This is a genomic window from Photobacterium sp. 2_MG-2023, assembly GCF_030547675.1.
Taxonomy (GTDB): Bacteria; Pseudomonadota; Gammaproteobacteria; order Enterobacterales; family Vibrionaceae; genus Photobacterium; species Photobacterium arenosum.
In genome coordinates, this window is record NZ_JAUOQQ010000001.1 from 57,672 (window position 1) to 173,014 (window position 115,343).

Genomic DNA, 115,343 nt, shown 5'->3' on the forward strand with positions numbered 1-115,343 from the left:
CAATCGCAGCGGGCTGAAACCTTCGCAAATCTGCTGATCGAAGGCGCGGTTAAAGACGATATTCCGGTGCTGTTCACCCATTCGACCGAAGCGGAAGCGGTGAAACTGTTTTCCAATACTTATTTAGCGATGCGGGTGGCTTATTTCAATGAGCTGGACAGTTATGCCGCCGCGCATGGCCTGGACAGCCGTGAGATTATTCAGGGGGTAGGACTGGATCCGCGCATTGGCACCCACTATAACAATCCTTCGTTTGGTTACGGCGGTTATTGTTTACCCAAAGACACCAAGCAATTGCTGGCAAACTATCAGGAAGTGCCGAATAACCTGATCCGGGCCATCGTTGATGCTAATTCCACCCGCAAGGACTTTATTGCTGAATCCATTTTGCGCAAAAAGCCCAGGGTGGTGGGGGTGTACCGCTTGATCATGAAAAGCGGCTCAGACAATTTCCGGGCATCATCGATTCAGGGCATCATGAAGCGCATTAAAGCCAAAGGTGTGGATGTTGTTGTTTACGAACCTGTGCTGAAAGACGATGAATTCTTTCATTCTGCGGTGATCCGTGACTTAGCGGAGTTCAAGGCAATGTCTGATGTCATTGTGTCGAACCGAATGACGCCAGAGCTGGAAGATGTGCTTGAGAAAGTCTACACCCGTGATCTGTTTGGGGCTGATTAATCAGAGAGTTCCGACCAAAATGAGTGAGTGTCTTACTTTTCTTGCGGTTTGATTTCGACATAGATCACAGAAAATTAGCATCCCTGTCTATACTTGAGTTACCTCTTTGGTTATTTGAGATGGTCAGGGACTGCTATGAGAACTCTTGCAAGAATCCTTACGGGGATCGATTCCCGAAAGCCCGTCATTGCGCTAATGGCGGCTGGAGTAATAGTTGCTGGAATGATGATGAGTGTGGGTGTAAGTGCGGCAGAAACGGCAACAGAAGTGCCCGCTGTGCCTAAGGCCACATCAACCCCAGTGACGACCCCTTCTTCGGCAACGACATCTTCTGCGACAACCTCGTCGGCAACCGCCTCGAAAGGGTCTGCGGCGGGCATCACTACGGCGTCTGCGGCATCAGCAGGGGGCTTAACGGCCACTGTGGTTGCTGTCGGGGTGGCCGCTGTGGTGATAGGTGTTGCGTTATCGGACACCGGCGGCGGTGATGATAGCCCTGCGCCGCCGGTCACCAATCAGCAATAGTCTGAACCTCGCCTGAGCGGTATCACTGCCGGGTATTGAGTGCTCTCCTCACATAAATGGGGAGAGCCATTACGGCTGAGCGCTACCACATTTTGCATGACACATATTGCTGAATCAGCTTTCTACCGCTTTTCCTTTGAGTAATTTGCGTACCCACATCCGTCCCGGATGCAGAGCATCAAGGACACTCAGAGGCAGTGGCAGTGGATCTCCGCATAACTGGGACGCCAGCACTTCGCCCAGCAGCGGCGCTGAGCTGAGACCGCGGGAACCCAGTCCTATCATGGCATACAGTCCGGAATAGACAGGCACATCCGCGGCTTCGCTTTGCTGCTCCCGCAGTTCGGCATACTGACTCAGCAGCGTCTCAAAGCGGCAGACATCCCCGACGAAAGGCAAATGATCCCGGCTGGCGCAGCGAACACCGGTTCGGGCATCCTGTGCGGAGACATCGATGGCTGTTGGCCAGTCAACAGCGGGCAGACACTCTGCCAGCCGCGTCTGGTTATCCTGATGTTCTTCTGGCGAGAAACTCAGATCGGTACTGTTGCGGCGATAACTGGCGCCGATACAGTGCGTCTGTGTGTCTGGGTTTACCGGCGTCAGATAACCGTCGTAACACAGAACCGATTTCAATTGCGCCAGTTCACCCTGGCTGGGCACATGGCTGACCTGACCACGGACAGAGTAGGCAGGGATATCCCGGGTCTGCGCGAATTCTGCAAAGCGGTGCCCATTGGCAACAACCACGGTTGAATGGATGAATTGCCGGTTATCACGGCTGATCAGCGACCACCGAGGGCTGTCATTCTGGCTCAGGCTGGTGATGTCAGTATCAGTATGCAGCGACAAACGTCCTGTTGCCTGTGCCTGTTGAATAAGGGCGCGTGTCAGCGCTTGCGGGCACAGCCAGCCACCAAGCGGGTAGTGCACACTGCGGTGACCGGTTGTTACGCCTGTGATGGCCTGAGTCTGTTCGACATCCAGGGCATGAACGACATCCTGCGGAAAGCCGCCGCTCAGCATCTTATCCAGTTTTTCTGCCGTTTTCTCATTCCAGGCCAGTTGAGTGACGCCGCACCAGTCATGGCTGAAATCACTGACTGCAGCAGCCTGTTCGACAAACTGCCGGGCGTAGAGATAAGCCGGGGCAAAGAAACGACTGAGCGCATCGTTGGAACCATTCAGCAGCGGATAGACAGCACCCTGGCGATTGCCTGATGCTCCTTCTGCGGGCAGGGCGTCGGCACAGTAAAGGCTGACCTGAACGCCGCGCCGCACCAGTGCCAGTGCGGTCGCGGCTGATCCTATTCCGCCGCCAATGATAGCCACATCGGATAAATCTGCAGCGCTCTGGCGGGCATACCAGGGGGCAAAATTGGCTCCCTGGCGGCGTTCAGACAAGGTGCCGGCCAACATATCTCGCTTGTAGCCGAACCCTTTGACTTTTTTCATGTCAAAACCGGCATCGTTCAGTCCGCGGCGGACAAAACCGGCGGCGGTGAATGTGGCGGCGGTACAGGCTTCGCGGGCCAGTGCTGCCATGCCGTTGAAGAGATCCTGGTTCCACATCTCAGGATTTTTACTGGGGGCAAAACCATCGAGAAACCAGGCGTCGACTAACCCGCCTGCTGGGGTCCATACTTGAGGAAGAGAGGTTTTAATGTCACCAAACCACAGGTCCAGGGTGATCATGCCATCTTCCAGCACCAGGCGGTGGCAGTCGGCAACGGCCGGTGGATAATGAGCATGGAGCTGACGGGCAAGATCGGCCAGCTCAGGCCAGGATTCATGGGCTTTGATCAGATCCTGGCGGGTGACAGGGAATTTTTCGAAACTGATAAAATGCAGCTCTTTAACACTGGCGTCCGGGTTCGCCTGACGAAAGGCTTTGAACCACTGCCAGACCGCAAGAAAATTCAGACCCGTGCCAAAGCCGGTTTCTGCCACAACAAATCGGCGGCGGTCAAAGGTGTCCCAGCGCGTCGGCAGCCCATTCTGCTGCAAAAAGACATAACGTGTTTCTTCGAGTCCGTTGGCATTGGAGAAATACACGTCGTCGAAATCGTGAGAAACTGGCGTACCGGCTTCGTTCCAGTCCAGAACGGCATTTTCAATCTGTTTAGGCGACGAATGGGACAAAAGAAAACCTCTTAGTAAAGATAACGTGATGATTTTTTAAGCAAGAAATGTGAAATGCCGCTATGTCTTACAGGCAAACTTTGGTAAAAGATCATCAACTGACCACGATAAGTAGCGGATTGTAACCGATCACGGGGAAAGCTGACCACTTAAGCTTACTAAACCCGTTATCATCACCGCGTTAAATGACAGTAGGAATTCATCATGAAACGAGCCGTAATTACAGGCATGGGTATCGTATCCAGTATCGGTAACAATGTGAAAGAGGTACTGGATTCTCTGAAAACAGGTAAGTCAGGCATTAACTTTTCTCAGCAGTTTGCAGACGCAAAACTGCGCAGCAATGTCTGGGGTGACCTGAAAATGAACCCGGCTGATCATATCGATCGTAAAAAAATGCGTTTCATGGGCGATGCCGCAGCCTTCGCGTATTTGTCTATGGAACAGGCAATTGAAGATGCTGGTCTGACTGAAGAGCAGGTCTCTAATGAACGTACTGGTCTGGTGGCCGGTTCGGGTGGCGCATCCTCGTATAACCAGGTTGCAGCCGTAGATATTCTGCGTGAGAAAGGTGTGAAGCGTGTTGGCCCTTACATGGTACCTCGTACTATGTCATCCACCGTGTCTGCCTGTCTGGCAACCCCATTCAAGATTCGTGGTGTCAACTACACCATGAGTTCTGCCTGTGCGACATCTGCGCACTGTATCGGCCACGCGCTGGAGCTGATTCAACTGGGCAAACAAAACGTTGTATTTGCCGGTGGCGGTGAAGAGCTGGACTGGTCACTGACCATGATGTTCGATGCCATGGGCGCGCTGTCAACCAAGTACAATGACGATCCATCAAAAGCATCACGTACCTATGATGCCGATCGCGACGGTTTTGTGATTTCCGGCGGCGGCGGCATGGTTGTCGTGGAAGAGCTGGAGCATGCTCTGGCACGCGGCGCGAAAATTTACGGTGAAATCGTCGGTTATGGCGCGACATCGGATGGCTATGACATGGTTGCCCCTTCAGGGGAAGGCGCAGTGCGTTGTATGAAGATGGCGATGCAGGATCTGGATGCACCTATCGATTACATCAACACACACGGCACCTCAACGCCTGTGGGTGATGTGAAAGAGCTGGGTGCCATTCAGGAACTGTTCGGCCAGAACAGTCCGGCGATTTCAGCCACCAAAGCCATGACAGGTCACGCTCTGGGTGCTGCCGGTGTTCATGAAGCCATTTACTCCACGCTGATGCTGGACAATGACTTTATTGCCCCGAGCATTAACATTGATAATCTGGACCCGGCGGCAGAAGGCCTGGACATTGTGCGTGAAACCCGTGATGCCAAGATGAAAACCGTGATGTCGAACTCGTTTGGTTTCGGCGGCACCAACGCGACGCTGGTGATCAAGAAATACGAAGCCTGATAAGCCGGCATACAGATGATGCTTTATGCAGAGTCTGTATCCCCTGATTTCCAGGGCGGCGCGATACTCAGGGTTTCCTGTATCGCGCCAGTATTCAGACGCGGCACTTATCGAGTGTTCTTCCCCATCCTGGATGTTTAACCCGGTATTTATACCGGGTTTTTTTGTCGTTACAGAATGGCTAATCAGTCTGAGCTTTTCTTGACATCAGCCAATTTTTTCCCATGCTAGTCCGCAATTGATTCGCGCTACTTTTTCGGAGCCCCAATGAAAATCCTTGTAGATGAAAACATGCCTTATGCGGTTGAACTGTTCAGTCGTTTAGGTGAGGTTATCGCCAAGCCTGGCCGCACACTGACAGCCGAAGATCTGGTTGATATTGATGGTCTCATGATACGTTCGGTCACCAAAGTGAATGCCGATTTACTGGCAAAAGCCGACAAGCTGCGTTTCATTGGCACGGCAACCGCCGGTCAGGACCATATTGATCAGGCCGCGGTGGAAGCGAAAGGGATTGCCTACACAGCCGCGCCGGGCTGTAACAAGGTCGGGGTGGCTGAATATGTGCTAAGCAGCCTGATGGTGCTGGGCCAGCAGCAGGGTTTTTCGATTTTCGACAAAACGGTAGGGATTGTCGGGGCCGGCAATGTCGGCTCGTACCTGGCAGGCTGTCTGGATGCCTTAGGTATCCGCTATTTGCTCAATGATCCCCTCAAAGAAGCGGAAGGTGATCCGCGGCAGTTTGCCTCGCTGGACACTCTGATTAAGCAATGCGATGTCATCACCCTGCACACACCGTTGACAAAGCAGGGCGATTACCCGACTCATCACCTGGTGGATCAGGCGTTTCTTTCCCGCCTGAAAGACGGGGCGATTTTGATCAATGCCGCCCGGGGCCCTATAGTCGACAGCCAGGCACTGAAACATGCCCTGCAGCAGTCGCAAACCGGTCAGGGTAAAGCACTGACGGCGGTACTGGATGTGTTTGAGCATGAGCCTTTGGTTGATCGCGAGCTATTGCCTTTGCTGGCATTTGCCACCCCCCATGTGGCAGGTTACGGCCTGGAAGGCAAAGCCCGTGGCACGACTATGATTTTCAATAGCTTCTGCGAATTTCTTGGCCGCGACGACAGAGTAGAAGCGGCAGAATTGTTACCGGTTGCGCCTGTGCCCTTGGCACGGCTGAGCAGAGAGTGGGATGAAGACACGCTCTTCACCTTGATTCAGTTGATCTATGATGTCAGAAAGGATGACGCCCTCTTTCGCCGTAAGATGCAGGCGGTCGATGATGCCGCTATGGCGTCGGAATTCGATAAGATGCGAAAAAATTACTGGGATCGACGCGAATACAGTGCGGTCACAGTAGAAGGTCAGGGGCATTTTGGGTTAGAGTCGCTGGCTAAATTAGGTTTTACTGTTGAGGAAACACCATGAGTCAGGAATTTGATATTGCCATTCTCGGAGCCACCGGTGCCGTTGGGGAAGCCATGGTTGAGGTGCTGGAGGAGCGTAATTTTCCTGTCCGTAACCTGTATCTGCTCGCCTCCGAGCGCGGTGCGGGCAAGACGCTGCGATTTAAGGGTAAAAGTGCCCGTGTGACCAATGTCGAAGACTTCGACTGGACGCAGGTGCAGCTGGCGTTGTTTTCTGCCGGTTCTGAGGCCTCTGAACATTGGGCGCCGATTGCCGCCGACGCGGGTGTGGTGGTGATTGATAATACCTCATGCTTCCGCTACGACCCTGAAATCCCACTGGTTGTGCCGGAAGTGAACCCGGAAGCGCTGGCCGATTTTCGTAATCGCAACATAGTGGCCAACCCGAACTGTTCGACGATTCAGATGCTGGTGGCCCTGAAGCCGATTCATGATGCTTATGGCATCGACCGGATTAACGTGGCGACTTATCAGTCTGTTTCAGGCTCGGGTAAGAGTGGCGTGAATGAACTGGCTGGCCAGACGTCCAAGCTGCTGAACGGTTTGCCGGTGGAAAACAAAGTCTACTCTAAGCAGATTGCTTTTAATTGCCTGCCGCAGATCGACGAGTTCATGGATAACGGCTACACCAAAGAAGAAATGAAAATGGTGTGGGAAACCCAGAAAATTCTCGGCGATGCCAATATCCGCGTGAACCCGACTTGTGTCCGTGTGCCGGTATTCTACGGCCATGCGGAAGCTGTGCATGTGGAAACTTGTCAGCCTGTGATTATTGAAGAAGTGATCAGCCTGCTGGAAAATGCCGATGGCATCGAAGTGTTCCACGGCAGCGAGTACCCGACCCAGGTGGTGGACGCTATCGGCAAAAACCATGTCATGGTCGGCCGTATCCGGGAAGATATCAGTCACCCTTGTGGTCTGAATATGTGGGTGGTGGCGGATAACGTCCGTAAAGGCGCAGCGACCAACAGCGTGCAGATTGCAGAGAAACTGATCCAGGAATACCTGTAAGACACAAAGCGAGTTGTTCCGGCCACTAAGCGGCCGGATACACCCGGCGATTCAGAGGCGTGCGAATGAGCACGCCTTTGAGTTCCTTTAGCCAATTTCTTGATCTTCACAGTAAAAGCCGGGCATGGTGATTGACATCAAGCCATGGCAGGCAACAATCACTTTTAATGTTCACAAACGCCTGTCGTTTTGCATTTACGCTCAAGTATTCTGGCTACAGGCCGAAGAATTCCTAGTTTACTATCTCTGCCAGAGAGGACAGCAGGCAGTGTCTGACTCATCAAATAAAATGAAACGTGCCATCTTACCGGTCGTTATCGCATCGGCGGCTTTGCAGCTTCCTGTCGCCGTTCAAGCGAACACTGTTCGAATTATGGGGCCGACCGATCAGGTTGCTGAGCCCGTACAACCACCGGCGCCTGCGGTGTCACCCGCGCCATCGCCCCGACCCGCTGTGACTCAGCCTCGCGCGGCCACGTCGCGTCCAGCGACGGCTCCCGGCAATCACTCTGTCGGTATTTACGGCCCGACAGGCGAAAACGAAACCTTATGGTCCATTGCGTCGCGGTATAAGCCCAATGACAACGTTTCTATTTATCAGGTCCTCGGGGCAATTTTCCGTGCCAACCCCAATGCCTTCACTGACAGCAATATTCATGGCCTGATCCCGGGTAGCCGCCTGAGAATGCCGACCATGGCTCAGATTCAGGCGGAAAATGCCGATCAGATACGCAATCGCGTAGAAACTGATCTTCAGCGCCGTGAGCAGTCGCGCGCGCGCGCGGGTAACGCGGGCAATACGACCGGAGGTAATAATAGCCGTCCGGCCTCTGCATCAGCAGGTACGTCGGGGACAGGCTCAGCTTCTGCACCCAGATCGGCGCCAGCACCGAAACCGGCCGTACCTGCGCCACAGGTTCAGGCTCAGTCTCCTTCAGTGCCTGCCAGCACACCAGAACGCCCAGCCGCACCAGCAGTGTCATCCACCGCGCCTGCAGCGGGTGTTGCCGCCGCTGCCGCAGGTACGGCGAACGGTGCCCTTTCGCCTGCGCTTCAGGAGCAGCTTGACACCTCAGATGAAGAGCTGACCAAATTACGCGAAAGTAATCAGTTGCTTCGTGTTCGCTTGTCTGAAATGCAGCATGAAATTGGTGCGCTGAAAGAACAGCTGGCGGGTGACGAGGAGCTGCGCGGCGAAATTCAGTCATTCATTGCCCAGCAAAAAGTGCAGCAAGGCCAGCTTGACGCGCCGCTGGTCGAACAACCGCCAGTTCACTGGCTGGATAAACTGGTTGCAAACCCGTGGGCACTGGCAGGTGCCGCTTTGATTCCCGGCAGTTTAATTGCAGGCTTACTGGCATTTTTCGCTGGCCGGCGCCGTAAAGAGGAAGACACTACTCCCCCTGTCGCAGAGGTAAGCAAAGAAGCGCCTAAGCCTATAGTCACTGATCTGGACGATGATGAACCGCATCTGGGGCTGGACAGTGAAGACAGCAGTCTTGACGATCTGTTTGATGATAAGACGCCGCAGGACAATCCGATCTTCTCGGACAACCTGTTTGATGATAACGATGCAGAGCTTGATGAGCTGGATCTGACGGACGGGCTGGATGACGCCTTTGGCAATGAATTGCCAAAGAGTGATATCTCGGTTAAGAACAACGATCAGGCCATTGGTCTCCAGGATATGGAGCGTGCACTGGATCAGATTGATCAGGCGCCGCCGCAGGAAAAAGAAGACAGTCTGAGTGGCATTTGGGACAAGCCTTTCAGCGCACAGGATAACGAAGAAACGGACTTTGATCTTGCCGTTGGTTTACTGGAAGACGAGGACGCATTGCCGGCAAAGCCCGTCGAAGACAAGCGCAATGACGATCTGTTCGATGCCTTTGCTGACAGTGAACTGACAGGTAATAAAGCCGACAGTATTGAGCTTGGCATGCTGGATCAGGACATTCTCAATGAACTGATGCAGGATTTTGAACGTGAAGGTGATGTGCAAAATGAGCCCGCCAGCTCTGCGGTTAACAATGCCCGGGCTGACAGCATTCAGGATGACAGTGCTGAAGCGGATTGGGAACTGGACGATCTCAATAGTGACTTCAACCTGGATGCCAGCAGCACCGAGTTACTGGACGAGCTGATTGATGATCAGGAAAGTGATGCTGACAGCGACTTTGAGCTGGATGAAAACAGTACGGTCCTGCTGGACGAGTTGCTGGATGAAGATAACCCCAACGAGCAGATCGATCCTGAGCTGGATGCTGAAGAAAACACAGATGAAGACAAAGATGTTTTCGATGAGCTGCTGACACTGGATGAGGAAGACCCTCAGGAAGAGGATACTGTTAGTGCGGATGACATCGACGATCTGATTTTTTCTGAAAAAAAAACCGTCGATGAGCACTTAAGTGAGCTGGATGACACTGAGACACAAAGCGAGCCGCCTGAAGAATACCTTCAAGGCATGGCCGATGTCGGTGACTCGGTTTCAGATGGTACAGAGATCCAAGACTCTGCCCCTGATGAATCTGACACTGGTATTTTTGACGCTGAGCCTGAAGCTGAGAAAGTGGCCGATGCAGCGCCACCACCAGCCGCAGTTCAGGCGGCGACTGATGAAGCAGAAGCAGTCGCTGAATCTGAATTTGAGCCAGAATCAGAGCCAGTATCTGAGCCAGAAACGACAGCCAGCCAGGATGAGCTGACTGTTGAAGCGGACCCGCAGCAGGATGATATTGATAGCCTGCTGAGTGACGTCCAGACGGATGACTCAGTCGTTATGGAATCTGACAGCGCAGATTCGGCCCCGGACGACAATATCGAAGCCGAGGATTCAGGCGCTGTGAATGAACCGGTTTCACACAGCGAAGCACCTGCAACTGAGATTGGCGATACTGAAGCAGAGCCAGAGAAAAGTGTGTCTGCTGAGCAAGACGCAGATGAAGGGGCAGCAACAGAAATGTTTGCCCAGCAGGTTGCGGAACACACTGCACCTGACGCCCAGGATGTGGTTGCTGAGCCTGCACCGGCTTCACCAGACACCGAGTCGGCGGAAGATCACGATACCGTGCAGTGGCATCACGACAGCGATGAAGCCAGCCAGTTGATAGAACAGAACCCGTATCTGAAATCGGAGCTGGCTGAAAAGGCTGTCGATGAGGCACAGGTTAAGACACAGGAGCAGACTCAGACACAAGCACAGGCTGCAGAGCCTGAGTTTGTGGACGACGAACAGGTACATGAACATACCTCGGCGCTGGATGCAGCAGCGGAACAGCCCGAAGCAACACTCGATCCTGCCTGGGATGAGGCCGTTGCCGGACGCCAGGAACCTGTGTTCAACCTGGAGGAATTTCCGGAGTTCGACGAAGAAGCTGCGCTGCTCGATCCTGAAGCTGTCTCGTGGGAAGACGATGAGGATGACAAAGACTGGTCTGATGATGATGCCCAGGCCGCGCTCAATAAAGTCTCGGAGCAGTTACAGCTGGCCGCGCAGGCTGCTGAGCGAAACGGTGAGCTGGCTGAGACAGAAGCAGAACCGGCGCAGGCAGTACCGGCGCAAGATGCTCCTTCATTACAAGATGATTCTGCGTCGCAAGAGGCTTCTTCCGGGCAAGCTGTGCCTATGCATGGCAAACCTCAGTATGAATATGCGGTGATTGATCCGACGACCTTGCCTGAGTTTGATGAAGATGATGCATTGAATGCCTCATTTGAAGAGCAGATGGAGCTGGAGCAGTACGAGCAGGAACTGAAGCACGGCGATGAAGCACAGACTGTCCAGCCTCAGCCTCAGCCTCAGCCAGAGCCAGAGTCACAGCCAGAGCTGAATGAACCCTGGAGCGATGAAATGATCGACTCCGCAGGCTTGGATATGGCGGCGTTGCTGGCAGAACCTGAGCTTGAACTGCCAGCTATGCAGGCGTTTGATGAGCTTCAATCCGATGAGACACTGCCTTCAATGCGCACCGAAGACAGTGCGGATGCTGAGCCTGGGGGGGAACTGTCTGATCTTGCGTTGCCTGATGCCGACGTTCCGGCTGAGCCTGAATCTTTGCCGGAGCCACAGTCTGAATCTGAACCCAGAGCAGAGCAAAACAATCCCGATGAGTTCGAGCATGAACAGTGGCTGCTACATGAAAGTGTGCCGCTGTCCGAGCTGGATGATCAGGAGCTGTCGCCGGAAGAAAACGCCATCTGGGGAGCGGATATCCCTGAGCCTGAACTGGAAAGTGAGGACTGGGGGGAGCAGCCGCCGCTCTCTGAACAGACTGACGAGCCTGTGGACGTCGCAGATACTCAGGCAGAGAGCCAGCTGATAGCCTCAGCAAGTGACAATGAGCCTTACATCAGTATCGATGAACTGATGAAAGAGCTGGAAGGGGAGTCGGATCCTGAACTGGATTCAGCACCGCTGAAGCTGGATGTGGGGCTGGATGAGTTTCCGGATGTGTTAGCCGGCATTGGCGATATTGATGTCGACGGTGCGGGTGAATACGCCAGCAAACTCGATTTGGCCAAAGCCTATCTGGAAATGAATGACACTGATGGGGCATACTTTTTATTGGAGGATGTGGCTGAAAACGGTGATGGCGATGTCAGCCGTGAAGCTGCGAATCTGTTATTAAAGATGGATCGCTGATCATTTCATCAGACTGAACAGGAAGTCCGCGTATGCGGACTTCTTTTCTTTTGGCGCTTTTTTTATAATCCCTGCTTTCGCTTTGCTGGCGGACACGCTGGCAGGGTTTTCAGATAAGTAAGAGTGCAGACATGCGAATTGCCTTAGGAATTGAGTACGACGGGAGCCGCTATTTTGGTTGGCAGCGTCAGCGTGACGTTGACAGTGTGCAGGGCAGACTGGAAAAAGCGCTGAGCAAAATTGCCAACCAGACCATAGAGGTGCAATGCGCCGGTCGTACCGATGCCGGTGTGCACGGTACCGGGCAAGTGGTGCACTTTGATTGTGATACACCGCGCAAGCTGGTGGCCTGGACGATGGGAACCAACGCCCATTTGCCCAAAGACATTGCTGTGCGCTGGGCAAAGGAAGTACCGGATGAGTTCCATGCCCGTTTCAGCGCCACCGCCAGACGTTATCGCTATGTCATTTACAATCATGCGCTGCGGCCTGCTATCCTTGGTTCGGGTATCAGCCATTATCACGGTGAGCTGGATGCTGAAAAAATGCATCAGGCCGGACAGTACCTGCTGGGCGAGAATGACTTTACTTCATTCCGGGCGGTGTTTTGCCAGTCCCGCAGCCCGTGGCGTAATGTGATGCACCTGAATGTCACCCGGCAGGGCCATTACGTCATTATTGATATTAAGGCCAATGCTTTTGTTCATCATATGGTGCGTAATATCACAGGCAGCCTGATTAAAGTGGGGCGGGGCGAAGAAAAACCTGAATGGATTCAGTGGCTGCTGGCGCAGAAAGATCGTACTTTAGCGGGTGCGACCGCAAAAGCGGAAGGCTTATATTTGGTTGAAGTGGATTATCCTGAAGCCTATGATTTGCCCTGCGTTTCTGCAGGCCCGCTCTTTTTGTGAGCAGGTGATCTGTTTTAACGCGCAATATCGCGCTGACTGGTTGTCGCGCAGGCAAGGTCTGCAGAGGTTGAGTGAAATCTGAGCTGTAATGGTTCAGTCGGACGTTAACTGGTCGGTCAAGTTTCTTGAGCTAAGATCCCGTTAACACTCTATTTCCTCAAGGTACAACCAGTTTTTTATCTACACTTAGACGAGTTTGTGTTTTAATTCCGGACTTGAAATTATCGAATTGATTATCCCTTGCCACAGGGCGGGGGAGATGTAAATGAAAGGTCATTCATGAGCTGGCTTGAAAAGATCCTCACAAAAAGCAACATTGTAACGTCTCGTAAAGCATCTATCCCTGAAGGGGTATGGACGAAATGTACCTCTTGTGAACAGGTACTTTATTACGCTGATCTTGAGCGCAATCTGGAAGTTTGCCCAAAGTGTGATCACCACATGCGCATGAAAGCCCGCCGCCGTCTGGAAACCTTCCTCGATGAAGAAGGCCAGGTGGAGATTGCTGCGGAGCTGGAGCCTAAAGATCACCTGAAATTCCGTGATTCGAAAAAATACAAAGACCGTATTACAGCGGCCCAGAAAGCCAGCGGTGAAAAAGATGCGCTGGTGGCCATGAAAGGGACATTGTTACAGCAACCTGTGGTTGCCTGTGCCTTTGAGTTCTCCTTCATGGGGGGCTCTATGGGATCGGTTGTCGGTGCCAAGTTTGTTCGCGCGGTTGATGAAGCGATTGCCAATAACTGCGGTCTGGTTTGTTTCTCTGCCAGCGGCGGTGCCCGTATGCAGGAAGCGCTGATGTCTCTGATGCAAATGGCGAAAACAAGTGCGGCGCTGGAGCGTTTGTCGGCGAAAGGTTTGCCTTTCTTCTCTGTGCTGACTGATCCGACAATGGGCGGTGTTTCTGCCAGTCTGGCGATGTTGGGTGATATCAACATCGGCGAGCCTAAGGCGCTGATTGGCTTTGCCGGACAGCGGGTGATTGAGCAGACTGTACGCGAGAAGTTACCTGAAGGTTTCCAGCGCAGTGAATTCCTGCTGGAGCACGGCGCGATTGATATGATTGTTGACCGCCGTGAAATGCGTCAGCGTATTGGCGGCCTGCTGGCCAAGATGATGAATGCTGAGTCTCCGCTTGTGGTGCCTGTCGAAAGGGAACCGCAGGTGTCAGCGGACGTCGAAGCTGACAGCGATACCGAGTCTGCGGAAGACAAAGCTTAAGACGAAAAAGCGCCTGGTTGTATACCGGGCGTTTTTTTTCGCGCAGACAAATGTCAGGCTGAAGTGAAAAGCGGTCTGCCAGTCAGGCAAATATCGTTATTGTTCCACATTTCGTTTCTTCGTTTGGCTCTCAACCGTTAAATTCTGCGTACTTCATGCTACATTAAGCGACATCATCTTAATTACATTAGTTAGTACTGTTACATGTCTGATTCCTCTGCAACGCCGCAATCTGTTCCTTCGGCTACTTCACCGCTAAATGACTGGCTGCTTTATCTGGAAAACCTTCACACCAGTGCCATCGAGCTGGGGCTGGATCGTGTGCAGGCCGTGGGTGAGCGGGCCGGATTACGCAAACCGGCACCGACAGTGATTACTGTTGCGGGCACCAATGGTAAAGGTTCGACCTGCGCCATTCTTGAAGCCATCCTGCAGCAGGCGGGATACAGTGTGGGTGTGTACAGCTCACCACATTTGGTGCGCTACAACGAGCGGGTACGCATTAATGGTCAGGAGCTGGATGACAGTGAACACAGTCAGGCGTTTGCGGCGGTAGAATCATACCGGCAGGACACCAGTCTGAGCCTGTTCGAATTCGGTACACTGGCCGCACTCAACCTCTTTAAAACCCATCAGGTAGATGTTGTGGTGTTAGAAGTGGGACTGGGTGGCCGACTGGATGCGACCAATATTGTGGATCATGATGTCTCGGTTATTACCAGTCTGGCCATTGATCATGTGGACTGGCTGGGGAACGACATCGAAGTGATTGGCTATGAGAAGGCCGGTATTTTCCGTGCCGGGAAGCCAGCCGTCTGCGGTCAGCCCAATCCCCCTGCTTCCGTGGCCGCGCATGCTGACAGTATTGGGGCTGAGTTGTATCAGGTTGGCTATCAGTATACCTACGAGCAGGCAGGAGAGACATGGAACTGGAAGTGCGGTGCATTCGACATGGAACAGCTGCCTCTGCCTGCTTTACCTTTACCTAACGCGGCCACTGCGCTGATGGCACTTGGTGTCGCTGAACTGGAGATCAGTGATCAGCACATTGTTTCCGGCTTAGCCAAAGTGCGCCTTGCCGGCCGGATGGAAACGGTAGCGGATAATCCGCTGATTTTACTTGATGTGGCCCATAATCCGCATTCGGCAAATTATCTGGCCCGTCAGCTCAAGGCGCTGAAGAATGTCCGCCCGGTGGGTAAAATTCACGGCGTGGTGGGTATGCTGCGTGATAAAGACATCCCATCAACCCTGATTGAGATGAAGGCGGTAGTGGATGCCTGGTATCCGGCATCACTCAAGGGGCCTCGCGCTGCGTCTGCCCAGGAAATTGCTGAGCATCTGACGTTTCAGGGCGATCTGTATACTGCACCTGAACTTGCTTATCAGGCGGCATTAATGCTGGCGCAACCTGAAGATGTCGTGATTGTCTTTGGTTCGTTTTACACAGTTGGCGAAGTGTCCAGCTACATTAAGACACAGGAGTAAGTGTGGCGAGTAAATTTCAGAGTCGTCTGGTCGGAACTATCGTACTGGTCGCAATCGGTGTGATTTTTCTGCCTGATTTTTTTGATGGCAAAAAGCAGCACTTCCAAGAGCAGTTTGCCAGTATTCCTTTGCAGCCTCAGGCTGGTAATGAAGATAACCTGATTGCGATTCCGGAACCCGTGGATGCGGAAGCCGAATTACCACCTATGCCAGTGACTGAGCAAATTGCCGGAGAACCTGTACTACCCGAGTTGGTATCCGAGCCTGTTAACGTCAAGCCGCAGCCTGTCGGCGAACCGCAACCGGGCAACACAGACAGTGGCTGGGTGATTCAGCTGGGGGTGTTCCGTAACTTTGAGAATGCGCATCAGCTGGTTGAGAAACTGAGAAGTAAAGGCTATCAGGCGCACGTTCTGCCAAAACAGCTGAAACCAGGTGATTTGGCCCGTGTTGTCGTCGGACCCGAGATCGACAAAGATAAACTGTCAGGGAAAGCAGACGATTTGCGTAAACTTACCGGGCTTAACGGGCAATTGCTCAGATTTAACCCACTCAACCCTTAGGTAAACGTTTGCGTTCTGATTTTTTCTGTTAGAATACGCGCCAACAACAAGAATTAAGTAGAAGATGATCTGGATTGATTATGTCATTTTAGGGGTGATTGCCTTTTCTTCACTGGTCAGTTTGATCCGTGGTTTTGTGAAGGAAGCGCTGTCGCTGGTGATTTGGTTTGCGGCATTTTTTGTCGCCAGCAATTTTTACAAAGAACTGGCGGTGTATTTCACCAATATTCAGGATGAGCTCATACGAAATGGCAGTGCTATCGCGGTATTGTTCATTGCCACACTGATTGTGGGAGCGGTAGTGAATTATGTGATCGGGCAACTGGTGCAGAAAACTGGTTTGTCCGGTACCGATAGGGTGCTGGGTATCGTATTTGGTGCCCTTCGCGGTGTGCTTATCATTGCCGCTGTGCTGTTTTTTCTGGATGCCTTTACCGGTTTTGCTGATGCAGAATGGTGGCAGGCTTCGCAGTTAATCCCGCAGTTTGGTGTGGTAATTGAGTGGTTTTTCTCTTACCTGAAAGAGAGTTCCAGTTTTCTTCCCGGCGCGTTATAGCGCCGGATTTATATTAATTGCATTGAGTAACCGTATGGAGACAACGAACTAACGTATTGTTACTCAATGCAATTATTGATGATCCATGACGAGGATTTAGGACATGTGTGGTATTGTCGGAATCGTGGGAAACACCCCGGTTAACCAGTCTATTTATGATGCACTGACCGTGCTGCAGCACCGTGGCCAGGATGCTGCCGGTATTGTTACCCTGGAAAGCAATCGTTTTCGTCTGCGCAAGGCCAATGGCCTGGTGCGTGACGTCTTCGAAGCAAAACACATGCAGCGTCTGCAGGGGACCGTAGGGCTTGGGCACGTTCGTTACCCTACTGCGGGTAGCTCAAGTGCTTCAGAGGCTCAGCCTTTTTATGTGAACTCTCCTTACGGTATTTCACTGGCGCACAACGGTAACCTGACTAACGCAGCCGACATCAGAGATTCGCTCTTTGAGCAGGCTCGCCGTCATGTTAACACTTCTTCCGACTCGGAAATTCTGTTGAATGTTCTTGCTCATCAGCTGGAAGGCGCGACTAACTACCCGTTAACTTCAGATGACATCTTTGCGGCGATTCGTGCTGTGCATAAAAAGGTGCGTGGTGCTTATGCCGTTGTGGCTATGGTTATCGGGCATGGTCTGATGGCATTTCGTGACCCGCACGGAATCCGCCCTCTGTGCCTGGGTAAGCGCGAAGTTGAAGGTAAAGTCGAGTACATGGTTGCCTCTGAATCGGTGGCACTGGACGCGGTGGGTTTTGATTTCATGCGTGATGTTGCACCGGGAGAGGCGGTCTATATCACTTTTGACGGCCAACTGTTCACTGAGCAGTGTGCTGAAAATCCGGCTTTGAACCCATGTGTGTTCGAGTTCGTGTATTTTGCCCGTCCAGACTCTTTCATTGATAAGATTTCTGTGTACAGCGCTCGCCTGAATATGGGTAAGAAGCTGGGTGAGAAGATTAAGCGCGAGTGGGATGATCTGGATATTGATGTGGTTATCCCGATTCCGGAAACCTCTTGCGACAGTGCACTGGAAATTGCCCGTACGCTTGATAAACCTTACCGTCAGGGCTTTGTGAAGAACCGCTATGTCGGCCGTACCTTTATCATGCCGGGTCAGCAGCTGCGCCGTAAGTCAGTGCGCCGTAAACTGAACGCGATCAGCTCTGAATTCAAGGGTAAAAGTGTACTCCTGATTGATGATTCGATTGTACGTGGGACCACCTCTGAGCAAATCATTGAAATGGCACGTGAAGCGGGTGCCAAAAAAGTCTACCTGGCTTCTGCGGCACCGGAAATTCGTTTCCCTAACGTATACGGCATTGATATGCCAAGCGCGAATGAACTGATTGCTCATGGTCGTGAAGTGGATGAAATCTGCAAGATGATCGGTGCAGACGGTCTGATTTTCCAGGACTTGCAGGATTTGGTGGATGCGGTTGCAGAAGGCAACCCTGACATTAAACTGTTCGAAACCTCCGTCTTTAATGGCAACTATGTCACGGGTGATGTGAATCAACAGTATTTAGAGTACCTGGAAACGCTGCGCAGCGAGGATGCCAAAACGCAACGTGAGATTCAGCAGGAACTGGCAAACCTGGAACTGTATAACGAAGGCGTGTAACGTCGTTTACTGTCAGTACCAGTGTCTGAACACAAAAAGGCAAGCTCCCGGAGCTTGCCTTTTTAATGTGTTGAAGCCGGGACAGGTTAGTGGCTGAACTGTGGCCCCAATCCCATGTTCCACAGGATGACTGAGCCGGCAATGATGGAAACCAGCAATACCAGGCCACAGGTTACAATCGAGCTGGCATAGATAAAGCCGCGCTCTTCCGGAATGTGCATCAGAATAGGGACACCTGTGTATAGCAGGTACACGGAGTAGGTAATACCGACCAGTCCGGCCATCATCAGAAACCACAACTGAGGGTACAAGGCGGCAATACTGATCATAAACAGCGGCGTTGCTGTGTAAGCTGCCAATTCAAGCGCTTGGGTATAGGTTGGTGTTGAGCCAAAGGTATGGCTCATCCAGTATGTCAGGTAGGCAAGCGCAAATACCCCGCCAATCAGGGCAAAGTACATGGCAACAGACATGAACAGCGCACTGGACGGTGTCAGGTAAATCGGGTCAACAGCCCCGACCCGCCAGCCGATAAACACACTGGAAATGTAGGCAAAAATAGGTGGAAGCAAGGCGATCAGCATAATGTGGCTCAAACTGCTTTGCATCCCCTCATGCTGCTCATCAATGTTGTGCCACTCTTTTTTGGGATGAGTGTAAAGCCCGAATAAATGTCCCAGAATCATAACCTATCCTCGTTATCTAGGGTGCAAATCGCACAACGTATTGCAGGTTGTTGTTCAGAACACTGTCAGTGCATATCCGGGCACTTTTTGTGTTCTTTGTCATATAACGTTTAGACGGGCTTCTGCCGGTTGGCAAGGAGAGCAGGCTCAGGATGTGCTGAAGAAGTGACTTACGAACTCAATAAACAGCCTCAGCTTCTCTGGCTGGTGATCTTTGTGGTTATAGAGAAGATAGACATTGCGCGGGTTGGCCGACCAGTTATCCAGCACTCGTACCAGCTCACCGCTGTGAATGTATTTTTTCAGCATGGCATCTGGCATTAATGTAATTCCCAGCCCGGCCACACAAGCTTTCCTGACCACATTCAGCTGATTGGACTCGAAGCGTCCCTTCTCATTAACCGTGATGTTTTCTCCGTCTTTGTTGCTGAGCCGCCAGCGCAGCAGAGGAGAGCCTTTGAGCAGGGAGTGCTTGCACAGATCTTGCGCATGAGTGAGCGTTGGGTGACGTTGCAGATAATCTGGGCTGGCAACCAGTATATCTTCCACCGCGTTTATTTTACGGGCAATCAGTGCCGAATCACGTTGCGGACCGACACGAAAGATAACATCCCAGTCAGTTGGGTCTAACTGCTCGGGTTCGTTGCTCAGAAACAATTCAATACTGATAGCCGGGTGTTCAAGCATGAAGGCGTTGAGCATAGGTTGCAGCATGACTTTGCTCAGATTGGTCGGAGCCGCTATTTTGAGTCGTCCGCTTGCCCCTCTGGACTCTTCCCGAATATTTTCTGCGGTATCCAGTAACTGTTGAAGCAATGGCGTACACAGCTGGTAATACTGCTGGCCAGCTTCAGTCAGCGACAGCTTGCGAGCATGGCGGTTTAGCAGGCGCAGGTTCAGGCTTTCTTCCAGTGCCTGTATACGGCGGGTCAGTGTGGCAACAGGCACCTGATGCTTGCGAGAAGCGGCGGTATAGCTGCCTTCCTCAACCACAATGCGAAATAAATTTAAATCATCAAGCTTCATAGGCGTGTCGTGAGCGGATATGAGAAAGTGGGAATTGTATAACAAAACACTCAATGTGAAGAGGTTAACATTGAGTGTTATTAAAATAGGACCTTCAGGGACCAAAACGAGTTTCGCAATGGGCAAGATTTTGAACTGGCTAACAGAATACTAAAACTAAAGTTCATGAACAGGCAGACGCCCTGACGTAGCGCGGTTTTACGCCTATCCTAAATGAGAACATTCATCGCGACTACCCAACTTCGCACAGATTCAATTAGAAGGATGTGCCTGTTCAGCAGAATATTATTCTGTGCTCTTGGCCCCTTGTTTCATGGAGGGCACAATCGTTGCTAGAAGGTAAAGATATCCTCATTGTGGAGGACGATCCGGTGTTTCGCCGGATGATAACAGGCTTTTTGCTATCGCAAGGATGCGAGGTCAGGGAAGCTGAAGACGGTTTACAGGGACTGCGGGCCCTGCGCGACGGTATCCCTGATGTGCTTTTGTGCGATCTGGCTATGCCTGTATTGACAGGCATGGAGTTTGTTGAAGAGGTTTCGCTGCATTACCCCATGATTCCTGTCATTGTCATTTCCGGTACCGGTGAAATGGCCGATGTCGCAGCCGCTCTCAGGCATGGCGTCAAAGATTTTCTGGTCAAACCGCTGGATAACATCATGGTGCTGAAAGCTGCACTGATGTCGGTACTCAAAGCACAGGAAAACACAACCGAATACACAGACTTTTCCAGCCAGCTATTGCAGCATGACTCGACGGTAGATGAAGAACTGCAGTGGCATATCAATGAGCTGGAATCAAATCCGGAGATTGCTCGCGAGCTGCTGGTGGGGCTGATGCCGGACACCTTGTCCCGTCAGGGAGACTGGCAGATGAGCTACTGCGTTTTGCAGTCTGCCGATGTGCAGCCCGTGTTGCTCGACTACACTTGGTTGATGGACGGTCGTCTGGCTTTCTATCTGCTTGATGCCGAGTCAGGGGGCCGGCAGGGGGCGGCCACTGTGCTGCTGATACGGGCATTGTTCAATGACTATCTGCGCAAACGTATGGCAAGCGAGAATGACATTTCCAGTATGCTGCAAACCATTGAAAACGGGATGAAGCAGTCGGGTTACGCTGTGCCTATCAAGGGGTTGTTTGGTATTTTTGATGCGTGTGACAGAAGCCTGGTGGTGGTGTCAACCGGATCGGAAGCGATGCTGAGAACCAGCGATGGAGAAATGATAGTCCCGGCTGGCACCAGTCTGGGAGACGGGGCACGAAAAAACCTCACCTCTTCCTATGTTCTGCCGTATTCAGGCGCACGTTTGTCTTTAAGCAAAATTGGTGCCGCTAATTTCAGTATTACAATTCAGCGACTGGACGCCATGAAAGAGCATGAAATCCATCCGGCAGTGAAAGCAAAAACGAAAGTTTAGCGGAGAATCAATACACTATCAGCTTTAGGAGTAAACTGGAAAACGTTGGAAAAGTAAACGCTTAGCGTCAATGTACAGGGAAACTATTGAGGTTTATACCTCCCACCATATAATCACTTTCAGACAGACATTTTCCGGGCAGAGACGATATGAAAGATTGGTACCTACTTTATTGCAAGCGAAGCGAGCAGGAGCGGGCCGTGGTCAATCTGGATCGTCAGGGCGTAGAGTGCTATTACCCTCAGGTACTCGTCGAGAAAGTGGTGCGCGGAAAACGTGTCACTGTGAATGAACCACTGTTCCCTAATTATATGTTTGTTTGTTTTGACCCTGAATATGTCAGCTATACCACAGTCCGCTCGACGCGCGGTGTGGCTGACTTTATCCGCCAGGGGGCATACCCGCAAAAAGTTCAGCCTGAACTGCTGTTTGAGTTAATGACGAATGAAAATTGCGAAGAACACAGACGTCTGTTGTCTAATCTGCCCAAACCCGGCGAGTGCCTCGAGCTCAAACAAGGCCAGTTTAAGGGCCTTGAAGCCATCTATCAGGAACCTGACGGTGAAAAGCGCTCATTCATGCTGATAAACTTGCTCGGTAAACCGGTGAAAATCAGTATAGATAACGCAGATATCGTCCGCCGTGGGTAACCTGGTCGTGGCTTAAACATTCCGCCATCTCTGTCCTGCGTAATCTGTCTTTTTGTCGTTGAGGACACCAGCTCACGCTTATTGCTCAGATCTCTCGCTGCATAAAGGCAAGTTTGTTATATTGCGACTGACAATGACAACGTACATGGAAAAAGCAATGCAAAAGTCTTCCCCAGTTCGTAAAGCGGTCATTCCGGTAGCCGGTTTAGGGACCAGGATGTTACCAGCCACAAAGGCCATTCCCAAAGAGATGCTGCCTATTGTGGACAAACCTCTTATTCAATATGTCGTGAATGAATGTGTTGCGGCCGGTATTAAAGAAATAGTGCTGGTTACCCATTCGTCTAAAAACTCTATTGAAAACCACTTTGATACTTCATTTGAGCTGGAAGCAACGCTTGAAAAGCGGGTTAAGCGTCAGTTGCTGGATGAAGTACAGAACATCTGTCCAAGTGATGTGACCATAATGCATGTGCGTCAGGGCCAGGCAAAAGGCCTGGGCCATGCGGTACTTTGTGCCCGTCCACTGGTAGGCAACGAGCCGTTTGCCGTTGTCCTGCCAGATGTGATTCTGGATGATGCTGCCAGCGATCTGCGTAGTGAGAACATGGCAGCTATGGTTAATCTGTTCAATGAAACAGGTGTTAGCCAGGTCATGGTAGAGCCAGTACCAATGTCGGAAGTGTCTAACTATGGTGTGGCTGATGTGAATGGCGAGCAAATTGCGCCAGGCGATTCAGCCTCTATGGCCAAGGTTGTTGAGAAACCAGCGGCTGATCAGGCGCCGTCTAACCTGGCCATCGTGGGGCGATATATCCTTCCTGCCGAAATCTGGGAAATTCTTGCCAAAACTCCGATTGGTGCAGGTGATGAAATTCAGCTGACAGACGCAATTGATATGTTGATGGAAAAGCAGCAGGTTAATGCGTTCCACATGACTGGTAAGAGCCATGATTGCGGCAGTAAACTGGGTTATATGCAGGCATTCGTAGAATACGGCTTACGCCACCCTGTGCTCGGGAATGATTTCGCGGCTTATCTGAAAACGCTGCAGAAATAACGCGGGTTATAACAGGTTATAAAAGCTGGCCAGTACCGAGATGAATAACAAAAACAGCGAGGTTGATTACCTCGCTGTTTTTGTCTCTGGATAACTAAATACCTGTCAGCTTTCGTGGAATTGCTCACAGGCCAGCAGGGTATTTTCGATCAGTGTGGCAACCGTCATCGGGCCAACACCACCAGGGACGGGAGTAATGTGTTTGGCCTTTTGGCGCGCGACATCATATTCCACATCACCCACCAGGGTGCCGTTGTCCAGGCGATTGATACCGACATCTATGATAGTCGCGCCTTCTTTAATCCAGCTACCCGGAATAAAATTAGGCTTTCCTACCGCGACAACCAGGATATCAGCCTGACGAACATGGCTTTCCAGATCCTGAGTGAATCGGTGACAGGTTGTGGTCGTGGCGCCGGCAAGCAACAGTTCAAGGGTCATAGGGCGGCCAACGATATTAGAAGCACCCACAATAACCGCATGTTTGCCACGAGCCTGGATGTTATAGCGCTCCAGCAAAGTGATAATCCCCTTTGGTGTGCATGAGCGCAGTTTCGGGATGCGCTGGCACAGACGCCCGACGTTATAGGGGTGGAAACCGTCGACATCTTTCTCGGGGTTAATATGTTCAAGCACTTTGGTGGAGTCAATGCCTGCAGGCAGAGGCAACTGTACCAGTATCCCGTCTATGGACTGATCCGCATTCAGTTCATCAATCAGCGCCAGCAGTTCGACTTCTGCAGTATCAGCAGGAAGGTCGAATGAGCGAGAGATAAAGCCCACTTCTTCACAGGCTTTACGCTTGCTGCCGACATAAATCTGTGAGGCAGGATCCTGACCTACCAGAATGACGGCTAACCCAGGTGCACGTAATCCCGCGTCAGTGCGAGCCTTAACACGTGCAGCAACTTCTTGTCTGACAGTTTGTGAGATAAGTTTTCCATCAATGATTTGAGCGGCCATGATTTTCCTTTGTACAGAAATGAGCTGAGCAGGCATATTGTCGCAGAGATAAGGGGGGAAATCTATAGCGCAAACGTTTGCTTTTTGCAGGCTTCAGATAAAATCCCTGCGTTAATAAAGAAGTAATTACTGCCTAAAATACTGCAATCTAAAGATTTTCAAATAATAAGTGCTTAGCTGTACAGAGAAAGGATGTGTTTCGCTGAGGCAACAAAGGTGGGTGTTTGCCGTAAGTTTAACCGCTTGGTGCATTTGGCGAGGTATTTTAACGTTTTATCGTTGACCTTGATCTCAAGCGACGTATAATTCACCCCCGTTAGTTAACGCTCCTGGTTGCTAACTCTCAGACAATGCGCCCTTAGCTCAGTTGGATAGAGCACGTGCCTTCTAAGCATGTGGTCGCAGGTTCGAATCCTGCAGGGCGCGCCACTTTTCTTCGTCACACCCTTCTTTTTCTACTCGCTTCTTCATTTTTCATCTTTGGTTACAGTGCGCAAAGCAGCATGCAGTATTGATTAAAATTCCTGCACTGAATCGACATTTGAACAAAAAAGCGAGGCTAAACTGCAATTTTTTCGTGTTTTCTCTTGAAAATGCGAATTCAGACCCTATCTTGTCCGAAGGTTTACACTTGGTGTGACACCAGATGCCTCGACGAAAGAGGGCTGGGTCGTTATAATACCGCGCTTTAATTTTTGTTTCAGTGGCACTGGCTAGTGATACAGAAATTGACCGAATTCAGGCGTTATGGTGTTCAAGCCGTAACACGAAAGGATGCCAGCGTCAGCAGAGATCTGACGGGCAAGATAACTCAGTCAACCTGAGTCAGTTTTGAGGTTTAAGAAAATGCAAGTTACCGTTGAAACCACTGAAGGCCTAGAACGCCAAATTACGATTACTGTACCTGCTGCAAACATCGAAGATGCAGTAACTGCCCAGTTGCAGAAAATCGCTAAAACCCGTCGTTTTGACGGTTTCCGTCCTGGTAAAGCACCAATCAAGATGGTTGCACGTATGTTCGGCGCATCTGTACGTCAGGATGTACTGGGTGAAGTGATGCAGCGTCATTACATTGAAGCTATCGTTAAAGAGAAAATTAACCCAGCCGGTGCGCCAACGTTCACGCCAGTCGACATGGCTGAAGGTAAGGATCTGGTTTTCAAAGCAACCTTCGAAGTGTTCCCTGAGATTGAACTGACGGGTCTGGACAAGATTGCTATCGAGAAGCCAGCTGCTGAAGTGAAAGAAGAAGACGTTGCTCAGATGCTGGAAACACTGCGTAAGCAGCAAGCTAACTGGGCTGAAGTTGATACCGCTGCTGACGCAGACAGCCGTGTGACTATCGATTTCACTGGTTCTATTGACGGTGAAGAATTCGACGGCGGTAAAGCAGAAGCTTTCCCTCTGGCAATGGGCCAGGGCCGTATGATTCCAGGCTTCGAAGAAGGTATCGTTGGTAAGAAAGCGGGTGAAGAGTTCAGCATTGAAGTCACTTTCCCTGAAGACTATCACGCCGAGAACCTGAAAGGTAAAGCGGCTGTGTTCGCCATCAAGCTGCACAAAGTAGAAGCTCAGGAGCTGCCAGAGCTGAACGACGAATTTGTGAAGAAGTTTGGCGTTGAAGACGGTTCTGTTGAAGGCCTGAAAGCTGAAGTGCGCAAGAACATGGAGCGCGAGCTGAAGCAAGCGGTTAAAGGCCGTATCAAGGATCAGGTTCTGAATGGTCTGATTGAACAAAACGACATTGCTGTACCTTCTGCGCTGATTGACCAGGAAGTTAACACCCTGCGTCAGCAGGCTGTTCAGCGTTTCGGCGGTAATGCGGATAATGCACCAGAGCTGCCACGTGAGCTGTTCGAAGAGCAAGCTAAACGTCGTGTAGTAGTTGGTCTGCTGCTGGGTGAAGTGATCAAGGCTGAAGAACTGAAAGCCGATGACGAGCGAGTTAAGGCGCTGATCACTGAAATGGCATCTGCTTATGAAGATCCAACGGAAGTTGTTGCATACTATGAAAAGAATGAGCAACTGATGAACAACATGCGTAATGTTGCTCTGGAAGAACAAGCGATTGATGCTCTACTGGCTAAAGCACAGGTTTCAGAAAAAGAAGTAAGCTTCAATGAGCTGATGAATCAGCAACCAGCAGCTTAATTGACTGAAATGACTGTAAAGATTTGACTTCATTTCAAATCTTCTGCTAACAATGGTCCGTATGAGTCAATCATTCGGGCCATTAATTTTTTGGGGAAATAAGGTTATGAGCTACCAAGATAATAACGCCATGTCGCCAATTATGAATGCGCTGGTTCCTATGGTGGTCGAGCAGACCTCTCGTGGCGAGCGTTCCTACGACATCTATTCCCGACTATTGAAGGAGCGTGTGATCTTTCTGACCGGTCAGGTTGAAGATCAGATGGCGAACCTGGTTGTGGCACAGCTGTTGTTCCTGGAGTCAGAGAACCCTGACAAAGATATTTTCCTGTATATTAACTCCCCTGGTGGCTCAGTCACTGCAGGTATGTCCATCTATGACACTATGCAACACATCAAACCGGATGTGAGTACCTTCTGTATGGGACAAGCATGTTCAATGGGTGCATTCCTGCTGGCAGGTGGAGCGAAAGGTAAACGTTTTTGTCTGCCTAATTCCCGTGTAATGATCCACCAACCATTAGGCGGTTTCCAGGGACAGGCTTCTGATATTCAGATTCATGCTCAGGAAATTCTGACAATTAAGAAGCGATTAAACAATCTGCTGGCTGACCATACCGGCCAACCATTGGAAATCGTTGAAAAAGATACAGACCGTGACAACTTCATGTCTGCTGAGCAGGCTGCGGAGTATGGACTGGTTGATGCCGTTTTGAATAAGCGTGACTAACCTGTCATTATGGTGCACAGTGCTCTGAAGGCGCAAGGTGACAGCAAAGTGACGAGAGATGTTATACACTCAAAACAAGGCAAGGATGGGTGAAACCCAATATGAGGTTAGCGAATGACAGATAAGCGAAAAGAGAGTGGTAGTGGAAAACTGCTGTACTGCTCTTTCTGCGGTAAAAGTCAGCATGAAGTTCGCAAGCTGATTGCTGGCCCTTCTGTGTATATTTGCGATGAGTGCGTCGATCTGTGTAACGACATCATTCGCGAAGAAATCAAAGAAGTTATGCCAAAGCGCGATGGTAATGAACTGCCAACGCCAAGGGAGATCCGCACGCACTTAGATGATTATGTCATCGGCCAGGATCACGCGAAGAAAGTACTGGCTGTAGCTGTCTACAACCATTACAAGCGTTTGCGTAATGGCGACACCACAAGTGATGGTGTCGAGTTGGGTAAAAGTAACATCCTGCTGATAGGTCCGACGGGTAGTGGTAAAACACTGCTTGCAGAAACGCTGGCGCGTATGCTGGATGTACCTTTCACTATGGCGGATGCAACGACCCTGACCGAAGCCGGTTATGTCGGTGAAGATGTAGAAAACATCATCCAGAAGTTGCTGCAGAAATGTGATTACGATGTCGCTAAAGCTGAGCGCGGAATAGTTTATATTGATGAAATTGACAAGATTTCCCGTAAATCTGACAACCCATCAATTACCCGTGACGTGTCTGGCGAAGGTGTGCAGCAGGCGCTGCTGAAATTGATCGAGGGTACGGTTGCCTCTGTGCCTCCACAGGGCGGTCGTAAACATCCTCAGCAGGAGTTCCTGCAGGTTGATACATCGAAAATACTCTTTATTTGTGGTGGTGCATTTGCAGGCCTGGATAAAGTGGTAGAGCAACGTGTGGCAACCAGTTCAGGTATTGGTTTTGGTGCGGAAGTCCGCTCTAAAGATCAGCGCAACACACTCAGTGATTTATTCGAGAAAGTCGAACCGGAAGATCTGGTGAAATACGGTTTGATCCCTGAGTTTATCGGTCGTCTGCCAGTCACTGCGATTTTGAGTGAGCTGGATGAATCTGCTCTGGTGCAGATTCTGCGTGAGCCGAAAAATGCGCTGACAAAACAGTATGCTGCATTACTGGAGCTGGAAAACGTTGAACTGGAATTTCGTGACGATGCGCTGCAGGCAATTGCCCGTAAAGCCATGGAACGTAAAACCGGTGCACGTGGCCTTCGCTCTATCGTAGAGGCGGTACTGCTGGATACTATGTATGAGCTACCTTCTGCCGAAGGCGTGAGTAAAGTAGTGATTGATGAGTCGGTTATTAAAGGGGAATCTGAACCTTTGCTGATTTATGAAAACACTGAAAATCAAGCTGCAGGCGGCGAGTAAGTGGTTGCAAAACGTACAGTTTGAGTAAATAAAGGAGGCTTTGGCCTCCTTTTTGATTTTCTGGCAAATCGACCGTTGAATCTTGTCAGTCTGCCCCCATATACTCACTAAAAGAGACTGAACGGAAAGAGAGAACAATATGAACCTGGAGCGTTCGGAACGCCTTGCCATTCCCGTTCTGCCACTGCGTGACGTGGTGGTCTACCCTCATATGGTTATTCCATTGTTTGTAGGCCGGGATAAATCCATTCGTTGCCTTGAAACCGCAATGGATAACGATAAACAAATTTTGTTGGTTGCCCAAAAAGAAGCGGCAACTGACGAACCAACCGTTGACGATCTCTATGATGTCGGCACAGTGGCGACCATACTGCAGCTCCTGAAATTGCCTGATGGCACAGTGAAGGTGTTGGTAGAAGGTCAGCAGCGTGCAAACGTTAAGAAGTTGACTGACGACGAATTTTTCAGTGCGGAAGCGGAATTTCTGGTCACGCCGGAAATGGACGAACGCGAGCAGGAAGTGCTGGTTCGCACTGCGATCAATCAGTTTGAAGGCTTTATCAAGCTGAACAAGAAGATCCCGCCTGAAGTGCTTACGTCACTGAATGGTATTGATGAGGCCGCTCGCCTTGCCGATACCATTGCTGCGCACATGCCACTGAAACTGGCAGATAAGCAGAAAGTGCTCGAAATTGTGGATATCACGGAACGTCTGGAGTTCCTGATGGCCATGATGGAATCTGAAATTGATCTGCTGCAGGTAGAGAAACGTATCCGTGGCCGCGTCAAGAAACAGATGGAAAAGAGCCAGCGCGAGTACTATCTGAATGAGCAGATGAAAGCCATCCAGAAAGAACTGGGTGAGCTGGATGATGCACCGGACGAATTCGAATCGTTGAAGAAAAAAATCGACGAGTCGAAGATGCCAGCCGAAGCACGTGAAAAAACTGAGCAAGAATTGCAAAAGCTGAAAATGATGTCGCCGATGTCAGCTGAAGCGACTGTGGTTCGTGGTTATATCGACTGGATGCTGAGTGTGCCCTGGTACAAGCGTACCAAGGTCAAGAAAGATCTGGCTAAAGCGGAAGAGATCCTCAATGCCGATCACTATGGCCTGGAACGCGTCAAAGACCGCATTCTTGAGTATTTAGCTGTCCAGAGCCGTATTAATAAGCTGAAAGGCCCGATCCTGTGTCTGGTTGGCCCTCCTGGTGTCGGTAAAACGTCTCTGGGGCAGTCGATTGCTGCTGCCACTGGCCGTAAATACGTGCGTATGGCGCTGGGCGGGGTGCGTGATGAAGCGGAAATCCGTGGTCACCGCCGGACTTACATCGGCTCAATGCCAGGCAAGCTGATCCAGAAAATGGCCAAAGTTGGCGTGAAAAACCCACTGTTCCTGCTGGATGAGATCGACAAGATGTCTTCCGACATGCGTGGCGATCCTGCATCAGCGTTGCTGGAAGTCCTGGATCCGGAACAGAACAATGCGTTTAACGACCATTATCTGGAAGTGGATTACGATTTGTCCGACGTGATGTTCGTGGCGACATCGAACTCGATGAATATTCCTGGCCCGTTACTGGACCGTATGGAAGTGATTCGCCTGTCTGGTTATACCGAGGACGAAAAACTCAACATCGCCAAACGTCACTTGCTGGAAAAACAGATTCAACGTAACGGCCTGAAAAAAGGCGAAGTGGAGATAGAAGATTCTGCCATCATCGGCATCATCCGCTACTACACCCGCGAAGCTGGCGTGCGTAATCTTGAGCGTGAAATTTCCAAATTGTGCCGTAAAGCGGTGAAAGAGATCCTGCTGAACCCGAAAGTGAAAAAGGTCACCATTAATCAGGCGAACCTGAAGCAGTACTTGGGTGTGCAGCGCTTCGACTACGGAAAAGCAGAAGAAAGCAACCGTATTGGACAAGTCACCGGGCTGGCGTGGACCGAGGTGGGCGGCGATCTGCTGACCATTGAAACTGAGTCTATGCCGGGCAAAGGCAAGCTGTCTTACACCGGATCTCTCGGCGATGTGATGCAGGAGTCAATTCAGGCAGCAATGACTGTGGTACGTACTCGCGCAGAGAAACTGGGTATTAATAACGACTTCTATGAGAAGCGTGATATCCATGTTCATGTTCCTGAAGGGGCAACCCCTAAAGACGGTCCAAGTGCGGGTATAGCAATGTGTACGGCACTGGTGTCGAGCCTGACAGGTAACCCTGTGCGCAGCGATGTGGCGATGACAGGTGAAATTACCCTGCGTGGTGAAGTTCTGCCTATCGGTGGTTTGAAAGAAAAACTGCTGGCAGCACACCGTGGTGGTATTAAAACTGTGCTGATTCCAAAAGAGAATGAACGTGATCTGGAAGAGATCCCAGACAACGTGATTGCTGATTTGGAAGTCCGCCCGGTTCGCTGGATTGATGATGTGTTACGCATCGCCCTGGAAAATAATCCGACAGGGATCGAGCTGGTAAATGCTCAAAACAGTGATATGCAGCAAAATTAACAGATGTAAGAGGCTGACTGTGGTGGAAATCACTTGTCAGCCTTTTTCTGTCTGGCTATAAGTGGGGTCTAATTTGCTGTAAGTTCAATAATAACAAGGCTTACAGCCTGTTCAGTGTCACAATGAGCTGATAAATTAGACCTGATACAAGTTTTTGATTGTCCTTTGTCGTCACAGCGTAAACATAGATTATGCTGTTGTCAGGAAGACAATGTTCATAGAGGGGAAGAAATCGTGAACAAAACTCAATTGGTTGATAAAATTGCCGAAGGTGCTGATATTTCTAAAGCATCTGCTGGCCGTGCGCTGGACGCTTTCATTGAGGCAGTATCTGAGTCTCTGAAGGAAGGTGACCAGGTTGCGCTGGTTGGTTTTGGTACATTCTCTGTTCGTGAGCGCGCTGCCCGTACCGGCCGTAACCCACAAACGGGTGAAGAAATCCAAATCGCAGCAGCACGTGTACCAGGTTTCAAACCAGGTAAAGCGCTGAAAGATTCTGTCAACTGATTCTGGCTTTGCCAGTAAGTTGAAATGAACAAAACCTTACGCTTCTTGTCATATAGTGGCATTATTGCGTAACACGAGAGCGCATCATATCTGATGCGCTTTTTTTACATTGTATCAGGGTGAACAGATTGTGATTCTTCAGAATCGTAATCAACAGTTATTGCCAGCTCGAACAACTAGGAGATACGGCACGTTATGATGGAGCGGATGCGCGAAGGCGTTAGCAGCATTTGGGTGAAGATTATTCTCTCCCTAATCATATTTTCTTTTGTCTTTGCCGGTGTAGGCAGTTATCTGGCAAATTCTAATCAGCCTGTAGCGGCAAAGATTGACGGCGAGGAAATCAGCCAGAATCAGTTCGAGCAGGCATACCAGAACGAACGTAACCGTATGCAGTCGCAGCTGGGAGAGTATTTTTCTACGCTGATGGGTGACCCTGGCTATGTTCAGCAGTTTCGTCGCAGTGTGCTAGACCGTTTGGTGAACGATGCGCTGATTGAGCAACGTGCTAACGAGCTGGGCTTACGTATCAGTGATGATCAGGTGAAGCAAGCAATCCGTTCAATGCCTGAGTTTCAGCGTGACGGTAAGTTTGACAACGAAGTGTATGCTTCTTTGCTTCGTCGCTCGCGTTTCACGCCTGATCAATTTGCCGAGTACATGCGTACCGACATGCTGCGCCAGCAGCTGCTGAGCGCTATTCAGGGCAGTGATTTTGCATTGAATAACGAATTAACTCAGTTGCAGCAACTGGAGCAACAACAGCGTGAAGTGCGCAGTCTGACCCTGAACCTAGATACGTTTAAGGAAACTGTTGAGATCTCAGAAAGCGACAGCAAAGATTACTATGAGCAGCACCCGGAAGCCTTTACACGTCCGGAGCAAGTGAAAGTTGCTTATATTGAGCTGTCTGGCGATACACTGAAAAATACCATGGATGTCAGTGATGATGAGCTGAATGCGTATTATCAGGATAACCTGACTAAGTTCTCGACGCCTGAACAGCGCCATGTTCGCCACATTCTGATTCAGGGTGACGATGCAGAGGCCCAGTCAAAGGCGGAAGCGATTCTTGCCGAGCTGAACCAGGGAGCGGATTTTTCCGAGCTGGCAAGCTCCAAATCGGATGACACTTTTAGTGCGAAACAGGGTGGTGAGCTGGACTGGTTTGAGCGTGGTGTGATGGACCCTGCGTTTGAAGAAGCGGCTTTTGCTTTGGAAAACCAAGGCGATCTGTCTGGCGTAGTGAAATCCTCATTTGGCTATCACATCATTCAGCTGGAAGCGGTCAAAGCACCTACTGCCAAGCCTCTTGCCGAGGTTCGCAGCGGTCTGTTGGCGGATCTGCGTGAACAAAAAGCGGCTGAAGCGTTTTATCAGCTGCAGACCAAACTGGCGGAATCTGCTTTCGAGATACCGGATTCATTGGATGATGCGGCTAAAGCGGTCAATGCTAAAGTACAGAAGACTGACTTCTTCGCACTTAACAATGCCCAGGGCGTGTTGGCTTCACCTGCTGTTGTCCAGGCGCTAGGTAATGCGGAAGTACGTGAAGATGGGTTGAATTCTGAAGTCATTGAATTGGGTTCGGAGCATATCATTGTTGTGCGTGTTGATGAGTCTCGCCCTGAACAACTGCTACCGTTTGAGGAGGTTGCTGCTCAGGTGCATGAGATAATGGCAGCCCAGCGTGGTGAAGAAGCGGCTGAGAAGCAGGCTGATGAGATTCTTGCTGCATTGCGTAATGGTGATAGCGCCATTTTGGAGCAGTATGAACTGAGCTTTTCTGAACCTCAGACTATCAGTCGTCGTGGCAGCGATCCTGTGATTGCACAAGAAGCATTTGCGATGGCAAAACCTGAAGCGGGTAAGTCGGTCTATGGTGTGACTCATGACCAGCAGGGCAATGTTGTTGTGATTGCGCTGGATAAAGTGATTGAGCCTGAGATTGATTCGGCCAGCGTGAATGGGCAACTGGCCGAACAGGTTGCTCAGATGAATGCTCAGCAGGATGTAGCCGCTTTACTTGATGTTCTGCGCGCTGATGCAGAAGTGACCTATCCGGTATTGGATGCATCTGCAAACTAAATGTAATTGATAATTATAATAGACGGGCCGCTTTGTGCGGCCCGTCGTTTTTTTATCTTGTCATATTCTGGCGAGCATTATTGTGTGATTAAAAATGATTATCCTTGTGCTGAATTAACACCAAGGAGAAAAAATGAAAAACACATTTGCATTAATTTTGCTGGCGTCGAGCGTTGTCTTACCTGGAGTGGTGGATGCGTCCGATAAGCATGAAGGGATTGAAATAACAATTAATATCAATAGTGCCAATGCTGAGGAACTGGATAAGCTACTATTAGGCGTTGGTCCGGATAAAGCTCAGAGCATTATTGAATACCGGGAGCAGAATGGGAAATTTGCCACTATCGAGGATCTGAGTAAGGTCAAAGGCATTGGCGCCTCTACTGTAGACAAAAACCGCGATCGCATTCAGCTCTGATGAGCTGAAGACTGAAACGCCACTATCTTGTAAGGGGTGCAATGCGCCCCTTGCAACCTGCATTATTTAACGGGTGATGCTGATAACCTGAAAGCAGGTGGCAGCATGGCTAACAAGAAGCCACCGACAGCCCCTGCAAGATGCGCTTCCACTGCAATCTGTGCTTTAATCATGGACGCAGTTTCAGCGGACCCTCCGCTATACAAATCCCAGCTGATTTTTAGGATACCGGCTATCAGCAATAGCCGTCCACCAGCACGCTGTGTGCGAATATCCTGACAGGCTCCCCAAATGAAAACCCCATGTAACAGGCCGGACAATCCTGCGTAACCGTCCAGCTTGGTAAGAAACAGAGACAGGCCTACAATCAAGCTTAACGAGGCTAGTAACAGCCCGAAGCGTCCTGCAGTCAGGTAAAACCGGAACAGATAACTGATTATCAGCAGACCTGAAACATTCATGCCGAGATGGGCCCAATTGGTGTGGGTGAAATTTCCTGTTAGGATCCGCCACCATTGCCCGGCTTCAATGAGTGGACGCTGCCATTCAAGCAGTGCATGAAGTGGTGCAAGCTGTGCTGCGACACAAAAAAGACAGGTTGCCAGCAGAGACAGGAGCAGAGATCGTGATAACAAGGGCACCTCAATGAGCCGATACTGTGAAGATTGCGGTAAAGCAGGCAATGCCTGCATTTGCCAGTGGATTGAAAAAATTGATGCTAGAACTGAACTCTGGATATTGCAACACCCGTCTGAAGTCAGCCGGCCGCTCGGTACGGCACGTATTCTGACCTTATCGCTGCCAAACGCGCGCTTATGGGTAGGTGAAGATTTCAGCCGGCATGAGGAAATTAATAGCCTGCTGGCTGACCCTGATCGCCATGCTGCGGTGCTCTATCCGGATGAGCAGGCTGTGCCGCTTTCCCGTCGGGCTGCATCAAATTCGCTTCCTCTGACGACATTAATACTCTTGGATGGTACATGGAAGAAGGCGTATAAAATGTGGCGCTTGTCAGCTAACCTGCAAGCCTTGCCGTGCGTGTGCCTTGATGATGTACCCGCGGGGAATTACCGGATTCGAAAATCACCCAAACAATCAGGATTATCAACCGTTGAAGCGGCCTTTCACGCCCTGAATCAGCTTGAAGGCGAAAGCCGGCGTTTTTTGCCATTAGTGACTGCGTTTGAAAAGATGATTGATTATCAGATCAGCCAGATGCCGCCCGGACTGTTCGAACGGCATTATGGCAAGCAGCCTTAAACAATAGGCCCTATTTTCCATTCACTGGCAGGTTGAAACAGGTTGCTATAAAGACGTTGGGCGAACCCGTCTGTCATCCCGGCAATATAGTCAGCAATGATCCGCTGTTCATTTTCACTATGATGGATGGCTGTGCGCCAGCGGTCGCGTGTACTGGCCGGCAGCAACCGCTCGGGATCAGAGGTGAAAGCCTCGAACATTTCCATGATGATCTGCTGCCCTTTGTACTCAAGCAGCTGAATTTCCGGTTTATGGACCACGTACTCGCTGACAAATTGCTTCAGTACTGTCAGGGCGCTTTCCATGGGGGCCGACAGGTAGGCGTTCCATTTTAGCAGTGGTTCGCTGAATGCAGGGGCATTTTCGGCGGTTGTCGGGCCAATCTCAATCGCTGTGATAAGGGCATTCACCAAAGCACCAATGGCATCTTTGCGCTGATGGTGATCGGCAAACAACTGCTGACTCAGCCATTCCGTCCGAGAAGCCAGCCAGGGTTCCCCACAGTGCAGTAACTGGCTGGCCGCGGCCTCTTCCCATTGTTTCTGTGTCACTATGCCCATGACGATGGCATCTTCCAAATCGTGCACGCCATACGCAATGTCGTCGGCAAGCTCCATGATGGAGCAGTCCAGAGACTTAAAGCGTGTTTTGAGGTGCTGAGTGGGGGAGTGCCGTTCGCTGCGCATCATACCGAACAGTTCTCTGTCGTGCTCAGGCAGGCCAGACAGCACCCACTCAAAGGTCTCCTTGTCGTCGCGGTAAATGCCTTTGGCCGGCTGCCAGTCTTTGGCACGCAAATGCCGGAAGTCACTGACTTCAGGGGGTTGCTCTGTGGCTCTTGTATCGCGGATAAAAGCCGGGTATTTCAGCAGCCCGAGCAAAGTGCGGCGTGATAAATTCATACCAAACTTTTCGGTATAGGGCTCAAGTAATGTGACAATTCTGAAAGTCTGCGCATTGCCTTCAAAGCCACCATGATCACGCATCATATAATTGAGCGCTACCTCACCACCATGGCCAAACGGCGGATGCCCGATGTCATGCGCCAGACACAGGCTTTCCATCAGGCTGTTTGAGGGCAAGAGCGAGCGAAATTCGGGCTGCTTGATTTTCAGCTGAGCCACGATGCCGGTGCCGATTTGGGAAGCTTCCAGCGAGTGGGTCAGCCGGGTGCGGTAAAAGTCGTGGTGACCGGCGCCATGGACCTGAGTTTTGGCCTGTAAGCGGCGAAAGGCCGCAGAGTGAAGAATTCTGGCGCGATCACGCTGATAGGCAGTACGGTGATCATCGCGTCTTTCCTTGTGCTCCTGACTCTTTCTTGCTTGCCACAGAGCGGTGCTTGGGTCACTGGGTAAAGGCATTAACTGATCTCATCCAAAGTTAGGTTGAAACTGGTGGCGAAGGTTTTCAGGAAATAGCTCATTTCCTGTGTCTTTCGCTCTTCCAGCGTTTCTTCGAGACGTTTCTTGGCCTGTGTGAATTCGTGATTGCCGGCACTGAGCTCTTCCAGACATTTCAGGTAAGCACACAAGGTATCGGCCTGCTTGACTATGTGGTAGTCCTGCTGGTCGATGGCATCACTGACCAGCAAAGGGGCGTAGTCGGCCTGAAACTCATCGGGGAGCATAGAAAGCAGCCTTTGCTCGGCGGCCAGTTCAATCTTTTTGTACTCTTCTGCAATAGTCGGGTTGAAGTATTTGATCGGTGTTGGCATGTCGCCTGTCAGCACTTCACTGGCATCATGAAACATGGCCAGCAGGGCGATACGTTCAGGGTTTAGCTGCCCACCGAAGTGGCGGTTTTTGATCAATGCCAGAGCGTGGGCGACAAAAGCCACCTGAAGGCTGTGTTCTGAGACATTCTCAGTTGCCACGCAGCGCATAAGCGGCCAGCGCTGAATCAGTTTCATACGAGCGAGATGAGCAAAAAAATGGCTGGTTTTCATGATGTTTCCACATTGATCAGACTGCTATTTAAACCTAACAGATTTTTTGCAGCCTAGGAAACAACAAAAGCCCCGAGAACCGGGGCTTTGCGATACATACTGAAGGGTTTATTGCCAATAACCAGTTATTGGCGGTAACCAGTTATTGGCGGTAACCGTGAAGAAATCGCTCCAAACGACCGATGGCCATTTCCAGGTCATCAACCCTGGGTAATGTCACTATGCGGAAGTGATCCGGCTTTTTCCAGTTAAAACCTGTGCCGTGGACTATCAGTACTTTCTCTTGCTGCAGGAAGTCCAGTGCCATTTTCTGATCATCGACAATGTTGAACTTCTTCTGATCCAGTTTAGGGAATAAGTACAAGGCACCTTTAGGTTTCACGCATGACACGCCGGGAATTTGCGTAATCATGTCGTAGGCCTTGTTTCTTTGCTCTAGCAAGCGACCACCAGGCAGGATAAGCTCGTTAATGCTCTGGTAGCCACCTAAAGCTGTCTGTACTGCATGCTGCATCGGCACGTTGGCACACAGACGCATTGAGGCCAGCATATCCAGGCCTTCGATGTAGCGTTTGGCAACGTGGCGTGGCCCTGAGAGCAACATCCAGCCAGCGCGGAAGCCACAGACACGGTAAGACTTAGACAAACCATTGAAGGTGACACAGAACACGTCTTCTGCCAGTGGTGCGATAGAAGTGTGCTGGGCGCCGTCATAGAGAATTTTGTCGTAAATTTCGTCGGCAAAGATAATCAGTTTGTGCTGACGGGCGATTTCAATCACTTCCAGCAAAAAGTCACGGCTGTAGACAGCACCGGTTGGGTTGTTCGGGTTGATCAACACAATCCCGCGCGTTTTCGGGGTGATTTTACTGCGAATGTCGTCAAGGTCCGGATACCAGTCCGATTCTTCATCACAGATATAGTGCACAGGATTGCCGCCAGACAAGGATATGGCCGCAGTCCACAGCGGGTAATCGGGTGCAGGAACCAGAATTTCATCCGTGTTATCCAGCAGTGCCTGCATCGCCATGACGATCAGTTCGGATACGCCATTGCCGATATATACGTCTTCGACATCTAAATCCAGCAGGCCGCGTCTCTGGTAATGCTGAACGACGGCTTTACGTGCCGAGTAAATGCCTTTTGAATCGCAGTAACCCTGTGAGGTTGGCAGATTGCGGATCACGTCCACCAGGATTTCATCCGGAGCATCAAAACCGAATGGGGCGGGGTTGCCAATGTTGAGCTTAAGAATTTTGTGGCCTTCTTCTTCCATGCGCTTGGCATGTTTAAGAACGGGACCCCTTATGTCATAACAAACATTGTTGAGCTTGGTAGACATCCCGATGTTGTGCATGTGGTCATCCTGCGAAAAAGTGAACATTTCCCACAAATTACACTAAATGCCACCTTTTGATAAAGGGTTTGCAGGAAAAAATTATGTGAAGGGGCGTAATTTTAATGTTTATCAGAATAATAAACTAAAAGAGTGAAAAGTGGTCTGTGAGGTGTGAGGCCGATGATATCTCGGCTTCACTGGATAATGGCTGGTTTTAATGATTGTTATTGATTTATATGTTGGTGGATTATTCTGTATAAATTTTTAAGGCAGGATAAAAACGGAAAGCGCAAAACCACGCACTTTCCGTTTTGTCAGTGTATTAGCGAGATTCGCCTCGCAGCGCAATAACGGTCTCACGTAAAGCCGCGCTATTGGCTGATTGCGCATTCACCGGGGTCCCGGCGACAATAGTCACACGCGACCAGAAACGTTTCGGCCACTTCAGCAAGGCTTTACCGCCTTCACGGCTGAAGTAACTGCCCCACAAACCTTGCAGTGCCATCGGAATGACAGGCGCAGGGGAGCGTTTCAGGATGAGATCCACACCCCGCATGAAAGGCCCGACTTCTCCATCATGGGTGAGCTTTCCTTCAGGGAAGATACACACTAATTCGCCTTGAGACAGATAGTATTCCACTTCCTCAAAAGCTTTTTGAATAGATCGCCTGTCTTTTGCGGCAATAGGAATGACTTTACAGGCGCTGCAGAAGGCTTTAATGAGTGGCAGTTTGAATATGTCCTCATCCATGATAAAGCGTATCGGGCGAGGGCAGGCACCGGCCAGCAGCAAGGCATCCATATAGCTGACATGGTTGCAGACAATTAATGCACCGCCCTGCTTCGGAATGTTCTCCAACTGCTGGTGGCTTACCCGGTACAAGGTGTGGCTGACAATCCAAATGATAAATCGCCAGAAAAAATCGGGCGCCTGCAGGTAGATATACCCCAGCACCAGCAGATTGAGAACCGCCAGGAAGAGGAAGAACTGCGGTATCGACAAAGACAGTACTGACAGGAAAACGATCGCTGTCACTGAGCTGACGACCATGAAAATGGCATTCCAGATATTGTTCGCCGCAATCACCTGCGCCCGCTCCGACGGCTCGGCGCGGTTTTGCATCATGGCATACAGTGGCACGATATAGATACCGCCAGACACACCCAGCATGGTCAGTGAGAAGAACACCCGAATCAGATCCGGTTGGGTCAGAAAGGCCCACAGTGAGTCTGACACTGGCGCTATATCAGGGGTCGCGAACATCAGGTCTGCACCAAACAGGGTGATGCCGAGTGAGCCCAGCGGAACGATGCCCGGCTCGATACGATGGCCAGACAGGCGGTCGCACAGCAGTGAGCCGATAGCGATACCGATGGAAAACAAGGTCAGCAATACTGAAACCGAAGCGGCATTACCGCCAAGGTATAACTTGGCGAAGTTGGGAAACTGGGTCAGATAACTTGCCCCCAGAAACCAGAACCAGCTGATCCCCAGCACGCACTGCAACACCACTTTATCTTTTGCTGCAATAGACAGCGTTTTGCGGGTTTGTCTGATCGGCTGCCAGCGAAACCGCTGACCTGCACCGCAGGGCTTGGCTGCAGGGATATAACGCGAACTGGCATAGCCTAAGACAGCGAACGATACCACAGCCACTGCCGCTATGGTTCTCGCTGCTTGCTGATCGGCAATGATCCCCGCAAGCAGGGTACCGATCAGTATGGCCAGGAATGTCCCTGTCTCAACCAACGCATTGCCGGAAACCAGTTCTTCCTTTTTCAGGTGCTGAGGCAACAAGGCATACTTGGCCGGGCCAAAGAAAGCCGATTGCGAGCCCATCAGGAACAACAGCAGCAGTAAGGCGGTATAATTTTCTGCCACAAAAGCCACAGCCGCCATAGCCATAATGATGATTTCAGCCATTTTCACTTTTCGCATGATGCTGGCTTTGTCATAGGAATCAGCCAGAACACCGGCAGACGCCGAGAACAAAAAGAAAGGCAAAATAAAGATACCGGCGGCCAGGTTGATAATGAAATCGGACTCAAATGGCAAAGTGCCCGGCGCTGAAAAAGCGATCAGAATTAGCAGAACATTTTTATAAATGTTGTCGTTAAACGCACCCAGCGCCTGGGTAATGAAATAAGGGAGAAAACGGCGTTGGGTCAGTAAAGCGGATTGTGAATGACTCATCTGGCTGGACTCCTTCATACCTGCCAATTGTTCAGGTAAGTGTCCAGCAGGTTGTCGATCAGCGCTTTTCCGTCAACGGGCGTTGAGGTGAAGAGCTTATCGTCAACGGTCAGCAGGGTAATGCCATGCACGCCAGCCCATAAGACACGGCTGGCTTCCATCACCGCGGTTTCGGATTGGTCGGGGATGAGCTGGCGGATAAGGCTTTCCAGCATGTTGATCATGTTGTTGATGCGTTCATTCTGCCACTCAGGCAGTTCCTCGCCATTCATGGTGTGCTGGAAAATCAGCTGCCAGCGGTAAGGATTATCCACCGCAAAATTGAGATAGCAGTAGGCAAGTTTGCGCAGTGCGTCTGTTGTAGACTCTGACTGCTGCAACTGCTTTTCAGCCTCAGCAAACAGTTCATCCATGGTTTGGGCAACAGCATGGAGTAACAGCAGGTTATAGTTGCCAAACACATTGACTAAGGTGCTGGGCACATAGCCAATCATTGCGGCCACTTTACGTAAACTGAGTTCGTGATGGGGGTGCTCGCTGAGAAACTTTTTGACTTGCTCAAGTGTCATGCTGATGAGCTCTTCCCGCGTGTGATCGTTTCGTCTTGCCATGATCTTCCCTACATGGTGCGCTAAGCACAAATAAAAGGCCGGACAGTTTGCTGGCTGCCTTATAGCACAGACTGCGTGTGCTATAAAAAGTATAGAATATAGAACAATGTTCAATATTCTATGGGCAACAAAACTTCCGGGTCAAGAATGTCTCTATTTACCTGTATTAACGGCGTTCGGCATTTTTGACCGAAACCTGCTCATTCAGGGTCCAGAAATCAATCAAAACACCAATCAGGAAAAAGCCAAACGTCAGTAAATACAAGAGTCCGCTTATCCATTTTCCCATGTACATACGGTGCACGCCGAAGACACCCAGAAAGGTAAGCAGCAACCAGGCAATGTTATAGTCCAGTTCGCCACTTTGGAAACGAAGATCCGCTTCTTTGTCCATGCCGGGGATCAGGAACAGATCGATCAGCCAGCCAATGCCCAACAGACCCAGAGTGAAGAACCACAGTGTGCCGGTCACAGGTTTGCCGTAATAAAAGCGGTGGGCACCGGTAAAGCCAAAAATCCAAAGCAAATAACCTATCAGTTTACTGTGTGTGTTCTGATGCGTCGCTTCATGCATGGTGATTGCCTCACTGTATGCGAATTGAGATAAGTAGGTCTTGCCTAATACTAGGTGGGATGTACACAAAGTAACAAGCCATTTCATTAGCTTAGCCGTAGAAGATCGCATTGTTGACTATGAAGTGATGTCAGCTTGTTGTTGAAAAGTGTAATGGTTTACAGGGAGCATATTCGGCGATCCTGCTAAATTTGGTAACAATTTGGCCGACAGACCTGATTGACTTTACCATCCCCCCAGCTAGGATGCATAAGGATTGCATTTTATAGGCAAAGGTAAAGGATTGATGAAACGCTATATAACCATGTTCGCGTTACTGGTGGCTGTGTCTTTCACTGCTCCGCACGCAGAAGCGAAAAAGTTTGGCGGCAGTAAATCTTTGGGCAAGAGCTTTAAAACAGCTCCGGCGCAAAAACAGCAACCGCAGCAAACAGATACGATCAGTAAACAGAACCCAACGGCATCAGCCGGCAAAAAAGGCTTGATGGGCGGACTGCTGGGCGGATTACTTGCCGGTGGACTGCTGGCAGCATTCTTCGGTGGGGCATTTGAAGGTATTCAGTTTATGGATATCCTGATTTTTGGCCTGATCGCTTTTCTGATTTTCAAGTTCCTCAAAGGCATGCGCAAAACCAAGCCGACGGCAATGGGGCATCAGCAGGCGTATGCCGGTGACTCACCCCAGGCACAGCACCGTCAGCAAGCGGATGCATTTACCGGTGCGGCGAGTGCACAGCCTGAGTATCGCGCAACCGATAGTGATGTGCCGTTCAATCTGCCTCCTGGCTTTGACATGAATGCTTTTTTGCAAGGTGCTCGTGAGCATTACCGCACACTGCAAGGCGCCTGGAATTACAATGAGCTGGAAACCATCCGTGAGTATGTCAGCCCGGCACTGTTTGAAGACTTAAAAGCAGAGCGTAACAAGCTGGATGGCGAGCAGCACACTGAAGTGATGTACGTTGATGCAGAGCTGGTTCGTGCTGATTACAATGCCAATACCGCTCATCTGAGCGTGAAGTTTGCAGGGCGCTACAAAGATAGCCATGAAGGGGTAGAAGAAGATATCTCTGATATCTGGCATTTGGAGCGTGATCTGAGCGCACCGAATGCACCTTGGCTGATTGTCGGTATTCAAGCCTGACAGACTGGGTATAAAGACCCTTAGAAACTCAGCGTTTCATAAACCGCTTATCCCGGAGAGGGGTAAGCGGTTTTCTTTTTTTTCAGATAATTACTGTTGTTTTGATCTAAACCGCAGCGACTTTGGGTTTCTCTCACTATGCTTGGAGATAAGTTCTTAAGAGGAGAGGTCGCTATGCCCCTGACACCAGAGTTAGTACAAGAATTGAATCTGCTGGTTAAGTTCCCGATGCACAGTGATATGGAGGGGATCAAGGTTAATCATGACGCGAGTTCTGAGATGATCTCTGCCGCACAGCGTTTGTATGATAAAGGGCTCGTCACTCAACCCGATGGCGGCTATCTGACCAGCTCGGGCCATCAGGCATTAGAGCATGCCAAATCAGCCTTGCGAATATTATCCGGCAAAGTGAACGTCTGAGATCTGCTCCAGCTCTGTCAGGTTGAACAGCGCTTGCTGATTGGTGGTGCCGCAGAGATCCGGACAGGGTTTGAAGTGATGACATACTGCCGGTCTTTCCGGCTTGCCAAAAAGCTTGCACAGATTATTGTCGTTTAGCTGAATACAGCGCACCCCGGCAGGTTTGCCATCAGGCATACCCGGAATGGGGGAAGAAATACTCGGGGCAATACAACAGGCTCCGCAGCCTAAACGACAATCCATTCCAACCTTCTATACTTATCTGGCAGTCTTATTCAACAGTGACACTTCGTGAACACAGTCGTGAACATGTTCGTGGACACGTTCGTGATTCCGGCCAGTATCACTGGCCGTTCACGCTGGTGGCGCAAATTATCACCCATAGTATCGGGAATCAACCTTTGCGGCTGTTGTGTGCCTGCCAAAGAAAGGAAATCCGGACTGAGGCTTGCACTTTGCCGGGCAGACAGCTATAACACCGCCTTGTTTCCTCTTATCCCTACAATAAGAGGGCGAATAACGCATGATATTGGGGCACAGTGATGGCAGCATTTTGGCAAGAGAAAGACCTGACAGCAATGACAGATACAGAGTGGGAATCGCTGTGTGACGGTTGCGGTAAGTGCTGTCTGCATAAACTTATCGACGATGATACCGATGAAGTTTATTACACTAATGTTGCCTGCAGTCTACTTGATGACCAAACCTGTTCATGTAAAGACTATGCCAACCGGTTTGAATCGGGCGAAGAGTGCCTCAAGCTTACCCGCGAGCGCATTGATGAGTTCAGCTGGTTGCCGGACACCTGCGCCTATCGCCTGCTGGCCGAAGGTCAGCCCTTGCCGGAATGGCACCCGTTAATTACCGGCTCCAAAGACGCCATGCATGCGGCAAATCAGTCGGTCCGCGATACAGTCGTGTACGAAATTGATGTTATCGACTGGGAGGACCACATTTTAAATCACCCGAATCGCTAGTGTCCGTTGCCCGCAGTCTGACGCCGACTAAGCTGGATGAAATGACATTCGACGCGCTACAAGGCGGTTTGGCTGAGCTTTGTCTTTATCTCTTCCGCACTGAGACTGTCTATCGCTAGTGTGCTCAGTGTATCGACGTGATGTTTCAGCAGCAGTGCGGTTTGTTCACAGGCCTTTTCCTGCTCATCCGGGTCTTGGCTGAGCGTCAAGGGATTGGGTAAATCCCAGCTCACCCGTATGCCGTCTGCCAGCCAGTTCGGACAAGGTTCGCCATGCTGGCTATCGCCGACAGAAATCACAATATCAGGATGGAACCGTGAAAACTCTTCCCAGGACTTGCTTCGGTAATCAGCCGGATTCAGGCCCATTGCGCTGAGGTAAGTTTGTATGAATGCAGGCAACTCACCTTTTGGGTCAGAGCCTGCACTGGCGATGTGAAAATGAGCCGGTAAAAAACGTTTAGCGACAGCTTCCGCAAGGATACTTCGGCAAGTATTGTGACGGCTGATAAACAACACTTTCATTCTAAGTCCCACTTATTCAAGGCTCTCCATGTTTCAAGCCTAAGTGTTGTTTATGACGTTTTTGTGTCAGTTGCGCTGCAACTAGCAGGCTTGCCGTAACAATTGCGTTTTTGCAGATTGCAGCACTTCGACAATAGGAGCGGCCTTATTATGGCGGCGGACATCAGCAAACAGAGCTTTGGCTTGCGGGTATTCGTGGCGAAGGTAAGCAAACCACTGTTTGACACGGTTTGGGTAATACAAGCCTTTATCCCCTTTGATTTCGTAACCGGAATATTTCAGCAGCAGATCCAGCACCGTCTCCCATACCATGTGGGGGTGATTATATTTGACTACATTGCCCAGGTTAGGCAGGTTGAGCGCGCCGCGACACACCATCAGAGCATCGGCTTGCGTGGCTTTCATACACTCTTGCCCGTCGGCATGGTTCCAGACTTCACCGTTCGCTACGATTGAAAGCTGTGCTGTCTGTTTTACCTGACGTATGTAATCCCATTTTATCGCCTCGGCTTTATAGCCATCGGTTTTGGTGCGGGCATGAATGGTGATTTCATCCGCTTTGGCCTGCGAAACCGCATCGGTGATCTCAAAGCAGTGACCCGGATCATCCCAGCCTAAACGGACTTTGGCCGAGACTGGCACCCGCGGGTCAACCGCATCACGGACGGCTTTGACGATCTGATACATCAGCTCGGGTTCTTGCAGTAATACCGCACCTCCCCGGCTTTTATTGACTGACTTTGCCGGGCAGCCAAAGTTGATATCGATACCGGGAGAGCCCAGCGAAGCCGCAAGATGGGCGTTTTCGGCCATCCAGTCCGGATCTTGTCCGAGTAACTGAACACGAACAGGTGTGCCTGACAGGGTTTTTCCACCTTGCAGTAACTCCGGGCACAGACGATAGAAGACACTTTTGGGCAGGCGCTGGTCGATCACGCGGACAAACTCAGTCACGCACAGATCGTAGTCATTGATTTCAGTGAGCATTTCCCGCATCAGGTGGTCAAGCACACCTTCCATCGGGCCAAGTATCAGTCTCATAGCCTCAGATTACTGCTGTTCAGTTAAGAGGCGAGATTGTAGTGTGGTTAAGCTGGCTTGTCACCTTTTGCTCAGTATCTGTCAGGCTTGAGGGCGCTGAGTATCTGCAGCCTGTCGTCTTAGCGCATTGCCGCTGTGAATTTCCGCAGAGGTGGGTGGTAGCTCTAACGCCTTGATTGCCAGATTCAGCATGGTGAGGGCAAGGTCTTCGGCCGGAATGGGGACAAGGTGCGAAAGCGGGCCGATAAGCAAAGGCTGCGCGAGTTCCAAGCCCTTTTGCAACAGCACTTCATCTTGCCGTGATTCTGAGCGCTCACCGCTCAGCGGCCCCGGACGTACGAAGATGCAATGGCTGAAGCCCAAGTCACTCAGTGCCTGCTCCATTTTCGCTTTGCAACGCAGATAGAAGGAAGGGGAGTAGGGCGTGGCACCCAGGCTGGAGATGACAACAAGGTGCTGTACGCCCAGCTGTAACATACTGCGCGCCACCGACTTGACCAGCTCTACATCTACGGCTTCAAGCCCGGCTTTGCTGCCGGCAGACTTTTTGGTGGTGCCCAGGCAAATAAAGCCAAGCTCAGGGACGGGATCGGTATCTTCCCATTCTGTGATACGTAATTCAGGATGCACTATCTGCACCAGGTTTTTACTGCGGTAGGGCAATGCGACACGGGTCAGGGCGTATACCTTTTCCATGGTGCCGTTACCGAGCAGCAGGTGCAGAAGCTCGTTGCCCACCAGGCCGGTAGCTCCTGCAATAATAGCGCTGACCTCTCTTTGCATCTTTGTTACCCACAGCTGTTAGCGTTAAGGCCATTTTGGCGTTGTTTTGAATGAAATTTCAACAACAAATCGTCACATTTGCGGCCTTTTCCGTTTGAGTTATACTCGCCGGTAATAACAAACAGGAAAACACCATGACCACATTGATCACGCTCTCTGATGACTGGGCAGGCATGCCGCCGGCCTTTATTGAAGGCGCTTTACTTGCTGCAAATGCAAGCCCTGCTGCAAATGCAAGCCCTGCTGCAATGGAGCCTGATAACTGGCTGCCCGCGCTGGTTAACGGTGGCCTGGCAGAAGATGAGCCAGTGACCATCAGTCAGCAAGACAGAGCCAGCATACTGGCCCATTTTGAGCACCAATACCTGGCCATAAAATCCGGCGAGTACAGTCTTCCTTTGGATATGCAGTGGCAGGAAGCGCAGGGGGTATCAGAGGCCATGGGGCATTTCGCCGAAGGCTTTCTGGCCGTTTGGCCGCATGTGGCAGTGCACTGGGAAAATAAAACCATTTCCGATGGCACCGGCAGAATGCTGTCGGCCTTGTTGACGACCTGTATGCTGATTCTTGATGAGGCTGGTACGCTGACTCAAATGGCAGATGACGGCGTCGGCGGTATGCCAGAACCCAGTGCATTGTATGCCAATCTGCCTTTTATGCTTTCTGAGGTGGTAATGGCTGCTGATGAGTTACAGCAAGGGGGCAGCTCTGCGCAGTCAATCAACCCATATAAAGGGGTTGGCCGCAACGACTCTTGTCCGTGCGGCAGCGGGAAAAAGTTTAAGCAGTGTTGTGGCCGAAAGCAGTGACGGAACACAGGAGGCATAGTGCCTCCTGTGTTGTCAGTATCGGCTTGAGGTTGATTTAACAAACTGAGCTAGCACGATGACAGCCCAGACAATCAGGTTAGCCGCGAAAATGATGACCAGCCATTGCGGCATGGATTGTCCCAGAAATTGCCATACCACTTTACTGCAATCACCGTAAGCTTCGAATAACCAGGGTACCCATTGATTCAGTGGTGCCCAGGCAGGCAGTTTTACGAACAGATCACAGGTAGCAAATGGGGAGGGGTTAAACTGATAGCCGACATGTTCTTGTGCCAGAGACAGACCACGCCAGGCGCTGTATCCCCATAACGCCAGTCCGGACCAGCGAACAACACTCACCTCAGGCGCGATCAGGCCAACCAGAGCTGCAATACCAATCCCAAACATCGCAATGCGCTCATAGATACACATGACGCAGGGCGCCAGATTCATCGCGTGCTGGAAAAACAGGGCGCAGCCTTCGAAGAAGACGGCGAAAACTAACAACAGTAGCCACGACAGACGGCGTTGGCTGAAGGTTTTTAACATCTGCATGAAATTCTCTCGGTCAGATATAGCGAAGGGGCTGTAAACGCAAAAGTCGACAACCCCTTGTTACTCAGTGTTTTGCTTAAGCTATGACAACCTAGAGAACCAGAAATTCCCGTTAGTGTCCAGTTACCGGTGCCAATTGTGGAATGGCTTCACTGGCGGCGGACAACCAACCGTTTTGATAGAACCACTCCGTCATAGGGAGCAGCGTCAGCTCAATACCTGCGAGACCAACCAGAGACAAGACCAGTGTATATGGCAGTGCCATATAGACCATGCGTCCGTATGACAGTCGGATCAACGGTGCCAATGCCGATGTCAGTGCAAACAGGAAAGCAGCCTGACCGTTTGGCGTCGCGACCGATGGCAGGTTGGTGCCTGTGTTGATGGCTACGGCCAGCATGTCGAAGCGTTCGCGGTCAATCATGCCGTCGATCAGCGCTGATTTCACTTCATTGATATAGACAGTGCCGACAAAAACGTTATCCGACACCATGGATAACAGCCCGTTGGCAATGTAGAACATCCCCATTTGCGCACTGCCATCCATTTCCAGTACGGCAGTAATAATAGGGCTGAACAGTTTTTGCTCAATGATCACTGCCACGACTGAAAAGAAAACGGCCAGCAGAGCGGTGAATGGCAGAGCTTCTTCAAAGGCTTTACCCAAAGAGTGCTCTTCAATGATACCGGTAAACGCAGTAGCCAGGATGATCACGGTCAGACCAATCAAGCCGACAGCAGCCAAATGCAGGGCCAGACCGGCAATCAGCCAGACGGCTATGATGACTTGAATCCAGAGTTTAGCGATATCCAGATTGGTACGACGCTTACGTTCTTCGTTATCGTAGTCGATCAGAATGTTGCGTACGTTTTCAGGAAGCTTGGCGCCGTAGCCGCACAAACCAAACTTTTCGACCAGAGCACAAGTGATGAGGCCGCAAAAGAAAACCGGCACGGTTACAGGCGCCATACGCAGGAAGAATTCGCCAAACTGCCAGCCCGCCTGATTGGCAATGATCAGGTTTTGCGGTTCACCGACCATGGTCATGACACCACCCAGAGCGGTACCCACACCAGCATGCATCAACAGGCTACGCAGGAAGGCCCGGTAGTTTTCCAGATCATCGCGGCTCAGTTCTTGAATGGCATGGTCGGAAGTGTGGTCGTGAGACGCATGTGGCTCCTGACCGGAGGCGACTTTATGGTAGATGCTGTAGAAACCTGTGGTCACACTGATCACAACGGCAATCACAGTCAGGGCATCCAAAAATGCCGACAGGAAGGCTGCCATGACACAGAAAGACAGTGACAGCAGAATTTTTGAGCGGATGCCTATCAATATCTTAGTGAAAATGAACAGCAGCAACTGCTTCATAAAGTAAATGCCCGCCACCATGAAGATAAGCAGCAGCAAGACTTCAATATTGGCGACCAGTTCATGTTTGACCAGTTCAGGTGTCGTCATGCCGATGGCGACAGCCTCAATGGCCAGCAGACCACCAGGCTGGAGCGGGTAGCATTTCAGTGCCATTGCCAGAGTGAAGATAAACTCAACAACCAGTAGCCAGCCAGCGACAAAAGGGTCGATGAAGAAAAAAACGATGGGGTTGATCACCAAGAAGGCAATGATCGTGAGTTTATACCAGTCGGGCGCTTTACCCAGAAAGTTCTTAATAAACGCGTTCCCTAGCGTGATAGCCATTTTTTTGATCTCTGTGTTATTTATGGGCGTTAACAAAACAGCAGGCGTACCTCAGCCCTGGCCCAGAATGTTTCCGAGTCATTGAAAGCCCTGATATTTTGATGACAAATCGCTTCCTTTCCGGGGAATTGTCATTGCTGACTCCCCTTATTTACGGGTCGCAATTTTAACCGATTGTATGAATTGTTTGTTAAGGTGTTAATATTTCGTAACACAAAAATAGAGTGTAAATCCAAACCATGGACTACGACTTAGAGATTGTACCAGAAATGGTTAGAAATAAATCTGCCAGAACAATAAGTTGAGATGAGGGTTTGATTGCAGGATATTGCACCTTTGTTAACTTACTTCAAAACTCCCGGAGGCAAGGTTTCTACTCAGCGATAACTAGTGGTATGATGAGTTTATAAAAGATAAGCAAGAAGCAAGTTTGGAATACTAACTGATGGTTATAAAGGCTGATAGCCCAGCAACATTTGCTGAGAAATACATCATTGAGAGTATCTGGAATAATCATTTTCCGCAGGGTTCAATCTTACCTGCAGAGCGTGAATTATCAGAGCTGATTGGTGTGACACGTACAACTTTACGGGAAGTGCTGCAGCGTTTGGCACGTGATGGATGGCTGACCATTCAACACGGTAAGCCAACCCGGGTAAATAATTATATGGATACTTCAGGACTGAGTATCCTGGATACCCTTATTACACTGGATGGCCAGGATGTTCAGCGCGTTCTGGAAGATTTGCTGGCTGCCCGTACCGATATCAGCACCGTTTACATGCGCTATGCGGTGAAATCTAACAGCGAAAAAGTCAGCCAGTTGCTGGATTATGTTATCCATTCCTGCGAATCTCTACTGGCTGCGAGCAGCTTCGAGTCTTTCGTGGAAAGCTGTGAGGTAAAGCCTGAGCTGCTGCTGGAAGTCAGAAAAATTGTGGATAAATATGGTAAGGAACAGCCGGAGCTGTGTGAGCAGATTTGCCGTGCCCGCGCCTTCAATTATTTTGATTACCGCATGTTTCAGGGAATGGCTACCCACTCAGGTAACATCCTGTATGTTCTGACAATCAACGGTCTGCGTAAGATTTACACCCGAGTGGGTGGGTATTACTTCATGAACCGTGAAGCGTGTGAGCTGGCGTTGGCATATTATCGTGATCTGAAGTCATATTGTGATAATCATCAGTCAGAGCTGGTAGCAGATCGTATTCGAAAATACGGTCGCGACAGCGGAGCTATCTGGTACAGTCACCGTATCGAAATTGCACGCTATCTGCACGAAGAAGAGCAGTAATCTGCTGCTTATCACCGTGTGAATGAAAAAGAGAGGCGTAATGCCTCTCTTTTTTTGCGCAAGATTTTAATTCAGAGCTCTGAAGAGTAACTGCTGCTTCTGTTAGGGCAGGTCGACAGAATATGACTTCTGCCATCGCTCAACTCTTCTTCGAGAATGACATCAAATCCCCACAGACGGTGAAGGTGTTTCAGCACCTCGTTATAGCTGTCTGACAAAGGTATCCGGTTATGCGGCACGTACCTTAGTGTGAGCGACCTGTCGCCACGTAATGCCACGTTCCATACTTGTAAGTTCGGTTCGTTGTTACTCAGATTGTACTGTGACGACAGTTTTTCCCGAATAGCTCTGTACCCTTCTTCATTGTGAATAGCATTGACTTCCACATAGTTGTTTCTGTCATCGTCATCAACGGCAAAGAATTTAAAATCACGGATCAGTTTGGGTGATAAAAACTGGCTGATGAAACTCTCGTCCTTAAAGTTCTCCATTGCAAAATGCACAGTATCCAGCCAGTCTTTACCGGCAAAGTCAGGAAACCAGTACTTATCTTCCTCGGTAGGATGTTCACAGATCCGGCGTATGTCCTGGAACATGGCAAACCCGAGGGCATAGGGGTTGATGCCGCTATAGTACGGACTGTTGTAGGTTGGCTGCGCAACTACATTGGTGTGGCTGTGCAGGAACTCAAGCATAAAGCGATCAGTTACCAGCCCTTCATCATAGAGGTGGTTCAGAATGGTGTAGTGCCAGAACGTCGCCCAGCCTTCATTCATGACCTGGGTCTGTTTCTGAGGATAAAAATATTGGCTGATCTTGCGCACAATCCGCACGATTTCTCTCTGCCAGGGCTCAAGAAGCGGGGCATGTTTTTCAATGAAGTACAGAATGTTCTCCTGTGGATCAGCAGGAAAACGGATTTCTTCATTATGGAGATCCTTTTCCGCTTGCGCCGGAATAGTGCGCCACAGAGCATTTACTTGCGTTTGCAGGTAGTCTTCCCGTGCTTTCTGACGGGCGGTTTCTTCAACCAGCGAGATTTTTTGCGGGCGCTTGTAACGATCAACGCCGTAGTTCATCAGTGCATGACAGGAGTCGAGCAGTTTTTCAACCTCCACATCACCGTATTTTTCCTCACATTCAGAGATGTATTTCTTAGCAAACAGCAGGTAATCAATAATTGAGCTGGCATCCGTCCAGGTTTTGAACAGGTAGTTGCCTTTAAAGAATGAATTATGGCCATAGCTGGCATGGGCCATGACCAGGGCCTGCATGGTGATAGTATTCTCTTCCATCAGGTAGGCGATACAGGGATCTGAGTTGATCACTATTTCATACGCCAGCCCCATCTGACCATGCTTGTAACCACGCTCCGTTTCAATAAAGCGCTTTCCGAATGACCAGTGATTGTAGTTAATCGGCATGCCGATGCTGGAATAGGCATCCATCATTTGTTCGGCAGTAATGATCTCGATCTGGTTAGGGTAGGCGTCTAACCGGTAATGGTTGGCCACCCGCTTGATTTCCATGTGGTATTGATCAAGCAGTTCAAATGTCCAGTCCGGACCATCACTGAGTGCCTTTTGTTTGATCTCTGTTTCCATAACCCACTCCCCTGATGCGCGTCGGCCAATAATCAGCGCTGTCCCTTAAGTGTAGATTGCAGATGGGCGAGTTTTTAAGTCGCCCTGCACCTTAGGATTAATGGACTTGTTTTTTGAACAGTTCTCGGAATACCGGGAAGATGTCTTCTACGCTGCGAATGTTCTGCATGGCAAAATTTTCATGATTGCCTAACAGGGACTCATATTCACGCCACAGTGTTTGATGAGCCCGACGGGTGATCTCAATGTATGAGTAATAACGCGAAACCGGCAGAATATGCTTGTCGAGCAACTCACGGCAGCCAGGGGAATCATCCGCCCAGTTGTCGCCATCTGAAGCCTGCGCGGCATAGATGTTCCATTCTGAAGGGGAGTACCGCTTCTTAATGATTTCATCCATCAGCCGCAATGCGCTGGATACTATGGTGCCCCCGGTTTCCTGGGAATAGAAAAACTCGTGTTCGTCTACTTCTTTAGCCTGTGTATGGTGGCGGATAAAAACCACCTCCACATTTTTGTAGGTTCGTGTCAGGAACAGGTAAAGCAGGATATAGAAGCGTTTCGCCATATCCTTGGTCGCCTGATCCATGGAACCTGATACGTCCATCAGACAGAACATCACTGCCTGACTACTGGGCATGGGGCGACGTTCGTAGTTTTTGTATCTCAGGTCAAAGGTATCGATAAAAGGCACTTTGCTGATGCGATCACGCAGTGTCTGTATTTCTTCTTTCACACGTTGTTCATCAAACGGCTGTGCCGGTTCTGTGCTTTGTAATCTGTCGAGTTCAAGTTCCAGCTCTCGTAACTGGCGACGTTTTGCTGCCGTCATTGCGGTACGACGGGCAAGTGAATTCCGCAGGGATCTGACAATAGCAATATTGGCCGGTACCCCGGTAGATTTAAACCCTGAGCGGAAGGTTTTCCACTCAACAAGTTTGTTGAACTGATTTTTCTTCAGATTAGGGAGTTCGAGATCTTCAAACAACAGATCCAGATACTCGTCTTTAGAGATTTGAAAGACAAAGTCATCCTGTCCCTCGCCATCAGGGCTGGCCTGACCTTCGCCGGCCCCACCGGAACCGGCTCCCCCCTGGGGCCGCTCAATGCGGTCACCAGGGCTGAACTGATCGTTACCAGGGTGGACGATTTCTCGCTGCCCACCTCGTCCCTGATGGAACGAGGGTTCACGTATGTCGCGGGAAGGGATAGTAATGCTCTCTCCGCTTTCCACGTCAGTGATGGAGCGTTTATTGACGGCATCAGCAATAGAATCTTTGATCTGTTGCTTGTGCCGGCGTAAAAAACGCTGCCGGTTCACTGTGCTCTTATTTTTGCCGTTGAGCCTGCGGTCGATAAAGTGCGCCATAAGCTCTCCCCCTTGATCATCATCCATCAATTACGATGATTTACGTACGCGCAGATACCATTCAGACAACAGACGTACTTGCTTGCGGGTATAGCCTTTTTCCATCATACGGGCGACAAAATCGTCGTGCTTCTTCTGCTCCTCCGTAGAGGTTTTGGCATTGAACGAGATGACAGGCAGCAACTCTTCGGTATTTGAGAACATTTTCTTCTCAATAACCGTGCGCAGTTTCTCGTAGCTGGTCCAGTTCGGATTCTTACCGGCATTGCTGGCACGTGCACGCAACACAAAGTTGACGATCTCGTTACGGAAGTCTTTCGGATTACTGATACCGGCAGGCTTCTCGATTTTTTCAAGCTCGTTGTTCAATGCAGCGCGGTCGAACAGCTGACCTGTTTCCGGATCGCGGTATTCCTGATCCTGAATCCAGAAGTCCGCATAACTGACATAACGGTCGAAAATGTTCTGGCCGTACTCAGAATAGGACTCCAGATAAGCGGTCTGAATTTCCTTGCCGATGAATTCGACATATTTGGGAATCAGGTAGCCTTTCAGGTGCTCCAGGTATTTCTCGGCATTTTCCTGCGGGAACTGTTCACGCTCAATCTGTTGTTCCAGAACATAGAACAGGTGAACCGGGTTCGCGGCGACTTCAGAGTGATCGAAGTTGAACACCCGAGACAGGATTTTGAACGCGAAGCGGGTCGACAGACCGGCCATGCCTTCATCCACACCGGCGTAATCGCGGTATTCCTGATAAGACTTGGCTTTTGGATCCGTGTCTTTGAGGGTTTCACCGTCATACACCCGCATTTTTGAGTACATGCTTGAGTTCTCCGGCTCTTTCAGGCGCGACAGCACTGAGAAGCGGGCCAGGATATCCAGCGTACTCGGAGAACATGGCGAGTTAGCCAGTTCACTGTTCATCAGCAGTTTTTCGTAAATCTTGATTTCTTCCGACACACGCAGACAATAAGGCACTTTCACTATGTAAACACGATCGAGAAACGCCTCATTATTTTTGTTGTTCCGGAATGTCTGCCATTCTGATTCGTTGGAGTGAGCCAGAATAATGCCATCGAAAGGCAGGGCGGACAGACCTTCTGTACCGTTATAGTTACCTTCCTGGGTGGCGGTCAGCAGTGGGTGCAGCACTTTCAGCGGTGCTTTGAACATCTCCACGAATTCCATCATGCCCTGATTGGCTTTACACAGCGCACCTGAGTAGCTGTAGGCATCCGGGTCATCCTGGGCAAAATGCTCAAGCTGACGGATATCCACTTTACCGACCAAAGATGAAATATCCTGATTGTTCTCATCACCAGGCTCTGTTTTCGCGATACCTACCTGATGCAGAATGGATGGACGCACTTTCACCACTTTGAATTTGGTGATATCTCCACCGAATTCTTTCAAGCGTTTCGCTGCCCATGGCGACATAATGTTATTCAGATAGCGATGAGGGATGCCAAATTCTTTGTTCAGAATTTCGCCGTCTTCAAGCGGGTCGAACAGGCAGAATGGGTGGTCATTTACCGGACTGCGTTCACCATTAGCAGTCAGCACATAAATGGGCACTTTTTGCATCAGACTTTTTAACTTTTCAGCCAGTGAGGATTTACCGCCACCTACCGGACCCAGCAGATAGAGGATTTGTTTACGTTCTTCCAGGCCCTGAGCGGCATGTTTCAGGTAAGAAACAATTTGTTCAATGGCCTCTTCCATACCATAGAAGTCTTCAAACGTTGGATAGCGTGACATGACGCGGTTGGAAAATATCCGGCTCAGACGTGGGTCTTTCGCGGTATCTACCATTTCCGGTTCACCAATGGCCATCAGAAGACGTTCTGCGGCGTTTACGTAAGCACTGCGATCGTTACGGCAAATCTCAAGGAATTCTTGCAATGAAAGCTCTTCATCCTTGGCTTCTTCATAGCGATGACGATAGTGGTCAAAAATACTCATGGTATGCCCCCTGAATCGTTCTTCAATCATTTAGAAAGGACGAAATCAATAATCTTTCACATCCCTCATAACTAAGACTAGACCTAACTAATTAATTTGCTTTAGTGAGTGGTTGGTTTTGCTGAAAAATTTAGCTGACACATCAGACTATAGTGGGCAAAAAACAACCTACCATAGAGGTACTATCCTCCTATCAACAGGGATCTGCAAGCCATCTTGTTCAAAAAAACGCCACTTCACCTGGGCCGAGATCCAGCCTGAAGTCGCATTATTTCAGGAAAGTGAGTTGAAGCGGGCAAACGGTAGGAACTGGTGCGAAATCTGGTTTCGGCTGTGCGGGTTGGCGTTAAATGATGCGGGTAATGGGAAAGTCAGCGGAAGATGGTTTTTTAGGGGGAGGCACCGAAGGCAGCCAGCTATCTGCGATGTCTCAGCATTGGGAAACCGGCTCAGAGGCGGAGTACGCCATCAAACTGCTTGCTTATTTTTTGAGCTAAATCAACAGCTCTGATTTAAGCTAGAAAAGTGTAGCTTGAGGGGGAGGAGATACATGCCGATTTCGCGGGTTGATACTGTGTCGATTCCTGTATCGGACCAAAGCCAGGCTCTTTTATTTTACCGGGATGCACTGGGATTTGAGTTGATCAGGGATCACAAGGCAGATAGCCATAAACGTTGGATACAGCTGGCACCTAAGGGCGCAGAGACGACCATTAGTCTGGTTATGCCATTTGGGGGAATGCGGGCAGGTTCTGTTCAGGGGTTGGTGGTGCATACTGATGATATCACCTCGACATACGATGAGCTCACCAACCGGGGGGTCAGTCTGTCAGAAATTGTGACCTTAATGGGAGGGCGTTTCGCGACTTTCAATGATCCGGATGGTAACGGCTGGGTGCTGATTGAAGCGGATATTACCATGCAGGCCTGAGATCAGAGGTTGAAGTCAGGGGTAAAGCAGGCTCAGGTTTTCCTGAGCCTGGCAGTTACTCGACGCAGATTTCTGTACTGAGATTGTGCGATTGCCCGGGTTCCAGCACAATACCCTGACCCGCCAGTGCTGATTCCACACACAGCATAGTGGTGTAACCATCAGGTGTCATGTCAGCCATGCCTGCTGCACCGGACTGCCATGGGTTCCAGACCACGGCGCTGTCATGACCATGGTTATGCATGCGAAGACGGCGAAACAGGGCAGGATCTTCCAGATAAATCGTGTCCTCAGCCCGGCAGTAAACTCTGTCGACGGCGTCATCGAATTGTAAAACACCATTGGTCGGAAGCCGTTGCTGATTGGCCAGACCGTCGAGGTATTCATTACCCAATCCGGACAATTTCGTTTGCATTATGTCTCCAACGGCCAGATAGGTATGAAGCGCGCCGGACATAAGCCACGGACGTTGGTCGGTATTGGTGCTGGTCAGTTGGACTTTGAGGGTTTTATCGAACTCAAAGTGGAGCCGGTTGTGGAAGCGGTAGGGCCATATAGCCCGGGACTTGGGGGAGTCATGCAGCGTGAGCGTGACAGTGACATGGCTTTGCTGATCGTTGAAACTTTCCAGCTCCCACACACTGGAACGCGCAAAACCGTGCGATGGACTGGCCACTTTACCGAACCATGGCCAGCAAACTGGAATGCCGCCACGAAGAGCTGACTTACCCGAGAAGTCGGCGGCTTCACTCATCCAGATCAGATCTTCGTGTCCTTGAGGCTGGAAACTTAAGAGATGACCACCAAATAATGAGATAGCTGCCTGGCATTCAGGGTGAAGAATTCGAATGATATCCACACCATCAAGACGGCACAGGCTGATATGTTCTGAAAGCACTGTTGAAGTCGGGAGTTGACGTAAGTCCATAGTGATTCCTTTAAAAGCCAATGAAGGTAGCGGGCGACACTTCTGCCCGTCGAGACTCTATCCGGGATGACAGATAGCAAAAAGGCGGCCATCAGCCGCCTTTTCAATCATCGTCTAAGTATTACTTAGAGATGTGAGCAACCAGATCCAGTACTTTATTAGAGTAACCGATCTCGTTGTCATACCAGGAAACAACCTTAACGAAAGTATCGGTCAGAGCGATACCTGCGTCAGCGTCGAATACAGAAGTACGTACTTCACCGATGAAATCCTGAGAAACAACGGCATCTTCTGTGTAACCCAGTACGCCAGACATCTCAGCTTCAGAAGCACGCTTCATTTCAGCTTTAATTTCTTCGTATGTAGCAGGTTTTTCCAGGTTTACAGTCAGGTCAACAACAGAAACGTCTGCTGTTGGAACGCGGAATGCCATACCAGTCAGTTTGCCGTTCAGCTCAGGAATGACTTTACCTACAGCTTTAGCCGCACCAGTTGAAGATGGGATGATGTTCTGAGAAGCACCACGGCCACCGCGCCAGTCTTTCGCAGAAGGACCGTCAACAGTTTTCTGAGTAGCAGTTGTTGCGTGAACAGTCGTCATCAGACCGTCTTTGATGCCCCACTTGTCGTTCAGAACCTTAGCGATAGGTGCCAGACAGTTAGTAGTACAAGACGCGTTAGAAACGATTTCCTGACCCTGGTAAGTTTCGTGGTTCACACCCATTACGAACATAGGAGTGTCGTCTTTAGACGGACCAGTCAGAACCACTTTCTTTGCACCCGCTTCGATGTGCTTACGTGCAGTCTCGTCAGTCAGGAAGATACCCGTTGCTTCTGCAACAACATCAACACCGATTGCACCCCAGTTCAGGCTTGCTGGATCGCGTTCGGCGGTAACACGTACAGTCTTGCCGTTAACGATCAGGTTACCGTCTTTAACTTCAACTGTGCCTTTGAAACGGCCGTGAGTTGAATCGTACTTCAGCATGTAAGCCATGTACTCGACGTCGATCAGGTCGTTGATACCGACAACTTCAATATCATCACGTTCTACAGAAGCACGGAAAACGAAACGACCGATGCGGCCAAAACCGTTAATACCTACTTTGATAGTCATTATGTTGCTCCACAACTTAATTTCTAATGAAAGATAACTGGTAGTAAAATTACATAATCTAACGCTGGTCTGCAAGCAAAAACAGACCTAAAATTGTCTTTAATCAAAAAAGTTTCGGATTTTTATTACAATCCTGGCCGAAAGATGAATGGTTCACCTATAAATGCTGGCAAAGTAATCAACGATGTAGCTCAGTTTTAATTCAGTACCCGAAATACAGGGGAATATGCTTAAATGCACTGTTTCGATGTAAAAACCTTTCGAGCAAAAGTATGTGCCATATATGCAAAAATTGGCAAATTTTAAGTAGTACGGTTTTGGAAAACTGTGTTTACAGGCAGATAAATGGCTTTTAAAACAAATTCTTACTGGAAAGAACTGCTATCAGATGAACAATATTATGTCTGTCGGGAAGGTGGCACAGAAGCCCCTTTTTCAGGCACGTTATTGCATAATAAGAAAACAGGAATATATCACTGCACTTGTTGTCAAATTGCCTTATTTCATTCTGAGCAAAAATACGATTCGGGATGTGGCTGGCCGAGTTTTGATGCGCCTGTTAAATCTGATTCAATTCGATATTTAAGCGATACCAGTCATGGGATGAAGCGAACGGAAATTCGCTGCGCTGAGTGTGACAGTCATTTAGGGCATGTATTTGATGATGGGCCGGTTTCTACCGGGCAGCGATACTGCGTCAATTCGGTCTCACTGCAATTTAGTGAAGTAGAGTAACGGCAGTGCTGCCCGTGATGGCGTTGTCAGGACGGTGGCTGGTCGGGTTGCTGGCTTGGCAGGGAGATCAGATTTTTTTCTACATAGACACGGTTAAAATGGCCGGCACTGATGCTCTGTATGATGCTGTCTGCTAAGGAATCCAGATGACTTTTATCTTGTTGCGGCATTGGATACAGGCGCGATAAGGTCTCTGAATTGGCCACGGGTAGTCCCATCAGGCTACCTACTCTTGACCATAAATAGGCTTCGGTTTTGTTGTTGTCCTGATGGGCCTGCGTCGCCAGTGTCAGAATAATGTCTGGTTTCACTTTAACCTTACCCTGATAAAGCTCCAGAGCTCTTAACAGAAGCTGGCGAGTTTTGGCTTTATCAACACCAGTATAAAAAGAGGCCAGTGCCAGTTGCAATTCCGGTGTCTGAAGCTGGCCTGTGCCTTCCAATTTCAGAAATTCTTCCTTAGCCTGGTGCTCGCCCTGGCTCCAGCGGTCATAAATAACTTCGGGTTCTTTGGAGTCAGCCAGCTCTTCGCTTAGCTGTTCCATGACCTCATAACTGTGAATAAGCGCAGCGGTCCGCACTGATTTACGTTCTTTATAGCGGGTTGGTTCAATTTCTGCGGCATACTCCAGGCAATACTGGTAGCTGCGGGTGAACTCAAGAGTATGCAGTTTTTCAATGTCAGTTGGCGTTTTCAGCTGTTTATAGCGTTGCCAAATGAGATCTGTACGCTGGATACGGCATTGGCCGTCATTGTTATTCAGTCCTTTACATAGCTCGGGATGTGCCGAGCAAAGACTGTCGGTTGTTTTAAACTCGCCCTGGCAGGCTGGCAGAAATACGACAGCAGATAAAAAAAACAAAATGTTGCGCGTTTTTTTGCCAGAAGAAGTCATGTGCGGTGCGTTACTCATAGGTGGGTTCACTAGAATCAAGAATACCCTAATACCTATCGGCAGAAACTGACCTGAGAGAAAGAATAATGTGACATTGCTGCAGTGTGATCACGAAAACAAAAGAAAACTAAAACCAAGACGCTACTTGACTGGCAAACTCAGGTCATTATCGTAGCCTACCATTGCAAGTGGCCTGAAATAGTCGGGCATGAAGAGGAGTAGATGGGATGGATGTACAACAGATTCTGGCTGCCATGACCCCAGAGGTGTACCAAAAGTTACTGGCGGCGGCTGAAACAGGTAAATGGGCTGATGGCACCCCATTAACTGAGGCTCAGAAAGAGTCCACCATGCAGGCCGTCATGCTGTATCAGTCTCGTCATAATACCGAGGCCGAGCATATGACAGTGGCAGCCGGTGGTGAGATTCGCTTTAAGTCTAAATCTGAGCTCAAGCGTGATTTTGCCATAGAAGACAGTGAAACCCCTGTGGCAGATATTGCCCGTTTCTCTTTACAGCAAAACTGACACCTATGACCCTGTAAAGGCTGGTGCGCTCATCTGCAGTTATCACTGCCTGGGCACAGTGAAAGGCACAGGGTCACAGTAAAACCCACTCAATTCATGATCTTCCTCCGTCACCAGACTAGACACCCAGGGCTCTTGCTCAATACCTTCCAGATACATGGCCAGTTTGGGATAGTAAGGTTTCAATCTTAAGCCAGCCATCCAGCCACTGCGGAAAATACTCCATAGCGTAATTTCGGCCATCGAAAAACGGGTCGTAATATAACCTTCTGCCGGCACTTGTTCTTCCAGGTAGTTCAGAACCGGCGGCAGATGATGCTGAATGCAGTCGTCAATGGCATCCTGATCAACGTCTTTTTCCAGAATCTGCCCCCTCAGAATTTTCTGATAGAAGAGCACGCCAGCGAGCAGTGCGCTGAGCCGGGTATCGGCATATTCTTCCAGCCACCGGATTTTTGCTCTTTCACCGGCATCGCCCGGGTACAGCGGAGGAACCGGGTAGATGTCGTCAAGGTAATGGGCAATAACTGTTGAGTCGATAACTGTCAGACTGTCATGTTCCAGCACCGGCACTTTTCCCATTGGATGGCGTTTGTGCGCCAACTCTTTTTCCAGGTACGGGTTGAGCGGTTGTAAGTTGTAATTCAGCCCTTTGTAAGATAAGGCCAGCATGATTTTTCTGACAAAAGGAGAAATGGAGGCGCCGTGCAGAATCATAGTCAACCTTGCTCATAGTCAACAGACGAAATTTGCTATAAGTGTAGCTGAGATATAAAAAGAGCCGCACGAGTGCGGCTCAATTGGGGGAGTCCGATTAACTTGATTAGCGGGATAACTCGCCGCGGATGTCCTGTTGCATCAGCTCACGCACTTTTTCTGTTGGCAGCGCCTGGCTGAGCAGAAAGTGCAGTTTCGCCAGTGCGGCTTCCCGAGTCATATCATAACCACTGAGTACGCCGGCATCCGCCAGTGCACAGCCAGTTGCGTAGCCATCCATGTTCACTTTTCCGGACAGGCACTGAGTCAGGTTAACCACTATGACGCCGCGGTCGGCCGCTTCTTTAAGCTGAGCCAGAAGATCAGCGTTTTGCGGCGCATTACCCACTCCGAATGTCAGCAGGATCATGGCGTTGACCGGCTGGCGCAGGGTGTTGCGGATAACTTCAGGTGAAATGCCGGGGTACATAGTAATCACACCGATTGGTTGCGGGGTAATTTGGTGTACCCGAAACTCACCTGCCGGCTGTTTGTTCAGCTCTGTGGCTGGTTTTACCTGAATGTTGATACCTGCTTCGATCAGCGCTGGCATATTGGGTGAAATAAAAGCATTGAAACCGTCGGCATGGGCTTTTGTGCTGCGGTTGCCGCGCAGAAGCTGGTTATTGAAGAAAACCGTCACTTCATTAACCGGGTAATTAGCCGCGAGATGCAGCGCATTAAGCAGGTTGCTCTGACCGTCTGAGCGCATTTCTGCCAGTGGGATTTGCGAGCCGGTGACAATCACAGGCTTGCCCAGATTTTCCAGCATGAAGGATAAAGCAGAAGCGGTATAGGCCATGGTGTCCGTACCATGAAGAATGACAAATCCATCAAACTTGTCGTAGTTGGCCTTAATATCATCAGCAATGCGTTGCCAGTCTTCAGGAGTCATATCTGAAGAGTCAATCAGTGGCGCATATTCATGGATAGTGAATGCAGGCATTTCTGAGCGGTGAAACTCAGGCATGTTCTGCAGTTGCTGTTCCATAAAACCAGCGACAGGAATATATCCGTGAGCTGACTTCTGCATTCCAATTGTTCCGCCTGTGTAGGCGATATAGATATGTTTTTTTGTCATTAGAGTACGGGTACAGCATAGTTATTGATGGTGAAGGCATTATACGGTGAAAACCGGCGAAAAAAAGCCCGGATATACCGGGCTAAGTCAAGTTTCATCACTGTGAATCCGAAAAGAGTTAATTTCCTGTGCTGGAACAATTCAGACAGAAAGCATATTGTCCTTTGGGATCATTGAAATTATTCATATTGGTGATATCGGCTGTAATATGGCGCAAAGCCGGCGTGAACACATTGGGTAGCTGGGCGGATATTGCCATGCCAATGCGCGCGCTGGTTTCTGACGTCATATCCTGCAGAAACTGCTCCATCGGGCTGAGCGGCAAGGCTATCCAGCGAATGTCGTAGTTGTCCAGTTTTGCCAGTTTGGCCGCAGAGACAATGGCATCATCGAAATCACCCAGACGATCAACCAGACCCAGTTTTAATGCATCCTGACCCGTCCAGACCCGGCCTTGTGCTATTTTGTCTGTCTCTTCGAGTGATATATGGCGATTCTCGCTGACCAGGCTGATAAAGCGCTGATAGCCGTTTTCGATACCCAGCTGGAAAATTTCAGCGACATCGTCAGGCAAGCCTCGGGTTATCCCGATACCGGCAAAGGGGGTAGTACCGACGCCATCGCTGTGTACCCCGATGTTTTCCAGGCCTTTTTCAAAGGTAGCCAGCATGCCGAAGATACCGATAGAACCTGTGATAGTGGTTGGCTGAGCAATAATTTCACTGGCGCTGGACGAGATCCAGTAACCGCCGGATGCCGCCAGGCTGGACATTGACACCACTACAGGCTTGCCAGCCAGTTTTAATGCATCCACTTCATTGCGGATAATCTCAGAAGCGAAGGCACTGCCACCAGGGCTGTCAACGCGCAGAATCACCGCTTTAATGTCATCATCAAGACGGGCTTCTCGCAGTAAAGCGGCCGTTGTGTCGCCACCGACTCTGCCTTGCCCTTGCTGACCATCGACAATTGCGCCGCTGGCAACGACTATGGCAATACCATTGCGGCTTGGCTCGAATGGTGCACTGACCGAAGGCTGATAATCGTAATAACTGATCTGATTAAAGCCATGGTCGCCATCGCTGCCAAATTCCTTGATAAAGGTCTGGCGTAGTTGGGTACGGCTGATCAGTTCGTCTACCAGTCCCATTTTCTGGCTCAGGCGTGCGAAATCGCCCTCGACACTTTTCAGTTCTGCAACCAGATCTTTGACTTCAGGGTTCAGGACACTGGCATGGATGTGGCGGTTACGTGCGACATCCAACGTGTAAGCGTCCCACATCTGGTTGAGCCAGACTGTGTTTGCTTCGCGGGCAGCGTCTGACATGTTGTCACGGGTGTAGGGCTCAACGAATGATTTATAGGTCCCGACGCGGAAGACATGGGTGGTGACATCCAGGTTATCCAGTAAGGTTTTATAGTACAGCGAATAGCTGCCGTAACCTGTCAGCATCACGCCGCCGTCGGCAGACATGAACACTTTGTCGGCGAAGCTGGCCAGGTAGTACTGGCTCTGGCGGTAGTGATCGCCCGTGGCATAGACAGGTTTGCCAGCCTGCTTGAATTCTTCAATGGCCTTGGCAATGTAGCGCAGCTTCGTCAGGTTCGTCTCTGGCATGCTTTTCAGATTCAGGATAAGGCCGGTGATCCTGTCATCCTTGGCGGCAGCCCGAATGGTATCGACGATGTCAAACAGGATATTTTCCTGAACCGGCACCTGACCCATGGCGCTGTCGACAAATTGATCGAAGGGATTGACGTAGGAGCGCTGCTCAACAATCGGACCGTCAATATCCAGTACCAAAGCGGCCTTTTCTGGCAGAACCGGCGATTCAGCCCCTTGCTGGAAGGCAAAAATGATGACCCCAATCAGAGCAATAAAAAACAGGTTAAAAAATAGCTGACGGGTAAAGCTCAACAGCTTCCAACATCCGCGCAGCACTTTGGCAATGCCTTTTAGTAGTACTTTCATGGCCTTTCCTGATAATAAATCCCAGTGCTTATCCTAACCGAGACACAGTGTAAAATCCTAATGATAGCTATATTGCGACTAAAATTGCGTATTTGGAAAGTACCGCAGCAGTGATGGATGTTGAGGTTATGTAAACAGGTGTTTGAGTGAAGGTTAACCCTATGCTATAACTGGTCTGACCTACAATAATTAAAGAGATATAGGGAAGCTATGGACACTCTTACCTACCCACACTTGCTGGCACCTTTGGATCTTGGCTTCACTCAGCTTAAAAACCGGGTGTTGATGGGGTCTATGCATACTGGCCTGGAAGAAGCACACGATGGATTTAAAAAGCTGTCTGCCTTTTACGCTGCCCGCGCCAGAGGTGGAGTAGGCTTGATTGTAACTGGCGGCTTTGCACCCAATTTTCGCGGCCGCTTGACACCACTCAGTGCCGAATTCAGCAGCGGACGAGCGGCAAGGGCACACCGGGTTATTACAGATGCTGTCCACAAAGAAGGCGGCAAGATTGCCATTCAGCTTCTGCATGCCGGGCGCTATGCGATGCATCCGTTTGCTGTCAGTGCTTCTGGCATTAAAGCACCTATCTCTAAATTTACGCCCAAAGAAATGAGCCGCCGCCAGATCCTCAAGACCATTGACGCCTTTGCACGCAGCTCTGAGCTGGCGAGAGAAGCGGGTTATGACGGCGTTGAGCTGATGGGCTCTGAAGGTTATCTGATCAATCAGTTTATCTGTCAGCGTTCCAACCACAGAACCGATGAATGGGGCGGTAGCTATGAGAACCGGGTCCGTTTTCCTATTGAATTGGTGAAAGCCGTTCGTGCCCAGGTAGGCACAGATTTTATTATTATTTTCCGTCTTTCGATGCTGGATCTGGTGGAGCAGGGCAGTACCTATGATGAAGTGGTACAGCTGGCTCAGGCGCTGGAAGCCGCCGGTGTGACCATTCTCAATACCGGTATCGGCTGGCATGAGGCGCGAGTTCCTACTATAGCGACTCAGGTTCCCCGGGCAGCGTTCAGCTGGGTAACGGAAAAGCTGAAAGGTAAAGTGTCTATCCCGCTGGTGACCTGTAACCGGATTAATACGCCAGAGGTGGCAGAGTCCATTCTTGCTGCCGATCAGGCGGATATGGTGTCCATGGCCCGTCCGTTCCTGGCTGACGCTGATTTTGTGCTGAAGGCCGAACAGAACCGTGCCGACGACATTAATACCTGTATTGGCTGTAATCAGGCCTGTCTGGATCATGTTTTTGCCGGCAAGCGGGCAAGTTGCCTGGTTAACCCTCAGGCCTGTTATGAGACAGAGTTAGTGCTGACCCCGGCCGCACAGCACCGCAAAGTGGCGGTTATCGGTGCGGGTCCTGCTGGGCTGGCTTTCGCAACGGCTGCTGCAGAACGCGGCTTCGAGGTCGATTTATACGAGAAGAACGAGTATATCGGCGGGCAGTTTAATCTGGCGATGCAAATTCCGGGTAAAGAAGAATTCCGGGAAACGATTCGTTATTTCTCCCGCCGTTTGAGCCAGACAGGTGTGAACCTGAAACTGGGCAAGGCGGTGGATATCAATGAGCTGAAAGGCTATGACGATGTCGTGGTCTCGACCGGGGTGAAACCTCGTATTCCCGCCATTCCCGGATTGGAAGCCAGCGATAAGGTGATAGATTATCAGACACTGATCCGCGATAAAGTGCAGCTGGGTCAGCGGGTGGCTGTGATCGGTGCTGGTGGTATCGGGGTGGATGTCTCAAGTATGCTGACAGAACCTCAGGACAGTTCGCTGGACAGCTGGTTACAGGATTGGGGCATCGATAAAACCATTACCCATGCTGGTGGTTTATGTACGCCTCAAAGCGAGCACAGTGAGCGCCAGGTGTGGCTGATGCAGCGCCGGCCCGGCAAGATGGGTAAAGGGCCGGGTAAGACGACAGGCTGGATCCACCAGCAGGTGTTGCTGAAACGCGGTGTTGAAATGCTCTCCGGCGTCAGCTACGAGAAGATTGATGAACAAGGCCTGCATATCAGCGTGGAAGGACAGCAGCGCGTGCTGGAAGTTGATCATATTGTGCTGTGCGCCGGTCAGACTTCGGTGGAAGAATTGTCGGCACCGCTCAAAGCGCTGGGCATCAAGGTGCATGTCATCGGTGGTGCTGAATTCGCCGGGGAAGTGGATGCCAAGCGTGTTATCCGGCAGGGAACTGAGCTGGCTGCCCGTCTTTAGATATCGGCAGATATCGGCTACTGTGACCAAGAGGCTCCTGAGGGAGCCTCTTTTCGTTGCCGTTACTCAGAAGAGCAGATGTGGTATGGTATTTAACAAGAATTGTTATCATCGAGGATACATAATTTATGGATGCACTGTCGCTGCTGCTTAATCGTCGCTCCTTGCCTAAAATGACCGCCCCGGCCCCTCAGGGTGAAGTGCTGGACAATATTCTTCGTGCCGGCCTTCGGGCACCGGATCACGGTGCGTTGACTCCCTGGCGTTTTATCGTCTCGGAAGGAGAAGGTTTGCAAAAGCTGGCCGATATTCTGGTCTCTGCTGCCCAGGCTGATAAGGCAGAAGAGGCGGTGATCGAAAAAGCCTCTAAAGCCCCTTTCCGTGCGCCTATGGTGATTACTGTTGTCGCTAAAGTGCAGCCCAGCGATAAAATTCCAGTGATTGAACAACATCTGTCGGCAGGCTGTGCGGCTCAGGCGATGCAGATGGCGGCGGTTGCTCAGGGTTATGCGGGCTTTTGGCGAACAGGAAGCTGGGCATATCATACTGTGGTACGCGAAGCGCTGGGCGTACAGGGTGATGATATGATTGTCGGTTTTCTGTATCTGGGCACCCCGGATTGCCGTGATGCGAAAGCGCCAGAGCGGGATTTGGCGCAATTTGTTGAGTATTTATAGCTTTCTGTATAGTTTCCTGCAGGCTTCTTCAGGCAGCTTATTGCTGCCTGTCTCTCCTCAATCCTGCGACGGCTTTGTGAACTTTTACTGGGTTTATATCCAGTAATGATTGTCACCTATTGCTGAATTCTTTATAGTGCGGAGAGTTATTTCCAGTAGTTACAGACTTCATGACCCGTCTTTATATCGCTGAAAAACCCAGCCTTGGACGTGCTATTGCAGCCGTCTTACCCCGTCCGCATAAGAATCATCAAGGCTACATTGAAGTCGCCAACGGCGACATTGTCACCTGGTGTATCGGCCATTTGCTCGAGCAGGTCGAGCCGGATGCGTATGATCCGCGTTATAAGAAATGGAATCTGGATGATTTGCCTATCATTCCTGAGCAGTGGCAACTGGCACCGAGAAAATCGGCTAAGCAGCAACTGAGTGTGGTCCGCAAGTTAGCTAAACTGGCAGATGAAGTGATACATGCTGGCGATCCGGACAGGGAAGGTCAGCTGCTGGTCGATGAAGTGATCGACTATGTTAAGCTGGCCGCCGCGAAAAAAGCGGCCATGAAACGCTTACTTATCTCAGATCTTAACCCGGCAGCAGTGAAAAGAGCGCTCGGGCAGTTAAGAGACAATAGCGATTTTATTCCGCTGTCTGTGTCAGCTCTGGCCCGCTCCCGGGCGGATTGGCTGTACGGCATGAATATGTCTCGTGCTTATACCTTGCTCGGGCAGCGGGGCGGCTATAAAGGCGTACTGTCGGTCGGCAGGGTACAAACACCTGTGCTTGGGCTGGTGACTCGCCGGGATGACGAGATCGCCAATTTCGTGCCGGTTCCTTTCTATGATGTCTATGCATTGATCCCCTATCAGGACAACGTTATCCGCGCCCGTTGGCAGCCGAGCAAGGCCTGTGAACCCTGGCAAGACGATGAAGGCCGGGTGCTTAATCGCAAGCTGTGTGAAAATGTTGTGGCACGCATTAAGGGTCAGCCAGCCACTGTTTCGGATGCGGAGCGAAAAGAAACCCGCCAATCGCCGCCCTTACCTTATTCTCTGTCGGCACTGCAGATCGATACAGCGCGTCGCTTTGGCATGAGCGCGGCGGATGTACTGGCGTGCTGTCAGTCGTTGTACGAGAAGCACAAAGTCATCACCTATCCGCGTTCTGACTGCCGCTATCTGCCGGCCGATCACTATCATCAGGCCAGTGAGGTGGTGAAAGCTGTGTCTTCAACGGCACCGCAGATGCTTGAGGCGGTCAAGGGCGCAGACTTATCAATACGCTCAAAAGCCTGGAATGACAGTAAAGTGGATGCGCACCATGCCATTATTCCCACCCCGAAAGCGGTGCAGCCCGGCAGCCTGAATGATCAGGAAGCCAAGGTTTATCAGTTGATTGCCCGTCAGTATCTGATGCAGTTTTACCCGGCGGCGGTTTACGCGGAAGCTAAGCTGACATTTGCTATCGCAGGTGGGGTGTTTATTGCCAGAGGCCGCCAACTGATGCAGCCAGGCTGGAAAGTGTTGCAGGGTAAAGACGATGCCGACAAAGAGCAGGATCTGGCCGATAAAGTACCGCCTTTGGATAAAGGCATAGTGCTGACCTGCCAGGACGGAGAAATCAAAGACAGGGTGACGGAGCCGCCTAAGCATTTTACCGAAGCAACTTTGCTTCAGGCGATGACGGGGATCGCCAGATTTGTGGCAGATAAATCGCTGAAGAAGATTCTGCGCGACACGGACGGTTTAGGTACGGAAGCAACCCGGGCCGGTATTATGGAAGTCTTGTTCAAGCGGCAGTTACTCTACCGTCAGGGGAAGAATATTCATGCCTCAGACGCTGGTCGCGCTCTGGTGTACGCCTTACCTGATGAAGCGACCTACCCGGACATGACGGCACATTGGGAACACCAGCTGCAGGACATGGCTGAGCGGAAATATGCCTACCAGCCGTTTATGGGAGCGCTGCAACAGCAGATTGAGCAACTGATGGGGTCGATCAAATCAGGTGGTGTCCCGCCAAGCCTCCGAACACTTCAGGCGGTTGCTCCTCCGGCCAGTAAAGGAAAGGGCGGCTATAACCGGCGTACGCGGGGCAGGCAACATTCGGGTGCTACAAGTCAGAAAAGTACCGGCCAGAAAAGAGCGGCTAGTCGTCGTAAATAAAAAAGGCATCCCGGCCCAGCGATTTGGCTTTGTATAAGGCGCTGTCGGCCTGATTAAACAGTTGATCCGCTGTCGACTGTTTGTCCGGCACCATACAACTGATGCCAACACTCACAGTGACATTGCAGTATTCCTGATCGTTGACAGGAATGAGCAACGAACGAACCGCTTTCAAGGTGTTTTCGGCGGCGACAATCGCTGCCTGAGCGTTTTGACCCGGCAGCAAGATAACGAATTCTTCTCCGCCATAACGGGCAAACAGTGCCCCGGCCCGACGTTCGATCGAGACCAGCGTCTGGGCAAGCAGGGTCAGGCAACGGTCGCCCATCGCGTGACCATAAGTGTCATTGAACGACTTGAAGTGATCCACATCGATAATCAGCAATGAGACGGGTAACTGGTGCCGCTGGGCCCTGCGCCATTCTAAGGGCAGGGTTTGATCAAACACCCGCCGGTTCGGCACCTGCGTTAAGGGATCATGACGGGAAGTGTGTTCCAGTTGCCGGTTTAACTGCTGCAATTCCCGCGTCCGTTCGGTGACGCGCTTTTCCAGTTCGCCATTGAGCTGGCTGAGGTGTTCTTCTGTCTGTCTGCGCACCAGATGCTGAGAGACAATAAAGCTGAACTGCTTGAGAAGCTGCGGGTGATAGTCAGCCAGCGGGCGTCCGTTGATCAGGTTATCGTAAGCTATCCAGCCGACGCGTTTATCCCCGTCCCACAGTGACGTGTAAGCACTCCAGCCAAACCCGATTTCCTGTAAATCATGATAGAGCGACGTGTTCTCTTCAATGGCCAGGTAACCGTGTTGTGCCTGAGGATGGTCAATGAACCAGTGAGGCGGGATAGGGGATTCAAAATAGGCTTCTTTTACCGTATTGCCTTCAGTATCTGTGCCATAAGTGCCTTTCATCCGGTCATGCCCTGTCAGAAGAAAGATAGCGATACGATCAATCTTCAGCACTTTCTTTCCCTGTTCGACGGCATGAAAGAGCATATCGTCAATACTTTCAGCACGCCATAAAGCGAAAGAGATGTCGTGCAAGCCCTGCAGCATATCCAGTAAAACCGGGCCCGAACCGGCAGGCTGCTCTGCTGCGATGTCATTTTTCAGCTCGGCACTCAGGTGGAGGATACAAGGCTGTAAATAGTCAGGGTCTGTGCATGGCGAACCTGCCGGATAACTCAGTGCCAGCAAGCCAATAGGTGTACCCTGATGTTGCAGCGGGAGCCAAAGCACCGCCTTCTCAGCAGACTGCCGGTGAAAAGGCATCGGCTGACAAAGCCAGCCTTCGAGCTCTTCATCACGCGGTGATATAGGCAAGCTATGGAATGGGGTGCAATGCGTGAAATGAGTCCACTCAGCGTGCTTTTTTACGAACAGCCGACAGGATGAGGCACCCAAATGGCGGCAAAACAGAGGAAGCAGCCCGTCAATAACCGCTGATCTCTCTGTTGCTGTCTGCCATTGTGAAAAGTATGCCTGATAGAAGGAATCCATTCCGTTCTCGCTGCTACTGACCTGGAGGGTTAAGGAAATGTTTTTTAATACATTACGATATAAAAATAATGAAAAGAGAACAGAGTGCTAACGCGGGAAATTCAATAAACATATATAGCAATTAGTTAAAATCTGGCCGTAGTCAAATTTATTATGTGTGTGTGCGTTTTGTTGCATTGACACCCTGAAGGTATTTATTTTGCGGACGATGGACGATGGACGATGGACGATGGACGATGGACGATGGACGAAGGCGGTAATGCGTGTTTGTTGATGGCTTTGTTGCCAATTTGTGGCGGGCTGGCCTGGACATGCCGTAAGTCGCTCAGTAGCCAGACGGCCCTTGTGTCACTATTGAGACAGAGTTAACTGACAAGTTTCACTATTTTTACCTTACGGGGATATTTTGACTTTATTTACACCGTCAGGTGAGAACATGAAAAGACGACATGTGTTTTTATTGTGGGTATCACTGTCTCTGATTTTGTCGGCATGTGGCCAAACACGGCATGCTCAGCTCGCAGAACTGGGATTTGCCCGCAATTATCTTGAAGGGTATCAGGATGGTTGTGACAGCCGAAAAGTACAGGCGACGACTTTCTATGACGGGTTTCGTCAGGATCCTGAGAGAATGAAGAAAGAGAATAAATACGCGAATGGCTGGAATGATGGCTATGAGCAATGCTACGCCAGCAATATTGATTACCATTAGTTAGTTTAGTTGGCCGGCCGGTAATGTTCATAAAGAGCAGGGCAGCTATATGGGCTGCCCTGTTGAGAGATTATTGCGCAGACCCCGGCTGATAAAACCGCTTCAGCTCATGCATTACCTGCATCAAAGTGGAGAGTTTCGGTTTCCCGTTATCTTTCATTCTGTATTCAGCGTCGTACACAGTGTAGTTGCCGTATTTATCAACTATTGTGGTGCCTTCCGGCTGGACAACAACAATGTCCTGATGGTCGCCAGCCAACACCCAGCGGCGTTTATTGCTGGTATCGAACAGACTGATGCCACTGCTGTAAAACTCAGGTGCTGTCGTGGTACTGAGCAGGGTTTCCATCAGAGTAGGGACAATATCAAGGTGACTGGTTGCCCGGCTGATCTGTGCGGTTTGGCTATCTGGCCAATGTACGATCAGCGGTACTTTCAGCTGATACTGGCTGTAATTGGATCCCGAACCCCAGGAATTGGTGCCGGTTTCATTAAACTCAGTACCGTGGTTGGCGGTGATAATCACTACAGTATTGTCCAGCATGTCGCGTTTAATCAGGCTATCAAAGATGGCAATCAATTGCTCATCAACATAGTAAGCCGAATTACGATAACTGTTTTTCAGTAGCTCAGCCGGATCTGTGCTTGAGTCTTCACCGGGCTGAGTGTCTTTCAGCGAGGGTGAAAATGTGGCTGCAACGGCATTGTCAGAATCTTCGTAATCCTGGACTGATACCAGTTCCAGATAGCCAAACCAGGGTTTGCCTGCGGTTTGTTTGCTCAGCCAGCTTTGCATATTGGTAATGGCTTGCTGATCGCTATGTGTCTCCGGGTTCAGGGCCGCGGCTAAAGCTATCTGATCTTTGGTGAAGATAGCCTGCGGATAGATGACATCGGCAAAGCCTGAACCGCTGAACAAACCAAACCGATACCCGCGTTTAGTGAGGGTTTCGAGCAAGACCGGTGGGCTGTGCTCTGCCCGGATACTGGTATTGTAGGCGCCGGGCAGGCCATAAAATAAGCCAAAGGTCCCCAGGGTACTGTCGTTTCCAGTACTGTAATGCTCAGTAAAGTTCAGATTCTGCTGCGCGTAGGCAGCCAGATACGGCATGGTTTCAGCTGTGACCATATCACTGCGTAAACCATCGATCATAATAACCAACAGGTTCTGGCCGGTCCCTTTATCGCTGAATGACAGCGGCTTGAGCGGATAGCGGATGCTCTCGCTGTTTTCAACGCCCTGCTTTTCCTGCAGACGGGCATATTCCTGCCTGTCTAACAGGCCATGGCGTTCCATAAAGGATTTGGCTGTCATTGGATAAGACAGCGGAAAATTGGATCGCTGCGCCGTAACGGGTCGATAAAGATTGGCATCGGCCCAAATGTAGAGCAGATGGCTGGCGAGGAAACACAGTCCGAAAACAGAAGCAATCGGTACGCCGACATGCTTGCGTGTAAGTTTACGCAGCTTGCGCCACAGCCATTCAGACAGGAACAGCTGGAGCAGGAAAATGGCTGGCACGACTATGAACAAGTATTGCCAGCGGGCATTCAGTTCGGTGCGTTCCCCACTGAGTAACAGATCCCAGACCAGAGGGCTGAGATGGAGATCCAGGCTTTCATAAGCATGGGTGTCCAGAATCAGTATGGTTTGACCTATGGTTCCAACCAGCACCGCAAACAGTCGCATCAAACGCTGCGAAGGGATGAGAAAGCTGGCAGGAAACAGAATGAGAATGTAAAAGCCAAAAACCAGAAAGCCGAAATGACCCACCCAGCTCAGGCCCATATAAAGCTGCCCCATCAGGGTTTCCGGCCACTCCGAATGGATAATGTACCGGGTGCCTAACAGCATGGCGGCGATAATATTGAAAAAACTGAACCAGTGTCCCCAGCTAATCAGTTGAGACACGGTTTCTTTGTAGTTGTTTCCGCTGGAGACCATATACCTGTGTTCTTCTTCTCTCTGGTGCTGGGATTAATCTTTCTTGATTGAGGTCAGCAGAGCTTGGGCGAATTTATCAGCAATGGCTTGACGTTGTGATGCCGGAACATCGGCATTAATGATATTGGTAGCAACATTACCTACAATCATAAGCGCTAATTCAGCAGATGTATCGTGCTTTTCAAAGACATCGAACACATCATTAAGGATCTGTTCCACTTTTTCATTACTGTATTTTGATGTAATTGGCATATCAGGTCTTGTTTTATGGTGAAGAAAGCGACTTATAATACCCTACACTTTAGATTTACTGAAAAACTTTTCCATTATGAGTCTCACGCTTTCCAACGTCATCCTGCACCAATTCTCCAAAAACGAACAAGATGAGCTGTCTGTTCAGTTGAGAGAGCAGGAACTAGAACATACCGATACCACCACTGAACTGGTTGCTGAACTGCACCGGGTGTACAGCAGCAAGGGTACCAAAGGCTTTGGCCGATTCTCCGAAGAGAGTGAATTCGGTTACTGGCTGAAACAGTGCCGCCAGGGAGAACTGGATTTTCTGACTTTTTCAAATCAGGCGTCACAACGTCTGCAATCTGAGCTGGTGAAGTATCCGTTTGCTGATGCCGGGACACTGGTCATGGCGCAATACCAGTCTCTGGCCACCGATTATCTCTTCATTGGTCTTCTGCCGACCTGCCACAGCATGAAGGTGACTGATCAACTTGATATTAGCGCCACAGACTATCTGGATGTCAGCAAAATGGAAATTGTTGCCCGGATAGACTTGTCATCCTGGGAGACTGATCCCGAATGTAATCGCTACCTGACCTTTATCAAGGGGCGGGTTGGTCGTAAAGTGGCCGACTTTTTCCTGGATTTCCTGCAGGCGGAAGTCGGCCTGGATGTCAAAGTGCAGAATCAGGTGCTGATGCAGGCGGTTGAGGATTTCTGTGCTGATTCTCGTATGGATAAAGAGGAAAAGCAGCAATACCGCAAGCAGGTCTACGATTACTGCAACGGTCAGCTGCAGTCCGGTGAAGAAGTTGCGGTGAAAGAGTTGTCGGGTGAATTACCTGCCACAGAGGCCGGGGTCGACTTCTACCAGTTCACCTCCAACCAAGGCTATGAGCTGGAAGACACCTTTCCGGCTGATCGGACTGCCATGCGTAAGCTGACCAAGTTTGTCGGCTCTGGTGGCGGGCTGACGATCAACTTTGACAGCATGCTGCTGGGTGAGCGAATTTTCTACGATCCGGACACCGACACACTGACGATTAAAGGCACACCGCCGAACCTGAAAGATCAGCTTCAGCGACGTCAGAACAGCGACACCTGATACGCAGTTGAACAGTCGTACTGTACAGTTGGAAATCTGTGCAGTACGTCTTATCTAACTTTAGTGTTTCGGACACTTTATCCGTGTTATTCCTTAACTATTATTCAGCGCCAGTTTGCCAGCGCTGTCCCAACGCTTCACTCCTGATTATCTGCTTATTTTTGATCCTTTTCTCTGCCTTGGAATCCATCATTCTCGATGCCTTATTTAAGGTTTTTGCCTGTTGAGAGTAAATCAACCTTCTGATTGCGATAAAGTGATGTAAAGATAAATGAATACACGCTTTAGTGAATTAAAGAGTGTGAAAAACCGTATTTTAGCTTTTGCAGGAAAATCATGATTTATTCCCTGAAAATCTAGCATCATCGCTCTGTTCAATGACATCAAATTAGCTGAATGCTCTAAAAAAACTGGTGCGCTCATCATGCTGCGCTGTGTTACAGCTTTGACACCAGTTAATTTTGGCATTTTGTTGCGTTGGTAGGGGCTTTGCTTTATGGTATTTAGCTATCTTCGGTTCATGGCCGTTGCGATAATGCAGAGTATTTCTGGTGCGTAACAGCCATGAATGTGGTTTTCAAAAACGTGATTGAAATGGGTATGCGGCTGTCAGTGTGTCACTGATGGCCTTTATTTGACCTGTTGCATACTGAAGTGGCTTTTCTCCAATCAATTTAGGAGGTGCCCAATCACGTCAACATGGAGTGTAGCAAGCTATGATGAAAGTTGGTTTGATCGGTTGGCGCGGCATGGTAGGTTCCGTGCTTATGCAACGTATGGTGGAAGAAAAAGACTTTGACCATATTGAACCTGTTTTCTTTTCAACCTCTCAGGTTGGAATTCCTGCGCCTGACTTCGGTAAAGATGCAGGCGTACTTCATGATGCATTTGATATTGATGCACTGAAGAAGCTTGATGCCATTATTACCTGCCAGGGTGGCAGCTATACCGAGAAGGTGTATCCGGCGCTGCGTCAGGCAGGCTGGAAAGGTTACTGGATTGATGCGGCGTCTACGCTGCGTATGGATGATCAAACCATCATCACTCTGGATCCGGTTAACTTTGATCAGATTCAGCAGGGTATCCACTCTGGCGTGCGTTCATTCGCCGGTGGTAACTGTACTGTCAGCCTGATGCTGATGGCGGTCGGCGGACTGTTCAAGGCAGGTTTGGTTGAGTGGATGACCTCCCAGACTTATCAGGCGGCGTCAGGCGCGGGTGCCAAGAATATGCGTGAGTTGATCTCTCAGATGGGTGTCATTAATGACAACGTTACCAGCGAGCTGGCTAATCCGGCCACGTCTATTCTGGATATCGACCGTAAAGTGGCGCAAGCCATGCGCTCTGCCGATTTCCCGACATCTGAGTTCGGTGTGCCGTTGGCGGGCTCTCTGATCCCCTGGATCGATGTGAAGCGTGAAAACGGGCAGAGCAAAGAAGAGTGGAAAGGCGGCGTTGAGACTAACAAGATTCTGGCAACCGGCAACAGCCCGATTGCGATTGACGGGACCTGCGTGCGTATCGGTGCGATGCGTTGTCACAGCCAGGCGCTGACGCTGAAACTGAAGAAGAACGTCCCGTTGGATGAAATCGAAGGTATTATTGCGTCGCACAATGACTGGGTTAAAGTGATCCCGAATGAGCGTGATATTACCATGCAGGAGCTGACGCCAACGAAAGTAACAGGCACTCTGTCTGTACCTGTGGGCCGTCTGCGTAAGCTGGCAATGGGCGATGATTTCCTCAATGCGTTCACTGTGGGTGATCAGCTGTTGTGGGGTGCTGCTGAGCCGCTGCGCCGTACACTGCGTATCATTCTGGCAGAGAAAGCCTGATTGTTTGGATAATTCAGGTCGATGATTTTGCTCAGTAAGTAGTGGGGCTGCCTGCTGAAAAATCAGCATCTGAACAATCAACAACAAAGAACCATAAGAAAAGGCCCGCACTGAATGTGCGGGCCTTTTGCGATCTTAACCGTTAGGTTTGAGAATTAAGCTGCCAGGTTGTTAGCAACGAATTCCCAGTTAACCAGTGCCCAGAAACCGTTCATGTAGTCCGGACGCAGGTTACGGTAGTCGATGTAGTAAGCGTGTTCCCACAGATCAACAGTCAGCAGAGGAGTGACACCTGCTTCAGTCAGTGGCGTACCAGCGTTAGACGTGTTAACGATGTCCAGAGAACCGTCTGCTTTTTTCACCAACCAAGTCCATGATGAACCAAAGTTGTTGATAGCTGAATCAGTGAATTTTGCTTTGAATGCGTCAAAAGAACCAAACGCTTTAACAATGGCATCCGCCACTGCGCCAGTTGGCTCACCGCCGCCGTTCGGGCTCAGGCAGTGCCAGTAGAAAGTGTGGTTCCAGATCTGAGCTGCGTTGTTGAAAACACCGCCAGTCGAGGTCTTGATGATCTCTTCCAGAGATTTGTCTGCGTACTCAGTACCTTCGATCAGGCCGTTCAGTTTCACAACATAAGTGTTGTGGTGCTTACCGTGGTGGTATTCCAGCGTTTCTTGAGAAATGTGTGGCTCAAGTGCATTTTTCTCGTACGGTAGAGCAGGTAGTTCGAATGCCATTACTCGATTCTCCATATTGATGGTGTGGGCAGACCCACGACATTGCTTCCGTTAGCAGGCAACAGCCTGCATCACTTCAAACTGTGTTTGTTATTGTATACAAGCGATAGGCTTGCGTGTTTGCAAATCATTTTAGCAAGTTTTTTCTTTATTAAAAGTAGTCTGAATGAAAAAGGTCGCTGCAAGCAGAAGATGGTAAGCAAGCGTTCAGACAAGTATAAGTCTTAACCTTACTTTTATTAGGCGTTTTTTTCCTTGCCGTGACAAAGTAGAATGTGGGTATCACACTTACTATAAAGCTAACGTTGTTAGAGGAAGCTATGGAAACCATCGACAAAATCAAACAGCAGATCGAAGAAAACCCAATTCTGCTGTACATGAAAGGATCACCAAAACTGCCGAGCTGCGGTTTCTCTTCACAGGCTTCTCAGGCACTGATGGCTTGTGGTGAAAAGTTTGCTTACGTTGATATCCTGCAAAACCCGGATATCCGTGCTGAACTGCCAATTTACGCGCAATGGCCAACTTTCCCGCAGCTGTGGATTGAAGGCGAGCTGGTTGGCGGCTGTGACATTATTCTGGAAATGTTCCAGAAAGGTGAACTGCAACCTTTGATCAAAGAAGCCGCAGCGCGTCGCGACAGTGCTGAAGCCGCAGAATAATTTCTGAAAGCGACTGTACTGATAAAAAAGACCCCGCACTGCGGGGTCTTTCTGTTTCTGCCAAACAATGAGCGGCTTACAGCATCATGGAAGCCAGCCAGCCAAAGGCTATCAGCGGCAGGTTGTAGTGAATAAAGGTCGGCACAACTGTGTCCCACACGTGCTCGTGCTGGCCGTCAGCATTCAGACCGGCTGTCGGGCCCAGGGTTGAATCCGAGGCCGGCGATCCGGCATCACCCAGTGCAGCAGCAGTACCGACCAGAGCCACAGTCGCCAGCGGCGAGAAGCCAAAGCTCAGACATAATGGCACATAGATAGTCGCCAGGATGGGAATGGTCGAGAACGATGACCCTATGCCCATAGTCACCAGCAGGCCAACCACCAGCATCAGCAGGGCAGCCAGCGCTTTGTTGTCGCCGATGGCATGAGACAGCGAACTGACCAGGGTTTCCACCCCGCCAGTGGCTTTCATGACTGCCGCAAAACCGGCAGCCGCAATCATGATGAAACCTATCATTGCCATCATGTGCACGCCTTTGGTGAACACGTCATGGGTATCTTTCCATTTGATCACACCGGCAAGGGTAAACACCATGAAACCGGCCAGACCACCGATGATCATCGAACCACTGTACAGCTGAACGCCCAGAGCAGCCGCGATAGCAATCATGGCCACATAAACATGCTGCATGTTGATCTCAGCGTGCTCCGGTTCGCTGGCCAGGATTTGCGCTTCAGAATATTCCCGTGGTTTGCGGTAGCTGACAAAGGTGGCCAGCAGCAGACCAAACAGCATGCCGGCCGCCGGCAGAATCATGGCATAAGGCACCTGGCTGGCGGCGACATCCAGTCCATTGTCATGCAGGTTTTTCAGCAGAATGTTATTGAGGAAAATACCGCCAAAGCCCACAGGCAGCACCATGTAAGGTGTCACCAGACCAAAGGTCAGTACGCAGGCAATCAGGCGGCGATCCAGTTTCAGTTTGGCGAACACATGCAACAAAGGGGGAATCACAATCGGGATGAAAGCAATGTGCACCGGAATCGCATTCTGCGATGAAATAGACAGCAGCAGCAGAATGGTCAGCACTGAGTACTTCACCCCGGTCGCCGCTGCCGCATTATGATGGCCGCTGATACGTTTGATGACTTTTTGTGCCAGTACATCCGTAATACCCGAACGGGAAATGGCAACGGCGAAGGTGCCCAGCATGGCATAGCTCAATGCTGTGGTAGCACCGCCGCCCAATCCGCCCTCGAAGGCAGAGATAGTATCTGTGAGGGAGAGCCCTCCGACAAGTCCGCCGAGGATGGCACTGAAGGTCAGTGCGACCACGACGTTGACTCGCATCAGCGCCAGTACCAGCATGACGCAGACGGAAATAACGACAGGATTCATAAAACGACTTTCCATTGATAGTTGTGTTATTGCATAACTGAATAATCATGCTATCCAGGCTGCAATGTGCAGGCCGTCTAGTTTGCTGAAAATTTCTTACATGTCGAGAAAAAACTGTGCTCAGGGTGGGATTTTTAGCCGGATATAGTGAAAGGTAAATCAGAATACAAATGAACGGCTGTCTGATGCTGACTCGATCAGGTTGTTCAAAGCGATTCGGGATAGGTTTTTTGTTATGCAAAGGCAATTCAGCAAAGATAAAAAAGGCCAGCGGAGCTGGCCTTTGGAACTTGAGAGATAACAGCAGGTGTTATGGCATGGTTGTCATCAGGCTGGAGTTACTCACTGTGATGTTTCCTTCGGTCAGGAAGGTTTTTGCCTGCGCTTGCATTTCAGCTGTGATGTCTGGGTCGGTTTTCGGATCCAGCAGTGAACTGTGGTCGCCGCTGATAAAAATGCCTGCAGATTTAGTGACGCCAGATACAGTATTTACAAACTGTTCGAAGCCGCTGTTAATCAACGGTAGTGTGCCGCCAAACGGTGAGTATTGTTTCGTTGAATCTGCAGTCAAGCCGTTGGGAATCACTTCATCGTTTTGCACCATAGTCAGGTATTGCTGGGTTGTACTGTCGACCTGTCCAATCAGGTTAATCGGGTCAACGGTATCCAGCACTGACTGTGCAGCATAGGCAAACTGAGACAGAGTACCATCAACAACTGCTTTTTGTGCGTCGGATGCTTTACTGTAGAACAGTGCATAACAGTCGCTATCTGTCGCGCCCTGGCAGTAAGTTTGTTTAAAGCCTTGATAGTCGGAACTGGCTTTTGATAACAGCTTATCTTTAATCACAGGACCAAATTTTGTCGAGTTAAGTAACAGATAAGCAATACCGGAACCTGGGTTGGCGTACTGAGCCCTATCGATTCTGAAAGCACCATACTCAGTTGCTTTTTCTGTCGGATCAGTAATGTCCAGCACAGGCTTGTTCGCCGTCGCTGTAAAGCCAATGCCTGTCATTGCGCCCAGAGAGTGGCCTATGTATTTCACACCAACAATCTCACTTGATATGTTTTTCGGCGACAATATTGTGAGAGGTTTGGCTGGATCTGGTGTTCCGGTAGCGTTCTTCTGGAACTGCAGGCCAAGCGCGGTACGCAGGCTGAGTGTATCTGTAATGGATTCACGGAAATTATCCCGAGCAATGTTGAGGTATTCCAGATTCATATAAACTTCTGGAGAGCTCTCTTTGGTGACATATGTCGTCCCGCCGTCCACAATGCCGCGATCACCATGTAATGGATGATCGATAGCAATCAGCGCCATACATTCTCCATTTAGAGCCGTCGGAGCAAGTGCCAGAACCGAACTCTTGTCAGCGGTTATACCGTGCTGGAAAATCGTAACTGGGATACCTGTACCGCCACCAAGTTCAGTAAGGCAATTGGCTTGTGCAGGCATAACAAGGGTATATGGAACAGATTCCATCGATTTCAGTTGTGGAATCGGACTGTACTGAGAAATCACGCGCTCTGCATCAAGCTGGGTACCGTTTGCTAAGGTCAGTTTCGCACCGGTTAATGCAGCAATCACCTTTTTCTGCACTGAAGCTTCAGTTTGCACGTTTGCCATATCTTCCACAGTGATAGCCGGTGTTAACCCACCCAGTTGCTGTACGATTGCAGCTTTATCTGCATCACTGCCATTTTCAAGAACATGCTTGATTTTAGCCAGACTCGGCATTGCACTCTGCCAAGGCGTGGTATTCCAGGAACCCGCTTTAGTTTCAAGGAAGTAAGGTATCTTGACTGTTCCCTGGTAAGCCTTGATGGAAAGTCCGTTAAAAATTGGAGTGAGAGTGTCTCCTAGAAAATCGGTAATGTCGGTTGGTGTGTCACTGTTAAAGGTGAACATACCTGTGGTATCGACATTATTGGGGTTCGCAGTACCTTTCCAGATTGTGTTGGCATTGCCTGTTGTACCCACTGCTTCAGCTGAAAGCGCTAAGGCGCCTTTTGTTGCATAAAGCACGCTACCTGCGGATGTTGTTGTGAACCAGCTGGAATAAATGATCGTAGCTGTATCAATACCGGTCATACCACTGATTAAGCTTTCGACACCTTGGGTAATTTTCTGTGGGGTGATAAGTTCAGCATTTGCCGGTGTTCGGTTTGACTTCATTACAGCATAAGAGTTGCTCATGCCGACGGCATTTCCATTGATGTCTTTCAAATCATTGGTTAGCGCGAACATGTAATTGCTATTCAGATCCAATGGCTTAAGCGGCATAACGGTGAGCGATGTGCTTGAAGGAACGATCACATAATCGACACCTTCCGTAAGTTGCACTGGTGTTGTTGTAGATGCAGTGCCATCAAGCGGACTGCCGGTTTTGAATAAGTAAAAGCTGCCTGTTACTGTATTTGTATTGATGTTTTTTCCGGAAAAGTTAATTACAATTGGCTGTGTTGTACTCCAGCCATCTGCTTTGCCCAGTGCAACTTTGGGATCGCTTAAGTCTGAAGGATCTGCGGCACTGTCATCCGTCTTGATGGTTCCGTCTGTGCTGTCCATGACCAGGAATGAAGGCAGAATAGGCGCTTTTGTTTTTGAGATAATATCAAAAACCACTTTTGTCTCTGCGTTTAAACTGTCCTGAATTTTTGGATCAACACTTGGATCTCCGTTCAAGCTCAGCTCATCCCCGCAACCAGTCAAACCGATGCTGGCACCAACTAATAACGCAATTAGCTTTTTATTCATTTTATTACCCTTAAATTCTTGAAAGATCATCACTGTGAACGATTTAGAAGGTGTAGTTCACCTGACCTGCGCTGATAATCGCGCCACCTGTCGATTTGTTTGAGAAGCCATCTTCAGTGAATGTCATCTCTTTAGCTGCCAGATAAGCAAATCCGAAATCAAACGACAGATCTTCATTGTGGTTGTAGGTAAAGCCTGCGCTATACCAGTGGCGGTCAGTATCCGGAATACTCAGGGTTGGTTTACCTGCTTGTTCATCCAGCGCATATCCTGCACGAATCGTCCAATGAGGATTTAAGGAATAGGTTGTACCAATGGCGTAGCGGAAATTATCGTCGTAATCTTCTTCTTTCAGCAGACATAAGCCTTCAGTGCCATCTGTATATGTGCATTCGCTGCCAGTAGCACGTAGTTCCTCGAACTTACTGTATTGGGTCCATTGGACGCTGTAATGCACCGCCCATTTGTCAGCAACTTGGTGGAATCCCGAAAACTCTGCAATAGCGGGTAATACGACAGTCAAATCGCCTGAAACAGTGTTGTTTGGTGTTCCTGTAAAGAGGCCAATGTTGTCAGTAAAATCACCCTCAAAGTCTAAATCGGTTTGAGAGCGGTAGCTCAAGCCGAAGCGGTGATCTTTATTGACTTCGTACAGCGCCCCAATATTCCAGCCAAACCCAAAACTGTCGCCTTCTAAGCCGATAATTTGATCGGATGCGCTGTTGCCAAGGTTCGTTGAACCGGAATAACGGTGGAGCTCAGCAGTGCCGTATATCAGGCTGACTCCCAGTCCTAAGCTGAGGTTATCATTCACTCGATAACCGACACTTGGGTTGAGGTTAACAGTAATTAAAGATGTTTTACCTGCCGACAGGCCAGCTTGGAATGCTTGCGGGTATTCAGTCGTAACGCCATAGTTTGAAAACATGGCAAGACCCAAAGCCAGTTTGTCGTCGATTGGGTTGATATAGTAAGCGGCTGGCACAATACCTAGCGGGGCAATGTCTTTCGCCGTTTGAGTTGAACTGACATTTGGATTCAAGTCAGTACTTTCAATATCAATCGATGGATCAACAATGCTCAGCGCGCCGGAAAAAGTGCGTTGTTTGAACATCGTTGATGCGGCGGGGTTACGGGCCAGCACTGCGGCGTTATCGGCAATCGCGGCTTCACCGGCGAAAGCCCGGCCTAAACCGCTGGCGGAGTGTTCAGCTACCTGGAAACCAGCACTTTGCGCCTGGAGGGATGTCAGCGCGGCGGCCACGGCGAGTGCGGTTACATGAAATCTTTTGGACATTCTGCTGCCTCTCTTGTTGTTTATTATTGATATGCTTCGCGTTCTTCAATCCATGAAAGAATGGTGAATCAGCTTGTAGACTCGGAGTATAAGGATTCGCTACGCCAATGTTAACCATATGTAACAGGGTGTTTGAGGTGTAGTAAGGCTATTTGTACGGTGTATTATTTATCTGTGTTTTAAACTCATGTTTGATTAATTTTGGACGTTTGTTTCATTTTTGTGAGAAGGCCCAGCAAGGCTGGGCTTTGGTAGGAGGTCTGATGAGTGTTTCTGTTTCAGGTCTGACCTTAGGCTTCTTCTTCTGTTTGAAGTGCCGCGACTGGCCATCCACCTAATTTTTTCCATTTGTTAACGATCTCACAAAATAATTCTGCGGTTCGTTCGGTGTCATAGAGAGCTGAATGCGCTTCTTTGTTACAAAATGGAATATTCGCTGTTTCACAGGCTTTAGCCAGCACCGTCTGACCGAACGCCAGGCCACTCAGTGCCGCGGTATCAAATGTGGCAAAAGGATGAAAGGGAATGCGCTTTAGCTTGGCCCTTTCAGAGGCGGCCATGACGAAGCTGTGATCAAAGTTCGCATTATGCGCTACCATGATGGCGCGGGAGCAGCCTTCTTCTTTTTGTTCTTTCCGTATGACTTTATAGATTTCTTTCAGGGCTTCTTCTTCCGTCACCGCGCCACGTAACGGGCTGAACGGATCTTTGATACCGTTAAAATCCAATGCTTCCTGATGGATAACCGCACCCTCAAAAGGCGTAATGTGAAAATGCAGTGTGCTGGCAGGTTTGAGCCATCCTTCTTCGTCCATGGTCAGGGTGACAGCACAAATTTCAAGCAGGGCATCAGTGTTGGCATTGAAACCGGCCGTCTCTACATCTACAACGACAGGAAAGAAACCACGAAAGCGACTTTTCAGGGTATTTAATGTGTTTTCTTGGCTCATGATAATGTTGCTGATAAAAATGAGGCCAGCATTATGTCAGATCTGGTTCAGAAGCTAAACCCTTGCCGCTAAGGTATGACGGCAGGGCACTGATACTGGGAGGTTGTCAGAAAGATAAACGGCGGCTAAAGATTTTGCGACAAAATCCGATACAATACCCAGTACTTGCAAGTAGGTTATACCGGGATGATAAAAATGACGTTGCCATTGAAGCTGGGGGCTTGGTCTTTAGCACTGATGGGTGCCTGTTCGCCAGCTTGGGCAGGAAAATATTATGTTGCGACGCCCGGGGAATCTACCTGGGAGATGGTGGTTGATACGCCGCTGGAATGCCAGTTGCAGCATGCCATCCCGAATTTTGGTCAGGCGCAGTTTACATCCCGTGCCAGTAAAAAAATGAACCTTGATTTTGAACTGACAATGCGTCGCCCGCTGGGACAGACCAGTAATGTCAGCCTGGTGTCTATGCCTCCGCGATGGCGGCCCGGTGATGCGGCTGAACCGTTGACGCGACTGAAATTCTTTAAGCAGTTTGACGGTTATGTGGGCGGGCAGATGGCATGGAACATGTTGTCGGAACTCGAAGAGGGGAAAATACCTACCTTCAGTTATCAGGACTGGCAGCACAGAAATGAAAGGATTGAAGTCGGCCTGTCTGCCGTGGCATTCAGTGCGGGTTATAAGACTTTCAGTACCTGTCTGGCCAATCTGCTGCCTTATAATTTTGAGGATATCTCTTTTACTGTGCTGCATTACGATAAAAACAGCGATGAGCTGAACAAAGCCTCACAGAAGCGTCTGGCGCAAATTGCGGATTTTATTAAGTACAGTCAGGACATCGATCTGATCCTGGTCGCGACTTACAGTGATTCCTCTGGCGGAAAAAATACCAACCAGTCTTTATCAGAGCGCCGTGCAGAAAAGCTGGAGCAGTATTTTGTCTCTTTGGGTCTGCCTAAAGATCGGATAGAAGTTCAGGGGTTTGGTGAGCGACGTCCAATTGCGGATAACAGTACTCCGCTGGGGCGCAATAAAAACAGGCGTGTTGTGATTTCCATGGGCCGGACATCCAGCCTGATGTGATTCGGTATTCCCTCATTCACGTGATCGCGAATGAGGGAATAGAGCGCTCATTGCAAGCGGAACCTGGCAATAAGCTCACACTGGTTGCTGGTGGTGATATGCGCCACCTGTTTTGCCACTTTGGGGTTAGGGTGGCGTTTGAGAAAATCGATCAGCGCTGACTTACAGCAACCCAAAGAGCTGATGAAGGCTTCACAGTCACGGTTCGGGCATTGTGGAATCAGCGCCATAATCTGCTCGGATGCCAGTTGCAGATATTTCAGCTCGTAGTCGCCGTCTCCCTGCTTTCGCCAAAAACTGGCCAAGTTGTGACAGGCAGTCACTTTAATGGCCAGCAATTCTTCCAGCTCATCCAGACTCCCATCGACAGGTTCCAATTGCTGCGATTCAGACAGAGCAAGCTGATAATGGATCACTGACATCATGGGTTTATGGTCTTTCTCTGCTTCTGCTGCCAGCAAGGTGTGCATTTCCCACCGTGACACATTCATGAGTACATTTCCTTCTTATTGATGAAGTGCATCCAGATAATGTTGTTCTACCTGATCCCAGTCAACCACCTGCCACCAGGCACTGATGTAGTCGGGACGCTTATTCTGGTACGTCAGGTAATAAGCATGTTCCCACACATCGAGTGCCAGGATTGGAGTACCGCGGTTTTCCACCACATCCATCAGGGGATTGTCCTGATTAGAGGTTGAGGAAATCTCCAGTCGCCCGCCAGTGACAGACAACCAGATAAAACCTGAGCCGAAGTGAGCTGCAGCGGCGTCTGAAAAGGCGGTTTTAAACTCATCAAAGCTGCCGAAGTGGCATCGAATCGCTTCTGCCAGCAGGCCGACAGGCTGCCCGCCACCATTGGGTGACATGCACTGCCAGTAGAGGTTGTGATTGTAGTAGCCCCCGCCGTGATTTCTGACCGCAGGACTGAATTCGGAAACCCGTGAAAAAATGTCTTTAAGGGTGAGTTGTTCGAGATTGGTGTTTTCAATGGCGCTGATGAATTTTTCAAAGTAGGTTTTATGATGACGGCTGTGGTGCACTTCCATGGTTTTGGCATCAATATAGGGTTCGAGCGCATCATAGGGATAGGGTAATGCTGGGAAAGTAAATGACATGTGGTTTCCTCCTGTATTTAGTAAATAATAATGAGATCGTTTCTCATTATCAATAGTGGCGAGTCATCTACTTATACCAGTTCTCATTATTGAAGAAGAGAGATAGCCAAAACACGCTAGATTGATAGAAGCAAGGATCGTTGATCCGACATAACAATAGAAAAAGCGTGGTGAAAAAATGAAACGGCAACTCTTGGCTATGGTGATAATGATCGCCGCTTCTTCCGTCTTTGCGGATGACAAAGACATAGTGAATAGCGGCTTAGAAACAATGAAAGAAGAGGTGGCGGCAGCGACTCAGGCTCAGCTCATCACTAAGGAGCAGGCAGAGGAGATGGGGCTGAATCGGTCAACCACTTATGAGGTGTTCAGCTCTATCAGCGCAGACAATCTGACTGATAATGTGGTCGACAAACTGAAAGAATCGAAAATGCCGTATTACTCAGTGGATGTCATAGATACTGGTAATCAGGAAGAAAATTACCGGGCGGAAGTGACGGAATATTTTGGCAAAGTGGAATAGCCACTCATCGGTGTTATCGTGCGTAACTGTGATCGTGCGTAACAAGAGGGCAGAAACTATTCTGCCCTCTTTGCGTTTCGTGTTATCCGGTTTATCAGCTGCGCTGAATCAGTTCAATCTGATAGCCGTCAGGATCGCGAACAAAGGCAATGTGCGTTGTGCCGCCTTTAACCGGGCCCGGTTCGCGGGTAACGTTCCCCCCTGAAGCTTTAATGGCTTCACAGGTGGTATAGATATCATCGACACCAATGGCGATGTGGCCATAAGCGTTGCCCATGTCGTACTCAGTGGTGCCCCAGTTGTAAGTGAGTTCGATGACTGCCCCTTCGGATTCATCCGAATAACCGACAAAAGCCAGGGTGTACTGGTAGGCTTCGTTATCCGACTTTCTTAACAGCTTCATGCCCATGATGTCTGTGTAGAAAGCGATAGAACGGTCAAGATCACCCACGCGTAACATGGTGTGCAGAATGCGTCCGTTTGCCATTTTTTTCTCCTCAGAGTAGAGCTTATTCAGCGGGATAGACTTTGTCTTTGAATTCACAGAGATCTTCAATAATGCAGCTACCGCAGCGGGGCTTGCGTGCCACACAAGTGTAACGTCCATGCAGGATCAGCCAGTGATGGACATCGACTTTGAATTCTTTCGGCACCACTTTCAGCAGCTTTTGTTCGACTTCGTCGACATTCTTGCCCATGGCGAATTTGGTGCGGTTGGACACACGGAAGATATGGGTATCAACAGCGATAGTCGGCCAGCCAAAAGCGGTATTGAGCACGACATTGGCGGTTTTACGGCCGACGCCCGGCAAGGCTTCCAGCGCTTCACGGTTTTCAGGGATTTCACCGCCATGCTTCTCAACCAGAATTCGGCAGGTTTTGATGACATTTTCAGCTTTAGAATTAAACAGACCTATGGTCTTGATGTGCTCTTTTACACCCTCGACCCCCAGCGCCAGCATGTCTTCCGGTGTGTTGGCAACAGGATACAGCCTGGCGGTGGCTTTGTTGACGCTGACATCGGTTGCCTGCGCTGACAGCAATACGGCTATCAGCAATTCAAACGGGTTGCTCCAGTGAAGTTCCGTTTCCGGGTGCGGGTTATTAGCCCGCAATCGCTCAAGGATTTGAACGCGTTTCTGATTGTTCATGCTCGCTTCCTAAGTTCGGCAGGGCAGGTTACTGGCACAGATAGAAATTGTAGGGAATGCCAATTACCGAGATCAATGTTGCTGAGCTTTCATCATAATGAAAGGCTCGTAAAAATCAGTTCGCAGAGGTAATACGAACCCGCTCGATCTCGGGTTTTTTCTCTGCGGTCTGTGTTCTCTCTGCCTGCTTTTTGTCAATAATGTTTTTTAGGGCAATCAGGAAGCCGACACCAATAAAGGCGCCCGGTGGCAGCATCGCCAGCAGGAAATTGTTCTCTGTGCTGAAGACTTCTATCCGCAGCACCGACGCCCAGTCACCCAGCAGCCGGTCGGCCCCGTCAAACAAGGTGCCGTTGCCCAGAATCTCACGTCCTGCACCCAACACCACCAGTACAGATGTCATGCCCAGCCCCATCCAGAGCCCGTCAATCACGGCTGGCATAGGTGCATTTTTTGAGGCAAATGATTCGGCGCGACCAATGATGATGCAGTTGGTCACTATCAGAGGGATAAAGATCCCCAGGGACAAAAACAGACCGTATGTGTAAGCGTTCATCAGCAACTGGACACAGGTGACCAGCGCCGCAATGATCATCACAAAGATCGGAATGCGGACTTCGTTTGGTACCCACTCCCGAATGAGAGACACAATCAGGTTAGAACCCACTAACACCAGAGTAGTGGCAATGCCCAGTCCAAGGGCGTTGGTGACCGTGGCTGAGACTGCCAGCAGCGGGCATAATCCCAGTAGCTGCACGATAGCCGGGTTGTTGTGCCACAGCCCGTTAGCCATCAGTTCGTTATTTGGCGTTGAACTCATTTTGCTCAGGCTCCTTCGCAGTTAGCCGGTTGAGTAAACAGCGTATCCTGATGCTGGTTAAAATACAGCGACACTCGCTTAACGGCATTCACCACGGCGCGCGGGGTAATAGTGGCACCGGTAAACTGATCGAAGTCACCGCCGTCTTTACGTACTGCCCAGGCAGCGTCTTTCTCACCGTTAAGTTTGCGTCCGGTAAAGCTGTAAATCCAGTCAGTGATCCGAGTGTCAATTTTATCGCCCAGTCCCGGTGTTTCCTGGTGCGCCAGTACGCGTACCCCGGTGACTGTACCTGTCATATCCAGCCCGACAATCACCTTAATGGCACCGCTATAACCATCCGGCGCGATGGCTTCAATGGCAACACCATTCGGTTGACCGTCTTTGGTCGCCAGATAGGCTGGCATCGGCTCGCTGGTGCCAAGGTACGCCGGATCGCTGATCAGAATACAGCTCTTGTAGAGCTCGTTGTCATGATTCTCTTTCGGGATTACCTGGTTGAGCACCTGCAGCAGTTGCTTTTGTTCCTGCTCTTGGATACGCGACGCGGTGACCTGATGCGTCAGGGCGACCAGGGCAGTGGCAAGCAAAGCTGAAATAGCCAGAATACCACCGTTTTTTTTCATGTTTTTCAGTATCATGGGCGCTCCTAGGAATGACCGTAAGTCCGCGGACGGGTGTAGTAATCGATCAGCGGAACACACATATTGGCCAAGAGTACGCTAAAGGCAATGCCATCCGGGAAACCACCAAAAGTGCGGATCAGGTAGGTCAGAATACCAATCATGGCACCGAAAATAAGGCGTCCGCGCAGGGTGGTGGATGCGGAAACGGGATCCGTGGCTATGAAAAAGGCCCCTAACATAGTCGCCCCTGAAAACAGGTGAATCAAGGGAGACGCCGCACCATCCGGACTGATTATGTACCCGAGAAAGCTGATCACGAAAAGAGCCGAAAGCATGGCGACCGGAATCTGCCATTGAATAATCCGTAGCTTCAGCAGTACTAAACCGCCGAGAAAGAAACCCAGATTGACCCAGGTCCAACCGATTCCCGCCAGCGCACCAAAGACCGGGCTTTCCATTGCTTCTGATGCGGTAAAGCCCGCTTTCATTGATGTTTTAAGGGTATCCAGCGGCGTGGCCATAGTCACGCCGTCAATACCGTTACGCAGCTGGTGGACACTGAAGCCATCTGCAGTAAATCCGGTAAAGATCACATGCAGGCTTTCCATCAGAGTCACCGGATGATCACTGATTGAAGCCGGCGGCAGCCAGGATGTCATAGGAACCGGGAAGGAGATCAACAGCACCACATAAGCGACCATGGCCGGATTAAACAGGTTCTGCCCCAGTCCACCGTACAGGTGTTTGGCAACTATGATGGCAAAGAAAATACCAATAACGGCTATCCACCACGGTGCCAGAGGCGGTATGGACAGACCCAGCAGAATCCCGGTCAATAACGCGCTGTTGTCCCGAACCTGACGAAGAGGGCGTTTACGTATTGTCAGGACAAGGCATTCAGCCAGTACAGCCAGCGATCCTGCGAATAAAACCTGAAAGACAACACCCCATCCGAAAAAATACCACTGAGCGGCAAATCCAAGGCCGCAGCAGAGAATGACATTTCGCATGATGTCATTGGTGCTGCGACGGCTGTGTGCATGGGGAGAACTGGCAATATTAAAAGCCACTACTTGTTTTCCTCGTTGGGTTTGTTGTTGTTATCCGCACTCTTCTCAGCGGCTTCTTTCTCAGCCGCTTGCGCCGCTTTACGGGCTTTGGCGCGGGCAATGGCTGCTGCAACCGCGGCTTTTTTCGGGTCGGCCTGAGTGTCAGTTGTTGCCTGCCCGTCTGCTACTGCATCAGCCGGTTTATCAGCCTGCGATTCTGCTGCCTGGGCCGCTTTACGGGCTTTGGCGCGGGCAATGGCTGCTGCAACCGCGGCTTTTTTCGGGTCGGCCTGAACGTCAGTTATTGCCTGCTCGTCTGCTACTGCATCAGCCGGTTTATCAGTTTGTGGTTCAGCCTGAGATTCAGCCGCTTGCGCCGCTTTACGGGCTTTGGCGCGGGCAATGGCTGCTGCAACCGCGGCTTTTTTCGAGTCGGCCTGAACGTCAGTTATTGCCTGCTCGTCTGCTACTGCATCAGCCGGTTTATCAGCCTGCGATTCAGCTGCCTGGGCCGCTTTACGGGCTTTAGCGCGGGCAATGGCTGCTGCAACCGCGGCTTTTTTCGGGTCGGCCTGAACGTCAGTTATTGCCTGCTCGTCTGCTACTGCATCAGCCGGTTTATCAGGCTGCGATTCTGCTGCCTGGGCCGCTTTACGGGCTTTGGCGCGGGCAATGGCGGCCGCGACCGCCGCTTTTTTCGGGTCGCCCTCTGACGGCCTGGCTGCTTCTGCTTCAGGCGCGGCTACCGGCGCATCAGCTTCAGCCGCGGCTTTGGCCGCTTTCTGTTCCCGGGCCTGCCGTTTACGCTCTTCGCGCAGTTTTGCCATTTCACTGTTGTCTGGCAAGGCTGTGTCACCCGGTGCAGCTGATTGTGCTTTTGCCTGCGCTTCAGCCTGCTTGGCTTTGGCTTTGGCAATCGCGGCGGCCACGGCAGGTTTCACCTCAGTACCGGCATCCGCTTCTTTTTTCGCTTTTACCCGAGCAATCGCAGCGGCCACGGCATCATCGCCTCCTTTGGCTGCCATGTCTTTACGGCGTTGCTCAGCCGCTTTCTGGAAGCGTTGCTCACGTTCTTCTTTTTCCCGTTCCATCCGGGCGTTTTTGGCCTCGAAGCGCTGCTTGGCACGCTCGGCACTTAATGCATCCTGTTTCCTGTGGCGGATTTCCGCTTTGGCCTGGCGGTAATAGTGAACAAGAGGAATTTCGCTGGGGCAAACATAGGCGCAAGCCCCGCATTCTATGCAGTCGAACAGATTATATTCTTCACATTTGTCATAATCGCCGTCTTTGGCATACCACTGTAATTGCTGGGGTAACAGGGAAACCGGGCAAGCTTCTGCACAGGCAGTACAACGGATACAGGACATTTCATCGCTCGGCGCACTGAGCTCTTTGCGACTTGGCGCAAGTATGCAGTTAGCCGTTTTGGTGATGGGGACTTCAGTATGCGGTAAGGTAAAGCCCATCATAGGGCCGCCCATAATTACGCGAGGCTGTTTTTTGTCGATTTTATAGCCATAGCGATTGAGCAATGCCTGCACAGGAGTGCCAAGTAAAGCCCAGGTATTACAGGGAGTACTGACGGTCTGGCCCGTTATCGTCACCACACGCTGAATAAGCGGTTCGCCGTCAATGACGGCTTTCTTTATCGCGTGCGCCGTGCCGATATTTTGCATCATAATGCCAATATCCGCCGGGATCCCCTGAGTTGGGACTTCTCTTCCGGTCAGAATTTTGATCAGCTGTTTTTCACCACCCGACGGGTATTTGGTCGGGATCACTCGGATTAGTATATTGTCTTGCTCTTTTACCGACTGAGTCAGTGCTGCAATCGCTTCCGGCTTATTATCTTCAATCCCGATGACGGTCATTTTGGGTTTGAGGATATAACTGATGATGCGGATACCTTCCACAATCTCATCGGCATAATCCTGCATGAGACGGTCATCGGCTGTAATATAAGGCTCACATTCCGCGGCGTTAATGATCAACAGATCCGTTTTACCTGACGCGCTTTGCAGCTTGCGCGCGGTAGGAAAGCCAGCGCCGCCCATACCGGAAATACCACAGCTGCGGATATGCTCAATCAGATCAGCCGGTTCGCTTTCAAGGTAGTTGGTAATGGTGTTTTTAGTGCCCCAACTGTCTTTTCCATCGGGTTTGAGGATGATGCAGCGATCAGATAAGCCGGAAGGGTGGGCTATGGTTCTTGCCTCAATGGCAGCAATGACACCCGATGTTGGTGCATGTACCGGTACGCTCAGAGCGACATCGGTATGCGTCAGCGCCTGGCCTTTCAGCACCTTATCACCCACAGCAACAGACAGACTACCGACTGCGCCCAGGTGTTGCTTAAGCGGAATGACCAGCTCATCCGGTAAAAAGGCTGCTGAAACCGGGCTTTGGTTTGAGAGTTTTTTTTGTTCTGGCGGATGGATACCACCCGGAAAATCCCAAAGCTTTCCTAATTTGAGTTGTTCAATAATAGACAGCATGACGGTTATTCTACCTTATTACCGTGGTGCTCAGTGGCAGGAAGATTGACCACGGGTATTTGATCCAGATTCCAGCGCCAGCTTTCAGGCGTAGATTCAACCGGGATCATCTCAATGCAATCCGTCGGGCAGGGGGCAACGCAGAGATCACAGCCAGTACATTCATCTTTGATAACGGTATGCAGGGCTTTTGTTGCACCTGCGATAGCATCAACCGGACAGGCCTGGATACACTTGGTACAGCCGATACACATGTCCTCATGAATAAAGGCCACCTTTTTAATGCTTTTTTCTGCGTCATGGGCTGAATCTTTGACTTCAACACCCATTAAATCGGCCAGCTTTTCTATGGTCGCCTGTCCACCCGGAGGGCACTTGTTGATTTCATCGCCATTGGCTATCGCCTCGGCATAAGGACGACAGCCCGGATAGCCGCACTGACCACATTGGGTCTGTGGCAGGATGGCATCGATTTGTTCAACAACTGGATCCGATTCAACTTTGAAGCGAACAGCGGCAAAGCCCAGGATCAGGCCAAAAATCGCAGCAAGGACAGCGATAGCTATAATGGCAATTAAGATTCCGCTCATAATTACAGTTTAACCAGTCCGGTGAAGCCCATAAAGGCGAGCGACATCAGCCCCGCCGTTATCATAGCAATGGATGCGCCTTTAAATGGTGAGGGGACATCGGCAGCCGCGATACGTTCACGCATGGCAGCAAAGAGCACGAGCACCAGAGAAAAACCGACAGCGGCGCCAAATCCGTACACCACGGATTCAATGAAATTATGACGTTCATTGATATTGAGCAGAGCAACACCCAGCACGGCACAGTTGGTCGTGATTAAGGGCAGAAAAATGCCCAGTAACCGATACAGTGTCGGACTGGTTTTGTGTACCACCATTTCTGTGAACTGAACGACGACCGCAATCACAAGAATAAAGCTGAGTGTGCGCAGGTACTGAATGCCTAAAGGCTGCAAAATGTAAGCTTCGACCAAATACGCACTCACAGAGGCGAGTGTGAGAACAAACGTCGTGGCGAGCCCCATACCAATGGCGGTTTCCAGTTTTTTAGACACCCCCATAAACGGGCAGAGTCCCAGAAATTTGACCAAAACGAAGTTGTTGACCAGTACGGTGCCGATCAGAAGTAACAGGTATTCCGTCATACCAACTTTTTTATGCTTGCCAGTGAGCGGTACATTATCTGCCTTTGTGACGGCTATAACAACTCCTCAGCCAAAGGGTTTTTCAAGTTTGTTGTTCTTTTAGCCGAATTGAGGCGTAAATCGCTCCCAAATAGTCTCGCGTCAGAACAGGAAAAAATGACTTGATCTTTGCTAAACCAGAAGAGACAAGGGGTTGGGCTACTTATCCACGGAAACTGTGGATAACTGTGTTGATTGTGGTCGGGTAAACGGCAAACCGGAGCTCTTCCTTTATGAGTAATCTATTTGTAATCGATATCATAGTGAGCAGATAAGCTGCTGTTTCAGAGGAGCAAGAAAGAAAACGATAAAGCTGAAAAAATCAAATTAGATTTTTAGCTCTACATCAGATTTCATAATCAGGAGACTGTGAATGAAAAAATGCTGTTTGAGGATAAGCTGTGGATGGTGATCTATTCGCAGTGCGTATAATTTAGCTGGAAATTTGACATCAACTATCACTTTTTTGACAGTGATCAGTCAGCAGGGAGGTCACTGAGGCGCATGATGTTACGTCGACATTTTGTCTGGGTCAATAGCTGATTTCACCTTTCTTGGTTGACAAGTATATTGGTGGCCTCACAATGGAATCAGATCCTATTACCTGAACTTTTCGGATGGTGTCATGAGTAAATCCTTCAATCTGGCTTCTGCATTTGCCCCGGCCGGGGATCAGCCGACAGCCATACAACAGTTATTGGAAGGTCTGGATTCCGGTCTGGCACACCAAACCCTGCTGGGTGTCACTGGCTCAGGGAAAACATTTACTATGGCAAATGTCATTGCCAGCGCCGACAGGCCGACTCTGATACTTGCACCTAATAAGACTTTGGCGGCGCAGCTTTACGGGGAAATGAAAGAGTTCTTTCCTGATAATGCGGTTGAGTATTTTGTCTCTTACTACGATTATTACCAGCCAGAGGCATATGTTCCTTCTACGGACACTTTCATAGAAAAAGATTCTTCTGTGAATGCACATATCGAACAGATGCGTTTATCCGCTACGAAAGCGTTAATGGAGCGCCGGGATGTGGTGATTATTGCTTCTGTATCGGCTATCTATGGTTTGGGCGATCCAGACTCTTATCTGAAAATGATGTTGCATGTGCGGCGTGGCGACATGCTGGATCAGCGAGATATTCTGCGACGGTTGGCGGAACTGCAGTATACACGCAATGATCTTGCCTTTGAGCGTGGCAACTTTAGGGTAAGAGGCGAGGTGATCGATATCTTTCCTGCTGAATCCGATCATGACGCGATTCGTATTGAGCTGTTTGATGATGAAGTGGATTGCATCAGCCGGTTTGACCCGCTGACCGGCGCGATCATTCAAAAAGATATGCCGCGGGCGACTATCTATCCTAAGACCCACTATGTTACGCCTCGCGAACGTATCCTTGAGGCGGTTGAAAAAATCAAAGTCGATCTGGCTATTCGTCGTCAGCAGCTTATTGACAATAATAAGCTGGTGGAAGAGCAGCGAATTGCTCAGCGCACGCAGTTTGATCTGGAGATGATGCATGAGCTTGGCTTTTGCTCTGGTATCGAAAACTATTCACGCTATCTCAGCGGCCGTGCCGAAGGCGAGCCGCCGCCAACGCTTTTTGATTACCTGCCGCCTGACGGCTTACTGATTATTGATGAGTCGCACGTGACTGTCTCCCAGATCGGCGCTATGTACAGAGGAGACCGTTCCCGTAAGGAAAATCTTGTTGAGTACGGTTTCCGCCTTCCTTCCGCCCTTGATAACCGGCCTTTGAAGTTTGAAGAGTTCGAGTCTTTGGCGCCTCAGACGATTTATGTCTCTGCCACGCCCGGCGATTATGAAAAAAATAAATCCGGTAATGATATTGCGGAGCAGGTTGTCCGTCCGACAGGATTGTTGGACCCAATCATTGAAGTCAGACCGGTTTCTACGCAGGTAGACGATTTGTTGTCGGAAATCCGGCTCCGTGCAGCGATCAATGAGCGGGTGCTGGTGACCACCCTGACCAAACGTATGGCCGAGGATCTTACTGAATACCTGGATGAGCATGGCGTCAGGGTCAGATACCTGCATTCAGACATAGATACTGTCGAAAGGGTCGAGATCATTCGTGATTTACGCTTGGGTGAATTTGATGTGCTGGTCGGGATTAACCTGCTGCGAGAAGGTCTGGATATGCCGGAAGTGTCTTTGGTGGCCATTCTGGATGCCGATAAAGAAGGTTTTCTGCGCTCTGAGCGTTCACTGATTCAGACTATTGGACGGGCTGCACGCAACCTGTCGGGTAAAGCCATTCTTTATGCCGACCGCATCACGGGGTCAATGCAGCGTGCAATGTCTGAAACCGAACGGCGCCGGGAAAAGCAGGATGCGTATAACAGGGAAAGAGGTATCGAACCTAAGGCTCTGAATAAGCAAGTTGCGGATATCATGGAACTGGGTAAAGGACGTACACGCCGAGCCAGTAAAGCGGAGCAGTTACATAAAGTGGCGGAACGCCGGGGTAGCTATAACCTGATGTCTCCGCAGGAACTGGAAACTGAGATCCAGAAACTGGAAGCGCAAATGTATGATATGGCACAGGAACTGGAATTTGAGAAAGCGGCACAGCTACGTGATCAAATTCACTCGCTTCGCGAGCAGTTCATCGCTAACAGCTGAAAGGGCCTCCCAGTCTGAGGGTGGCTTCCTGCGGCCCTTCCGCTGAAACGCAGCCAAAAAAAAAGCCAACCGTAAATCGTTCGGTTGGCATCATTGTTTAAGTGAAATATTCCACAAACAACGTCAGTTGGCTAGGTTGACTCTATCAGAGTCGGTTATATTAATGCAGCAAGCGTGCCAACTTTTTAAAGTGCCTCGGAAAGTGATTATTTGGGATTTCTGGTCACCATGTCTGCACAAAAAAGTTATACTAGAGATAGTTTTTTGCATTTTGCAAACCGATTTGCAATGCGAAATGGTAAATGGCCGATAATACAAAAGTCAGCAGGCAGTAATTTTTTCCAGTGATTACAATTAGATCAGGGAAACTGCGTCGGAGGATAAATGGATAACAAGCTGAAAGCACGACAAGTACTGATGGTAGAAGATACTGCATCAGTTGCGGCCTTGTATAAATCCTACCTTAATCCGTTAGGGTTAGACGTCAAAATAGTCGGTACCGGTGCGGAAGCTCTGGCAGCAATGAAAGACTCGGTGCCTGAGCTGGTACTGTTAGATTTACGATTACCTGATATGACAGGCATGACGGTGCTTGAGCAGGTACGTAAGCATCACCCTAAGTTGCCCGTGGTGATCATGACGGCCCATGGCTCCATTGATGTGGCCGTGGAAGCGATGCGTTATGGCGCTAAAGATTTCCTGATCAAACCCTGCGAAGCGGATCGGCTGCGCATCACGGTGAACAATGCCCTGAAAAATGACAAAAACGACAATAAAGCAATGTCAGTCACTCAGGGCGCACAATATCAAGGGTTTATCGGGACCAGTCTGCCAATGCAGGCGGTGTATCGCGTTATAGAATCCGCAGCATCGAGTAAAGCGACGGTATTTATAACCGGTGAGAGTGGCACAGGCAAAGAAGTGTGTGCTGAAGCCGTTCATGCCGCGAGTCCGCGCGCCAATTGCCCGTTTGTTGCACTGAACTGTGCGGCTATACCCAAAGAACTGATTGAAAGTGAATTGTTCGGCCATGTAAAAGGCGCGTTTACCGGTGCGCTGACAGAAAGACAAGGCGCTGTTGAGCTGGCAAACAAAGGCACCTTGTTTTTGGACGAGCTTTGCGAAATGGATTTGGAATTGCAAAGCAAATTGCTACGGTTTATTCAGACCGGCACGTTTCAGAAGGTGGGTTCTTCCGTAACCAGCTCGGTTGATGTTCGTTTTGTTTGCGCCACCAACCGCAATCCCTGGGAAGAAGTTAAACAAGGGCGGTTTCGTGAAGACCTGTATTACCGCCTGCATGTTATTCCTATCAGTTTGCCGCCGCTTCGTGATCGCAGCGACGATGTTATTGAAATTGCTCATGCTTTGCTGGGGCATATCTCGGTGGAAGAAGGGAAGCGCTTTAGCCGTTTTTCACCAGATGTAATTGAACGCTTCCGTCAGCACACCTGGCCCGGGAATGTGCGTGAGTTGCAAAACGTTATCCGCAACATTGTTGTGCTCAATGATGGCGAAGAAGTACTCGTTCAGATGCTCCCTCCATCCCTCAAGCAAGTTTCTGGCGTTGAAATTGCATCAGTTAGTGCTGTGTCCACATCATCTTTACCGGAACCTGGAACGGTTATCCACAGTTTGGATAGTTTGTCCGTTGCGAGTCCCAGTCAGATTGAACCATTGTGGAAGGTAGAGAAGCGAACAATACAGTCAGCAATCGCAGCCTGTGACGGGAATATCCCCAGAGCTGCCGGTTTACTGGAAGTCAGCCCATCTACTATCTATAGAAAATTACAGGCTTGGCAAGAGGCCGAGAGTAGTCAAAGGGAGAAAGAATAAATGACTGCCATTATTAATGAAGCAACATTAAAACGCTTGGCTGTTGAAGTTGGCCAGGAAACTGTTGCACTCTTGCTTGAAGTTTTCAGCGGCGAGTTAGAGCAATATTTACAGCAATTAACTGAGCAGCCCAGCGTGATGCAAATCCGGGAGATTAGTCATGCGATAAAAAGCAGCGCCGCCAGTTTTGGAGCTGATGAATTAGCCCAAATGGCTCAGGAGTGCGAATCGAGAGTTAAGCAGGGACAAGAGTCCTGGGTCAACGATCACTTACCTGAGCTGCAACAGTTAGTGGGCGACATGGCGCAACAGTACCGGCATTTAGCGTCGGATCAGGAGGCTTTCAACCGCATTTTTTAGCTTCTGCCGGTCATGGCGCCATTCATGGTTGCGGGAGGCAAACTCCCCAACCACCTGGTCATAGCTTTCGTTCAGCTCTGGCCTGTGTTTGTCCGATAAAACACCGTCAATTTTTCTTCCCCCCATCGCCCTTTCGCACCAGTACAACATAGTTTCCAGTGACATACTGCCTGCCGGCCCTTTTTCTTTATCGAGATTGGCTATGAAATAAACGGGTGCATTACAGATTTTCAGTTCATAGGCGAGGTCATTTAACAGCAGTGGCGGCATGATACTGGTCAGAAAACTGCCCGGTCCAAGCAAGACAAGATCCGCTTCTTTTATTGCTATTAACGCTTCTTTAGTCGCGGGCACGGAAGGCTCGATAAACAGGCGCTTCGGGATCTGTTGCAGCTCATCAATACTGGTTTCACCGCTAATGATATTGCCGTCGGGTAACCAGGCTGCCAAATCCGTCGGATGTTCTGACATCGGGAGGATCTGAGTCTCCACGTGCAGGATTTCCCGGATCAGGTTAATGGCTTCAAGTGGACGAATACATAAGTTGTCTAAAGCAGTCAGAATGAGATTGCCAAGATTATGTCCGTTCAGATCGCCATTACCTCTGAATCTGTATTCAAATAACATTGAGCCAATAGACGGTTCAGTGATTAACTGATTGATACAGTTTCTGGTATCTCCCCAGGCAATGCCGCCCATGGATGCTCTGATGCGCCCGGTAGAGCCGCCATTGTCAGTGGTCGCCACTATGCCTGTGACATGAGAACCAAAGCAGGAAAGGGAAGACAGAATTCGCCCCAGGCCGTGACCACCGCCGATAGCGACAATTCTGGCAGAGGTTGGAGATACATGGCTGCTCATAGGTTAAGGAATGCTCGTTATTGAATAGTGTGCTGAATGGAAAGTGTACCCAAGGGCGGGCGAGTGGGAAAGTGGCATTCCGCTGCAGTGGAATAAAATGTGCAGCCCGCACTGATTTCAGTGCGGGCTGGCGAACAATGATCAGTGGTTTTGCTGCATGATGCTCTGAAGATAGTCGTATGTATTCAGGCAATTTGGCGCTGTCAGTAAGGCCTGTTTCTGAAATGCCGGCAGTGGCAGTAATTCAAGCCAGCGCTGGCATAACCAACTGAGATTATTCAGGTATTTCGTCTGATGCAGCTTGTCCAACTCAGGGTGATTGTTAAACATTACCTGAAGTTTTTCAGCCAGTGGTTGCTGATCATCGCGCAGTGTCATATCAGGCCACTGGGGAATGTCTTCAGGATCAGCATAAAACACGCCATTGTCAGCTTGATTTAACGATTTTATCCGGAAATTACTGTGTCCGTATAAGGTCGCGATCAAAGCGCCATCCTGACTTGAAATGTCAAAATCTTCGACAGTCACTCGCGTACCTATGTAACAAAAATGCTGACCATGTTCGTCCTCATCGAACATGCAGATGCCGAAGCCATTGTCAGATGCCAGGGCAACTTTGAATGTCTCCATCTGGCTGCCCGGCGGGATACGCACTGGGATCCGACCGCCTGGCAGGATGTGACGCTGTTGAAATATCAGTGGGATCATGTCACTCATTGTCGGCTCCAATTTTTTCATTTTAGTTGGTCTTTGGTCTCATCGACGTTGCTTAACATACCTACTGCAAATTGGATGCCGGATTTTCATATGCAGTATAGCCCTGTCATAAATTTGCCATCGTTTTGAAATGCAAATCGCTTTGCAAATTGCAAATATCCCTCTGCAAATTGCATGTACAGGTAGCATAACTGTTTGCGGCGATCCTACTTATGATTAGCGATGATTTTCATTGCAGCATCACTGGGTAACAGTTCTAAATGATTTTGCTCGTCAAAATACCAGCCCTTGATTAACCCTTTGCTTCTCATATCGGTAAAGCTGTCTATGACCTGCTTGGCCTGACTGCGGGCAAGATGGGCATCAATCCCTTCTTCCCGTTGTAGATACAAAGCAATGTCTTCAACGGTTGCAGATTCTACAATGTCCGACATAACCCCTCCCTGCCTACATCCGCTCAGATAAAAGAGACTACTCCTTAGTAGTATTGTCGCTTCTGTGGGCTAGGGGTAGACTTACAAAGGTAATTCTCAATTATTTGTCAATCAGAGCTAAACTCTGGTAATGTGAAATTACAACGCTGTTGTGTGTTTTCTGTGAAGAGTGTGAAAATTCTTTGTAAAATATTCTGACGCATAACTGCCATCAAAACTCCGAGCGACTCTCTTCTAAGTCATGAAGGCATAACGGAATCGTCCATGATAAGAGGGTGTCGCCAGTGACCGGCCTGTGCTGGTTTCACTCAGGGTGAGTTCAGAAATGAGCTGGCCTCCCGTATTTGGAAAGGTGTTCCGTGGCGAAACAATTTGAAGATAACTACCAGCGCAAATTCTATTATTTGCGCCTGTCAATCACTGATGTCTGTAACTTCAGGTGTACTTACTGTCTGCCTGATGGCTATCATCCTGAGCATGGGAAAAAGCCCTCTTTCCTTACCCTGGACGAGATTCGCCGTGTCACGTCGGCCTTTGCTGACTGCGGCACCACCAAAGTAAGGATCACCGGCGGTGAACCGAGCTTGCGGCGGGATTTTACCGACATCATCCATACTGTTGCTTCACAGCCTGGTATCGAAAAAGTGGCAACCACCACCAATGGATACCGGATGGAGAAGCAAGTTCATCAATGGCGCCAGGCCGGGCTGACAAATATTAATGTCAGTGTCGATAGCCTGGATCCCCGCCAGTTCCATCTCATTACGGGTGAAAATCTGTTTCACCAGGTAATGCGGGGTGTCGATGCAGCCTTTGAAGCCGGCTACGAGCAGATCAAAGTGAATACTGTGCTGCTCAAAGGCATGAATGCCGAGCAGCTACCGCAGTTTCTGGCATGGATAAAAGATCGCCGGATTCAGCTTCGCTTCATTGAACTGATGCAGACAGGAGAGATGGATGAGCTGTTCAAACAGCGCCATGTGTCCGGTGTCAGTATTCGTAATACGTTGATAGCCAATGGTTGGCTACTTAAACCCCGCGGGTTGAATGACGGTCCGGCACAGGTTTTCTATCATCCAGATTATCTGGGCGAGATTGGCCTGATCATGCCTTATGAAAAAGGCTTTTGTACCACCTGTAACCGTTTGAGAGTATCGGCGCGGGGTAAGCTGCATCTTTGTCTTTTTGGTGATCATGGTGTTGAGCTGCGTGATTTACTGGCCAGCGATAATCAGCATGATGCTCTGATCGCCAGAATCCGGGGGGGACTGACAGAAAAATCAGTCAGTCATTACCTGCAGGATGGCATTACGGGTATGACGCCGCATCTGGCTTCTATCGGCGGCTGACGCAGTTTTCCCAGATTCAATATTAAAGAGAAACGAATGACAGAACTGACTCATATTAATGCGTCCGGCGAAGCGAATATGGTGGACGTATCGGAAAAAGCGGAAACCGTTCGTGAAGCGAAAGCTGAAGCTTTCGTCACCATGTCGGATAAAACACTGCAATTGATTGTCTCCGGCCAGCATCACAAAGGTGATGTGTTTGCTACCGCCAGAATTGCAGGTATTCAGGCGGCAAAGAAAACCTGGGATCTGATCCCCCTTTGCCATCCACTGCTGTTATCGAAAGTTGAAGTTCAGTTAGAGGCTCAGCCTGAACAGAACAGGGTACGTATTGTCTCTGCCTGTAAGCTGGCAGGGAAAACCGGCGTTGAGATGGAAGCCCTGACGGCGGCATCGGTGGCGGCGTTGACCATCTATGATATGTGTAAAGCGGTACAGAAAGACATGGTTATCGGCCCTGTCAGGTTGCTGGAAAAACGCGGCGGAAAATCCGGCGATTTTCAGGTAACAACGGATATACAGGGAGAGGGCTTATGATTACTGTGCTGTTTTTTGCCCAAGTGCGCGAATTGATCGGTGAAGATAACTTGCAAGTACCGTTTGAGTATCCAACAGCTGAAGACTTACGTGCATTTTTATCATCGCGCGGTGAGAAATGGGCGCTGGCACTGGATAACGATAAATTGTTAGTGGCCGTCAATCAAACTATCTGCCCGTTGGATATCCAACTGAACGACGGCGATGAAGTGGCCTTTTTTCCACCGGTTACCGGGGGGTGAAAGATGACAGATAAGATTTGCGTGCAGGCTGAGGACTTCAGTTTAGCGCAGGAATATCAAGCCTTAGCCGAAGGAAACCAGGCTGGCGCTGTGGTGACTTTCGTCGGCAAAGTCAGGGATATGAACCTGGGCGAATCAGTGTCGACTCTGACTCTTGAACATTATCCTGGCATGACGGAAAAGTCGTTGCTGTCTATTGTTGAACAAGCGAAGTCACGCTGGCCGGTTTTGGCTGCAACTGTCATCCATCGGGTTGGTCAGTTAACTGCAGGCGACCAGATAGTGTTTGTCGGGGTATCCAGCGCACACCGGGGAGCGGCTTTTCAAGCCTGTGAATTCATCATGGATTACCTGAAGACCGAGGCACCTTTCTGGAAGAAAGAGGTCAGGGAAGGTGAAACCAGCTGGGTCGATGCCAGAGAAACGGACCAGCAAGCCAGGCAGCGCTGGCAAAAATAAATGTTAAACCTGATTAATAGGTGTGTCTTCTATTGTCTCCCTGAGACTAGAGTAAAACACCTGTTAATCTATCCGCAACAGTGAAACCATCCTAATAACCCGCATTGAACTGTGATCTCTAGCTGACATATTCGTTGTTAACGTTATTTTACGTTAATATCAAATGCATACCTTTGCTTAAAAAATGCATACCCGATGTATAAAACCAGTCTCCCATTGTGGTGGCGAATTTTTGCTCTACTCATGTTTGTAAACACAGTATTAACAATATAAAGGGTGAAAAATGACACTTTTTTATTGTGCTTAAAAGACCACTAATCTAGAAAGTTCAAAAAAATATTTATATCTTTTTAATTCTAATTTTATAAGCCTTATAACCAAAAATAATTAAGCTTAGGTTCAGCTTTGTGAATGAAATGATACCCTGCATTCAATGCAATCCTTCTTTTTTGGTTTTTTATTTCATTTAACTGGTTATTTATTCACAGAGGATCGTGATCACGTTTAGCAAATTGGTGGTTTTTTATACTATTATGTTGCGTTGATGTTGAAATGTTCTGTTGCGCCGCTGTTCAGTGCCTGTTAAGTTTTTGTCGTCCTTGGATGGGGCCAAATAACATAAAATCGTTACAGGAATGTAAAATGAAAAAGACACTTTTAGCAGTAGCAATCCCTACCTTATTGATTGCCAACACAGCGAATGCTTATGAGTTGATCAACGAAGAAGGCAAATACGTAGAGTTGTATGGCCAGATTCGTACAGTTTTCAAACAAGAAGAAGACAAAGACACTAAACTGGATGCAGGAAGCTCCCGTACAGGTGTAAAAGCAAAATTTGCGGTAAATGATCAGGTCAGTGTTTTTGGCCAATACGAAGTGGGTATGACTGGAGATATTCAGAGCCGTCTGCACTTTGGTGGTGTTGAAACTAATTACGGTAAAGTCAGCTTTGGTTTCCAGACCACGCCTGCAGATGACGTTTGGGGTGCTGATTATTCTAACTACTATGGTGGTGCGCCAATTGGTTTCATCTCAGAAGCAGTTACTGGCGGTAAGCTGGACTCAATGATCAAGTATGTTTACGAAGGTGAATCTTTCTGGATTAACTCTGCGTACAACATGTCTGAAGATCGTGCAAACCCAGAAGCAACAGAGTTCTTTGTTGGTACTTCTTTTGGTAATCTCAACCTGCATGCTGGTGGTGGTGTGGTGTCCGCTGCTGCTTTTGCTGATGCTGGTAGCCGTGATGTGAAAAACACACATGCTGAGGTTACTGCAGAATACACTATGGGGGCCGCTGGTATTGCCTTCACTTATCTGAACGGTTCTATCGAAGATAAGAGCAACAGCGATTCAATCGACATGGATGGTTATCAGCTGTCAGGTGTATATAGTTTCAATAGCCAAGCAAATGCTTACGCTGGTTATGAATTTGTAAATTACGATGTAAGCAACGGCATGGAAGAAGATTTTACTCAAATCTATGTTGGTACAACATATAAAGTAAACAGCTGGTCTAAAGCGTTCCTGGAATACGCTTACAATGACGGTGCAACAATTGCCTATGAAGATGCTAACACTGGTAATGGTTACGACACCAAAATTGTCGATGGCGATAATAAAATCGTTGTTGGTTACTACGTTTACTTCTAAGAAACATTACTGCAGTTCGTAACTTGCAAATACTACTGCCTTTGAACCCGGTGCCATGGTGCCGGGTTTATGTTTATAAGCAGGTTACAGCAAAAAAGTACAAAACAAAAAATAGCCCCAAATCTGGGGCTATTTCATCACATTAAGAGTAGATAATTACTCTTACATGCTTACTTAATACCTTCTTCTTCTTTCACTTTACGCGCTGGTGGCATGTAGCCATGACGGACTCGTGAAGGGCTGGGGCGTGATGCGCCGCCGGCTGGTCTCATAGTTGCACTCTCGATCACTAACGGAAATATTCAGGAACAGGTTGATTGGCATTTGCCTTCACTGCTGCCAGTAGAATAGCCCTGCCAATATCGGTGATATTAGCGCTAAAAATCTGGCTGAGATACTTGAATATTGCGTTGGAATGGGGATGTGAAAACAAAATCTAACAGCGTTTTTTTTATGCGCTTTTGTTCTTAAAATCCGCCTTCGGCAGAGCATGAAATTTTGTGCCATAGTTAATATCTGCGGGAAACGGCCGCGGTGGTGTTTGCGCCAACCGTGAAGGCATAATTGTTTTCACCAGCCTGGAATTTTACTGCAGTAAATAACACATTGATTTTCTGTTTTAGCAAAGGAGGGGGTATGAAGCACAGACGCGTATCGAACAGACGAGTTAAACAGATTCTGGAAGATGCTGGCATTAGAGCCCCATTTTCTGATCAGATGCATGATGATCGAGACATGCAGCGAGAAGGAAAAAGTGAGACGTTTGATGACAGCCACGAACAGTTAAGAACTGAATCAGATCGAAAATAACGATTATTTTGTCTTAGAAAGCGCCAATTTTGGCGCTTTTTTTGTTGCGTTCGATCAAGATTCTAAAAGTTACAGGTTGCATATTTGTTAAGACTTAAATCCATTCCACATAAAATGATGTATTTGTGACTTATTATGTTATTAAATTGCACGTTTATTCATGTTATCAGTATGTTTAGCTGTATTGACTATTAACGATGAATAAAGTGGATAAATTATCTGCCTGTGTATTTTCAATCGAAACTTTTGTCTTTATTAGTCATTTTTATGAGGTGCGTTCGCTGTTTTGTGATGATTTTATGGCAAATATTGTTAGTTACTGTTAAAGTTTTCAACCAATTCTTCGGCTGTTTTATCATTGTTAATTGGAATAACAATGCATGATAACGGTTATCATTAACCTGGTCGAAGAAAGTCATGGACGCAATGAAATAATGTATTGGAGATAATGCATGTTTAAGAACAAAATTACTCAGGCACTTCTGCTTGGCGCGGGTGTTTCTGTTGCAGCAGCTTCATTTTCTGCAATTGCCGCAAATGTACCGGCTGGTGTGAAACTGGCCGAGAAGCAAGAACTGGTACGTGGAAATGGTACTGAAGTTGCCTCTATCGACCCGCACAAAACGGAAGGTGTGCCGGAGTCCCACGTAATTCGCGATTTGCTGGAAGGTCTGGTTAACCAGGATGGTGACGGAAATACAGTTCCAGGTGTTGCAGAAAGCTGGGAAACCAAAGATAACCGCACGTTTATTTTCCACCTGCGCAAAGATGCTAAATGGTCAAACGGTGATCCTGTCACAGCCGGTGACTTCGTATACAGCTTCAAGCGTGCGGTAGATCCTGCTACTGCTTCCCCTTATTCATGGTATCTGGAAATGACTACCATGAAGAATGCTGCAGAGATTATTGCTGGGAAGAAAGAAGTTAGCTCGCTGGGTGTTTTCGCAGTAGATGACAACACACTGCGCATCGAGCTTGAGCAGGCCGTTCCTTACTTCGTTAAGATGATGGGCCACACCACAGTGAAACCCGTCAACCAGAAAGTGGTTGAAAAATTTGGTGATGACTGGACCAAGCCAGAAAACTTCGTGGGTAACGGTGCTTACGTAATGGACAACTGGGTTGTGAATGAACGCATCGAAATGAAGCGCAACCCTTACTACTGGGATAACGAGCACACTGTCATCGACAAAGTGACTTACCTGCCAATCGAAAACCAGGTTGCAGAAATGAACCGTTTCTTGGCCGGTGAAATTGATTTCACGTATGAAGTGCCCAATGAGCATTTCCGCCGCCTGGAAAAAGAGCACCCGCAAGAAGTTACCATTACGGGTAACCTGTGTTCTTACTACTACGGTTTTAACAACGAAAAAGCGCCATTTAATGATGTGCGTGTACGTAAAGCCCTGACTTACGCGATTGACCGTGACATCATCACCAAAGCGCTGTTGGGCCAGGGCCAGAAACCGGCTTATTTCCTGACACCGGAGATCACGGCTGGCTTTGATCCGGTTGCGCCAGAATATGCTGCTATGACGCAGAAAGAGCGTGTGGCGAAAGCCAAAGAATTGCTGAAAGAAGCAGGTTTCGACAGCAGCAACCCGTTGAACTTTACACTGCTCTATAACACCTCAGAAAACCACAAGAAAATTGCAGTCGCTGTAGCTTCTATGTGGAAGAAGAACTTGGGTGTGACCACTGAGCTGGAAAACCAGGAGTGGAAAACCTATCTGGACAACCGTCGTCAGGGTAATTTTGAAGTCACCCGTGCCGGCTGGTGTGGCGACTACAATGAAGCATCGAGCTTCCTGTCTCTGATGCAAAGCAACAACTCTTCAAACGATCCGCGTTATAAGAGTGAAGCATATGACAAAATCATGGATCAGGCTCTGAAATCTACTTCTGATGAAGAACGTAAAGCTCTGTACGCCGAGGCTGAGAAACTGCTGGCGAAAGATATGCCAATCGCGCCTATCTATCAATACGTAAAACCTCGCTTGTTAAGTCAGAAAGTTGGCGGCTTCCCATATAACAATGCGGAAGAGAAGATCTTCACCAAAGATCTGTACATTAAAGCGAACTAAACGTTCGTACCAATCAAAAAAATAAGACCAACGGCATTTCCTCCTCAGGAGGAGGAAATGCCGCATTTCTGTCACAGCTATTAGTCGGTAACAATTATGATTAAATTTGTTGCAAAACGGATTTTTGAGGCGATCCCAACGCTGTTGGTTTTGATCACAATCTCATTTTTCCTGATGCGCTTCGCGCCGGGTAATCCGTTCTCAAGTGAGCGTCCACTTCCGCCGGAAGTAATGGCAAATATCGAAGCTAAGTATGGTCTGGATAAGCCTGTTTTCGAACAGTACACCACTTACCTGGGTAATATCCTGCAGGGCGACTTTGGTCCGTCTTTTAAATATAAAGATTTCAGCGTGAATGAGCTGGTTCAGGGTGCCTTGCCTGTTTCTGCAAAAATTGGTTTTTTTGCTTTTGTGTTTGCGCTGGTGATGGGGGTCACTGTCGGTACCCTTGCCGCACTCAAGCAAAATACCTGGCTGGATTACCTGATAATGTCTACGGCCATGGCTGGGGTGGTGATGCCATCCTTTATTCTGGCGCCTGTCCTCATTTATATCTTTTCAATTAACATGCAATGGTTACCTGCTGGTGGCTGGCAGGATGGTTCGGTTAAATTCATGCTGCTGCCTATGTTAGGGATGGCGCTGCTGTATGTGGCGACATTCGCCCGAATTACCCGTGGCAGCATGATTGAAACACTGAACAGCAACTTTATCCGTACTGCCCGTGCCAAAGGCCTGAGTTACCCGTATATCATTGTCAAGCATGCGCTCAAGCCAGCGATGTTGCCTGTTGTCTCATATATGGGCCCTGCATTTGTCGGTATTATTACTGGTTCTGTTGTGATTGAAACCATCTTCGGTCTGCCAGGAATTGGTAAGCTTTTCGTGAATGCAGCCTTCAACCGTGATTATTCACTGGTGCTTGGTATTACTATTCTGATCGGTACGCTTACCATTCTGTTCAACGCTATTGTTGATATTGTTCTGGCGTATATCGATCCGAAAATCCGCTACTAAGGAAGCTGACCGATGATGTTAACTAAAAAAGAAAACGTAAACGCGGTAGAGAAGTTTTCAGAGCAGCTGGAAATTGAAGGCCGCAGTCTGTGGCAGGATGCCCGTACCCGATTTACACGTAACAAAGCCGCTATGATCAGCCTGGCTATTCTGTCTTTGATCTGCCTGGCTGTTATTTTCGGGCCTATGTTCAGTCAGTACGCCTTTGATGACACCGATTGGTATGCATTGCATGCCGCACCAAGTCTTGGTTCGGAAGGTCACTTGTTCGGCACAGACAGTCTGGGGCGTGATTTGTATACGCGTACCCTGATCGGCGGCCGTATCTCATTAATGGTCGGCATTCTCGGTGCTCTGGTTGCTGTTGTTATCGGCACCTTGTACGGCGCAACGTCCGGCTTTCTTGGCGGCCGCACCGACCGTGTCATGATGCGTATTCTGGAAATTCTGTACTCGATTCCGTTTATGTTCTTTGTGATCGTCCTGGTGACCTTCTTTGGTCGTAATATCATGCTGATCTTCGTGGCGATTGGCGCTATTTCCTGGCTGGATATGGCCCGTATCGTACGTGGTCAGACGTTGTCACTGCGCAGCAAAGAGTTTATCGAAGCTGCCCATGTGTCTGGTGTCAGCCGCTGGAACATTATTACCCGTCATATCGTGCCTAACGTACTGGGTATTGTTGCTGTGTATTCAACACTGCTGGTACCGCAGATGATTTTGACCGAATCTTTCCTGAGTTTCCTTGGTCTGGGTGTACAGGAGCCAATGACCAGCTGGGGCGCCTTGCTGCAAGAAGGGGCACAAACAATGGAGATTGCCATCTGGCAGCTGTTGTTCCCTGCGATATTTATGGTCCTGACTTTATTCTGCTTTAACTATGTTGGCGATGGCCTGCGCGATGCGCTGGATCCGAAAGACAGATAAAACCAAGGAATATTCATTGCCGCTGTTCAGGTTACCTTGCTGGAACACTGACTGCACGGCGGCAAGATAAGGAAGTGAAATATGAGCTTATTAGATGTCAAAGATCTGCGGGTAGAGTTCACCACGCAAGATGGTATTGTCACCGCAGTGAATGATTTGAATTTTTCTCTTAACCAGGGGGAAACCCTGGGGATAGTGGGTGAGTCGGGTTCAGGCAAAAGCCAGACCGTGTTCTCCATTATGGGTTTGCTTGCCAAGAACGGTAAGATTAGCGGCAGCGCGAAATTTGAAGGCCGTGAAATCCTGAATTTGCCGGAGCGTGAACTCAATAAGATCCGCGCCGAGCAGATCGCGATGATTTTCCAGGACCCGATGACATCGCTGAATCCTTACATGAAAGTCAGCGATCAGCTGATGGAAGTGCTGATGCTGCATAAAGGGTTGGGACGTGCTGAAGCTTTCGAAGAAAGTGTGCGCATGCTCGATGCGGTGAAAATTCCGGAAGCACGCAAGCGAATTACCATGTACCCGCACGAGTTTTCCGGCGGCATGCGTCAGCGTGTGATGATCGCCATGGCGCTGCTGTGCCGTCCGAAACTGCTGATTGCCGATGAACCAACCACGGCCCTGGACGTTACCGTACAGGCGCAAATCATGGATTTGCTGAACGAGCTGAAAAGTGATTTCAACACCGCCATTATCATGATCACCCATGATCTGGGCGTAGTAGCCGGTAGCTGTGACAAAGTGCTGGTCATGTACGCTGGCCGTACCATGGAATATGGCAAAATCGATGAGATTTTCTATAAACCTGCTCACCCTTACACCGAAGGTCTGCTGAGAGCGATTCCCCGTCTGGATACCGAAGGCGAAGAACTGCCGACGATTCCGGGCAATCCGCCAAACTTACTGCGCCTGCCTGTCGGCTGTCCGTATCAGGAGCGTTGCCACCGTGTCAGCAGCCGCTGTTCACAGGAAGCCCCTTCACTGGAACCTTTTGCTGAGGGGCGTTTACGTGCATGTTTTTCTGATGTGGGGACGTGGTAATGCAAGCAGAAAAGAAAGTTTTACTCGATATTAAAGATCTCAAGGTTCACTTCAACATTGCACCCAAGTCAGCCTGGCCCTGGACCAAACCGCTTAAGCTGAAAGCTGTCGACGGGGTCGGAATTCGTTTGTACGAAGGAGAAACTCTGGGCGTTGTGGGTGAGTCGGGCTGTGGTAAGTCGACCTTTGCCCGTGCAGTCATTGGTCTGGTGCAAGCTACAGAAGGCAATGTTGTCTGGCTGGGGCAGGATCTGACCAAGCTGGAACACAATGCGATGCGTGAAAAACGCAAAGAAATCCAGATGATTTTCCAGGATCCGCTGGCCTCTCTGAACCCGCGTATGACGGTGGGAGATATCATTGCCGAGCCATTGAAAACCTTTTATCCGGAGCTGACGACAGATGAAGTCAAGGCCAGGGTGAAAGAAATGATGAATAAGGTAGGCTTGTTACCTAACGTGATCAATCGTTATCCGCATGAGTTCTCCGGCGGTCAGTGTCAGCGTATCGGTATTGCACGTGCGTTGATCCTGAGGCCAAAACTGATTATCTGTGATGAGCCGGTGTCGGCACTGGACGTGTCTATCCAGGCTCAGGTGGTCAACCTGTTGAAATCACTTCAGAAAGAGATGGGCCTGAGCCTGATATTTATTGCCCACGACCTGTCGGTGGTGAAGCATATCTCGGATCGTGTCATGGTGATGTATCTGGGTAATGCCGTTGAAATCGGTGAGGGAGATGCACTGTTTGACGGACCTAAGCACCCTTATACCAAGGCACTGATGTCGGCTGTTCCTATTCCGGATCCGGAGAAGGAGCGCAATAAGACCATTCAGTTGCTTGAAGGTGATTTACCTTCACCCATGAATCCACCCTCGGGCTGCGTGTTCAGAACACGCTGCCCGCAGGCAACCGACAGCTGTGCGCAGAAAAAGCCTCAATTAGAAGGCGGAGACGTGCATGCTGTGGCTTGCCTGAATGTGCACTGATTTAAGCCTGTGACAGGCTTTAAGCGCGGTGTAAAACCCGCGCTTTTTTTGTTACATCTCTGATAAATTGAATAAAAATCAAACTTTTGAGTGTTTTGTTAACAATCTGTTGATGTTGTTATCACTAAAAGTTACATTTTGACTGATTTGACTTACAAGGACGGTTATATGCGGTCACTTTCGGTTCAGTGGAAAATTACCCTGATGGCGGGGTTTGCCTTACTGGCAACCGCTGCGGTACTCACCAGCCTTTCGTTTTACTTCTCGGGACAAAGTCAGCAACTGGTTAGCCAGCAGTCATTCAGTTCGTTGCGAAATCAGTCGCAAGAGCTGGTAAAAGCACAGGCTGAAAGACAGGCGATTTCTGTTCAGCAATTTTTTGATGAAGCGTCACACAGGGCAGAGATGCTGGCTCAGAGTGTGCTGTTTCTGAAATATAACGCGGAAGAAAATTACACCAACAGTGCAGAACTTCGCGGCTCAATTACCGAGTTACTCCGCCGTTCTGTCAATGAATTTGCCAACATTCATGGCGCGTTTGTGGTGTTTGAGCCGGACGCCCTGGATGGTGAAGATGGCAACTACGCCGATGCTGCCTATGTCGGAGCCAATGCGACCGGGCGATTTTCACCCTACTGGTACCGCGGCGACAGTGGCGAAGCTGAGCAACGCATTATCAGTGAAGCGAAAATTGGCGATAAGGCTAGCAATGCCTGGTATACCTGCAGCCTCAATGGCAGGGAATCCTGTGTTCAGGATCCGGTATTCTCAACCGATAATGGCCAGAAGGTACTGCTGAGCTCCATTACTATTCCGCTGATTGTAAAGGGAAAAGCCGTTGGTGTGATGGGGATTGATGTGAAGCTGGATTCCTTACAGAGTGTCATCAATACCGTAGACGAAAACCTGTTTAACGCCAGCGGTAAGGTTTCTCTGGTCAGCCAGAATGGCACTGTTGTTGCCTGGGATCAGGCCAGTGACAGGGTGGGCAGCACGGTAATGCCAGGCGATGGCCTTCCTGTTACACTGACTGACTGGCTCAGACAGGGCACGCAAGTGGTGGGCTGGAGTCAGGATCAAAGCTGGCTGACCGCTTACAATCCGGTTGAACTGGGTCAGACAACCTGGGGTGTGGTCATTCAGTTACCGGCTGAAAAAGTGCTGGCGGAAGCAACAGCCTTGGATAATGCGATTCAAAAACAGCGAGATGAATCTTCTGCTATTCAGTTGATGGCCAGCCTGATGATTGCAGCGGCTGGTTTGCTGATGCTGTGGTTTGCTGCCGCTCGTCTGGTTGCCCCGATTCGTCAGATTGCCGAACGATTGAAAGATATTGCCTCAGGAGAAGGGGATTTAACCCAGCGCCTTCATGTTGGCCAGCAAGACGAGTTGGGGGAGCTGGCAACCTGGTTTAACCGCTTCTTGGATAAATTGCAGCACACCATCTCGCAAGTGATCATTGCGGTTGATGAAGTCGGCACCACGGCCAATGAGGCCGCACAGGTAGCGAGCCACACCCGTGACGGCAGCCAGGCGCAGTTTAAAGAAGTCGACATGGTGGCGACGGCGTCTGAAGAAATGGCACAGACGGCCGAGCAGGTTGTCAGTCATACCGAAACAGCGGTTGGTGCTGCCCGGGATGCAGACTCTGCTGCCGTAGAGGGCCAGGGGGTGATTCATGCCTCAGCAGAATCCATGAACCATCTGGTTTCCCGGATGGAAACGGCTGTGCCTGTCGCCCGTGACCTGGAACGCAACAGCGAAGATATCAATCAGATCCTGCAGGTGATTGCCGGCATTTCAGAACAGACTAACCTGCTGGCCCTGAATGCGGCCATTGAAGCGGCGCGGGCCGGCGAGCAAGGCCGGGGATTTGCAGTGGTCGCGGACGAGGTGCGTCAGCTCGCCAGCCGGACTCAGGACTCTGTCGGCCAGATCCGCAACGTGATTGAGGTGCTGCAGCAGGGCACCCGTGATGTGGTGAATGCGATTGAAGAAGGCAACCAACTGGCAGGTGATACCGCCCATCAGGTCAGTGAAGCTGTCGCGAGTCTGGAGCGTATTACCGAAGCGGTCCGTGCGATTCAGTCTATGAATGAGCAAATTATGCATGCCGCGGGTGAGCAGCGTGCGGTCGCCGGAGAAGTGAACCGTAATGTATCGAATATCCGCGAGCTGAGTGAAACCATTCTCGGTCAGGCTGAAAATTCGGCC

General features: G+C 49.7%; 105 protein-coding genes, 1 tRNA gene and 1 riboswitch (2 of these 107 cut by a window edge). Of the genes, 58 read left to right on the forward strand and 48 right to left on the reverse strand.

Annotation, left to right across the window (positions count from 1 at the left end; all coding sequences use genetic code 11):
* Together Q4491_RS00250 and Q4491_RS00255 are read left to right on the forward strand one after the other, a co-directional pair.
* Positions 1 to 681 carry the 3' portion of a nucleotide sugar dehydrogenase gene (locus tag Q4491_RS00250; RefSeq protein ID WP_218382857.1) on the forward strand. Its footprint begins 486 nt before the window's first position, so 681 of the gene's 1,167 nt are visible here — the last part of the coding sequence; its start codon lies off the left edge, out of view; its stop codon occupies positions 679 to 681.
* A gap of 135 nt (positions 682 to 816) precedes the next feature.
* A complete protein-coding gene (locus tag Q4491_RS00255; RefSeq protein ID WP_237794045.1) occupies positions 817 to 1,206 on the forward strand; it encodes a hypothetical protein in 390 nt (129 codons plus the stop codon).
* A 114-nt stretch (positions 1,207 to 1,320) separates the two neighbouring features.
* On the opposite strand, the gene mnmC is transcribed toward Q4491_RS00255, so the two are convergent.
* Positions 1,321 to 3,348, reverse strand: coding sequence for a bifunctional tRNA (5-methylaminomethyl-2-thiouridine)(34)-methyltransferase MnmD/FAD-dependent 5-carboxymethylaminomethyl-2-thiouridine(34) oxidoreductase MnmC (mnmC, locus tag Q4491_RS00260; RefSeq protein ID WP_303453163.1), 2,028 nt, complete (start codon positions 3,346 to 3,348; stop codon positions 1,321 to 1,323).
* A 204-nt stretch (positions 3,349 to 3,552) separates the two neighbouring features.
* Between mnmC and fabB the strand changes: the two genes are divergently transcribed.
* The 10 genes from fabB (at position 3,553) to purF (ending at position 18,216) form a co-directional block, all read left to right on the forward strand.
* The gene (fabB, locus tag Q4491_RS00265; protein WP_303453165.1) at positions 3,553 to 4,767 is read left to right on the forward strand and encodes a beta-ketoacyl-ACP synthase I; all 1,215 of its coding nucleotides are present in this window, start codon (positions 3,553 to 3,555) and stop codon (positions 4,765 to 4,767) included.
* Between the two features lie 267 nt (positions 4,768 to 5,034).
* Positions 5,035 to 6,201 carry a 4-phosphoerythronate dehydrogenase gene (locus Q4491_RS00270; protein WP_237794047.1) on the forward strand — a complete coding sequence of 389 codons (1,167 nt, stop codon included), beginning with the start codon at positions 5,035 to 5,037 and terminating at the stop codon, positions 6,199 to 6,201.
* Positions 6,198 to 7,211 (forward strand): aspartate-semialdehyde dehydrogenase, encoded by a 1,014-nt coding sequence (locus Q4491_RS00275; RefSeq protein WP_192015090.1) that lies wholly within the window; start codon positions 6,198 to 6,200, stop codon positions 7,209 to 7,211. Before Q4491_RS00270 ends, Q4491_RS00275 begins: the two co-directional genes overlap by 4 nt.
* 268 nt (positions 7,212 to 7,479) lie before the next feature.
* Entirely contained in the window at positions 7,480 to 11,856 is a 4,377-nt protein-coding gene (locus Q4491_RS00280; protein WP_303453171.1) for a FimV/HubP family polar landmark protein, read from the forward strand.
* 131 nt (positions 11,857 to 11,987) lie between these two features.
* The gene (gene truA, locus Q4491_RS00285) at positions 11,988 to 12,767 is read left to right on the forward strand and encodes a tRNA pseudouridine(38-40) synthase TruA (protein ID WP_192015092.1); all 780 of its coding nucleotides are present in this window, start codon (positions 11,988 to 11,990) and stop codon (positions 12,765 to 12,767) included.
* Between the two features lie 279 nt (positions 12,768 to 13,046).
* Complete coding sequence (accD, locus tag Q4491_RS00290; protein WP_192015093.1) at positions 13,047 to 13,988, forward strand: acetyl-CoA carboxylase, carboxyltransferase subunit beta; 942 nt, start codon at positions 13,047 to 13,049, stop codon at positions 13,986 to 13,988.
* A gap of 204 nt (positions 13,989 to 14,192) precedes the next feature.
* Positions 14,193 to 15,476 (forward strand): bifunctional tetrahydrofolate synthase/dihydrofolate synthase, encoded by a 1,284-nt coding sequence (gene folC / locus Q4491_RS00295; RefSeq protein WP_218382864.1) that lies wholly within the window; start codon positions 14,193 to 14,195, stop codon positions 15,474 to 15,476.
* A 2-nt stretch (positions 15,477 to 15,478) separates the two neighbouring features.
* Positions 15,479 to 16,039: an SPOR domain-containing protein gene (locus Q4491_RS00300; protein ID WP_303453178.1), complete on the forward strand. Its 561-nt coding sequence runs from the start codon at positions 15,479 to 15,481 to the stop codon at positions 16,037 to 16,039.
* A 64-nt stretch (positions 16,040 to 16,103) separates the two neighbouring features.
* Positions 16,104 to 16,595: a colicin V production protein gene (gene cvpA, locus Q4491_RS00305; RefSeq protein ID WP_027252861.1), complete on the forward strand. Its 492-nt coding sequence runs from the start codon at positions 16,104 to 16,106 to the stop codon at positions 16,593 to 16,595.
* A gap of 103 nt (positions 16,596 to 16,698) precedes the next feature.
* Positions 16,699 to 18,216 (forward strand): amidophosphoribosyltransferase, encoded by a 1,518-nt coding sequence (purF, locus tag Q4491_RS00310; RefSeq protein ID WP_027252860.1) that lies wholly within the window; start codon positions 16,699 to 16,701, stop codon positions 18,214 to 18,216.
* 86 nt (positions 18,217 to 18,302) lie between these two features.
* On the opposite strand, the gene Q4491_RS00315 is transcribed toward purF, so the two are convergent.
* Both Q4491_RS00315 and Q4491_RS00320 read right to left on the reverse strand, forming a co-directional pair.
* Entirely contained in the window at positions 18,303 to 18,902 is a 600-nt protein-coding gene (locus tag Q4491_RS00315; protein WP_161444961.1) for a Yip1 family protein, read from the reverse strand.
* A 147-nt stretch (positions 18,903 to 19,049) separates the two neighbouring features.
* Positions 19,050 to 19,928, reverse strand: coding sequence for a LysR family transcriptional regulator (locus tag Q4491_RS00320; RefSeq protein ID WP_303453195.1), 879 nt, complete (start codon positions 19,926 to 19,928; stop codon positions 19,050 to 19,052).
* 329 nt (positions 19,929 to 20,257) lie between these two features.
* On the opposite strand from Q4491_RS00320, the gene Q4491_RS00325 reads away from it, so the two are divergent.
* From Q4491_RS00325 to galU, 3 genes are all read left to right on the forward strand, one after another.
* Positions 20,258 to 21,346 carry a response regulator gene (locus tag Q4491_RS00325; RefSeq protein ID WP_218382866.1) on the forward strand — a complete coding sequence of 363 codons (1,089 nt, stop codon included), beginning with the start codon at positions 20,258 to 20,260 and terminating at the stop codon, positions 21,344 to 21,346.
* 149 nt (positions 21,347 to 21,495) lie between these two features.
* Positions 21,496 to 21,996, forward strand: coding sequence for a transcription/translation regulatory transformer protein RfaH (gene rfaH / locus Q4491_RS00330; RefSeq protein WP_192015098.1), 501 nt, complete (start codon positions 21,496 to 21,498; stop codon positions 21,994 to 21,996).
* Between the two features lie 157 nt (positions 21,997 to 22,153).
* On the forward strand, positions 22,154 to 23,056 hold the full coding sequence (gene galU, locus Q4491_RS00335; protein WP_192015099.1) for a UTP--glucose-1-phosphate uridylyltransferase GalU: 903 nt from the start codon (positions 22,154 to 22,156) through the stop codon (positions 23,054 to 23,056).
* A 105-nt stretch (positions 23,057 to 23,161) separates the two neighbouring features.
* Here galU and folD read toward each other — a convergent pair whose 3' ends face one another.
* The gene (gene folD / locus Q4491_RS00340; protein ID WP_192015100.1) at positions 23,162 to 24,019 is read right to left on the reverse strand and encodes a bifunctional methylenetetrahydrofolate dehydrogenase/methenyltetrahydrofolate cyclohydrolase FolD; all 858 of its coding nucleotides are present in this window, start codon (positions 24,017 to 24,019) and stop codon (positions 23,162 to 23,164) included.
* A 352-nt stretch (positions 24,020 to 24,371) separates the two neighbouring features.
* On the opposite strand from folD, the gene Q4491_RS00345 reads away from it, so the two are divergent.
* From Q4491_RS00345 to Q4491_RS00380, 8 genes are all read left to right on the forward strand, one after another.
* Positions 24,372 to 24,448: transfer RNA gene (locus tag Q4491_RS00345), tRNA-Arg, on the forward strand.
* Positions 24,449 to 24,865: 417 nt separating this feature from the next.
* A complete protein-coding gene (gene tig, locus Q4491_RS00350) occupies positions 24,866 to 26,170 on the forward strand; it encodes a trigger factor (RefSeq protein WP_192015101.1) in 1,305 nt (434 codons plus the stop codon).
* Positions 26,171 to 26,276: 106 nt separating this feature from the next.
* Entirely contained in the window at positions 26,277 to 26,900 is a 624-nt protein-coding gene (gene clpP / locus Q4491_RS00355; RefSeq protein ID WP_192015102.1) for an ATP-dependent Clp endopeptidase proteolytic subunit ClpP, read from the forward strand.
* Between the two features lie 114 nt (positions 26,901 to 27,014).
* A complete protein-coding gene (gene clpX / locus Q4491_RS00360) occupies positions 27,015 to 28,295 on the forward strand; it encodes an ATP-dependent protease ATP-binding subunit ClpX (RefSeq protein WP_027252852.1) in 1,281 nt (426 codons plus the stop codon).
* A 139-nt stretch (positions 28,296 to 28,434) separates the two neighbouring features.
* Entirely contained in the window at positions 28,435 to 30,807 is a 2,373-nt protein-coding gene (lon, locus tag Q4491_RS00365) for an endopeptidase La (RefSeq protein WP_303453211.1), read from the forward strand.
* A gap of 234 nt (positions 30,808 to 31,041) precedes the next feature.
* On the forward strand, positions 31,042 to 31,314 hold the full coding sequence (gene hupB / locus Q4491_RS00370) for a nucleoid-associated protein HU-beta (RefSeq protein WP_027252850.1): 273 nt from the start codon (positions 31,042 to 31,044) through the stop codon (positions 31,312 to 31,314).
* Between the two features lie 195 nt (positions 31,315 to 31,509).
* Positions 31,510 to 33,402 carry a peptidylprolyl isomerase gene (ppiD, locus tag Q4491_RS00375; protein ID WP_303453216.1) on the forward strand — a complete coding sequence of 631 codons (1,893 nt, stop codon included), beginning with the start codon at positions 31,510 to 31,512 and terminating at the stop codon, positions 33,400 to 33,402.
* Positions 33,403 to 33,535: 133 nt separating this feature from the next.
* Entirely contained in the window at positions 33,536 to 33,820 is a 285-nt protein-coding gene (locus Q4491_RS00380; RefSeq protein WP_027252848.1) for a ComEA family DNA-binding protein, read from the forward strand.
* A gap of 62 nt (positions 33,821 to 33,882) precedes the next feature.
* On the opposite strand, the gene rrtA is transcribed toward Q4491_RS00380, so the two are convergent.
* Positions 33,883 to 34,455: a rhombosortase gene (rrtA, locus tag Q4491_RS00385; protein ID WP_303453222.1), complete on the reverse strand. Its 573-nt coding sequence runs from the start codon at positions 34,453 to 34,455 to the stop codon at positions 33,883 to 33,885.
* Between the two features lie 10 nt (positions 34,456 to 34,465).
* Here rrtA and Q4491_RS00390 point away from each other — a divergent pair, with 10 nt between their 5' ends.
* The gene (locus Q4491_RS00390) at positions 34,466 to 35,080 is read left to right on the forward strand and encodes a tRNA-uridine aminocarboxypropyltransferase (RefSeq protein ID WP_303453225.1); all 615 of its coding nucleotides are present in this window, start codon (positions 34,466 to 34,468) and stop codon (positions 35,078 to 35,080) included.
* Here Q4491_RS00390 and Q4491_RS00395 read toward each other — a convergent pair.
* The 6 genes from Q4491_RS00395 to Q4491_RS00420 all read right to left on the reverse strand — a co-directional run bounded on the left by Q4491_RS00395 (position 35,077) and on the right by Q4491_RS00420 (position 41,743).
* Positions 35,077 to 36,441, reverse strand: a complete 1,365-nt coding sequence (locus Q4491_RS00395; RefSeq protein ID WP_303453228.1) for an anti-phage deoxyguanosine triphosphatase — start codon at positions 36,439 to 36,441, stop codon at positions 35,077 to 35,079. The two genes, Q4491_RS00390 and Q4491_RS00395, sit on opposite strands and share 4 nt — an antisense overlap.
* The gene (yfbR, locus tag Q4491_RS00400; RefSeq protein ID WP_046218758.1) at positions 36,441 to 37,025 is read right to left on the reverse strand and encodes a 5'-deoxynucleotidase; all 585 of its coding nucleotides are present in this window, start codon (positions 37,023 to 37,025) and stop codon (positions 36,441 to 36,443) included. The genes Q4491_RS00395 and yfbR overlap by 1 nt, the downstream gene beginning before the upstream one ends.
* A 142-nt stretch (positions 37,026 to 37,167) precedes the next feature.
* A complete protein-coding gene (locus Q4491_RS00405; protein WP_192015108.1) occupies positions 37,168 to 38,382 on the reverse strand; it encodes a pyridoxal phosphate-dependent aminotransferase in 1,215 nt (404 codons plus the stop codon).
* 304 nt (positions 38,383 to 38,686) lie between these two features.
* On the reverse strand, positions 38,687 to 40,558 hold the full coding sequence (locus Q4491_RS00410; protein ID WP_303453235.1) for an MFS transporter: 1,872 nt from the start codon (positions 40,556 to 40,558) through the stop codon (positions 38,687 to 38,689).
* A 14-nt stretch (positions 40,559 to 40,572) separates the two neighbouring features.
* The gene (locus Q4491_RS00415; protein WP_161446525.1) at positions 40,573 to 41,169 is read right to left on the reverse strand and encodes a TetR/AcrR family transcriptional regulator; all 597 of its coding nucleotides are present in this window, start codon (positions 41,167 to 41,169) and stop codon (positions 40,573 to 40,575) included.
* Positions 41,170 to 41,335: 166 nt separating this feature from the next.
* Positions 41,336 to 41,743, reverse strand: a complete 408-nt coding sequence (locus Q4491_RS00420; RefSeq protein WP_027252841.1) for a TM2 domain-containing protein — start codon at positions 41,741 to 41,743, stop codon at positions 41,336 to 41,338.
* 286 nt (positions 41,744 to 42,029) lie between these two features.
* Here Q4491_RS00420 and Q4491_RS00425 point away from each other — a divergent pair, with 286 nt between their 5' ends.
* Both Q4491_RS00425 and Q4491_RS00430 read left to right on the forward strand, forming a co-directional pair.
* Positions 42,030 to 42,887, forward strand: coding sequence for a Tim44 domain-containing protein (locus Q4491_RS00425; RefSeq protein WP_192015110.1), 858 nt, complete (start codon positions 42,030 to 42,032; stop codon positions 42,885 to 42,887).
* A 174-nt stretch (positions 42,888 to 43,061) separates the two neighbouring features.
* Positions 43,062 to 43,307, forward strand: coding sequence for a TIGR02647 family protein (locus tag Q4491_RS00430; protein WP_192015111.1), 246 nt, complete (start codon positions 43,062 to 43,064; stop codon positions 43,305 to 43,307).
* On the opposite strand, the gene Q4491_RS00435 is transcribed toward Q4491_RS00430, so the two are convergent.
* Positions 43,284 to 43,550 (reverse strand): YkgJ family cysteine cluster protein, encoded by a 267-nt coding sequence (locus Q4491_RS00435; RefSeq protein ID WP_027252838.1) that lies wholly within the window; start codon positions 43,548 to 43,550, stop codon positions 43,284 to 43,286. The genes Q4491_RS00430 and Q4491_RS00435 overlap by 24 nt on opposite strands.
* 299 nt (positions 43,551 to 43,849) lie before the next feature.
* On the opposite strand from Q4491_RS00435, the gene Q4491_RS00440 reads away from it, so the two are divergent.
* Positions 43,850 to 44,284, forward strand: a complete 435-nt coding sequence (locus tag Q4491_RS00440; RefSeq protein WP_192015112.1) for a YcgN family cysteine cluster protein — start codon at positions 43,850 to 43,852, stop codon at positions 44,282 to 44,284.
* Positions 44,285 to 44,340: 56 nt separating this feature from the next.
* Here Q4491_RS00440 and Q4491_RS00445 read toward each other — a convergent pair whose 3' ends face one another.
* The 3 genes from Q4491_RS00445 to Q4491_RS00455 all read right to left on the reverse strand — a co-directional run bounded on the left by Q4491_RS00445 (position 44,341) and on the right by Q4491_RS00455 (position 46,632).
* Entirely contained in the window at positions 44,341 to 44,808 is a 468-nt protein-coding gene (locus Q4491_RS00445; RefSeq protein WP_303453252.1) for an arsenate reductase ArsC, read from the reverse strand.
* Positions 44,809 to 44,889: 81 nt separating this feature from the next.
* Positions 44,890 to 45,849, reverse strand: coding sequence for a tRNA dihydrouridine(16) synthase DusC (dusC, locus tag Q4491_RS00450; protein ID WP_218382875.1), 960 nt, complete (start codon positions 45,847 to 45,849; stop codon positions 44,890 to 44,892).
* Between the two features lie 81 nt (positions 45,850 to 45,930).
* Positions 45,931 to 46,632, reverse strand: a complete 702-nt coding sequence (locus tag Q4491_RS00455; RefSeq protein WP_192015115.1) for an NAD-dependent epimerase/dehydratase family protein — start codon at positions 46,630 to 46,632, stop codon at positions 45,931 to 45,933.
* Positions 46,633 to 46,766: 134 nt separating this feature from the next.
* Here Q4491_RS00455 and Q4491_RS00460 point away from each other — a divergent pair, with 134 nt between their 5' ends.
* On the forward strand, positions 46,767 to 47,441 hold the full coding sequence (locus Q4491_RS00460; protein ID WP_303453259.1) for a YecA family protein: 675 nt from the start codon (positions 46,767 to 46,769) through the stop codon (positions 47,439 to 47,441).
* 33 nt (positions 47,442 to 47,474) lie between these two features.
* Here Q4491_RS00460 and dsbB read toward each other — a convergent pair whose 3' ends face one another.
* Together dsbB and nhaB are read right to left on the reverse strand one after the other, a co-directional pair.
* Complete coding sequence (gene dsbB / locus Q4491_RS00465) at positions 47,475 to 47,996, reverse strand: disulfide bond formation protein DsbB (RefSeq protein WP_303453262.1); 522 nt, start codon at positions 47,994 to 47,996, stop codon at positions 47,475 to 47,477.
* 112 nt (positions 47,997 to 48,108) lie between these two features.
* The gene (gene nhaB / locus Q4491_RS00470) at positions 48,109 to 49,698 is read right to left on the reverse strand and encodes a Na(+)/H(+) antiporter NhaB (protein WP_192015118.1); all 1,590 of its coding nucleotides are present in this window, start codon (positions 49,696 to 49,698) and stop codon (positions 48,109 to 48,111) included.
* Between the two features lie 445 nt (positions 49,699 to 50,143).
* Between nhaB and fadR the strand changes: the two genes are divergently transcribed.
* Positions 50,144 to 50,995 (forward strand): fatty acid metabolism transcriptional regulator FadR, encoded by an 852-nt coding sequence (gene fadR / locus Q4491_RS00475; protein WP_192015119.1) that lies wholly within the window; start codon positions 50,144 to 50,146, stop codon positions 50,993 to 50,995.
* Positions 50,996 to 51,066: 71 nt separating this feature from the next.
* On the opposite strand, the gene Q4491_RS00480 is transcribed toward fadR, so the two are convergent.
* The 3 genes from Q4491_RS00480 to Q4491_RS00490 all read right to left on the reverse strand — a co-directional run bounded on the left by Q4491_RS00480 (position 51,067) and on the right by Q4491_RS00490 (position 55,933).
* Entirely contained in the window at positions 51,067 to 52,599 is a 1,533-nt protein-coding gene (locus Q4491_RS00480; RefSeq protein ID WP_192015120.1) for a SpoVR family protein, read from the reverse strand.
* Positions 52,600 to 52,696: 97 nt separating this feature from the next.
* A complete protein-coding gene (locus Q4491_RS00485; RefSeq protein ID WP_192015121.1) occupies positions 52,697 to 53,968 on the reverse strand; it encodes a YeaH/YhbH family protein in 1,272 nt (423 codons plus the stop codon).
* Positions 53,969 to 53,998: 30 nt separating this feature from the next.
* Positions 53,999 to 55,933, reverse strand: a complete 1,935-nt coding sequence (locus Q4491_RS00490; protein ID WP_192015122.1) for a PrkA family serine protein kinase — start codon at positions 55,931 to 55,933, stop codon at positions 53,999 to 54,001.
* Positions 55,934 to 56,295: 362 nt separating this feature from the next.
* Here Q4491_RS00490 and Q4491_RS00495 point away from each other — a divergent pair, with 362 nt between their 5' ends.
* Complete coding sequence (locus Q4491_RS00495) at positions 56,296 to 56,430, forward strand: hypothetical protein (protein ID WP_269093339.1); 135 nt, start codon at positions 56,296 to 56,298, stop codon at positions 56,428 to 56,430.
* Between the two features lie 53 nt (positions 56,431 to 56,483).
* Positions 56,484 to 56,864, forward strand: a complete 381-nt coding sequence (locus Q4491_RS00500; RefSeq protein ID WP_027252827.1) for a VOC family protein — start codon at positions 56,484 to 56,486, stop codon at positions 56,862 to 56,864.
* A 55-nt stretch (positions 56,865 to 56,919) separates the two neighbouring features.
* Here the strand turns inward: Q4491_RS00500 and Q4491_RS00505 are convergent, their stop codons facing one another.
* The gene (locus tag Q4491_RS00505; RefSeq protein ID WP_303453275.1) at positions 56,920 to 57,792 is read right to left on the reverse strand and encodes a D-hexose-6-phosphate mutarotase; all 873 of its coding nucleotides are present in this window, start codon (positions 57,790 to 57,792) and stop codon (positions 56,920 to 56,922) included.
* 121 nt (positions 57,793 to 57,913) lie between these two features.
* Complete coding sequence (gene gap, locus Q4491_RS00510; RefSeq protein WP_027252825.1) at positions 57,914 to 58,909, reverse strand: type I glyceraldehyde-3-phosphate dehydrogenase; 996 nt, start codon at positions 58,907 to 58,909, stop codon at positions 57,914 to 57,916.
* Positions 58,910 to 59,254: 345 nt separating this feature from the next.
* Here gap and msrB point away from each other — a divergent pair, with 345 nt between their 5' ends.
* Positions 59,255 to 59,644, forward strand: a complete 390-nt coding sequence (gene msrB / locus Q4491_RS00515; protein WP_192015124.1) for a peptide-methionine (R)-S-oxide reductase MsrB — start codon at positions 59,255 to 59,257, stop codon at positions 59,642 to 59,644.
* 26 nt (positions 59,645 to 59,670) lie between these two features.
* On the opposite strand, the gene Q4491_RS00520 is transcribed toward msrB, so the two are convergent.
* Positions 59,671 to 60,558 carry a DUF2989 domain-containing protein gene (locus Q4491_RS00520; RefSeq protein ID WP_303453280.1) on the reverse strand — a complete coding sequence of 296 codons (888 nt, stop codon included), beginning with the start codon at positions 60,556 to 60,558 and terminating at the stop codon, positions 59,671 to 59,673.
* A gap of 209 nt (positions 60,559 to 60,767) precedes the next feature.
* On the opposite strand from Q4491_RS00520, the gene Q4491_RS00525 reads away from it, so the two are divergent.
* On the forward strand, positions 60,768 to 61,067 hold the full coding sequence (locus Q4491_RS00525; RefSeq protein ID WP_218382882.1) for a YeaC family protein: 300 nt from the start codon (positions 60,768 to 60,770) through the stop codon (positions 61,065 to 61,067).
* Positions 61,068 to 61,109: 42 nt separating this feature from the next.
* On the opposite strand, the gene Q4491_RS00530 is transcribed toward Q4491_RS00525, so the two are convergent.
* The 3 genes from Q4491_RS00530 to sppA form a co-directional block, all read right to left on the reverse strand.
* Positions 61,110 to 61,784, reverse strand: coding sequence for a glutathione S-transferase family protein (locus Q4491_RS00530; RefSeq protein ID WP_303453288.1), 675 nt, complete (start codon positions 61,782 to 61,784; stop codon positions 61,110 to 61,112).
* A gap of 106 nt (positions 61,785 to 61,890) precedes the next feature.
* The gene (gene ansA / locus Q4491_RS00535; RefSeq protein ID WP_192015127.1) at positions 61,891 to 62,904 is read right to left on the reverse strand and encodes an asparaginase; all 1,014 of its coding nucleotides are present in this window, start codon (positions 62,902 to 62,904) and stop codon (positions 61,891 to 61,893) included.
* Positions 62,905 to 63,022: 118 nt separating this feature from the next.
* The gene (gene sppA, locus Q4491_RS00540) at positions 63,023 to 64,876 is read right to left on the reverse strand and encodes a signal peptide peptidase SppA (RefSeq protein ID WP_303453292.1); all 1,854 of its coding nucleotides are present in this window, start codon (positions 64,874 to 64,876) and stop codon (positions 63,023 to 63,025) included.
* 210 nt (positions 64,877 to 65,086) lie between these two features.
* Here sppA and Q4491_RS00545 point away from each other — a divergent pair, with 210 nt between their 5' ends.
* From Q4491_RS00545 to Q4491_RS00555, 3 genes are all read left to right on the forward strand, one after another.
* Positions 65,087 to 67,102: an NADPH-dependent 2,4-dienoyl-CoA reductase gene (locus tag Q4491_RS00545; protein ID WP_303453295.1), complete on the forward strand. Its 2,016-nt coding sequence runs from the start codon at positions 65,087 to 65,089 to the stop codon at positions 67,100 to 67,102.
* Positions 67,103 to 67,230: 128 nt separating this feature from the next.
* The gene (locus Q4491_RS00550; RefSeq protein WP_303453298.1) at positions 67,231 to 67,779 is read left to right on the forward strand and encodes an NAD(P)H nitroreductase; all 549 of its coding nucleotides are present in this window, start codon (positions 67,231 to 67,233) and stop codon (positions 67,777 to 67,779) included.
* A gap of 170 nt (positions 67,780 to 67,949) precedes the next feature.
* Complete coding sequence (locus tag Q4491_RS00555) at positions 67,950 to 69,941, forward strand: DNA topoisomerase III (protein WP_303453301.1); 1,992 nt, start codon at positions 67,950 to 67,952, stop codon at positions 69,939 to 69,941.
* Here Q4491_RS00555 and Q4491_RS00560 read toward each other — a convergent pair.
* Entirely contained in the window at positions 69,925 to 71,439 is a 1,515-nt protein-coding gene (locus Q4491_RS00560) for a GGDEF domain-containing protein (RefSeq protein WP_303453303.1), read from the reverse strand. The genes Q4491_RS00555 and Q4491_RS00560 overlap by 17 nt on opposite strands.
* Positions 71,440 to 71,661: 222 nt before the next feature.
* Between Q4491_RS00560 and Q4491_RS00565 the strand changes: the two genes are divergently transcribed.
* Both Q4491_RS00565 and Q4491_RS00570 read left to right on the forward strand, forming a co-directional pair.
* Positions 71,662 to 71,808, forward strand: a complete 147-nt coding sequence (locus Q4491_RS00565; protein ID WP_303453306.1) for a hypothetical protein — start codon at positions 71,662 to 71,664, stop codon at positions 71,806 to 71,808.
* 67 nt (positions 71,809 to 71,875) lie between these two features.
* On the forward strand, positions 71,876 to 72,151 hold the full coding sequence (locus tag Q4491_RS00570) for a hypothetical protein (RefSeq protein WP_192015133.1): 276 nt from the start codon (positions 71,876 to 71,878) through the stop codon (positions 72,149 to 72,151).
* A gap of 70 nt (positions 72,152 to 72,221) precedes the next feature.
* On the opposite strand, the gene Q4491_RS00575 is transcribed toward Q4491_RS00570, so the two are convergent.
* Complete coding sequence (locus tag Q4491_RS00575) at positions 72,222 to 74,096, reverse strand: DUF3413 domain-containing protein (protein WP_218382893.1); 1,875 nt, start codon at positions 74,094 to 74,096, stop codon at positions 72,222 to 72,224.
* 33 nt (positions 74,097 to 74,129) lie between these two features.
* The gene (locus tag Q4491_RS00580; RefSeq protein ID WP_027252814.1) at positions 74,130 to 74,348 is read right to left on the reverse strand and encodes a YejL family protein; all 219 of its coding nucleotides are present in this window, start codon (positions 74,346 to 74,348) and stop codon (positions 74,130 to 74,132) included.
* 76 nt (positions 74,349 to 74,424) lie between these two features.
* Here Q4491_RS00580 and yejK point away from each other — a divergent pair, with 76 nt between their 5' ends.
* Positions 74,425 to 75,438, forward strand: a complete 1,014-nt coding sequence (gene yejK / locus Q4491_RS00585) for a nucleoid-associated protein YejK (RefSeq protein ID WP_303453314.1) — start codon at positions 74,425 to 74,427, stop codon at positions 75,436 to 75,438.
* Positions 75,439 to 75,672: 234 nt separating this feature from the next.
* Here the strand turns inward: yejK and Q4491_RS00590 are convergent, their stop codons facing one another.
* A complete protein-coding gene (locus tag Q4491_RS00590) occupies positions 75,673 to 75,906 on the reverse strand; it encodes a hypothetical protein (RefSeq protein WP_303453317.1) in 234 nt (77 codons plus the stop codon).
* Between the two features lie 251 nt (positions 75,907 to 76,157).
* Here Q4491_RS00590 and asd point away from each other — a divergent pair, with 251 nt between their 5' ends.
* Positions 76,158 to 77,273 carry an aspartate-semialdehyde dehydrogenase gene (asd, locus tag Q4491_RS00595; RefSeq protein ID WP_192015361.1) on the forward strand — a complete coding sequence of 372 codons (1,116 nt, stop codon included), beginning with the start codon at positions 76,158 to 76,160 and terminating at the stop codon, positions 77,271 to 77,273.
* Between the two features lie 155 nt (positions 77,274 to 77,428).
* Here the strand turns inward: asd and sodB are convergent, their stop codons facing one another.
* Complete coding sequence (gene sodB / locus Q4491_RS00600; protein ID WP_161455300.1) at positions 77,429 to 78,013, reverse strand: superoxide dismutase [Fe]; 585 nt, start codon at positions 78,011 to 78,013, stop codon at positions 77,429 to 77,431.
* Positions 78,014 to 78,333: 320 nt separating this feature from the next.
* Here sodB and Q4491_RS00605 point away from each other — a divergent pair, with 320 nt between their 5' ends.
* The gene (locus tag Q4491_RS00605) at positions 78,334 to 78,675 is read left to right on the forward strand and encodes a Grx4 family monothiol glutaredoxin (RefSeq protein ID WP_027252810.1); all 342 of its coding nucleotides are present in this window, start codon (positions 78,334 to 78,336) and stop codon (positions 78,673 to 78,675) included.
* Between the two features lie 76 nt (positions 78,676 to 78,751).
* Here Q4491_RS00605 and Q4491_RS00610 read toward each other — a convergent pair whose 3' ends face one another.
* From Q4491_RS00610 to rnt, 4 genes are all read right to left on the reverse strand, one after another.
* A complete protein-coding gene (locus Q4491_RS00610; protein ID WP_192015137.1) occupies positions 78,752 to 80,074 on the reverse strand; it encodes a Na+/H+ antiporter family protein in 1,323 nt (440 codons plus the stop codon).
* 310 nt (positions 80,075 to 80,384) lie between these two features.
* Positions 80,385 to 82,865: a VolA/Pla-1 family phospholipase gene (locus tag Q4491_RS00615; RefSeq protein WP_303454249.1), complete on the reverse strand. Its 2,481-nt coding sequence runs from the start codon at positions 82,863 to 82,865 to the stop codon at positions 80,385 to 80,387.
* A gap of 13 nt (positions 82,866 to 82,878) precedes the next feature.
* Positions 82,879 to 84,132, reverse strand: a complete 1,254-nt coding sequence (locus tag Q4491_RS00620; RefSeq protein ID WP_303453327.1) for an outer membrane protein transport protein — start codon at positions 84,130 to 84,132, stop codon at positions 82,879 to 82,881.
* 290 nt (positions 84,133 to 84,422) lie between these two features.
* Positions 84,423 to 85,082, reverse strand: coding sequence for a ribonuclease T (gene rnt / locus Q4491_RS00625; protein ID WP_192015140.1), 660 nt, complete (start codon positions 85,080 to 85,082; stop codon positions 84,423 to 84,425).
* Between the two features lie 237 nt (positions 85,083 to 85,319).
* Between rnt and Q4491_RS00630 the strand changes: the two genes are divergently transcribed.
* Positions 85,320 to 86,165, forward strand: a complete 846-nt coding sequence (locus tag Q4491_RS00630) for an OmpA family protein (RefSeq protein ID WP_303454252.1) — start codon at positions 85,320 to 85,322, stop codon at positions 86,163 to 86,165.
* Between the two features lie 47 nt (positions 86,166 to 86,212).
* On the opposite strand, the gene Q4491_RS00635 is transcribed toward Q4491_RS00630, so the two are convergent.
* Together Q4491_RS00635 and Q4491_RS00640 are read right to left on the reverse strand one after the other, a co-directional pair.
* Positions 86,213 to 86,656, reverse strand: a complete 444-nt coding sequence (locus Q4491_RS00635; protein WP_303453330.1) for a DUF2753 family protein — start codon at positions 86,654 to 86,656, stop codon at positions 86,213 to 86,215.
* A gap of 15 nt (positions 86,657 to 86,671) precedes the next feature.
* A complete protein-coding gene (locus tag Q4491_RS00640; RefSeq protein WP_218382902.1) occupies positions 86,672 to 87,283 on the reverse strand; it encodes a superoxide dismutase in 612 nt (203 codons plus the stop codon).
* Positions 87,284 to 87,461: 178 nt separating this feature from the next.
* Between Q4491_RS00640 and Q4491_RS00645 the strand changes: the two genes are divergently transcribed.
* Positions 87,462 to 87,806 carry a hypothetical protein gene (locus Q4491_RS00645; RefSeq protein WP_192015143.1) on the forward strand — a complete coding sequence of 115 codons (345 nt, stop codon included), beginning with the start codon at positions 87,462 to 87,464 and terminating at the stop codon, positions 87,804 to 87,806.
* A gap of 94 nt (positions 87,807 to 87,900) precedes the next feature.
* Here Q4491_RS00645 and gloA read toward each other — a convergent pair whose 3' ends face one another.
* The 8 genes from gloA to rsxA all read right to left on the reverse strand — a co-directional run bounded on the left by gloA (position 87,901) and on the right by rsxA (position 95,121).
* Positions 87,901 to 88,293 (reverse strand): lactoylglutathione lyase, encoded by a 393-nt coding sequence (gene gloA / locus Q4491_RS00650; RefSeq protein ID WP_192015144.1) that lies wholly within the window; start codon positions 88,291 to 88,293, stop codon positions 87,901 to 87,903.
* Between the two features lie 22 nt (positions 88,294 to 88,315).
* Complete coding sequence (nth, locus tag Q4491_RS00655) at positions 88,316 to 88,957, reverse strand: endonuclease III (RefSeq protein WP_027252801.1); 642 nt, start codon at positions 88,955 to 88,957, stop codon at positions 88,316 to 88,318.
* Between the two features lie 115 nt (positions 88,958 to 89,072).
* Positions 89,073 to 89,777: an electron transport complex subunit E gene (locus Q4491_RS00660; RefSeq protein ID WP_161455574.1), complete on the reverse strand. Its 705-nt coding sequence runs from the start codon at positions 89,775 to 89,777 to the stop codon at positions 89,073 to 89,075.
* Positions 89,778 to 89,782: 5 nt separating this feature from the next.
* Complete coding sequence (gene rsxG, locus Q4491_RS00665) at positions 89,783 to 90,415, reverse strand: electron transport complex subunit RsxG (RefSeq protein ID WP_192015362.1); 633 nt, start codon at positions 90,413 to 90,415, stop codon at positions 89,783 to 89,785.
* 11 nt (positions 90,416 to 90,426) lie between these two features.
* On the reverse strand, positions 90,427 to 91,473 hold the full coding sequence (gene rsxD, locus Q4491_RS00670) for an electron transport complex subunit RsxD (RefSeq protein ID WP_192015146.1): 1,047 nt from the start codon (positions 91,471 to 91,473) through the stop codon (positions 90,427 to 90,429).
* A complete protein-coding gene (rsxC, locus tag Q4491_RS00675; RefSeq protein ID WP_303453342.1) occupies positions 91,473 to 93,947 on the reverse strand; it encodes an electron transport complex subunit RsxC in 2,475 nt (824 codons plus the stop codon). The genes rsxD and rsxC overlap by 1 nt, the downstream gene beginning before the upstream one ends.
* 5 nt (positions 93,948 to 93,952) lie before the next feature.
* Complete coding sequence (gene rsxB / locus Q4491_RS00680; protein WP_027252797.1) at positions 93,953 to 94,537, reverse strand: electron transport complex subunit RsxB; 585 nt, start codon at positions 94,535 to 94,537, stop codon at positions 93,953 to 93,955.
* A 2-nt stretch (positions 94,538 to 94,539) separates the two neighbouring features.
* The gene (gene rsxA / locus Q4491_RS00685; protein WP_120511351.1) at positions 94,540 to 95,121 is read right to left on the reverse strand and encodes an electron transport complex subunit RsxA; all 582 of its coding nucleotides are present in this window, start codon (positions 95,119 to 95,121) and stop codon (positions 94,540 to 94,542) included.
* Between the two features lie 664 nt (positions 95,122 to 95,785).
* Between rsxA and uvrB the strand changes: the two genes are divergently transcribed.
* The 3 genes from uvrB to Q4491_RS00700 all read left to right on the forward strand — a co-directional run bounded on the left by uvrB (position 95,786) and on the right by Q4491_RS00700 (position 100,003).
* On the forward strand, positions 95,786 to 97,807 hold the full coding sequence (gene uvrB, locus Q4491_RS00690) for an excinuclease ABC subunit UvrB (protein WP_192015148.1): 2,022 nt from the start codon (positions 95,786 to 95,788) through the stop codon (positions 97,805 to 97,807).
* Between the two features lie 384 nt (positions 97,808 to 98,191).
* A complete protein-coding gene (gene luxO, locus Q4491_RS00695) occupies positions 98,192 to 99,643 on the forward strand; it encodes a quorum-sensing sigma-54 dependent transcriptional regulator LuxO (protein WP_225445094.1) in 1,452 nt (483 codons plus the stop codon).
* Complete coding sequence (locus Q4491_RS00700) at positions 99,644 to 100,003, forward strand: Hpt domain-containing protein (RefSeq protein ID WP_192015149.1); 360 nt, start codon at positions 99,644 to 99,646, stop codon at positions 100,001 to 100,003.
* Here the strand turns inward: Q4491_RS00700 and yvcK are convergent.
* The 3 genes from yvcK to Q4491_RS00715 form a co-directional block, all read right to left on the reverse strand.
* A complete protein-coding gene (gene yvcK / locus Q4491_RS00705) occupies positions 99,965 to 100,864 on the reverse strand; it encodes a uridine diphosphate-N-acetylglucosamine-binding protein YvcK (RefSeq protein WP_218382904.1) in 900 nt (299 codons plus the stop codon). The genes Q4491_RS00700 and yvcK overlap by 39 nt on opposite strands.
* A gap of 141 nt (positions 100,865 to 101,005) precedes the next feature.
* Complete coding sequence (locus Q4491_RS00710; protein WP_027252791.1) at positions 101,006 to 101,581, reverse strand: LON peptidase substrate-binding domain-containing protein; 576 nt, start codon at positions 101,579 to 101,581, stop codon at positions 101,006 to 101,008.
* A gap of 206 nt (positions 101,582 to 101,787) precedes the next feature.
* The gene (locus Q4491_RS00715) at positions 101,788 to 102,015 is read right to left on the reverse strand and encodes a hypothetical protein (RefSeq protein ID WP_027252790.1); all 228 of its coding nucleotides are present in this window, start codon (positions 102,013 to 102,015) and stop codon (positions 101,788 to 101,790) included.
* A 204-nt stretch (positions 102,016 to 102,219) separates the two neighbouring features.
* Positions 102,220 to 102,386, forward strand: a riboswitch (molybdenum cofactor riboswitch).
* On the opposite strand from Q4491_RS00715, the gene moaA reads away from it, so the two are divergent.
* From moaA to Q4491_RS00775, 12 genes are all read left to right on the forward strand, one after another.
* On the forward strand, positions 102,375 to 103,364 hold the full coding sequence (gene moaA, locus Q4491_RS00720) for a GTP 3',8-cyclase MoaA (RefSeq protein ID WP_192015151.1): 990 nt from the start codon (positions 102,375 to 102,377) through the stop codon (positions 103,362 to 103,364). (Overlaps the previous riboswitch by 12 nt.)
* 36 nt (positions 103,365 to 103,400) lie before the next feature.
* On the forward strand, positions 103,401 to 103,901 hold the full coding sequence (gene moaC, locus Q4491_RS00725) for a cyclic pyranopterin monophosphate synthase MoaC (RefSeq protein WP_192015152.1): 501 nt from the start codon (positions 103,401 to 103,403) through the stop codon (positions 103,899 to 103,901).
* Positions 103,898 to 104,143, forward strand: a complete 246-nt coding sequence (gene moaD, locus Q4491_RS00730) for a molybdopterin synthase sulfur carrier subunit (RefSeq protein WP_303453378.1) — start codon at positions 103,898 to 103,900, stop codon at positions 104,141 to 104,143. Before moaC ends, moaD begins: the two co-directional genes overlap by 4 nt.
* Positions 104,144 to 104,146: 3 nt before the next feature.
* Positions 104,147 to 104,602 carry a molybdopterin synthase catalytic subunit MoaE gene (gene moaE, locus Q4491_RS00735; protein ID WP_192015154.1) on the forward strand — a complete coding sequence of 152 codons (456 nt, stop codon included), beginning with the start codon at positions 104,147 to 104,149 and terminating at the stop codon, positions 104,600 to 104,602.
* A gap of 642 nt (positions 104,603 to 105,244) precedes the next feature.
* Entirely contained in the window at positions 105,245 to 106,255 is a 1,011-nt protein-coding gene (locus tag Q4491_RS00740; RefSeq protein ID WP_237794081.1) for a porin, read from the forward strand.
* 636 nt (positions 106,256 to 106,891) lie between these two features.
* Positions 106,892 to 107,065 (forward strand): hypothetical protein, encoded by a 174-nt coding sequence (locus Q4491_RS00745; RefSeq protein WP_192015156.1) that lies wholly within the window; start codon positions 106,892 to 106,894, stop codon positions 107,063 to 107,065.
* 452 nt (positions 107,066 to 107,517) lie between these two features.
* Complete coding sequence (locus Q4491_RS00750; protein ID WP_303453385.1) at positions 107,518 to 109,149, forward strand: ABC transporter substrate-binding protein; 1,632 nt, start codon at positions 107,518 to 107,520, stop codon at positions 109,147 to 109,149.
* Between the two features lie 96 nt (positions 109,150 to 109,245).
* On the forward strand, positions 109,246 to 110,166 hold the full coding sequence (gene oppB / locus Q4491_RS00755) for an oligopeptide ABC transporter permease OppB (RefSeq protein ID WP_237794083.1): 921 nt from the start codon (positions 109,246 to 109,248) through the stop codon (positions 110,164 to 110,166).
* 15 nt (positions 110,167 to 110,181) lie between these two features.
* Complete coding sequence (oppC, locus tag Q4491_RS00760) at positions 110,182 to 111,093, forward strand: oligopeptide ABC transporter permease OppC (protein WP_218383288.1); 912 nt, start codon at positions 110,182 to 110,184, stop codon at positions 111,091 to 111,093.
* Between the two features lie 81 nt (positions 111,094 to 111,174).
* The gene (locus Q4491_RS00765) at positions 111,175 to 112,140 is read left to right on the forward strand and encodes an ABC transporter ATP-binding protein (RefSeq protein WP_192015159.1); all 966 of its coding nucleotides are present in this window, start codon (positions 111,175 to 111,177) and stop codon (positions 112,138 to 112,140) included.
* A complete protein-coding gene (gene oppF / locus Q4491_RS00770; RefSeq protein ID WP_192015160.1) occupies positions 112,140 to 113,129 on the forward strand; it encodes a murein tripeptide/oligopeptide ABC transporter ATP binding protein OppF in 990 nt (329 codons plus the stop codon). The genes Q4491_RS00765 and oppF overlap by 1 nt, the downstream gene beginning before the upstream one ends.
* Positions 113,130 to 113,297: 168 nt before the next feature.
* On the forward strand, positions 113,298 to 115,343 hold the 5' portion of the coding sequence (locus tag Q4491_RS00775) for a methyl-accepting chemotaxis protein (protein ID WP_303453392.1). The gene runs 69 nt beyond the window's last position; only the first 2,046 of its 2,115 coding nucleotides appear in the window; the start codon lies at positions 113,298 to 113,300; its stop codon lies beyond the right edge, outside the window.

Excerpts from the sequence above, each read along its gene's own strand:
- Q4491_RS00740 (WP_237794081.1), top strand. The coding sequence starts at position 105,245 with ATGAAAAAGACACTTTTAGCAGTAGCAATCCCTACCTTATTGATTGCC.
- Q4491_RS00435 (WP_027252838.1), bottom strand. The coding sequence starts at position 43,550 with ATGGATTGTCGTTTAGGCTGCGGAGCCTGTTGTATTGCCCCGAGTATT.
- yfbR (WP_046218758.1), bottom strand. The coding sequence starts at position 37,025 with ATGAAAACCAGCCATTTTTTTGCTCATCTCGCTCGTATGAAACTGATT.
- Q4491_RS00525 (WP_218382882.1), top strand. The coding sequence starts at position 60,768 with ATGGATGTACAACAGATTCTGGCTGCCATGACCCCAGAGGTGTACCAA.
- Q4491_RS00635 (WP_303453330.1), bottom strand. The coding sequence starts at position 86,656 with ATGAATGTGTCACGGTGGGAAATGCACACCTTGCTGGCAGCAGAAGCA.
- oppC (WP_218383288.1), top strand. The coding sequence starts at position 110,182 with ATGTTAACTAAAAAAGAAAACGTAAACGCGGTAGAGAAGTTTTCAGAG.
- msrB (WP_192015124.1), top strand. The coding sequence starts at position 59,255 with ATGGCTTTTAAAACAAATTCTTACTGGAAAGAACTGCTATCAGATGAA.
- Q4491_RS00485 (WP_192015121.1), bottom strand. The coding sequence starts at position 53,968 with ATGGCGCACTTTATCGACCGCAGGCTCAACGGCAAAAATAAGAGCACA.
- Q4491_RS00455 (WP_192015115.1), bottom strand. The coding sequence starts at position 46,632 with ATGCAAAGAGAGGTCAGCGCTATTATTGCAGGAGCTACCGGCCTGGTG.
- Q4491_RS00480 (WP_192015120.1), bottom strand. The coding sequence starts at position 52,599 with ATGGAAACAGAGATCAAACAAAAGGCACTCAGTGATGGTCCGGACTGG.
- Q4491_RS00575 (WP_218382893.1), bottom strand. The coding sequence starts at position 74,096 with ATGGTCTCCAGCGGAAACAACTACAAAGAAACCGTGTCTCAACTGATT.
- fabB (WP_303453165.1), top strand. The coding sequence starts at position 3,553 with ATGAAACGAGCCGTAATTACAGGCATGGGTATCGTATCCAGTATCGGT.
- rnt (WP_192015140.1), bottom strand. The coding sequence starts at position 85,082 with ATGAGCCAAGAAAACACATTAAATACCCTGAAAAGTCGCTTTCGTGGT.
- Q4491_RS00255 (WP_237794045.1), top strand. The coding sequence starts at position 817 with ATGAGAACTCTTGCAAGAATCCTTACGGGGATCGATTCCCGAAAGCCC.
- moaC (WP_192015152.1), top strand. The coding sequence starts at position 103,401 with ATGACAGAACTGACTCATATTAATGCGTCCGGCGAAGCGAATATGGTG.
- Q4491_RS00495 (WP_269093339.1), top strand. The coding sequence starts at position 56,296 with ATGGGAAAGTCAGCGGAAGATGGTTTTTTAGGGGGAGGCACCGAAGGC.
- Q4491_RS00565 (WP_303453306.1), top strand. The coding sequence starts at position 71,662 with ATGGACGATGGACGATGGACGATGGACGAAGGCGGTAATGCGTGTTTG.
- Q4491_RS00660 (WP_161455574.1), bottom strand. The coding sequence starts at position 89,777 with ATGAGTTCAACGCCAAATAACGAACTGATGGCTAACGGGCTGTGGCAC.
- sppA (WP_303453292.1), bottom strand. The coding sequence starts at position 64,876 with ATGAAAGTACTACTAAAAGGCATTGCCAAAGTGCTGCGCGGATGTTGG.
- Q4491_RS00415 (WP_161446525.1), bottom strand. The coding sequence starts at position 41,169 with ATGGCAAGACGAAACGATCACACGCGGGAAGAGCTCATCAGCATGACA.
- yejK (WP_303453314.1), top strand. The coding sequence starts at position 74,425 with ATGAGTCTCACGCTTTCCAACGTCATCCTGCACCAATTCTCCAAAAAC.
- Q4491_RS00555 (WP_303453301.1), top strand. The coding sequence starts at position 67,950 with ATGACCCGTCTTTATATCGCTGAAAAACCCAGCCTTGGACGTGCTATT.
- Q4491_RS00560 (WP_303453303.1), bottom strand. The coding sequence starts at position 71,439 with ATGGATTCCTTCTATCAGGCATACTTTTCACAATGGCAGACAGCAACA.
- Q4491_RS00445 (WP_303453252.1), bottom strand. The coding sequence starts at position 44,808 with ATGAAAGTGTTGTTTATCAGCCGTCACAATACTTGCCGAAGTATCCTT.
- Q4491_RS00615 (WP_303454249.1), bottom strand. The coding sequence starts at position 82,865 with ATGATCTTTCAAGAATTTAAGGGTAATAAAATGAATAAAAAGCTAATT.
- Q4491_RS00430 (WP_192015111.1), top strand. The coding sequence starts at position 43,062 with ATGCCCCTGACACCAGAGTTAGTACAAGAATTGAATCTGCTGGTTAAG.
- dsbB (WP_303453262.1), bottom strand. The coding sequence starts at position 47,996 with ATGCAGATGTTAAAAACCTTCAGCCAACGCCGTCTGTCGTGGCTACTG.
- clpX (WP_027252852.1), top strand. The coding sequence starts at position 27,015 with ATGACAGATAAGCGAAAAGAGAGTGGTAGTGGAAAACTGCTGTACTGC.
- sodB (WP_161455300.1), bottom strand. The coding sequence starts at position 78,013 with ATGGCATTCGAACTACCTGCTCTACCGTACGAGAAAAATGCACTTGAG.
- dusC (WP_218382875.1), bottom strand. The coding sequence starts at position 45,849 with ATGAGACTGATACTTGGCCCGATGGAAGGTGTGCTTGACCACCTGATG.
- galU (WP_192015099.1), top strand. The coding sequence starts at position 22,154 with ATGCAAAAGTCTTCCCCAGTTCGTAAAGCGGTCATTCCGGTAGCCGGT.
- Q4491_RS00590 (WP_303453317.1), bottom strand. The coding sequence starts at position 75,906 with ATGCCAAAATTAACTGGTGTCAAAGCTGTAACACAGCGCAGCATGATG.
- Q4491_RS00530 (WP_303453288.1), bottom strand. The coding sequence starts at position 61,784 with ATGATTCTGCACGGCGCCTCCATTTCTCCTTTTGTCAGAAAAATCATG.
- Q4491_RS00395 (WP_303453228.1), bottom strand. The coding sequence starts at position 36,441 with ATGCCTTTACCCAGTGACCCAAGCACCGCTCTGTGGCAAGCAAGAAAG.
- asd (WP_192015361.1), top strand. The coding sequence starts at position 76,158 with ATGAAAGTTGGTTTGATCGGTTGGCGCGGCATGGTAGGTTCCGTGCTT.
- ppiD (WP_303453216.1), top strand. The coding sequence starts at position 31,510 with ATGATGGAGCGGATGCGCGAAGGCGTTAGCAGCATTTGGGTGAAGATT.
- accD (WP_192015093.1), top strand. The coding sequence starts at position 13,047 with ATGAGCTGGCTTGAAAAGATCCTCACAAAAAGCAACATTGTAACGTCT.
- Q4491_RS00570 (WP_192015133.1), top strand. The coding sequence starts at position 71,876 with ATGAAAAGACGACATGTGTTTTTATTGTGGGTATCACTGTCTCTGATT.
- Q4491_RS00700 (WP_192015149.1), top strand. The coding sequence starts at position 99,644 with ATGACTGCCATTATTAATGAAGCAACATTAAAACGCTTGGCTGTTGAA.
- gap (WP_027252825.1), bottom strand. The coding sequence starts at position 58,909 with ATGACTATCAAAGTAGGTATTAACGGTTTTGGCCGCATCGGTCGTTTC.
- Q4491_RS00620 (WP_303453327.1), bottom strand. The coding sequence starts at position 84,132 with ATGTCCAAAAGATTTCATGTAACCGCACTCGCCGTGGCCGCCGCGCTG.
- clpP (WP_192015102.1), top strand. The coding sequence starts at position 26,277 with ATGAGCTACCAAGATAATAACGCCATGTCGCCAATTATGAATGCGCTG.
- Q4491_RS00505 (WP_303453275.1), bottom strand. The coding sequence starts at position 57,792 with ATGGACTTACGTCAACTCCCGACTTCAACAGTGCTTTCAGAACATATC.
- Q4491_RS00545 (WP_303453295.1), top strand. The coding sequence starts at position 65,087 with ATGGACACTCTTACCTACCCACACTTGCTGGCACCTTTGGATCTTGGC.
- Q4491_RS00715 (WP_027252790.1), bottom strand. The coding sequence starts at position 102,015 with ATGTCGGACATTGTAGAATCTGCAACCGTTGAAGACATTGCTTTGTAT.
- nth (WP_027252801.1), bottom strand. The coding sequence starts at position 88,957 with ATGAACAATCAGAAACGCGTTCAAATCCTTGAGCGATTGCGGGCTAAT.
- Q4491_RS00490 (WP_192015122.1), bottom strand. The coding sequence starts at position 55,933 with ATGAGTATTTTTGACCACTATCGTCATCGCTATGAAGAAGCCAAGGAT.
- folD (WP_192015100.1), bottom strand. The coding sequence starts at position 24,019 with ATGGCCGCTCAAATCATTGATGGAAAACTTATCTCACAAACTGTCAGA.
- gloA (WP_192015144.1), bottom strand. The coding sequence starts at position 88,293 with ATGGCAAACGGACGCATTCTGCACACCATGTTACGCGTGGGTGATCTT.
- lon (WP_303453211.1), top strand. The coding sequence starts at position 28,435 with ATGAACCTGGAGCGTTCGGAACGCCTTGCCATTCCCGTTCTGCCACTG.
- uvrB (WP_192015148.1), top strand. The coding sequence starts at position 95,786 with ATGAGTAAATCCTTCAATCTGGCTTCTGCATTTGCCCCGGCCGGGGAT.
- truA (WP_192015092.1), top strand. The coding sequence starts at position 11,988 with ATGCGAATTGCCTTAGGAATTGAGTACGACGGGAGCCGCTATTTTGGT.
- oppF (WP_192015160.1), top strand. The coding sequence starts at position 112,140 with ATGCAAGCAGAAAAGAAAGTTTTACTCGATATTAAAGATCTCAAGGTT.
- yvcK (WP_218382904.1), bottom strand. The coding sequence starts at position 100,864 with ATGAGCAGCCATGTATCTCCAACCTCTGCCAGAATTGTCGCTATCGGC.
- Q4491_RS00380 (WP_027252848.1), top strand. The coding sequence starts at position 33,536 with ATGAAAAACACATTTGCATTAATTTTGCTGGCGTCGAGCGTTGTCTTA.
- tig (WP_192015101.1), top strand. The coding sequence starts at position 24,866 with ATGCAAGTTACCGTTGAAACCACTGAAGGCCTAGAACGCCAAATTACG.
- nhaB (WP_192015118.1), bottom strand. The coding sequence starts at position 49,698 with ATGGCTATCACGCTAGGGAACGCGTTTATTAAGAACTTTCTGGGTAAA.
- Q4491_RS00520 (WP_303453280.1), bottom strand. The coding sequence starts at position 60,558 with ATGAGTAACGCACCGCACATGACTTCTTCTGGCAAAAAAACGCGCAAC.
- Q4491_RS00630 (WP_303454252.1), top strand. The coding sequence starts at position 85,320 with ATGGGTGCCTGTTCGCCAGCTTGGGCAGGAAAATATTATGTTGCGACG.
- Q4491_RS00460 (WP_303453259.1), top strand. The coding sequence starts at position 46,767 with ATGACCACATTGATCACGCTCTCTGATGACTGGGCAGGCATGCCGCCG.
- Q4491_RS00550 (WP_303453298.1), top strand. The coding sequence starts at position 67,231 with ATGGATGCACTGTCGCTGCTGCTTAATCGTCGCTCCTTGCCTAAAATG.
- Q4491_RS00315 (WP_161444961.1), bottom strand. The coding sequence starts at position 18,902 with ATGATTCTGGGACATTTATTCGGGCTTTACACTCATCCCAAAAAAGAG.
- moaD (WP_303453378.1), top strand. The coding sequence starts at position 103,898 with ATGATTACTGTGCTGTTTTTTGCCCAAGTGCGCGAATTGATCGGTGAA.
- Q4491_RS00745 (WP_192015156.1), top strand. The coding sequence starts at position 106,892 with ATGAAGCACAGACGCGTATCGAACAGACGAGTTAAACAGATTCTGGAA.
- Q4491_RS00405 (WP_192015108.1), bottom strand. The coding sequence starts at position 38,382 with ATGCACAACATCGGGATGTCTACCAAGCTCAACAATGTTTGTTATGAC.
- Q4491_RS00610 (WP_192015137.1), bottom strand. The coding sequence starts at position 80,074 with ATGAATCCTGTCGTTATTTCCGTCTGCGTCATGCTGGTACTGGCGCTG.
- oppB (WP_237794083.1), top strand. The coding sequence starts at position 109,246 with ATGATTAAATTTGTTGCAAAACGGATTTTTGAGGCGATCCCAACGCTG.
- Q4491_RS00275 (WP_192015090.1), top strand. The coding sequence starts at position 6,198 with ATGAGTCAGGAATTTGATATTGCCATTCTCGGAGCCACCGGTGCCGTT.
- moaE (WP_192015154.1), top strand. The coding sequence starts at position 104,147 with ATGACAGATAAGATTTGCGTGCAGGCTGAGGACTTCAGTTTAGCGCAG.
- Q4491_RS00500 (WP_027252827.1), top strand. The coding sequence starts at position 56,484 with ATGCCGATTTCGCGGGTTGATACTGTGTCGATTCCTGTATCGGACCAA.
- cvpA (WP_027252861.1), top strand. The coding sequence starts at position 16,104 with ATGATCTGGATTGATTATGTCATTTTAGGGGTGATTGCCTTTTCTTCA.
- Q4491_RS00420 (WP_027252841.1), bottom strand. The coding sequence starts at position 41,743 with ATGCATGAAGCGACGCATCAGAACACACACAGTAAACTGATAGGTTAT.
- rsxA (WP_120511351.1), bottom strand. The coding sequence starts at position 95,121 with ATGACGGAATACCTGTTACTTCTGATCGGCACCGTACTGGTCAACAAC.
- Q4491_RS00410 (WP_303453235.1), bottom strand. The coding sequence starts at position 40,558 with ATGAGTCATTCACAATCCGCTTTACTGACCCAACGCCGTTTTCTCCCT.
- Q4491_RS00320 (WP_303453195.1), bottom strand. The coding sequence starts at position 19,928 with ATGAAGCTTGATGATTTAAATTTATTTCGCATTGTGGTTGAGGAAGGC.
- Q4491_RS00390 (WP_303453225.1), top strand. The coding sequence starts at position 34,466 with ATGAGCCGATACTGTGAAGATTGCGGTAAAGCAGGCAATGCCTGCATT.
- Q4491_RS00645 (WP_192015143.1), top strand. The coding sequence starts at position 87,462 with ATGAAACGGCAACTCTTGGCTATGGTGATAATGATCGCCGCTTCTTCC.
- rsxB (WP_027252797.1), bottom strand. The coding sequence starts at position 94,537 with ATGAGCGGAATCTTAATTGCCATTATAGCTATCGCTGTCCTTGCTGCG.
- Q4491_RS00270 (WP_237794047.1), top strand. The coding sequence starts at position 5,035 with ATGAAAATCCTTGTAGATGAAAACATGCCTTATGCGGTTGAACTGTTC.
- Q4491_RS00750 (WP_303453385.1), top strand. The coding sequence starts at position 107,518 with ATGTTTAAGAACAAAATTACTCAGGCACTTCTGCTTGGCGCGGGTGTT.
- Q4491_RS00605 (WP_027252810.1), top strand. The coding sequence starts at position 78,334 with ATGGAAACCATCGACAAAATCAAACAGCAGATCGAAGAAAACCCAATT.
- rfaH (WP_192015098.1), top strand. The coding sequence starts at position 21,496 with ATGAAAGATTGGTACCTACTTTATTGCAAGCGAAGCGAGCAGGAGCGG.
- Q4491_RS00710 (WP_027252791.1), bottom strand. The coding sequence starts at position 101,581 with ATGAGTGACATGATCCCACTGATATTTCAACAGCGTCACATCCTGCCA.
- purF (WP_027252860.1), top strand. The coding sequence starts at position 16,699 with ATGTGTGGTATTGTCGGAATCGTGGGAAACACCCCGGTTAACCAGTCT.
- Q4491_RS00640 (WP_218382902.1), bottom strand. The coding sequence starts at position 87,283 with ATGTCATTTACTTTCCCAGCATTACCCTATCCCTATGATGCGCTCGAA.
- Q4491_RS00765 (WP_192015159.1), top strand. The coding sequence starts at position 111,175 with ATGAGCTTATTAGATGTCAAAGATCTGCGGGTAGAGTTCACCACGCAA.
- fadR (WP_192015119.1), top strand. The coding sequence starts at position 50,144 with ATGGTTATAAAGGCTGATAGCCCAGCAACATTTGCTGAGAAATACATC.
- luxO (WP_225445094.1), top strand. The coding sequence starts at position 98,192 with ATGGATAACAAGCTGAAAGCACGACAAGTACTGATGGTAGAAGATACT.
- ansA (WP_192015127.1), bottom strand. The coding sequence starts at position 62,904 with ATGACAAAAAAACATATCTATATCGCCTACACAGGCGGAACAATTGGA.
- rsxC (WP_303453342.1), bottom strand. The coding sequence starts at position 93,947 with ATGCTGTCTATTATTGAACAACTCAAATTAGGAAAGCTTTGGGATTTT.
- Q4491_RS00425 (WP_192015110.1), top strand. The coding sequence starts at position 42,030 with ATGAAACGCTATATAACCATGTTCGCGTTACTGGTGGCTGTGTCTTTC.
- Q4491_RS00580 (WP_027252814.1), bottom strand. The coding sequence starts at position 74,348 with ATGCCAATTACATCAAAATACAGTAATGAAAAAGTGGAACAGATCCTT.
- Q4491_RS00440 (WP_192015112.1), top strand. The coding sequence starts at position 43,850 with ATGGCAGCATTTTGGCAAGAGAAAGACCTGACAGCAATGACAGATACA.
- folC (WP_218382864.1), top strand. The coding sequence starts at position 14,193 with ATGTCTGATTCCTCTGCAACGCCGCAATCTGTTCCTTCGGCTACTTCA.